The 115,343-nt window shown below is 34.1% G+C and carries 113 protein-coding genes and 1 other RNA gene (2 of these 114 cut by a window edge); 71 read left to right on the top strand and 43 right to left on the bottom strand.

Annotation, left to right across the window (positions count from 1 at the left end; genetic code table 11):
• Together EL260_RS21000 and EL260_RS20995 are read right to left on the bottom strand one after the other, a co-directional pair.
• Window positions 1–99, bottom strand: partial view of an N-acetylmuramoyl-L-alanine amidase family protein gene (locus tag EL260_RS21000; protein ID WP_123857459.1) — the 5' portion only. 486 nt of this gene lie to the left of the window's left edge; the window shows 99 of its 585 coding nt (coding positions 1–99); its start codon is at window positions 97–99; its stop codon lies beyond the left edge, outside the window.
• 104 nt (window positions 100–203) lie between these two features.
• The gene (locus EL260_RS20995; RefSeq protein WP_123857458.1) at window positions 204–755 is read right to left on the bottom strand and encodes a YqgE/AlgH family protein; all 552 of its coding nucleotides are present in this window, start codon (window positions 753–755) and stop codon (window positions 204–206) included.
• Between the two features lie 24 nt (window positions 756–779).
• Between EL260_RS20995 and pdxH the strand changes: the two genes are divergently transcribed.
• On the top strand, window positions 780–1,421 hold the full coding sequence (gene pdxH / locus EL260_RS20990) for a pyridoxamine 5'-phosphate oxidase (RefSeq protein WP_123857457.1): 642 nt from the start codon (window positions 780–782) through the stop codon (window positions 1,419–1,421).
• A 296-nt stretch (window positions 1,422–1,717) separates the two neighbouring features.
• Here pdxH and EL260_RS20985 read toward each other — a convergent pair whose 3' ends face one another.
• Window positions 1,718–2,008 carry an HU family DNA-binding protein gene (locus EL260_RS20985; protein ID WP_027379880.1) on the bottom strand — a complete coding sequence of 97 codons (291 nt, stop codon included), beginning with the start codon at window positions 2,006–2,008 and terminating at the stop codon, window positions 1,718–1,720.
• Between the two features lie 399 nt (window positions 2,009–2,407).
• Between EL260_RS20985 and panD the strand changes: the two genes are divergently transcribed.
• From panD to EL260_RS20945, 8 genes are all read left to right on the top strand, one after another.
• Window positions 2,408–2,758 (top strand): aspartate 1-decarboxylase, encoded by a 351-nt coding sequence (panD, locus tag EL260_RS20980; protein WP_002976902.1) that lies wholly within the window; start codon window positions 2,408–2,410, stop codon window positions 2,756–2,758.
• Window positions 2,759–2,761: 3 nt separating this feature from the next.
• The gene (locus tag EL260_RS20975) at window positions 2,762–3,841 is read left to right on the top strand and encodes a lysylphosphatidylglycerol synthase transmembrane domain-containing protein (RefSeq protein ID WP_123857456.1); all 1,080 of its coding nucleotides are present in this window, start codon (window positions 2,762–2,764) and stop codon (window positions 3,839–3,841) included.
• 182 nt (window positions 3,842–4,023) lie between these two features.
• Window positions 4,024–4,599 (top strand): TerD family protein, encoded by a 576-nt coding sequence (locus tag EL260_RS20970; RefSeq protein WP_123857455.1) that lies wholly within the window; start codon window positions 4,024–4,026, stop codon window positions 4,597–4,599.
• A gap of 25 nt (window positions 4,600–4,624) precedes the next feature.
• Complete coding sequence (locus tag EL260_RS20965; protein WP_123857454.1) at window positions 4,625–5,299, top strand: TerD family protein; 675 nt, start codon at window positions 4,625–4,627, stop codon at window positions 5,297–5,299.
• Window positions 5,300–5,380: 81 nt separating this feature from the next.
• Window positions 5,381–6,019, top strand: a complete 639-nt coding sequence (locus EL260_RS20960; RefSeq protein ID WP_123857453.1) for a vWA domain-containing protein — start codon at window positions 5,381–5,383, stop codon at window positions 6,017–6,019.
• A gap of 16 nt (window positions 6,020–6,035) precedes the next feature.
• Window positions 6,036–7,079: a TerY-C metal binding domain-containing protein gene (locus tag EL260_RS20955; protein ID WP_123857452.1), complete on the top strand. Its 1,044-nt coding sequence runs from the start codon at window positions 6,036–6,038 to the stop codon at window positions 7,077–7,079.
• A 12-nt stretch (window positions 7,080–7,091) separates the two neighbouring features.
• A complete protein-coding gene (locus EL260_RS20950; protein ID WP_123857451.1) occupies window positions 7,092–8,360 on the top strand; it encodes a PP2C family serine/threonine-protein phosphatase in 1,269 nt (422 codons plus the stop codon).
• A 6-nt stretch (window positions 8,361–8,366) separates the two neighbouring features.
• A complete protein-coding gene (locus EL260_RS20945; RefSeq protein ID WP_123857450.1) occupies window positions 8,367–9,878 on the top strand; it encodes a helix-hairpin-helix domain-containing protein in 1,512 nt (503 codons plus the stop codon).
• 352 nt (window positions 9,879–10,230) lie between these two features.
• On the opposite strand, the gene EL260_RS20940 is transcribed toward EL260_RS20945, so the two are convergent.
• The 5 genes from EL260_RS20940 to EL260_RS20920 form a co-directional block, all read right to left on the bottom strand.
• Complete coding sequence (locus tag EL260_RS20940) at window positions 10,231–10,671, bottom strand: GNAT family N-acetyltransferase (RefSeq protein ID WP_123857449.1); 441 nt, start codon at window positions 10,669–10,671, stop codon at window positions 10,231–10,233.
• Between the two features lie 99 nt (window positions 10,672–10,770).
• The gene (locus EL260_RS20935; protein WP_123857448.1) at window positions 10,771–11,319 is read right to left on the bottom strand and encodes a hypothetical protein; all 549 of its coding nucleotides are present in this window, start codon (window positions 11,317–11,319) and stop codon (window positions 10,771–10,773) included.
• 135 nt (window positions 11,320–11,454) lie between these two features.
• Window positions 11,455–12,654, bottom strand: a complete 1,200-nt coding sequence (tyrS, locus tag EL260_RS20930) for a tyrosine--tRNA ligase (RefSeq protein WP_123857447.1) — start codon at window positions 12,652–12,654, stop codon at window positions 11,455–11,457.
• A gap of 388 nt (window positions 12,655–13,042) precedes the next feature.
• Entirely contained in the window at window positions 13,043–13,531 is a 489-nt protein-coding gene (locus EL260_RS20925) for a GNAT family N-acetyltransferase (RefSeq protein WP_123857446.1), read from the bottom strand.
• Entirely contained in the window at window positions 13,509–14,129 is a 621-nt protein-coding gene (locus EL260_RS20920) for a TetR/AcrR family transcriptional regulator (RefSeq protein WP_123857445.1), read from the bottom strand. The genes EL260_RS20925 and EL260_RS20920 overlap by 23 nt, the downstream gene beginning before the upstream one ends.
• A 102-nt stretch (window positions 14,130–14,231) precedes the next feature.
• On the opposite strand from EL260_RS20920, the gene EL260_RS26130 reads away from it, so the two are divergent.
• Together EL260_RS26130 and EL260_RS20915 are read left to right on the top strand one after the other, a co-directional pair.
• A complete protein-coding gene (locus EL260_RS26130) occupies window positions 14,232–14,366 on the top strand; it encodes a hypothetical protein (protein WP_262697020.1) in 135 nt (44 codons plus the stop codon).
• Window positions 14,366–14,752 carry a hypothetical protein gene (locus EL260_RS20915; RefSeq protein WP_123857444.1) on the top strand — a complete coding sequence of 129 codons (387 nt, stop codon included), beginning with the start codon at window positions 14,366–14,368 and terminating at the stop codon, window positions 14,750–14,752. Before EL260_RS26130 ends, EL260_RS20915 begins: the two co-directional genes overlap by 1 nt.
• A 146-nt stretch (window positions 14,753–14,898) precedes the next feature.
• Here the strand turns inward: EL260_RS20915 and EL260_RS20910 are convergent, their stop codons facing one another.
• Window positions 14,899–17,271, bottom strand: coding sequence for an outer membrane beta-barrel family protein (locus tag EL260_RS20910; protein WP_123857443.1), 2,373 nt, complete (start codon window positions 17,269–17,271; stop codon window positions 14,899–14,901).
• Window positions 17,272–17,401: 130 nt separating this feature from the next.
• Here EL260_RS20910 and EL260_RS20905 point away from each other — a divergent pair, with 130 nt between their 5' ends.
• Both EL260_RS20905 and EL260_RS20900 read left to right on the top strand, forming a co-directional pair.
• Window positions 17,402–17,800 (top strand): Crp/Fnr family transcriptional regulator, encoded by a 399-nt coding sequence (locus tag EL260_RS20905; RefSeq protein ID WP_228445556.1) that lies wholly within the window; start codon window positions 17,402–17,404, stop codon window positions 17,798–17,800.
• 228 nt (window positions 17,801–18,028) lie between these two features.
• Entirely contained in the window at window positions 18,029–19,048 is a 1,020-nt protein-coding gene (locus EL260_RS20900) for an NAD-dependent epimerase/dehydratase family protein (RefSeq protein ID WP_123857442.1), read from the top strand.
• A 2-nt stretch (window positions 19,049–19,050) separates the two neighbouring features.
• Here the strand turns inward: EL260_RS20900 and EL260_RS20895 are convergent, their stop codons facing one another.
• The 3 genes from EL260_RS20895 to EL260_RS20885 form a co-directional block, all read right to left on the bottom strand.
• The gene (locus tag EL260_RS20895; RefSeq protein WP_123857441.1) at window positions 19,051–19,665 is read right to left on the bottom strand and encodes a hypothetical protein; all 615 of its coding nucleotides are present in this window, start codon (window positions 19,663–19,665) and stop codon (window positions 19,051–19,053) included.
• Between the two features lie 340 nt (window positions 19,666–20,005).
• On the bottom strand, window positions 20,006–20,401 hold the full coding sequence (locus EL260_RS20890; protein ID WP_123857440.1) for a VOC family protein: 396 nt from the start codon (window positions 20,399–20,401) through the stop codon (window positions 20,006–20,008).
• An 11-nt stretch (window positions 20,402–20,412) separates the two neighbouring features.
• Window positions 20,413–21,081: a hypothetical protein gene (locus EL260_RS20885; protein WP_123857439.1), complete on the bottom strand. Its 669-nt coding sequence runs from the start codon at window positions 21,079–21,081 to the stop codon at window positions 20,413–20,415.
• A gap of 147 nt (window positions 21,082–21,228) precedes the next feature.
• On the opposite strand from EL260_RS20885, the gene EL260_RS20880 reads away from it, so the two are divergent.
• Window positions 21,229–21,792, top strand: coding sequence for a TetR/AcrR family transcriptional regulator (locus EL260_RS20880; RefSeq protein ID WP_123857438.1), 564 nt, complete (start codon window positions 21,229–21,231; stop codon window positions 21,790–21,792).
• Between the two features lie 39 nt (window positions 21,793–21,831).
• On the top strand, window positions 21,832–23,232 hold the full coding sequence (locus EL260_RS20875) for an MFS transporter (protein ID WP_123857437.1): 1,401 nt from the start codon (window positions 21,832–21,834) through the stop codon (window positions 23,230–23,232).
• Here EL260_RS20875 and EL260_RS20870 read toward each other — a convergent pair whose 3' ends face one another.
• The 8 genes from EL260_RS20870 to EL260_RS20835 all read right to left on the bottom strand — a co-directional run bounded on the left by EL260_RS20870 (window position 23,233) and on the right by EL260_RS20835 (window position 30,226).
• Entirely contained in the window at window positions 23,233–24,255 is a 1,023-nt protein-coding gene (locus EL260_RS20870; protein WP_123857436.1) for a dienelactone hydrolase family protein, read from the bottom strand.
• 33 nt (window positions 24,256–24,288) lie between these two features.
• Window positions 24,289–25,377, bottom strand: coding sequence for a serine hydrolase domain-containing protein (locus tag EL260_RS20865; RefSeq protein ID WP_123857435.1), 1,089 nt, complete (start codon window positions 25,375–25,377; stop codon window positions 24,289–24,291).
• A 108-nt stretch (window positions 25,378–25,485) separates the two neighbouring features.
• Window positions 25,486–26,217 carry a class I SAM-dependent methyltransferase gene (locus tag EL260_RS20860; protein WP_123857434.1) on the bottom strand — a complete coding sequence of 244 codons (732 nt, stop codon included), beginning with the start codon at window positions 26,215–26,217 and terminating at the stop codon, window positions 25,486–25,488.
• 156 nt (window positions 26,218–26,373) lie between these two features.
• Window positions 26,374–26,574 carry a YqaE/Pmp3 family membrane protein gene (locus EL260_RS20855; RefSeq protein WP_185145564.1) on the bottom strand — a complete coding sequence of 67 codons (201 nt, stop codon included), beginning with the start codon at window positions 26,572–26,574 and terminating at the stop codon, window positions 26,374–26,376.
• Window positions 26,575–26,657: 83 nt separating this feature from the next.
• Entirely contained in the window at window positions 26,658–27,356 is a 699-nt protein-coding gene (locus tag EL260_RS20850) for a M949_RS01915 family surface polysaccharide biosynthesis protein (protein WP_123857432.1), read from the bottom strand.
• Window positions 27,357–27,377: 21 nt separating this feature from the next.
• Entirely contained in the window at window positions 27,378–27,791 is a 414-nt protein-coding gene (locus EL260_RS20845) for a hypothetical protein (protein ID WP_123857431.1), read from the bottom strand.
• A gap of 4 nt (window positions 27,792–27,795) precedes the next feature.
• Window positions 27,796–28,179 carry a hypothetical protein gene (locus tag EL260_RS20840; protein ID WP_123857430.1) on the bottom strand — a complete coding sequence of 128 codons (384 nt, stop codon included), beginning with the start codon at window positions 28,177–28,179 and terminating at the stop codon, window positions 27,796–27,798.
• A gap of 28 nt (window positions 28,180–28,207) precedes the next feature.
• Window positions 28,208–30,226, bottom strand: coding sequence for a M3 family metallopeptidase (locus EL260_RS20835; RefSeq protein WP_123857429.1), 2,019 nt, complete (start codon window positions 30,224–30,226; stop codon window positions 28,208–28,210).
• 215 nt (window positions 30,227–30,441) lie between these two features.
• On the opposite strand from EL260_RS20835, the gene EL260_RS20830 reads away from it, so the two are divergent.
• The gene (locus tag EL260_RS20830; RefSeq protein ID WP_123857428.1) at window positions 30,442–30,966 is read left to right on the top strand and encodes an SRPBCC family protein; all 525 of its coding nucleotides are present in this window, start codon (window positions 30,442–30,444) and stop codon (window positions 30,964–30,966) included.
• A gap of 36 nt (window positions 30,967–31,002) precedes the next feature.
• Here the strand turns inward: EL260_RS20830 and EL260_RS20825 are convergent, their stop codons facing one another.
• Window positions 31,003–31,365, bottom strand: coding sequence for a DUF805 domain-containing protein (locus EL260_RS20825; RefSeq protein ID WP_123857427.1), 363 nt, complete (start codon window positions 31,363–31,365; stop codon window positions 31,003–31,005).
• 130 nt (window positions 31,366–31,495) lie between these two features.
• On the opposite strand from EL260_RS20825, the gene EL260_RS20820 reads away from it, so the two are divergent.
• The 4 genes from EL260_RS20820 (at window position 31,496) to rimM (ending at window position 34,022) form a co-directional block, all read left to right on the top strand.
• Entirely contained in the window at window positions 31,496–31,945 is a 450-nt protein-coding gene (locus tag EL260_RS20820; RefSeq protein ID WP_123857426.1) for a hypothetical protein, read from the top strand.
• Between the two features lie 272 nt (window positions 31,946–32,217).
• Window positions 32,218–32,727: a nitroreductase family protein gene (locus tag EL260_RS20815; RefSeq protein WP_123857425.1), complete on the top strand. Its 510-nt coding sequence runs from the start codon at window positions 32,218–32,220 to the stop codon at window positions 32,725–32,727.
• Window positions 32,728–32,910: 183 nt separating this feature from the next.
• Window positions 32,911–33,465, top strand: coding sequence for a 30S ribosomal protein S16 (locus tag EL260_RS20810; protein WP_123857424.1), 555 nt, complete (start codon window positions 32,911–32,913; stop codon window positions 33,463–33,465).
• A 14-nt stretch (window positions 33,466–33,479) separates the two neighbouring features.
• Window positions 33,480–34,022: a ribosome maturation factor RimM gene (rimM, locus tag EL260_RS20805; RefSeq protein ID WP_123857423.1), complete on the top strand. Its 543-nt coding sequence runs from the start codon at window positions 33,480–33,482 to the stop codon at window positions 34,020–34,022.
• A 57-nt stretch (window positions 34,023–34,079) separates the two neighbouring features.
• Here rimM and EL260_RS20800 read toward each other — a convergent pair whose 3' ends face one another.
• The 5 genes from EL260_RS20800 to EL260_RS20780 all read right to left on the bottom strand — a co-directional run bounded on the left by EL260_RS20800 (window position 34,080) and on the right by EL260_RS20780 (window position 39,525).
• On the bottom strand, window positions 34,080–35,732 hold the full coding sequence (locus EL260_RS20800; protein ID WP_123857422.1) for a serine hydrolase domain-containing protein: 1,653 nt from the start codon (window positions 35,730–35,732) through the stop codon (window positions 34,080–34,082).
• Window positions 35,733–35,817: 85 nt separating this feature from the next.
• On the bottom strand, window positions 35,818–36,732 hold the full coding sequence (locus EL260_RS20795) for a helix-turn-helix domain-containing protein (protein WP_123857421.1): 915 nt from the start codon (window positions 36,730–36,732) through the stop codon (window positions 35,818–35,820).
• 100 nt (window positions 36,733–36,832) lie between these two features.
• A complete protein-coding gene (locus EL260_RS20790; protein ID WP_123857420.1) occupies window positions 36,833–37,672 on the bottom strand; it encodes an SDR family NAD(P)-dependent oxidoreductase in 840 nt (279 codons plus the stop codon).
• A gap of 120 nt (window positions 37,673–37,792) precedes the next feature.
• Window positions 37,793–38,599, bottom strand: a complete 807-nt coding sequence (locus EL260_RS20785) for an AraC family transcriptional regulator (RefSeq protein ID WP_123857419.1) — start codon at window positions 38,597–38,599, stop codon at window positions 37,793–37,795.
• Window positions 38,596–39,525 carry a helix-turn-helix domain-containing protein gene (locus tag EL260_RS20780; RefSeq protein WP_123857418.1) on the bottom strand — a complete coding sequence of 310 codons (930 nt, stop codon included), beginning with the start codon at window positions 39,523–39,525 and terminating at the stop codon, window positions 38,596–38,598. The genes EL260_RS20785 and EL260_RS20780 overlap by 4 nt, the downstream gene beginning before the upstream one ends.
• Before the next feature lie 174 nt (window positions 39,526–39,699).
• Between EL260_RS20780 and EL260_RS20775 the strand changes: the two genes are divergently transcribed.
• The 5 genes from EL260_RS20775 (at window position 39,700) to rpoN (ending at window position 44,800) form a co-directional block, all read left to right on the top strand.
• Window positions 39,700–40,347 carry an LA_2272 family surface repeat-containing protein gene (locus EL260_RS20775; protein ID WP_123857417.1) on the top strand — a complete coding sequence of 216 codons (648 nt, stop codon included), beginning with the start codon at window positions 39,700–39,702 and terminating at the stop codon, window positions 40,345–40,347.
• Complete coding sequence (locus EL260_RS20770) at window positions 40,344–41,006, top strand: LA_2272 family surface repeat-containing protein (protein WP_123857416.1); 663 nt, start codon at window positions 40,344–40,346, stop codon at window positions 41,004–41,006. Before EL260_RS20775 ends, EL260_RS20770 begins: the two co-directional genes overlap by 4 nt.
• An 11-nt stretch (window positions 41,007–41,017) precedes the next feature.
• The gene (locus EL260_RS20765; RefSeq protein ID WP_123857415.1) at window positions 41,018–41,617 is read left to right on the top strand and encodes a CDP-alcohol phosphatidyltransferase family protein; all 600 of its coding nucleotides are present in this window, start codon (window positions 41,018–41,020) and stop codon (window positions 41,615–41,617) included.
• Between the two features lie 111 nt (window positions 41,618–41,728).
• Entirely contained in the window at window positions 41,729–43,177 is a 1,449-nt protein-coding gene (gene asnS / locus EL260_RS20760) for an asparagine--tRNA ligase (protein WP_123857414.1), read from the top strand.
• Window positions 43,178–43,336: 159 nt separating this feature from the next.
• Window positions 43,337–44,800 carry an RNA polymerase factor sigma-54 gene (gene rpoN / locus EL260_RS20755; protein WP_123857413.1) on the top strand — a complete coding sequence of 488 codons (1,464 nt, stop codon included), beginning with the start codon at window positions 43,337–43,339 and terminating at the stop codon, window positions 44,798–44,800.
• Window positions 44,801–44,843: 43 nt separating this feature from the next.
• Here rpoN and EL260_RS26285 read toward each other — a convergent pair whose 3' ends face one another.
• From EL260_RS26285 to EL260_RS20740, 4 genes are all read right to left on the bottom strand, one after another.
• On the bottom strand, window positions 44,844–45,008 hold the full coding sequence (locus EL260_RS26285; RefSeq protein WP_449506066.1) for a bacteriocin-like protein: 165 nt from the start codon (window positions 45,006–45,008) through the stop codon (window positions 44,844–44,846).
• 98 nt (window positions 45,009–45,106) lie between these two features.
• Window positions 45,107–46,732 (bottom strand): AMP-binding protein, encoded by a 1,626-nt coding sequence (locus EL260_RS20750; protein ID WP_123857412.1) that lies wholly within the window; start codon window positions 46,730–46,732, stop codon window positions 45,107–45,109.
• A gap of 60 nt (window positions 46,733–46,792) precedes the next feature.
• Window positions 46,793–47,467, bottom strand: a complete 675-nt coding sequence (locus tag EL260_RS20745) for a cation-translocating P-type ATPase (RefSeq protein WP_123857411.1) — start codon at window positions 47,465–47,467, stop codon at window positions 46,793–46,795.
• Window positions 47,460–47,951 (bottom strand): RNA polymerase sigma factor, encoded by a 492-nt coding sequence (locus tag EL260_RS20740; RefSeq protein WP_047098737.1) that lies wholly within the window; start codon window positions 47,949–47,951, stop codon window positions 47,460–47,462. The genes EL260_RS20745 and EL260_RS20740 overlap by 8 nt, the downstream gene beginning before the upstream one ends.
• 166 nt (window positions 47,952–48,117) lie before the next feature.
• On the opposite strand from EL260_RS20740, the gene rnpB reads away from it, so the two are divergent.
• Window positions 48,118–48,441, top strand: an RNA gene (gene rnpB, locus EL260_RS20735) — RNase P RNA component class A.
• Window positions 48,442–48,510: 69 nt separating this feature from the next.
• Here the strand turns inward: rnpB and EL260_RS20730 are convergent.
• Complete coding sequence (locus EL260_RS20730; protein ID WP_123857410.1) at window positions 48,511–49,380, bottom strand: polyphosphate kinase 2 family protein; 870 nt, start codon at window positions 49,378–49,380, stop codon at window positions 48,511–48,513.
• Window positions 49,381–49,542: 162 nt separating this feature from the next.
• Window positions 49,543–50,007: a DUF1573 domain-containing protein gene (locus EL260_RS20725; RefSeq protein ID WP_123857409.1), complete on the bottom strand. Its 465-nt coding sequence runs from the start codon at window positions 50,005–50,007 to the stop codon at window positions 49,543–49,545.
• Window positions 50,008–50,135: 128 nt separating this feature from the next.
• Here EL260_RS20725 and EL260_RS20720 point away from each other — a divergent pair, with 128 nt between their 5' ends.
• The 6 genes from EL260_RS20720 (at window position 50,136) to EL260_RS20695 (ending at window position 56,649) form a co-directional block, all read left to right on the top strand.
• Window positions 50,136–52,751: a valine--tRNA ligase gene (locus EL260_RS20720; RefSeq protein WP_123857408.1), complete on the top strand. Its 2,616-nt coding sequence runs from the start codon at window positions 50,136–50,138 to the stop codon at window positions 52,749–52,751.
• A 94-nt stretch (window positions 52,752–52,845) separates the two neighbouring features.
• Window positions 52,846–53,481, top strand: coding sequence for a DUF4241 domain-containing protein (locus tag EL260_RS20715; RefSeq protein ID WP_123857407.1), 636 nt, complete (start codon window positions 52,846–52,848; stop codon window positions 53,479–53,481).
• Window positions 53,482–53,546: 65 nt separating this feature from the next.
• Window positions 53,547–54,437, top strand: a complete 891-nt coding sequence (locus EL260_RS20710) for a ribokinase (protein WP_123857406.1) — start codon at window positions 53,547–53,549, stop codon at window positions 54,435–54,437.
• A gap of 90 nt (window positions 54,438–54,527) precedes the next feature.
• Window positions 54,528–55,370: an alpha/beta hydrolase family protein gene (locus EL260_RS20705; protein WP_123857405.1), complete on the top strand. Its 843-nt coding sequence runs from the start codon at window positions 54,528–54,530 to the stop codon at window positions 55,368–55,370.
• Window positions 55,370–56,017 (top strand): HD domain-containing protein, encoded by a 648-nt coding sequence (locus EL260_RS20700; RefSeq protein WP_123857404.1) that lies wholly within the window; start codon window positions 55,370–55,372, stop codon window positions 56,015–56,017. Before EL260_RS20705 ends, EL260_RS20700 begins: the two co-directional genes overlap by 1 nt.
• Before the next feature lie 113 nt (window positions 56,018–56,130).
• Window positions 56,131–56,649 carry a hypothetical protein gene (locus EL260_RS20695; protein ID WP_164466559.1) on the top strand — a complete coding sequence of 173 codons (519 nt, stop codon included), beginning with the start codon at window positions 56,131–56,133 and terminating at the stop codon, window positions 56,647–56,649.
• 48 nt (window positions 56,650–56,697) lie between these two features.
• Here the strand turns inward: EL260_RS20695 and EL260_RS20690 are convergent, their stop codons facing one another.
• Window positions 56,698–56,928 carry a hypothetical protein gene (locus EL260_RS20690; RefSeq protein WP_123857402.1) on the bottom strand — a complete coding sequence of 77 codons (231 nt, stop codon included), beginning with the start codon at window positions 56,926–56,928 and terminating at the stop codon, window positions 56,698–56,700.
• A gap of 133 nt (window positions 56,929–57,061) precedes the next feature.
• Window positions 57,062–57,952 carry a DUF72 domain-containing protein gene (locus tag EL260_RS20685; protein WP_123857401.1) on the bottom strand — a complete coding sequence of 297 codons (891 nt, stop codon included), beginning with the start codon at window positions 57,950–57,952 and terminating at the stop codon, window positions 57,062–57,064.
• 203 nt (window positions 57,953–58,155) lie between these two features.
• Between EL260_RS20685 and EL260_RS20680 the strand changes: the two genes are divergently transcribed.
• On the top strand, window positions 58,156–61,341 hold the full coding sequence (locus tag EL260_RS20680) for a TonB-dependent receptor (RefSeq protein WP_123857400.1): 3,186 nt from the start codon (window positions 58,156–58,158) through the stop codon (window positions 61,339–61,341).
• Between the two features lie 165 nt (window positions 61,342–61,506).
• Here the strand turns inward: EL260_RS20680 and EL260_RS20675 are convergent, their stop codons facing one another.
• The 5 genes from EL260_RS20675 to EL260_RS20655 all read right to left on the bottom strand — a co-directional run bounded on the left by EL260_RS20675 (window position 61,507) and on the right by EL260_RS20655 (window position 67,295).
• Complete coding sequence (locus EL260_RS20675) at window positions 61,507–63,075, bottom strand: hypothetical protein (protein WP_123857399.1); 1,569 nt, start codon at window positions 63,073–63,075, stop codon at window positions 61,507–61,509.
• Window positions 63,076–63,081: 6 nt separating this feature from the next.
• Entirely contained in the window at window positions 63,082–63,654 is a 573-nt protein-coding gene (locus tag EL260_RS20670) for a hypothetical protein (protein WP_123857398.1), read from the bottom strand.
• Window positions 63,655–64,205: 551 nt separating this feature from the next.
• Window positions 64,206–65,864 (bottom strand): ribonucleoside-diphosphate reductase subunit alpha, encoded by a 1,659-nt coding sequence (locus tag EL260_RS20665; RefSeq protein ID WP_123857397.1) that lies wholly within the window; start codon window positions 65,862–65,864, stop codon window positions 64,206–64,208.
• Between the two features lie 57 nt (window positions 65,865–65,921).
• Window positions 65,922–66,212 (bottom strand): hypothetical protein, encoded by a 291-nt coding sequence (locus tag EL260_RS20660; RefSeq protein ID WP_123857396.1) that lies wholly within the window; start codon window positions 66,210–66,212, stop codon window positions 65,922–65,924.
• A gap of 108 nt (window positions 66,213–66,320) precedes the next feature.
• Entirely contained in the window at window positions 66,321–67,295 is a 975-nt protein-coding gene (locus EL260_RS20655; protein WP_123860591.1) for a ribonucleotide-diphosphate reductase subunit beta, read from the bottom strand.
• 424 nt (window positions 67,296–67,719) lie between these two features.
• Between EL260_RS20655 and EL260_RS20650 the strand changes: the two genes are divergently transcribed.
• From EL260_RS20650 to EL260_RS20470, 37 genes are all read left to right on the top strand, one after another.
• On the top strand, window positions 67,720–68,409 hold the full coding sequence (locus EL260_RS20650) for an ABC transporter ATP-binding protein (RefSeq protein ID WP_123857395.1): 690 nt from the start codon (window positions 67,720–67,722) through the stop codon (window positions 68,407–68,409).
• A gap of 85 nt (window positions 68,410–68,494) precedes the next feature.
• The gene (locus EL260_RS20645) at window positions 68,495–69,727 is read left to right on the top strand and encodes an ABC transporter permease (RefSeq protein WP_123857394.1); all 1,233 of its coding nucleotides are present in this window, start codon (window positions 68,495–68,497) and stop codon (window positions 69,725–69,727) included.
• A 93-nt stretch (window positions 69,728–69,820) separates the two neighbouring features.
• Window positions 69,821–71,092, top strand: a complete 1,272-nt coding sequence (locus tag EL260_RS20640; RefSeq protein ID WP_123857393.1) for an ABC transporter permease — start codon at window positions 69,821–69,823, stop codon at window positions 71,090–71,092.
• 110 nt (window positions 71,093–71,202) lie between these two features.
• On the top strand, window positions 71,203–72,414 hold the full coding sequence (locus tag EL260_RS20635; protein ID WP_185145924.1) for an efflux RND transporter periplasmic adaptor subunit: 1,212 nt from the start codon (window positions 71,203–71,205) through the stop codon (window positions 72,412–72,414).
• Window positions 72,415–72,621: 207 nt separating this feature from the next.
• Window positions 72,622–74,145, top strand: a complete 1,524-nt coding sequence (locus EL260_RS20630; RefSeq protein ID WP_123857391.1) for a glycosyltransferase family 39 protein — start codon at window positions 72,622–72,624, stop codon at window positions 74,143–74,145.
• A 106-nt stretch (window positions 74,146–74,251) separates the two neighbouring features.
• A complete protein-coding gene (locus EL260_RS20625; RefSeq protein ID WP_123857390.1) occupies window positions 74,252–75,166 on the top strand; it encodes an NAD(P)/FAD-dependent oxidoreductase in 915 nt (304 codons plus the stop codon).
• A 186-nt stretch (window positions 75,167–75,352) separates the two neighbouring features.
• On the top strand, window positions 75,353–76,618 hold the full coding sequence (gene glyA / locus EL260_RS20620; protein ID WP_123857389.1) for a serine hydroxymethyltransferase: 1,266 nt from the start codon (window positions 75,353–75,355) through the stop codon (window positions 76,616–76,618).
• A gap of 51 nt (window positions 76,619–76,669) precedes the next feature.
• Window positions 76,670–77,134 carry a regulatory protein RecX gene (locus EL260_RS20615; RefSeq protein WP_394343550.1) on the top strand — a complete coding sequence of 155 codons (465 nt, stop codon included), beginning with the start codon at window positions 76,670–76,672 and terminating at the stop codon, window positions 77,132–77,134.
• Window positions 77,135–77,414: 280 nt separating this feature from the next.
• Window positions 77,415–79,343, top strand: coding sequence for a polysaccharide biosynthesis protein (locus tag EL260_RS20610; protein WP_123857388.1), 1,929 nt, complete (start codon window positions 77,415–77,417; stop codon window positions 79,341–79,343).
• A 37-nt stretch (window positions 79,344–79,380) separates the two neighbouring features.
• Window positions 79,381–80,202: a polysaccharide biosynthesis/export family protein gene (locus tag EL260_RS20605; protein ID WP_123857387.1), complete on the top strand. Its 822-nt coding sequence runs from the start codon at window positions 79,381–79,383 to the stop codon at window positions 80,200–80,202.
• A 65-nt stretch (window positions 80,203–80,267) separates the two neighbouring features.
• On the top strand, window positions 80,268–81,560 hold the full coding sequence (locus EL260_RS20600) for a nucleotide sugar dehydrogenase (RefSeq protein ID WP_123857386.1): 1,293 nt from the start codon (window positions 80,268–80,270) through the stop codon (window positions 81,558–81,560).
• Window positions 81,561–81,633: 73 nt separating this feature from the next.
• The gene (locus tag EL260_RS20595; RefSeq protein ID WP_123857385.1) at window positions 81,634–83,994 is read left to right on the top strand and encodes a GumC family protein; all 2,361 of its coding nucleotides are present in this window, start codon (window positions 81,634–81,636) and stop codon (window positions 83,992–83,994) included.
• Window positions 83,994–84,983: a mannose-1-phosphate guanylyltransferase gene (locus EL260_RS20590; RefSeq protein WP_123857384.1), complete on the top strand. Its 990-nt coding sequence runs from the start codon at window positions 83,994–83,996 to the stop codon at window positions 84,981–84,983. Before EL260_RS20595 ends, EL260_RS20590 begins: the two co-directional genes overlap by 1 nt.
• Before the next feature lie 32 nt (window positions 84,984–85,015).
• Window positions 85,016–86,521, top strand: a complete 1,506-nt coding sequence (locus tag EL260_RS20585) for a lipid II flippase MurJ (protein WP_123857383.1) — start codon at window positions 85,016–85,018, stop codon at window positions 86,519–86,521.
• 10 nt (window positions 86,522–86,531) lie between these two features.
• Window positions 86,532–87,701, top strand: coding sequence for an acyltransferase family protein (locus EL260_RS20580; RefSeq protein ID WP_123857382.1), 1,170 nt, complete (start codon window positions 86,532–86,534; stop codon window positions 87,699–87,701).
• Between the two features lies 1 nt (window position 87,702).
• Window positions 87,703–88,800 carry a glycosyltransferase family 4 protein gene (locus EL260_RS20575; protein WP_123857381.1) on the top strand — a complete coding sequence of 366 codons (1,098 nt, stop codon included), beginning with the start codon at window positions 87,703–87,705 and terminating at the stop codon, window positions 88,798–88,800.
• A 7-nt stretch (window positions 88,801–88,807) separates the two neighbouring features.
• Window positions 88,808–89,686: a glycosyltransferase family 2 protein gene (locus EL260_RS20570; protein ID WP_123857380.1), complete on the top strand. Its 879-nt coding sequence runs from the start codon at window positions 88,808–88,810 to the stop codon at window positions 89,684–89,686.
• Window positions 89,686–90,831 (top strand): glycosyltransferase, encoded by a 1,146-nt coding sequence (locus EL260_RS20565; protein ID WP_123857379.1) that lies wholly within the window; start codon window positions 89,686–89,688, stop codon window positions 90,829–90,831. The genes EL260_RS20570 and EL260_RS20565 overlap by 1 nt, the downstream gene beginning before the upstream one ends.
• A gap of 17 nt (window positions 90,832–90,848) precedes the next feature.
• Window positions 90,849–91,946, top strand: a complete 1,098-nt coding sequence (locus EL260_RS20560) for an EpsG family protein (protein WP_123857378.1) — start codon at window positions 90,849–90,851, stop codon at window positions 91,944–91,946.
• Window positions 91,947–91,975: 29 nt separating this feature from the next.
• Window positions 91,976–93,247 (top strand): glycosyl hydrolase family 28-related protein, encoded by a 1,272-nt coding sequence (locus EL260_RS20555; RefSeq protein ID WP_123857377.1) that lies wholly within the window; start codon window positions 91,976–91,978, stop codon window positions 93,245–93,247.
• Window positions 93,234–94,244 carry a glycosyltransferase gene (locus EL260_RS20550; RefSeq protein WP_123857376.1) on the top strand — a complete coding sequence of 337 codons (1,011 nt, stop codon included), beginning with the start codon at window positions 93,234–93,236 and terminating at the stop codon, window positions 94,242–94,244. Before EL260_RS20555 ends, EL260_RS20550 begins: the two co-directional genes overlap by 14 nt.
• Window positions 94,245–94,247: 3 nt before the next feature.
• The gene (locus tag EL260_RS20545; RefSeq protein ID WP_123857375.1) at window positions 94,248–95,282 is read left to right on the top strand and encodes a polysaccharide biosynthesis protein; all 1,035 of its coding nucleotides are present in this window, start codon (window positions 94,248–94,250) and stop codon (window positions 95,280–95,282) included.
• 23 nt (window positions 95,283–95,305) lie between these two features.
• Window positions 95,306–95,713 carry a WxcM-like domain-containing protein gene (locus EL260_RS20540; RefSeq protein WP_123857374.1) on the top strand — a complete coding sequence of 136 codons (408 nt, stop codon included), beginning with the start codon at window positions 95,306–95,308 and terminating at the stop codon, window positions 95,711–95,713.
• Between the two features lie 2 nt (window positions 95,714–95,715).
• The gene (locus tag EL260_RS20535; RefSeq protein WP_123857373.1) at window positions 95,716–96,834 is read left to right on the top strand and encodes a polysaccharide biosynthesis C-terminal domain-containing protein; all 1,119 of its coding nucleotides are present in this window, start codon (window positions 95,716–95,718) and stop codon (window positions 96,832–96,834) included.
• A gap of 15 nt (window positions 96,835–96,849) precedes the next feature.
• Entirely contained in the window at window positions 96,850–97,989 is a 1,140-nt protein-coding gene (wecB, locus tag EL260_RS20530; RefSeq protein ID WP_123857372.1) for a non-hydrolyzing UDP-N-acetylglucosamine 2-epimerase, read from the top strand.
• A gap of 6 nt (window positions 97,990–97,995) precedes the next feature.
• Entirely contained in the window at window positions 97,996–99,192 is a 1,197-nt protein-coding gene (locus EL260_RS20525) for a glycosyltransferase family 4 protein (protein ID WP_123857371.1), read from the top strand.
• A complete protein-coding gene (locus EL260_RS20520) occupies window positions 99,192–99,830 on the top strand; it encodes a sugar transferase (protein WP_123857370.1) in 639 nt (212 codons plus the stop codon). Before EL260_RS20525 ends, EL260_RS20520 begins: the two co-directional genes overlap by 1 nt.
• 4 nt (window positions 99,831–99,834) lie before the next feature.
• Window positions 99,835–100,380 carry a GNAT family N-acetyltransferase gene (locus tag EL260_RS20515; RefSeq protein ID WP_123857369.1) on the top strand — a complete coding sequence of 182 codons (546 nt, stop codon included), beginning with the start codon at window positions 99,835–99,837 and terminating at the stop codon, window positions 100,378–100,380.
• A gap of 3 nt (window positions 100,381–100,383) precedes the next feature.
• A complete protein-coding gene (locus EL260_RS20510) occupies window positions 100,384–101,412 on the top strand; it encodes an aspartate aminotransferase family protein (protein WP_123857368.1) in 1,029 nt (342 codons plus the stop codon).
• Window positions 101,405–102,430, top strand: a complete 1,026-nt coding sequence (locus EL260_RS20505; RefSeq protein ID WP_123857367.1) for a GNAT family N-acetyltransferase — start codon at window positions 101,405–101,407, stop codon at window positions 102,428–102,430. The genes EL260_RS20510 and EL260_RS20505 overlap by 8 nt, the downstream gene beginning before the upstream one ends.
• A gap of 6 nt (window positions 102,431–102,436) precedes the next feature.
• Window positions 102,437–103,573 (top strand): DegT/DnrJ/EryC1/StrS family aminotransferase, encoded by a 1,137-nt coding sequence (locus EL260_RS20500; protein ID WP_123857366.1) that lies wholly within the window; start codon window positions 102,437–102,439, stop codon window positions 103,571–103,573.
• A 13-nt stretch (window positions 103,574–103,586) separates the two neighbouring features.
• The gene (locus EL260_RS20495) at window positions 103,587–104,156 is read left to right on the top strand and encodes a sugar transferase (protein ID WP_123857365.1); all 570 of its coding nucleotides are present in this window, start codon (window positions 103,587–103,589) and stop codon (window positions 104,154–104,156) included.
• A gap of 15 nt (window positions 104,157–104,171) precedes the next feature.
• Window positions 104,172–104,717, top strand: coding sequence for a dTDP-4-dehydrorhamnose 3,5-epimerase (rfbC, locus tag EL260_RS20490; protein WP_123857364.1), 546 nt, complete (start codon window positions 104,172–104,174; stop codon window positions 104,715–104,717).
• A gap of 96 nt (window positions 104,718–104,813) precedes the next feature.
• The gene (gene rimO / locus EL260_RS20485; RefSeq protein ID WP_123857363.1) at window positions 104,814–106,115 is read left to right on the top strand and encodes a 30S ribosomal protein S12 methylthiotransferase RimO; all 1,302 of its coding nucleotides are present in this window, start codon (window positions 104,814–104,816) and stop codon (window positions 106,113–106,115) included.
• Between the two features lie 387 nt (window positions 106,116–106,502).
• Window positions 106,503–107,177: a hypothetical protein gene (locus tag EL260_RS20480; protein WP_123857362.1), complete on the top strand. Its 675-nt coding sequence runs from the start codon at window positions 106,503–106,505 to the stop codon at window positions 107,175–107,177.
• A gap of 20 nt (window positions 107,178–107,197) precedes the next feature.
• Window positions 107,198–107,950, top strand: a complete 753-nt coding sequence (locus tag EL260_RS20475; RefSeq protein WP_123857361.1) for a hypothetical protein — start codon at window positions 107,198–107,200, stop codon at window positions 107,948–107,950.
• A gap of 1,078 nt (window positions 107,951–109,028) precedes the next feature.
• Entirely contained in the window at window positions 109,029–109,400 is a 372-nt protein-coding gene (locus EL260_RS20470) for a septal ring lytic transglycosylase RlpA family protein (protein ID WP_103293848.1), read from the top strand.
• 68 nt (window positions 109,401–109,468) lie between these two features.
• On the opposite strand, the gene EL260_RS20465 is transcribed toward EL260_RS20470, so the two are convergent.
• From EL260_RS20465 to EL260_RS20450, 4 genes are all read right to left on the bottom strand, one after another.
• Window positions 109,469–110,233 carry an exodeoxyribonuclease III gene (locus tag EL260_RS20465; protein WP_123857360.1) on the bottom strand — a complete coding sequence of 255 codons (765 nt, stop codon included), beginning with the start codon at window positions 110,231–110,233 and terminating at the stop codon, window positions 109,469–109,471.
• On the bottom strand, window positions 110,233–110,523 hold the full coding sequence (locus EL260_RS20460; RefSeq protein WP_123857359.1) for a YciI family protein: 291 nt from the start codon (window positions 110,521–110,523) through the stop codon (window positions 110,233–110,235). Before EL260_RS20460 ends, EL260_RS20465 begins: the two co-directional genes overlap by 1 nt.
• A 111-nt stretch (window positions 110,524–110,634) precedes the next feature.
• Window positions 110,635–112,179: a T9SS response regulator signal transducer PorX gene (gene porX / locus EL260_RS20455; RefSeq protein WP_123857358.1), complete on the bottom strand. Its 1,545-nt coding sequence runs from the start codon at window positions 112,177–112,179 to the stop codon at window positions 110,635–110,637.
• 132 nt (window positions 112,180–112,311) lie between these two features.
• Window positions 112,312–113,952, bottom strand: a complete 1,641-nt coding sequence (locus EL260_RS20450) for a S41 family peptidase (protein WP_123857357.1) — start codon at window positions 113,950–113,952, stop codon at window positions 112,312–112,314.
• A gap of 285 nt (window positions 113,953–114,237) precedes the next feature.
• On the opposite strand from EL260_RS20450, the gene EL260_RS20445 reads away from it, so the two are divergent.
• Window positions 114,238–115,343 carry the 5' portion of an HD domain-containing protein gene (locus EL260_RS20445; RefSeq protein WP_123857356.1) on the top strand. The gene runs 121 nt beyond the window's last position, so 1,106 of the gene's 1,227 nt are visible here — the first part of the coding sequence; it begins with the start codon at window positions 114,238–114,240; its stop codon lies beyond the right edge, outside the window.

Below are 115,343 nucleotides of genomic sequence, written 5' to 3'. Positions count from 1 at the left end.
ATGGCCGGCATCAATGATAATGTATTTCTTGTTAAGAGGGGTGAATGATAAAAAAGCAGTCGAAAAGATTGATAAAGCAAGTAATGTAATACCTTTCATTTCAGTGATTTTTGGTTTTCCAAAGAACGGGAAAAGTTTCTTTAAAATTGGTTAACGAAATATTAAAATTTGTTAATTATTTTATTGATCTGAAAGAGATATTGCTAATTTAATGAAATATCCTCAGGGGAATTAGCCCAAAGTAAGAATTCTCCGCCAAGATTCTGCATGATAGATTTCCATAGAGTCTGATCATTCGGAAGAGTGTAATCCAGATTATAAACATCAACTACTGTCCACATCTTTCTCTGAACCTCACTATCCAGTTGATTAGGGCCCCACCCTGAATATCCGGAAAAAATTTTGATATTGTGAATATCCAGTTCATTGGCCAAAACAGCATTGATGATACGCTCAATATCTTCAGTAAGATAAAATTCATCAGTGATATCAGTATAGATCTCAGTCACTTTTTCATCTCCTTTTACAATGAAAAATACCTTATCATTTTCTACAGGACCACCATCATATACCTCGATCTTAAAATCAAAGAATTCTTTAATTTTACTGCTCATCTGGCTGTTTTTTTTATTCAGGATCAAACCAAAAGCTCCACTTTCATTATGTTCAATAACCAATACTACCGATCTGGAAAAAATATCGCCGGAAATGTCAGGTGTCGAGATTAATATTTTACCTTTGTATGAGTGATTCATACTCAAATTTAATAAAAAATATTTATGGAAAACCTGCACGACAAAAGAAAAGTGTATGATAAATCCCAACTTATTGAAAGTGAGATAAAACAAAATCCAATTGAACAGTTTAGAGATTGGTTTTTGGATGCGAATGAGAGCTCTGAGGTGTCAGAAGCTAATGCCATGGCAGTATCTACAGTAGAAGAAGACGGTTGTCCGAGAACAAGAATGGTATTATTGAAGGCGTACACTCATGAAGGGTTTATTTTTTATACCAATTACAACAGTAGAAAAGGAAAAGCAATAGAAAACAATCATAAAGCTTGCCTGCACTTTTTCTGGCCTAACCTGGAGAGACAAATTATTATTAAAGCTGATCTTGAAAAAGTAGCGGAGAATTTGAGTGATGGTTATTTTCATTCAAGACCCAAGGGAAGCCAGCTAGGCGCTGTAGTTTCTCCACAAAGTCAGGAAATTCCTGATCGTGAGTTTCTGGAAGAAAGATTAAAAGACCTGGAAAAAGAATACGAAAATACAGAAGTACCAAGACCGGATCATTGGGGTGGGTACCTTGCAAAGCCTTATGAAATTGAATTCTGGCAGGGAAGACCTAACCGTCTTCACGATAGAATTGTATATACATTAGAAGATCTGGACTGGAAGATTTCACGATTGGCCCCATAGATAAAGATGGAAGGGAAAAATTGTAGGTAGAAGTTATTTCCAACAAATTAATAAAAAAGATTTAAAACAATCCATAGAAGTGGGCTTTAGCCAAAATTTAATAACCCTTACCTTCATTCTTCTTAATGTTTCCTATTAATCGATATTTTACCTTATCCTGACCACTCAGTTTATGAATGTAATCCTCGGTTTAGGGAATTCGAAGCCATAATTCATAATCTATCTAAGGTCAATAATAAGGGGCATAAAAAAGACCGCTTCGGAAAAGCGGTCTTGAATTTTCGTAATCTGAATGATTATTTTTTCTTAGCACCAGAAACTGCATTTGATAAATCAGCTCCAGCCTTGAATTTAGCAACTTTTTTAGCAGCAATTTTGATTGGTTTCTTAGTTGCAGGGTTAATCCCTTGTCTAGCTGCTCTCTCAGCTACTGAGAAAGTACCGAAACCTACTAAAGAAACTTTTCCGTCTTTTTTCTTTAAAGTAGAAGTTACGTTACCAATGAAAGATTCTAAAGCAGCCTTTGCTGCAACTTTAGTGATACCTGCATCTTTTGCGATTGCGTCGATTAATTCAGACTTGTTCATAATTTTTAATATTAAAGTTAGTTCGTAATTATAGCAAATATAATACTATTTTCTAATTGTGCAATTTTTTTATAAAAACTTATGCAAATTTTTTACTTTTCAGTGAAAATAGTTAAAATATGATAATTCGTATTTTAACGAAAAATCTACGTTACGGGTTACTAAAATCATGCCAAATGCTTATGCTTATTGACTTTAGCAAAAAGTTAATATTATTTCCTGTATTTATTAAATCCTAAATTGTGTATAAAGTATTGATGTTTTTAAGAATATAATTGTTAATAATATAAGTAATGGTCTCTTTTTTTGTGTTTTATAAAATTAAACCCCATTGTTTATGGGAGTTTTTTAATGGTAGTGAAGGTCTGTTTTATTAATTTTTATTAATAAATTTGCAGCATGTTAATAGAAGTTTTTAAATCCAAAATCCATAGGGTAAGAGTTACAGCCTCAGACCTTAATTATATAGGAAGTATAACGATAGATGAAGATCTTATAGAAGCTGCCGGTTTGGTAGTGGGAGAAAGGGTCTATATCGTCAATGTGAACAACGGAGAACGTTTTGATACATATGTTATCAAAGGGAAAAGAAAATCCGGAGAGGTATGTCTTAACGGGCCTGCGGCAAGAAAGGTACAGAAGGATGATATCATCATCATTATTGCTTATGCCCAGATGACTCCTGAAGAAGCTAAAGACTTCCAGCCGAAGATCGTTTTCCCGGATGAAAAAACAAACCTGCTTACGTAATTCATGGAGAAAACATCAAAAAATCCTTTAAAATCAATACTTACAATAGTGATATCGCTTGCTTTTGCAGGCTTTTTTTTATGGCTTGCATTACGGGGGCTCGATTTTAAAGTGATTCAGCAGTCATTGGCTAAAGCTAATTATCTTTGGGTATTATTTGCTTCTGTATTTGGTCTTTTAGGTTATTGGTTCAGAGCTGTTCGTTGGAATTTACTATTGGAGCCAATGGGTTATCGTATTTCGAATTCTAATTCACTCTGGACTACTTCATTTGGATACCTTATGAACCTTACAATTCCGAGAAGTGGAGAGCTGGCAAGAGCCACTGCTTTATATGGAGTAGAAAAAGTACCTGTAGATAAGTCTTTTGGAACTATCATTTTAGAAAGAGTGGTAGATTTGGTTTGTTTGTTTTGTTTTTTATTGCTAACAATAATTTTTAAATTTAATGCGATCCTTTCTTTTTATCATTTTGTGATGGATAAGAAAAAGGAGAAAGATGTATTTGTTCCCAATTTTTTTGAAAGGCAGATGATGAAGTTGGGTATAAGTGATTTTGATTCTTTTTATTTGTGTATTAAAATTGCTGTAGGAGTATTAATTCTATTAGGTCTAGGACTTCTTTATAAATATAAAAAAGACCAACTTATCAATTTTGGAAAAGGAATTCTTCAAGGGCTAACCTCCATTTTTAAGCTAAAACAAAAAAAGAAGTTTATATTATATACTCTCGGTTTATGGGTTTCCTATTATTTTGCTGCCTATTTTGTATGTTTTGCACTTCCTGAAACGTCAGGGTTTACTTTAGCGGATGGTTTCTTTATTATAGTTGTAGGGACAATGGGAATGATTATTCCTGCTAGTGGTGGAATTGGCGCTTATAATCTGGCGATGAAGTATGGTTTTATGGCCCTTTTTATTTCGATGGGAAAAAGTGCTGATTTTGGAGGTGAGATAGGACTTATTTATTCTTTTATTTCTTTGCCCCTTCAAATTGTGATTGTATTGGTGATGGGACTTATTTCTATTCCTATGTTAGCTAAAGCAAGAAATGAAGCTGCTTCAGAAAAAGTTTTTAAATAATTAATTCAACAATTATATGATATAAGGTTCAGTTTTTTAATTGGACCTTTTTTATTGTCTTTTATTTCAAGGGAGAAATTAGACTTACTTGTCTTATATCCATTATTTTTAGCAAATAAATTTGGTCAGTTCGTAAATCAAATCTATCTTAATGGAAAAAATAATTCATAACATAAAATACTATGGCAATTAATCTACAGAAAGGACAAAAGATCGAGATCGGACTGACTAAAATGACGATAGGGCTTGGTTGGGATCCTAATGAAGGGACAGGCTATGACTTCGACCTTGATGCTTCAGCAATTATGATTGATTCTGACAGAAAATTAGTAAGCGAGGAATATTTTGTTTTTTATAATAATTTAAATTCACCGGATGGAGCTCTTACCCATACCGGAGATGATCCAAGTGGAAAGAACAGTGACGGGGATGATGATGAGGCAATCATTATTGATCTTGATAAAGTAGACTCAAGAGTTGAGGAAATTCTTTTTGTGGTAACGATTGAAGACTTTGAAAGAAGAAAACAGAACTTCGGGCAGGTAAGAAATTCTTATATCAGAGTAGTAGATAACAGTACTCATCAGGAGATTGCAAAATATGAGCTGGATGAAGACTTTTCCATTGAAACAGGAGTAGAATTTGGAAGACTCTATAAAAGAAACGGAAGCTGGAAATTTGAAGCTTCAGGAATAGGATACAGAGCTGATCTTGGCTTCTTCCTTGAAAAATATTATAAAGGACAAATCATCAAATAAACATTAAATACACAAAATAATAGCTATGGCAATTAATTTACAGAAAGGTCAAACGATTGATTTAAGAAAAAATGACCGTGGAGAAAGTGTTTATGACCTTTCAAAAGTAACGATTGGTTTAGGTTGGGATGTAAGGAAGCAAGGTGGTTTCTTTGGCAAAATTTTTAATAAGGAAGCCGAATATGATCTTGATGCAGTAGCGTTTCTTTTGGATGGTAACGGAAAGGTGGCCAATTTAGGAAGAACGGTTCAGACCAATGATGGAAGACAGATGGGGCTGTACCAGGGAGATGTTATTTTCTTTAATTCAATGCAACATCCAAGTGGAAATGTGTGGCTTACAGGAGATAACAGAACCGGTGCCGGAGATGGGGATGATGAGCAGATCATTGTAAAATTGGATCAGTTAGATCAAAGTTACCAGAAAATTGTGTTTTTGGTTACCATTTACCAGGGAAGAACCAATAATCAACACTTTGGGATGATTGAAAATGCATTTATCCGTGCGGTGGATGCTACAGGTAAAGAAATTACGAAATACAGCCTTTCCGGAGATTCAAGTATGAACGGAATGTGTGCAATGGTTTTTGCTGAGGCTTACCGTCATAATGGTGACTGGAAGTTCCGTGCAGTGGGAGAACCTTATAATACGGATAACTTTATCGATATTCTAAGACAGCAGTATTCGTATTCAAACTAGATTGTAAATTTCTATTCAATATAAAAGCCGGCTGGGAAGTCTTCGACTTCCTCCGCCGGCTTCAGAATTAATAACCGCCTTATGAACAGAAGATTATTAGCCTATTTTTTACTGGATACTTCCGGTTCTATGAATGGGGAACCCATCCAGGCGCTGAACAACGGCTTCAATGGACTCATCAGCATGCTTCGTACAGATCCGCAAGCGATGGAAAGCCTTCATTTAAGTGTCATAACCTTTGATAGAGAGGTTAAAAATATTATTCCGTTAACTGCTCTTGCCAATTTTTATCCCATGGAGATTACCTGTCCGGATAGTGGCCCCACCCATACGGGAGCAGCGCTAGAAATGGTAGCTGAACTTGTTCAGAAAGATGTTGTAAAAGGATCTGCTGATGAAAAAGGGGACTGGCAGCCGTTACTTTTTATATTTACCGATGGAAAACCTTCCGATATACAGAAATACAGACAAATGATTCCTGTACTTAGAGGTCTTGAGTTTGGCGGTATTGTAGGTTGTGCAGCAGGTCCCAAAGCTGATGAGCAGTTTCTTAAGGAACTTACAGATCATGTCGTAAAGCTTGATACTACAGATGCCATTACCCTCTCTTCCTTTTTCAGATGGGTGAGCTCTTCTATTACACAAGGTGGGCATTCACAAAATACAGCAGATCACGTAACATTGCCTCCGCCACCATCGGAGCTTACTATTATTATTTAAAAATGTCTTTACAGGTATGAGAAGGCTACCCATTTATTTTTTAATTGATGTCTCCGAATCAATGGTAGGAGACCCAATTGAGCAGGTACAGGAAGGAATTTCCAATATCGTCAGAGAACTGAAGAAAGATCCGTATTCACTGGAAACTGTTTACATTTCCGTGGTGGGTTTTGCAGGTGAAGCTGAAGTGATTACCCCGCTGCAGGATATTATTAGTTTTTATCCACCAAAAATTCCGATTGGAAGCGGAACCTCATTGTCTCAGGGGTTGATTAAAATTATGGACTGCATAGACCAGGATATTGTGAAAACTACATATGATAGAAAGGGAGATTGGAAGCCTATTGTTTTCCTGTTTACAGACGGTATTCCAACGGATGATTCGACTAAAGCGATCGAAAGATGGAATACCAAGTATAATGGAAAGGCTAATACCATTGCCGTTTCTATAGGGGAAAATACCAATTATAGGCTTTTAGGCTCATTGGCGGATAACGTTTTACTCTTCAATAATACAGATGAAAACTCTTATAAAGAGTTCTTCAAATGGGTAACAGATTCTATTAAAACAACCAGTCAAAGTGTTACTGAAGCAAAAAAAGAAGGGATCAATCTTTCCAAAATTGATTCTGTTATTCTTGAAAAGATAGATCCACAGATGGAGCAACGTTTTCCGGATAATAATTTTGTGGTTCTGAATGGTAAATGTTCGGAAACGGATAAACTCTATCTAATGAAATTCAAAAAAACATTCGGGGAATCAAGTATTCCGGGGATGTCTACTAGATATTATAAATTGGAAGGAGCTTATAAAATTGATGAAAAATCCTATTACAGGCTGTCTTCTGCACAAAGGAGTCATCTGAAAATTTCAATAGAAGAGCTTCAAGGCGGAACTTCATGTCCGCAATGTGCGAATCCTATTGCACTTGCAACTTGCTCTTGCGGTGGAATTCATTGCCTGCAAGGAGAAGGATATAATAAATGTCCTTGGTGTGGAACTTCAGATTATTACGGATATTCCGGGGGAGGATTTGATATCAACAGAACGTTAGGCTAAATCATATGAGCTATGAAAATACCTTCATTTTATTTTGGAATTGGGAAAAAGCCTATGGAAAAAGGGGAAATTTATAAAGAAAAAGAAGAGTTTAAAGAAGTTCACTGGGTATTACAACATGCTCATTCAGGGAAGTTCTATGAATTCAGCTTTGGAATGTCTGATTTTCCAAATATCAGGATTAAAACTATCAACAACTTAGAAGAAACCGGTCTTAAGTTTGAAAATAACAGCATTTCCGGAATTCCGATGACCCATAATCTTTATCATCTGGATATTGAATTTTTCCATATCGAGGATAAAGAGAATACTGAGATTAAGAGAGTTCAGCTATTGGTTAATGTTGATCCCAAAGATTTATGGAAGAGTATTCCAAGTGATAGAAATTCCGATTTTTATAAAGAAGATGAGGTTTCATTTCAGGGAACATTCTCTGACAAAAAAATTGTTGTAGCTTCTAAAAGGGGCCGTTCTCATGCTCACGAAGGAAAATTCAGGGAAGATGATTTTGCAGTAACTGAGCTTGCTTCAGAGTGGAATGTTGTTTCCGTCTCTGATGGTGCCGGTTCCTCTGTAATGGCACGGGAAGGTTCAAGGCTGGCAACAGTTTCTATCAATCAGTTTTTAAGTGATCCGGATGTTTTAAGTGAAATTGAAAATAACATCAATATCATTTATACCTCAGGAAATTTGCAAAAAGAGCTGGATGAAGCGAAAGAAAATGTGATAAGACTTCTGTATAAAGGGGTTTTATATGTTCATAACACATTGGAAAAAACCGCTGCAAAAAATAACCTCTCCATTAATGATCTTCATGCTACTCTTATTTTTGCTTTGGTTAAAAAGTTCAGTTTTGGATATGTTATCCTGAGTTTCGGAGTAGGAGACTGCCCAATCAACCTCATCAATACGGATTTTTCTGAGGTAGAACTTCTGAATACCATGGATGTGGGAGAATTCAGTGGTGGTACCCGCTTTATGACCATGAAGGAAATTTTCAGTGATCATATTATTTCCCGTTTCAGGATAACTTGTGTTGAAGATTTTTCATATCTGGTGCTCATGACAGACGGTATTTATGATCCGAAATTCCTTACTGAGAATAAACTGGAAGATACAGAATGTTGGAAAACATTTTTTAACGATCTCAATGGAGGTAATGATGATCTCGCTCAAGTAGACTTTATCAATGATGCTAAGGTTGCTCAACAGCTTTTACATTGGACTGATTTCTGGAGCAGAGGAAACCATGACGACCGCACACTGGCTATAATTTATTAATTCAATATGAAAAATACCATTAAGGTTGTTTCTGTTCTGAATGCAGCCAAATCCTATGAATATGTAGATGAAAAACCCATTCAGGGAGGAGTAAAAGATGTTTATTTTTCGCCGGATCGGGATTATGTAATTGCTTTTTACAGAAAACCGCTGGATGAAGGACAGAAGGATAGGATTATGAGAATTGTTTCTACCTATCTTCAAAATATTGAGAATGGCAATTCTCCAGAATACTTCTTAAATGAAATATTTAGATGGCCCTATGATATTGTAGAGAAAGGCAGACTGACAGGAATTATTGTTCCTGTTTACCATCATAAATTCTATTTTGCTAAAGGCTATGTAGGGTCAGATAATATCCAGGGGGAAGATAAAGTAGGAAAGTGGTTTACGGCACCTATGTTTAGAAACCTACAATATCCATTGAGGTTAGATCAGTCTGAATTGGGAGATTGGTTAAGCTATTTTCAGATTGCCATTAATATCAGCCGAGGAGTAAAGAAGCTTCATCAGATGGGATTAGCTCATTCAGATTTGTCTTATAACAATATTTTAGTAGATCCGGTAACCAAATCAGCCTGTATTATTGATATTGATGGTCTTGTTGTCCCCAAATTATTTCCACCGGAAGTCATAGGAACGGCAGATTTTATAGCTCCTGAAGTTTTAAAGACCCAACATTTGGGACTTCAGGATCCGGGAAGACATCTGCCTAATCAAAAAACCGATTTGCATGCCCTTGCAGTTTTGATTTACATGTATCTGTTAAGAAGACATCCTCTTCGAGGCGGAAAGATCTGGGATCTGGATTCTGAAAAGGATGAGCTCATATCTATGGGCGAAAAGGCACTGTTTATAGAGCACCCTAATGATCCTTCTAATAATGTAAGAGCCGACCATCTTAGAAAATGGGATGCCTTCTGGGGCAACCCCCAACAGATTCCTTATACAATAACAGGTCCTTACATTGCGGAATTATTCAGAAAGGCTTTTATAGAGGGATTGCATGATCCGATCAGGAGGCCTACTGCTAACGAATGGGAGACTGCTTTGCTGAAAACTGTTGATTTGATACAGCCTTGCCAGAATTCTGATTGCACCGAAAAATGGTATGTCTTTGATAATACCAGCAATCCGAAATGCCCTTTCTGCGGAACTCCACATAAAGGAACTCTTCCGGTTCTGGATCTGTATTTTAGGTTTGAGGATGAGATATGGAAGCCTGAAAACCATCGATTAATGGTATACCATAATCAATATTTGTTCAAATGGCATGTTTCAAGAAAGGTGATTAGAAATGAAAACCTAACTATGCAGGATAAGATACCTGTAGGATATTTTACATTTCATCAGGGAAAGTGGGTATTGATCAATCAAAGTTTATCAGGGATGAAAGATATTACAGAACAGAAAGAAATTCCACAAGGATCTATGGTTGAACTGACTGACGGTAAAAAAATATTGTTATCTGCAGAAGATGGAGGAAGATTAATCTATGTAACAATGGCAAATCAGTAGTTCAATTAGGCAGAAAGCGAGGAGAATGAAGCATTAAGTATAACCTCAACAATAAAATGGAAGTATTTAAATTCAATAGAAGTGGGCTTTAGCCCGCTTTTTTATATTTTATCCAACTCCAATGGCTTTAGCCCAAACCTCTATTTTTTATACTCTCGCAGATTTTTACACAATCATCTGCTCAATCAACGAGAGTAAAATATTTCTACAGATTTTTTGTACAATTATCTGTGAAAATCCGTATCTGTGGGAAAATAAAATCAATCACAAAAGTAACAAAAGCTCTTTTAACACTTAAAAAACTTTAAGTTAAAAGCTTTCTGCATAAGATTATTAGTGTAACGTATTTGTGTTAAAAAGGAGAGAACTTCATGAAGTAAGAATGCTCATCTTCGTTTACGATTTTGAAACCTAAACTCGAATATAGATGCTGAGCCTTATTGGTTTTTAAAACACTTAAAGAAGCCGTTTTTCCTGTTTCAGAAGCTTCTTCTAAAATATCAGCCAGGATCATTCTTCCTAATCCTTTGCCTTGTTGGCTGGGATCAATCTGAAGCTGTAATATATCGATATTGGTATCTGCTCGATCTATTTTCAGAAGCCCAATAGGATTATGGTCCAGAAAAATAATAGAGGCCTTGTCAAACTGATAGAGGATCCGTTGAAGTGTTGTTTCCTGGTCTGTAGGAAGATTAGACTCTGCATAGTGCGGAACCATGGTCTTCGTTCTCAGATCAAGAAGGTAATCAATATCTTTTTCTGTAGCTTTTTGATAAGTAAGTGGAGTTTTCATAGTTTTTTGAATTCGAATTTCAGGCCATATTTTCCCTATTGACCGGAAAATTAATAAGCACCTATCTTTAACAATATTTCCTGAACTTGATTTTAAAGTTTAATCAAATGTAATACTTCTTTGCTGAAGATAAGCCTCATTAATATGCTCTTTTTCAAAACGATCTGGGTACATAGTAATTTTTATACATTCTTCATCAGGATAAAGGCCTCCTAAAAATAGCTCATTTCCTATTATTTTTAACTGGATGGTAAGAGCATTAATAAGAATTTCCTCATCCTTCAACGTTTTGATATTAAAAATAAACAATCTCTGATAATGAGTGTCTTTGTACTTAATAATCAGATAATTTTCATGAAAATATAAAAGTCCATCCCGGAAAGTAGGTTGCCCTAAAGTATTGATAAGTGGCTTCCAGGTTATTATTTTCTTTTCTTCCAGTCTGATGCGAACTTCTTCTTTTCCTGTTTCATTACATTGCCACCACGCAATAATTCCGTTATTATTGATAGCGGTCTGATGTGGAGATATTGAATTTTCTGTGCCTGAATGATCCGTCCATACAATTTTTTGTTCATTGAGTTCAGTTTTAATATGATCTGTGAACAGCTCTTCATCAATCAGGGTAAGGATTTCAGCCTGCGTCATTATTTTTTGTTTCTGGAGGCGAAGATATTGATTTAATTGGACTTGAAAGTAGAAAGATGATCCTAGTAGATGAGAAATTCCGGAAGTAATTATTGAATTTAGAGTTCTTTATACTTCCGGAATTCAGTCCCTATTTTAAACCAGTTCAAAAAAGCTTCTTCTACCGATCTTTATTTTGACCTCTTTTGTCAACACTATTTCCTCATCCGGATTTATAATTTTAACAGAATTAATCTGAACACCGCCACTTTCGATAAGTCTTCGAACTGCAGATTTGCTAAGGTCTTTTATTAACTGATGACAAAGTTCAAGAATAGTTGTTTTATGCTGAACATGATTCAGTGTGCTGATAGAAACAGGATCAAAATTTTTTTCTTCAAAATTCTTATTCTGAAATTGGTTATTGAAGAACAGTTCTGCATTTTCAGCAGCTTCCTCATTATGGTATTGACGGATAATATTTTTAGCCACGAGTTTTTTAATATTCATAGGATTTTCACCGTTTTCTATTTTTGATTTTAAGCTCTCTTTCTCTTCCATTGAAAAATCAGTAGTAAGGTCGATGAATTCATCAATTAAAGCATCCGGAATAGACATTGTTTTTCCAAACATTTCATTCGGTTCATCAGTTAATCCGATAATATTGTTCAAAGACTTGCTCATTTTTTCCTTTCCGTCAAGGCCTTTCAGTAGTGGCATGCACATTACAATCTGTGCCGGCATCTGATGAACCTCCTGTAGTTGTCTTCCCATCGTGCAGTTGAAAAGCTGATCGGTTCCGCCCATTTCGATATCACATTCAATTTTTATAGAATCGAAACCCTGGAGAATAGGGTATACTAGCTCATGCATAGCAATAGGAGTGTTTTCTGTAAACCTTTTATTAAAATCATTTCTGTGCATCAGCTGTGCAACCGTAACTTTTGATAGCAGTTGGATAACTTCTGAAAGATTTAATGGGTCAAGCCAGTCAGAATTGAAGACAATCTTTGTTTTTTCAACATCAATAATCTTCGAGAGCTGATTGATATAAGTCAGTGCATTATGCTGGACATCCTCAGTACTTAATGGTTTTCTTGCTTTGTTCTTTCCGGTAGGATCACCAATTCTTGCAGTAAAACTTCCCACTACAATAATAACTTGGTGTCCCAGGTCCTGAAACTGCTTCAGTTTTTTAAGAACAACGGCGTGTCCCAGATGTAAATCAGGAGCAGTAGGATCAAACCCTAATTTGATAGAAAGTTTTCGATTTTCTTCTTTAGCTTGTTTTAATTTCTCTTCCAATCCGTTTTCAGGCAGGATAATAGAGACATTTTCTTGTAATGTATTAATCATGTTGAATAGTTTTAAATGAAAAAGCCCGGACAATACTGTCCGGGCTCTATATGTTAATTAAATTATTTAATTTAGAATACAGATATAGAAGATCTTCCCGAACGATAGCCCGGAGTGTAATATTCACTGAAGAATGGAAGACGCAATATGCTGTTTAAGTGTTTCATTGATATTGTAAATGTATAGGATTTCTCCTGAAGTTCCAATATTTAAACCATTAAGATGTAGTGTAGTGGTTATAACAAGATTTGTTTTTTAAAGAAAAAACTTAACCATTTACGTATCTTAATGGTCTAAAATAATGGTTCAAAACAATTTTACTTGCCATTTCTTAAGCTAATTTTGTGCCACAAATTCTTAAAAATACGCTTATATGTTTTTTATCATGTTATAAGTATTTTTCCATTTTATAATTGATGAGATCAATCCCTTTTACACGCACTGTTTGTTCCAGAATGACCTTAAAATTCACCCTTTCAAAAAAAGGTTTTGCCGTTTTGCTGACTTCAGCAGTCAGTAATTTTTGATCCTGTTGTAAAGCCTTTTCCTCGATGAGGTGATAGAGCTGGGAAGCAATTCCCTGATGCTGATAATCTTTATGAACAAATAACAAATCGATATAATTTCCCTGGTCAAGGGTACAGAAACCAACCATTTTATTTTCAGACTCCGCAATTAAGATATATTGTTCTTTCATTACGTTCAGCCATCTTTTTGTATTCTCTGATCCGGATTTCCAGGCTTCCAGCTGATCTGTATTGTAATCTTCTTTGCAAACAGCTGTAATAGTATCCTTAAAAAGCAGCAGCATCTCAGAAAGATCTTCCTGGTTTGATTTTCTGATGGTGATTGGATTATTGGATGTACTGTTTTTCATAAATTTTTTGTTGTTCTTTATTGAGTAAAGGGTAGAAGAGATTCATTAGTAAAAGAGTATAAGACTTAATAGCCGCTGCTTTATTCAGTTTTGAGATCAGTCTGTTATGAGTAAGCCAGTTGTCTGCTAGGATAAAAATCTGCTCGGTAAGACTATTGATGATAAAATCAGGAATATCCTTTTTTAAAATATTGTTTTTTTGAAGATCGGTGAAAATCAATTGAAACTCTTCTCTTCTGCTAAAATTAATTCCTTCATACTTCGCCTCAACCTCCGGGATTTTTTTTAATACATCAACAAGATTGACAAAAATGAACCGATAATGATAGAAAATTTCACAAGTAGAAGAGGTTAAAATGTAAAGATCTTCCAGTGTTTTGTTTTCTTTTGCCTTCATTTTGTTCAGCAATTCATCCATTTTAAGGGTAAGTTCAGCAAACAGAATTTTGATGATGTCTTCAGAATGTTTGAAATGGTAATGAAGATTTCCCGGGCTGATGGAAAGTTCAGCTGCAATATGTCTTGTTGTAATATTGTTGTATCCCTTTTCATTAAAGAGTTCCAGTGCCTTGAACAAAATTTTTTCTTTTGTGTTCATCTTTCAAAGATAAGAATAATAAAGGCTGGTAATAAATCATATTTTAAAAATTAGAACAATTGTTCTAATTTGGGTATATTTGTCATATCAAATCTTATTACAATGGAAGGAAAACAAAAGTTTGATTACGAGGCGGCTGGAAAGAGTGAAAAGAACAATGAAACCGATATACAGGATATCATGGCCAAAGTACTTCAGGTTATCATTGGATTTATTATGGCCGTACTGCACATGTGATGAAAAAGCAAATTTCATATTGGTTTTTGTTGGGATTGGCTGTCTGGGCAGTAATGATCCTGCTGAGAAAGAATGGTATTTTCATTCCTGTTATCAATAATCATTTTACTGACTTTATTACCATTCCGATGTACTGTTATCTGATAGAATATATCATGAATTCATTGTTGGGATTTCACTGGAAACCGGATTTTAAATTTGTCCTCACATCCATTTTATATCTCTCTTTTTTGTTTGAAATCCTTTGTCCGAAACTTTCCCCTTTATTCACAGGAGATATTTTTGATGTGTTATTCTATTTTCTAGGAGGGATGTTGTATTACTTTTTTAAGATCAGATCATTTTCTGTTTTAAAAAAGAGGGGGAGTACATTGGATCAATATTAAAAGTTTAAAGCTTTTTTGAATTTGACGCAAAGCTTTATTTAAAATGCAGAGTATTTTAAAAGACCGACAGAACCTTATTGAAAAGGGACTGCCGGTCGGGGTTATTGTTTTTATCCTGTTTTTTTATACTAAAGAGAATTTTATTTTTAATTGTTGCCTCCGTTTGCTCTATTAGAATCTTCGAACTTCACCTGTTTTGTGGCTCCTTTTACATTATTATTCCCAAATTTGTAAGTAAGGGAAAGGTGAACGTTTCTGGTAATTCCTTTATATTGATAATCAACATTATAATCCGGATAATATTCCATTCCTTTTTCACGGTTGGTATTCAGAACATCATTCAAATACAGATTGACAAGAAGCTTTTTATCCATAAATGCTAATTTTAACCCTGTGTACAATGATGCATTGGTGTAGTAATAGGTATTTCCATCTCTGTTTGGAAGACTTCCCCATAATCCCAGTAAGAAAGTCACTGTTTTATCTTTATTGAGGAAGAAACTATTGTCTATGTTTACATTGGCACTATATCCCGGAGGAACAGGCAGAATGGATGGGTCATAAGATTTCGCTTTGGTGTAATATCCATTCACAAAAATAGTAGACTCCAGCCATTTCAGTTTATTGTAGTTATAACTGATGTTGATTCCGGTTTGATTTTCATTATAGAAATTTTTAGCAATGGTGTATCTATAATTCTCATCTATCATCTGAATTCTGTCCCAGCTGTCTTTGTTGTAACTGTGATATAACGTAATATTGAGATTGTTATTCAAAACATATCCGAATTCAAAATTATCTGAAAATGAAGGTAATAGATAAGGGTTTCCGGTGGTATACTCAAAGTTAGAAGTGAAATACTTAAATGGATTCAGATTTCCAAAATATGGACGTGAAATTCTTCGGGAGTAGCTTAATGAAAATGAATTGTTTTCATTAGGTTTATAACTTAAATAAGCAGTAGGAAACAATTTTCCATACTTGATCTTTGCTGAGGTATTATCATTCATGGAAATACCTTCCAATGTAGTATACTCGTAACGAAGGCCAGCTTTTGCATCCCATTTATCATTGATTTTAAAGTTCGTTGAAACATAAGCGGCATAATTTTCCTCATTATAAAAGAATGTATTGGTTTTACCTGGGTTAAGCTGGTTTTGCCCCTTAATTATGTCGAAGAAATTAAATTCAGAATCATTTTTGATCTTCGTATACTTTACGCCGGATTCCGTTTTTATTTTACCAAATGTTTTTTCCAGATCAGCCTGCCCTGAATAAATTCTGTATTTACTGATAGGATTGGCCATGGTATAAACTTCTTGCGGAGTATAAGTATTGGAAAAGTTTCTCGCGTTGGAATTATTCAACATCAAATTAGCTGTTACATTCAGCTTTCCTCCTGCAGTGTCTATTTTAGTTTCATAAAATGCAGTAGCATTATGAACATCACGGCTGTTTCTGTTACTGAAATCTGAAGAAATATTGATCAGTTCTTTTCCATTGAAACGGGTCGATTCACTTACACCTATTTCTTTAGGATTACTATGGGAGTAGTTATAGTTGATTCCGAAAAGATGTTTATCATTGATCTTATATTCAGCCTTTATATTTCCGCTTTTGTATTTGTAATTATTAAGATTGTCACCATCTTTGTTCCAAAAATTGTTATTGGTGATACCGGACATATTATTATAAGTATTATACTGCCAGTAGTTATCGCCAGCCGATAAATTGGTGCTTAAGGACAGTTTTTCTCCCTGATAATTAAAGGTGGCTCCCCCTCGCGAAGAAACAGTAGGTTTTCCCCAAAAATAATTTCCTGAAGTCTGAATGGAACCATTCCAGCCCAGATTGGCATTTTTCTTAAGAATAATATTAATCAGACCGCTTTTTCCTTCAGCATCATATTTCGCAGGAGGTGTGGTGATTACCTCAATCTTAAGAATATCATCAGAACGGATTGTCTTCAGATAATTGATAAGTTCCTGCCCATTCAGGTTCAGGAGTCTGTCATTAATCATTACAGCAACATTACTTTTCCCGGCAATACTTATCGCTTCGTCACTGGTTTTTACCATAGGTGTTTTAGCGAGAGCTTCTATAGCATCAATTCCCTGAGATGCTACAGAATTCTCAACATTGAAGACCAAACGGTCTACTTTTCTCTCGAATAATTTTTTCTTTGCAGTAACGGTTACTCCTTCTACTTTCTGTACCACAGGTTCATCCTTGATCTGAATGTCCTTTCTTGCATTTCCTTTTACTGTAATTTTCTCACTGTTGGTTTTTACCCCGTCTTTTATAATCTCAAGTAGATAATCCCCATCCTCTTTCAAAGGAATTTTGAATAAACCTTTTTCATCTGTGATTGCAGAAAATTTAATATCATTTTTTGTGATAAGTACCTCAGTTTCTGCTATTGGTTTATTTTCTTTGTCTGTAACAGTTCCTTCTACACTTTGTGCCAATGCGAATGAAGATGAAACAAGACTTAAAAGAAGAATAATTTTCCGGTTCATATTTAGCTTTTTATACAAGACAATTATTTTGCAGAGAATATTACATGAGCCTGTGAAAAATCTTTTTTATTTGCAGAAGTCTTTGAGTATTCTTTTGACTATTTTTGTAATAGACATAAATTCAAATTCAATGCACGACAAGCTTTTACAATACATGTGTTCCAGCCATGATTTTTCTCCAAAAGAAATTGAAATGGTTCAACAGTATTTCGAGCCTGTATCTTTTTTAAAAAATACTGTGATAGAAGAGCCTGGTAAGGTTCCTAATTATCTTTATTATATTGTTTCGGGGTATCTCAGACTTTTTTATCTTGATCAGAACGGAAATGAAGTAACAACACATATCAATTGTCAACCCGGATTTTTCACCTCTTATTCTCATTTTATCAACAGAACCGTTTCTGATCATAGCGTGGAGTGCATTACGGCCTGTGAACTTTTGAGAATTAGCAAAGAAGATCTCGATCATCTTGTCGCTGAAAGTCAGGTAATGAAAGATTTTAGTATTTCAGCATTCTATTGCCTATAATGAAAACCGTTCCAGAGAATTGTCAACGTTGAACGCCGAAGAACGGTATGTTAAACTATTAAAGGATTATCCGGGAATTATTCAGCATGTTCCTATTCAATATATTGCTTCCTTTTTGGGAATGAAGCCGGAAAGTTTAAGCAGAATCCGAAGAAAGATAATTAACTAACAAAAGTCAAGTGGTTTCGTAAGCAGGAGCATGAACTTTGCTGCATTAAAATCAATGCAATGACAAAGAATAATCTAAGCCTCGTTTCAGGAGCTAATGGACATTTAGGAAATAATTTAGTCAGGTTTTTATTGAAACAAGGCGTTCCGGTAAGGGCAACAGTACGCAATATCCAAAATACAAAACCTTTTGAAGGACTGAACTGCGAGCTGATGCAGGCTGATATTACAGATAAAGCCTCTTTTGTAAAAGCTCTTCAGGGAGTAGAAACCTTTTATGCGGTAGGAGCTTCTTTTAAATTATGGGCTAAAGATCCTGAGAAAGAAATTTATGATGTCAATATCAAAGGAACCCGAAATACTATTGAAGCGGCAGCCGAAGCTGGAGTAAAGAAAATAGTCTATGTAAGTTCTATTGCAGCACTTGATTATACTCAATTACCCACAAAGGAAAGCAATGGGTATAATCCGGATCGTAGGGATATGTACTATAATTCTAAAAATGATGGTGAAAAATTAGCTTTTGGACTGGCAGCAAAGCTTGGGGTAGAACTTGTTTCCATTATGCCATCTGCGATGATTGGAAGTGAATCATTTCTGCCTTTAAATGTATCTTATGGAGTACTAAAGCTTATTCTGAATAAACAGATTCCCGTAGATACAAAGATTACCCTGAATTGGGTAGATGTGAAAGATGTTGCAGAAGGATGTTATCTGGCAGCCCAAAAAGGACGCTCTGGAGAACGGTATATTCTGGCCAATGAAAAATGCATGACCATTACCGATACAACGATTTTGGCCAATAGACTATATCCGGATTTAAAATTAAAAGTTCCCAATTCTGTTCCCAAAGGAATTCTTTATACGATTGCTGCTTTGATGGAATTCACGGCAAAGTTGAGTGGTAAAGCTCCGGTATTGACGAGGAAAGATATTTCAATGTTTTCCGGATTGCAACAGGATTTTGATATTTCCAAAGCCAGAAATGAATTGGATTTTAATCCAAAAAGTCCTGAACAGGCTGTAAAGGAAGCCTTTGATTATTTACTAAATAATCCAGAACTTTTAAAGGAAGTTTAGAATTATAGCTGAATAATAGAACCTTTATAAAATTTAGTCAGGTCATACAGGTCATTGAAGTATTTTTGGAGATCTGTATTGCTTTTTTCATCAATATTTTTTAATGCTGAATGACTTTCTGCCAATGTATATAAAGTTGGATAATCAGGTTTCAGATAATCAGAAAGAATGTTTTCTTTACCTTGTTCTCTGTTGATTATTTCTGTAAGGAATATTCCGTAGATCAGGAATTGATTAAAATTCTGAGCATTGACAATATAATTCATATTTTCCTGAGAAAGTTTTTCATAATCAGAAAGAATCTGCAGGTAATTTGCAGTGTGTACTGGGGATTGAATTTCATAAAAAAGATCAATTCCATTAATAAATAGCTGAGTTCTTATTTCTTCATGATCAGAAGGGTAAGCTTTGCTAAACCATAAAAATATATTTAAAAGTTCTTGTCTGTTAAGTTCTTCCACAGAATCTTTTACTTTATCCTTAATGATTTCAAGACTTGCTTTTCCATCAGGTTGGAGAAAGCTCAGAAAATTTTCTTCTTCGCGACAAAGCTTATTGTACAAATTAATTTTGGCAATATTTGGATTGGTTTTGATGAAATAAAGTTCTTCTGTCATAACGAATTACCAAATATTTTTATTGAAATGGTAATTAAAGATACAAAATATGCTGAAACATAGATTGAAAAATGTTATGCGATGAATGGAATGCCTTTGAAGGATGTAAGCTGAAAGATCGAGGCAGGAAGTTGCAAAGCACATAGAAATATAGATCTTTTTGATGTCAAAAGCGTTTCAAAAGTTATTTTAGACCGAAAACAGTCATTGATAATAATCCTATGTGCCTCTGTGGTTCACATTTAACACAGAAGTAATAAATTATTTTGTAAAACACTTCTATAACTCAATGTTTCAATAGTGGAGTTTTTTCTTTTATGTACTTAATAACTTCCATCTCTCAGTCTCCATCTTCCTTACTCATTGTTTCATGCAAAGCAATCCTGTTTCCCTCTGAGTCTTCGAATTCTGCCACTGCAAAACCATATTTTTCATCTGTTCTTTTGGGATAAAGAATTGTTCCTGCATGTTGAAGAACTTTCTCAAGGGTAGCATCAATACTTTCGGTTTTAAAATAAATAATAACCCCATCTTTGGTAGCTTTGTAAACATCGCCTTTAGCCAGTGCACCGGTAATGCCACTGTTCTTTTCTTCAAAAGGGAAGAGGGCCATCTCATAATGATCGATGATGTCTTTCTCAAAACTGAAATTGAAAACAGCAGAATAGAAGTTCTCTGCACGTTCAAGATCATGTACAAGAATTTCAAAATAGACTACAGGATTAGATGAATTCATTGAGATGTTTTTTATTTTTTAAATGAAGGAAGCGCTTTTATTTCTGATTTGAAAATCACTGTTGTAGCAATGGATCTAAGAAGAGATCTGGTGATAGAAAGTGGATGCTCCGGGAATTCGTGATCGTATTTTTCCAATTCAGACTGATTCATTAAAGTTCCCTGCTTAAAATCCGGATCATAAGGATCTCCAAACCAGTTTTTCATATTTTCTTCATCAATTTCGACTTCTCCGGCTTTATGTAACCTGTCAAGAATAAGCGCATCTCTCATTCCTGTAATTCCTATTTCATCAGCCTGAATTTTTATTACATAACTGCAATTTTCAAAAGGAATAGTGATGGAAGCAATATAAATCATTCCTGTTTCCTGTTGGGGATATTTAATAATGGTTTTTACACAAGGGATATCGTGAACTTGAATAATGTCTGTTTCAATAGTACCTCCGTTAGATGCTGCCGCAATATTTCGGTAAAACTTTTTCAGGTAATCAAGATCTTTTGCCGTAGGAAGATCTGGTTCTTTATCAAAAAAATGAAGGACAATTAAGGCAGATTGTTGTGGATTAACCCATCTTATAGCTTCATTATCTTCCGAAACTTTAGTCCATGCCTGATCGGGAATGGTTACAGAATGAAGGTTAGCTTTAATTTTTTTCTTCTTCTTGAAAATGTTGAACATGGCTTGTCTTTTACAGCTTAAATATCGGGCTATTTTATCAATAATAATGATTCACGAAGAAGAATTTTAATGATCAGAGAGAAATTCTTTATTAATAAAATAGATAGACTTATCTATTTTTTACTTAGCTTTGCTAAAATTTTCAGGATGAAAAAAGAAAAAGTGCGAGACAGGATCATCAGAGTAGCTTCAGAATTATTTTATAAGCAGGGGTATAATTCTACGGGAATTAATCAGATCATTGCAGAGGCTGATATTGCAATCGGTTCTCTGTATAATCACTTTGCATCCAAAAATGACCTTCTTCAGGCTTATTTAATCAAAGAAGAGCAGGATTGGTTTGAAGGTCTTGAGAAAAGTATTGCTCCCCTTTCTGATCCTAAAGAAAAAATATCAGCAATCATTGATTATCGTAAAAAACTACAGCAATCATCAAAGTTCGCAGGATGTCATTTCATTAAAATTGTCTCTGAAATAGGAGAGGGGAATGCCGCAGTATCTGGTTTTGCTAAAAATCATAAGGAAAAACAGAAAGAAATTATTCGTGGGATTGTGCTTGAATATTGTGAAGGCTCTCAATGTTCAGAGCCTGATTTAATCACCGAAAATATATTTTTACTGATAGAAGGAGCCGTGGTAACCTCAACCATTAACAAGCAAAATGAGTCTTTTGATCAAATTAAAAAGATGATTCAGGGATTATTTCCCTAATTTTTTTGTCAATATAAAAATAGATATATCTATATAAAAATGAAACATAACTATTTGAAATTATTTGTTATACTGTTTGGGCAGTTGTTAACAATCATGGATATTTTTATCATTAATGTATCCATACCTTCCATACAACGTGATATTCAGGCATCCAATGGAGAGATGCAATTAATAATTGCTGCTTACCTCATCGGTTTTGCCTCTTTTCTTATTACAGGAGGACGTTTGGGAGATGTATACGGACGTAAAAAGATTTTCATTATCGGATTGATCCTTTTTATGATAAGTTCCGTTACCTGTGGAGTTTCACAAGGCGCTGTGCAGCTGATGATCTCAAGACTAGCCCAGGGGATAAGTGCTGCCTTAATGGCTCCTCAGGTTCTCTCTATGATCCAGGTATTATTTCCTGATCATGAACAGCGTACTAAAGCAATGGGATGGTATGGAATCACTATTGGAATCGGGACCATTTTGGGACAGTTTCTGGGAGGATATTTCTCATCACTGACTGCTTTTGAAGAACCTTGGCGGTTTATTTTTCTGATTAATGTTCCTATTTGCCTGGTGGCCCTATTTTTCAGCGTAAGAAAATTGGAGGAATTCAGCGTTACTACAAAAGGATCCTTTGATAATTGGGGTGTTTTTTTGTTATCGACAGGACTTTTTATTTTGACATATACTCTTACCGTTTCTGAAAAAGAAATCTTTTCAGTTCAGAATATAGTACTCATGGTTATTTCTGTGGCGATCTTAATATTTTTTATAAAAAACCAGAAAAATAAATTGAAAAATAATAAGCCTTATCTCATTGATTTTGAGTTATTCCGGTATAAAAATTTTAATTTGGGTATTATGGCTGTTTCTTTTTTCTTTATTATGTTGGATTCCTATTTCTATATTCTCTCTTTATTTTTTCAGGATGGATTAATGATTAATCCGTTGAGGGCTGGAGAAATAATTGTTTTTCAGGGATTAGGATTTATCCTGGCTTCAGTTTTTTCAGTGAAACTGATCCTGAAATATGGAAAAAAAGCCCTTATGGCAGGACTTTGCTTTATTATGTTCATTTTGATTCTCCAGATTATTTTTTTCAACAGGGCTATTGAATTTTACCAATTATGTCTATTATTGTTTTTACATGGGGTGGGAGTGGGTTCTGTGATTCCGTCACTGGCCAATATCGCTCTTTCGGGAATGTCTGAAAAACTGATAGGAAATGCTTCCGGCGTTTACAATACCTTTCAGCAGATTGCAGCGATTATGGGAATTGTTGTTGTAGGAAGTGTATTTTATTATTTCCTAGGAGAACACCCTGTAATACACCATTATCATAAAGCCTTTACCATAGCAATACTGATTAATATTCTATGTTTGGCAGTAGTACTTGTTAGTATTTTTAGAGTACCAGATTATATTCTTCCTAAAAACAAAAGATAATTATTGAATTGTCCATTCTATAAAACGGTTCATCACCTGCTCCCAATGAGGTTTATCGTGATTAGGTTCACCATTTTCCATTTCGAAAAAGTTATGATCCATATTCAGGTATCTTTTATAGGTTAAATTATCTTTATGAGCTCTGATGAAATAAAGAGGTACCAGATCACAAAGGTCACTCGCAATATCATGGGTTCCATAGGCCATATAAATAGGTTTATTGAAAGACAGCCAGTCGTCGAGTAAGGGAATAGAAAATGATTTCCATGAAAGCAGCGAGGGCTTATTTTTCAGTATTTCGGGATCATTAGCCTCTTTGTAAAGCTGGTATTGTTTTTCAATTCCTTTTTCAGCATCAGCCCAGGTTATTGTATTCTTTTCGGCATCTTTCCGATAATCACGGATATTCTGATCTATCCTACCGAATGGATTAGCTCCAAAAACTCCAAGCTTTGAAACCGGTTGATATTCTGTAGTAATTTTCGTGGCAACTTTAGACCCTTGTGAATGCCCCGCAACAATCAATTGAGAATTGTCTACCCAATCCTGTTTTTTCAGAAACTTTAAAACTCTGATTGCACGACTCGTATAGTTTTCAAGATAATCTGCTTTTATAAAATCTTCTGATGGTTCATCCTTATCCTTGGAGTTTCCAATATACCAATAAGAGTCATTAATCTGGTTTTCTTCTGCAATCACAGGCGTTGTAGGCATTGAAACAATGACCAGATGATAATATTTCTTAATGTTTTTGACATCAAAATTGGTAATTCCACCACCAATCAGCCATATTCCGCTTTTTGAATTCACATAGAGCGGATAGGGGAGCGAACCCTGGCACCAAAGAAATATTGGCTTTTTGGTCTCAAGTTTAGGATCTACTACGATGAAATCTATATTCTCAGAACGATCAGAAATTTGAAAATGAGTAGATTCATTGTTAATTACTTTTCTATTTTGTGAAAAAAATAGCTGAAAAGAAAGAAAGAATGTGAGAGATAAGGATTTAAAAAACAGTTTCACGGATACTACTATGGGTTTTAATAAAATTTAAATTTAAGGTTTTTTTATTCCCTGTAATGCAATTTTAGCAATATCACGGGTAATATCGGTTGGAGAATGGCAATCACAATTACTGAACCCTATAACATAGATATCTTCTTGAGGAATATAAACGCCCATGCTTTTGAATCCAAATACACTTCCACCATGCTCACGGTCCGGAGTTCCGTTGATTTCTTTCAAATGCCATCCATAGCCATATGTAAATTCTTCCCCATTATTGAGTCGATATTTTTGAAAAGCTTTTTGAGTTTCCTGGGGATTTAATACTATATTTTGGTTTAAAGCCTGCTGCCACTTCCACATATCATCTACGGTAGACATGAGTGATCCTGAAGAAAACGGTACACTGAAGCTAATAACAGTTTTATTCACAAATCCATGTTCTTTTTTATGATAGCCATAGGCTCTTTGAGGGATTACTTTTCGGTCTGAGGCATAATAAGAATGGGTCATTCCTATTTTGTCAAAAATATTTTTCTTGATAAAATTTTCGTAGGTATCTCCTGAAGTAAGTTCTATAATATAGCCGAGAACAACATATCCTGAATTATTATAATCAAACTTTTCACCCGGTACAAAATCAACAGGCTCATTTTTGAAAAAATCTACCATAGCTTTAGGTGCCATTTCTTTTTGGGCAATAGAGCCTAAAGATTTCATCTTTGTGAAATCCTTGATTCCTGAGGTATGGGTCAGAAGATGATGAATCGTAATTTTATTACCATTAGGATAATCGGTGATATATTTTGAGATCGGATCATTAGTGCTAAGTTTTCCCTGTTGTTCCAATATTAAAATAGCAACAGAGGTAAATTGTTTAGTCATAGAACCAATCTGGAACACATTTTCAGGAGTCATAGTAACGCCAAGTTCCAGGTTGGCTTTTCCGAAGGCTTTTCTATAAAGGTTTTTTCCTTTTTGAACCACCATAAAGACAGCTCCCGGCTCATCCTGATTTTCAAATCCGGTAAGTATGAGGCTGTCTATTTTCTTTTCGTTTTTTTTGGTGAGTAATTGTGCATCCACAGTACTGCAAATCAGCAGAGCTATTAGGAAGGTTATTAATTTTTTGGTAATCATATCATGTAATTTGTTATACAAAGATATGAATTATTTTAATTACTATGTTATGCAATATACTAAGTGATATTTAAAATTATTTTTTTTGTATACCGGGTAAATAAGTTTCTATTTTTCTACAGAGATTAATAACATCATAGGTCTGCGGAGTTCATCTTTCATTTCTGGGATATCCTTCAGCATTTCATGATTAGGTTCAGGTTCAATGATTTCTTTGATTTTAAAGCCATGTTTCAATAAAGTATTCAGATAGGAAGTTAAGGTTCTATGATACTTAATAACATTTTCCCCTAAAAAGGTAGTATTTCTTTTTCCTTCAATGAAATATCGGTCAACTGGCCAGGTTATTTTCTCTCCATCTTTATCGTAAACCCAATCCTGACCCCCTTCAGCAGTAAAAACAGGATGTTCCACTGAGAATATAAAATGACCACCTGAACTCAGCCATCGATAGATATTTTGAGAAATTTTATCAAGTGACTCCACATAATGCAGTGTTAAAGAACTTAAGATAATATCAAATTGTTCTGCAGGATAATCAACATCTTCTAATGCTTTTCTTTCATAAAGAATTCCTTCCAGATTGTTAATTTCTTGTGCTCTGGTCAGCATTTTTTCTGAAAGATCGATACCGGTGACAGAGTGTGCCCCATTTTCTATAGCATAGCGGCAGTGCCATCCGAATCCGCAACCGAGGTCCAACACATTCTTTCCTTTAAAATTAGGTAACATATTTTTCAGGGCATGCCATTCTCCGGCTCCCTCTAATCCCAACTGGGAACGGAGCATTTTCTCATACTGGTCAAAAAAAGCAGGGTTGTCGTATTTATTTTCTTTCATGGCAGTGAAGATTTGCAATGCTGTTTTAAAATTGAGATTAGTGGATAATAAAATTACAATTATTAAATGAGAAAACTTTAAACGTTCATCCGGGCTTGTCGGCAATAAAAAATCCTTTACATTACATAAAGGATTAGATATAGTTAGAAAATAATTCTATTTTTGACTTTCACGTACAGCACGGATTAATTTTTCGTTCCGCTCATTGGCTCTTTCATTATTTAAAGACATCACCGCCCAAATAGCAGCAGGGAGCCAGCCAATTAAGGTGATCTGTAAGAAAAAACAAATGATTCCGGTGAGAACTTTTCCCCTAACAATAAAGGATAGAAAAGGAAGTACAATTGCTAAAAACATGATTTAAATTTTTAAGGTTATGATATCGTTTTTATTTGTCAAATGTATTGATTTTTAGGACAAAGTAGAAAAATCAAAGACAATTAATCTTCCATATTCTTATTCCATAATTTTTCAGCATAATCCCTGAAAGTTTTTGGGCCTTGTTGAAAAGCCTTATCAAAGGTATAAGATCCTCCTTCAAATACAGGTTTACCATGATTTTCCATTCCTGTTCGGATTTTTGTTTGTCCACGCATGGCAAACTTTTGTTTCCCTTCATACATGATAATCTTTAAATCTGAAGGACTTACATCTCCTTTGCAGGCAATTTTATACATTATCCAGACTTCTGCAATGCCGTTTTTATCAAGATCTGTTACGCTTAAAGTATTTTTCTTAAACTCAGCATCTATATCTACCATACAGTCTTTGACAAAATCATTGACTTTCCATACCAGCTGATTATTTTCTAAAGAGTAGGATTGCCCAAAAACTTCAGCATCTGCACTATCATCATTTTCATGAGGGAAATTTTCATTTCTGTAACTTCCGGTTTCAGATGTAATAACTATATACTCTCCTGTTTTATCTTTCCATTGGAATCCTTCTTTGAAATTTCCTTTATACTTTAATGCTTTTGGAACTTGGGAAGAATCAATTCTTGTAGTAACCAAAGAATCTGTTTTTTCTACCTGATTAACTTCTGCTGATTGAGTTTCTGAAATTGAATTTTTCTTTTCTTCTTTACAGTTTAAAAAGAATAGAAGCGGAAGGCAATAGAGTAGGTGCGTTTTTTTCATAGATTATTTTTCTTTTCTGATTTATTGAATCAATTCATTTATCGTTTTCTCCGTGTCCATCAAGTCTCCCTGAGGAATCTGATGGTTAAGATAAGTAAACAGCAAATTGGTTACCCAACTGTTTTCAATATCGTGAATATAGTAAGACGAAATTAATCCAAAGTCATCAGAAATGTACGCTGGCAGTTCAGAAGAGCTGGTAGCTTTGAAAATAGAGATAAAAATCTCTTTACGGATATGCATAACAGTATCTTCGGTTTCTTCGTCTATTTCTTTTCCATCAACTGCATGATAAGCTTTCATCCATGCATCAGAAAATTCTGAAGAATCTCTGTTATTAAGAATTTCTTCAATCTTTTCAAGGGTAATATTGACAAGAGCAGCCTTTAATGAATCATTAAAAGCTGCTTTTAATTTTTTTAATTTCTCGATCATAATTTTAATGAGATTGAGGATCAAAATAAGCTTTAAAAGTAAGCGGATTCTCAATTTTTCCCTCAGCGTCTTCCAGGTATTCTAAATATTCAGCCTGATGCTTTTCCATATAAATCATAACGATGGCCAGATTTACGAAAAGGTTTTTATCCTCCGAGCCCAGGTTTAAAGCCATTTTTAAATAATTCAGAGCCCTCTCATTTTCTCCCATGTCAGAATAAATTGCACCTATGTTGATGAGCGCAGAAGTATTCTCAGGTTCAATAAGCAGAATTTCATCTAATTCTTTCACTAAAAGATCGTTTAGTTCATCCCAATGATCTTCATTCTCCCACCTTTTCGCCTGGAGCTTTTTAACATTTTCAAGTCTTTGCGGTATGTTGCTCATTTGTTTTTAAAGTATATTTAATGATTTCTTACCCAAAAGCTCTTTTCAACAAACTCTCTACTTTCGGTTCGCTTCCTCTGAACGCTTTATACAGTTCCATAGGATCTTTAGTTCCTCCTGAAGAAAGAAGCACTTTATATTTGGCTGCAATTTCTGGATTGAAGATTCCATTTTCTTTAAAATACTGAAATGCATCAGCATCCAATACTTCTGCCCATTTGTAAGAATAATACCCTGCAGAATATCCGCCCTGGAAAATATGAGAGAAACTTGGACTCATAGCGGTTTCAGGATTGGTTGGATAAAGTGCTGTCGCTTTAGTGTATTGATCTTCAAACTCTTTTACAGTTTGATTCTCCAGCTCTGCAACTTTTGTATGATAGTTCATATCCAGTAATCCGAAACCTAATTGTCTTAAAGTCTGGTATCCTTCCATGAAGTTTTTAGACTGCTCAATCTTTTCAATTTTTTCGTCAGGAAGAACTTCTCCGGTTTTATAATGCTTGGCAAATGTTTTCAGGAACTCAGGTTCGTAACAGAAGTTTTCTAAAAACTGAGAGGGAAGTTCCACAAAATCCCATTTTACAGAAGTTCCTGATAGAGTAGGATATTGAGTGTCGGCCATCATTCCGTGGAGAGCATGTCCGAATTCGTGGAATAAAGTCGTTACTTCCTGGAAGGTCAGCAAGCTAGGGGTATCTTTTGTAGGCTTACTGAAGTTACAAACAATAGAAATATGCGGACGGGAGTTTTCTCCATTCTGCTTATATTGATTTTTATAGCTGGTCATCCATGCGCCGGCTCTTTTCCCTTTTCTTGGGAAATAATCTACGTATAATAAAGATTTATAAGTTCCGTTTTCTTTTACCTCATAGACTTTTACATCTTCGTGGTATTTTGGAATGTCATTTCTTTCTTCAAAAGTTACCCCAAACAATGTACCAGCCAGTCCGAAAACAGCATCCTGAACTTGATTTAATGAGAAATAAGGTTTCAATTCTTCATCATTAAGATCGTATTTTTCTTTACGCAATTTTTCAGCATAAAAAGCGTGATCATAACTTTGCATTTCTTCAACTCCATCGGCTTTTGCCAGAGATTTTAATTCATCAATCTCTTTGGCAGCGTAAGGAGTAGCCTTTGTTAAAAGCTCATTGAGAAAGTCAATAACCTTTGTCGGAGATTTTGCCATTCTTTCTTCCAGAACAAAATCTGCATAATTTTTATAGCCTAAAAGTTGAGCTTTCTGTTGTTTTAACTGGAGAAGCTCTTTGATGAGGTTTTGATTGTCATATTCTCCACCATCAAAAGACTTTTTACCATTCGCTAATGCCAGCTCCTTTCTCAGTTCACGGTTTTCAGCATACGTCATGAATGGGATATAGCTTGGATATTGTAACGTAACCACCCAGCCTTCAAGATTTCTTTCTTTAGCTTCTTCAGCAAATTGCTCAACAATCGCTTCCGGAATTCCGGCTAATTGTTCTTTATCTGTAATATGTTTGAAATAAGCATTGGTAGAGGCCAGTACATTTTGTCCGAATTGTAGGGATTTTATAGAAAGATCCATGCTGATCTTCTTTAATTTTTCCTTGTCTTCTTCATTCAGTAAGGCACCACTTCTTACAAAACCTTTATAGGTTTCATTTAAAAGCATTTCCTGTTCCTCATTAAGGTTATATTTTTCCTTTTCATCATATACCTTTTTGATTTTATTGAAAAGGGCTTCATTTTGAGAGATTTTGGAAGAGTATTCCGTTAAAATCGGGGAAACTTCCTGAGCAATCTGTTGGATTTCGTCACTGGTTTCAGCAGAATTTAAATTGAAAAAGATATTCGATACCACATCCAGTTGCTCACCGGAATAAGCTAATGCCTCAATAACATTTTCAAAAGTGGGTGCTTCAGGGTTGTTAACAATAGCATTGATCTCTTCTTCAGATTTTTGAATTAATTCCTTGAAAGCAGGAAGGTAATCTTCATTTTTAATGTCACCGAAAGGTGCTGAGTGATATGGTGTATTAAATTTTTCGGTTAAAATATTCATTTTTCGATTTTTAGTTGAACGTAAATGTAAGGATTCATGAGGGAATCCAAGCTGAAAGGCTCAAAAATAATGCCTGAAATCCAAGTTATGACAAAAATGCCTTATCTTTAAATAATCTTGTCCTATGCAAAGAGGGGGTGATGTCAGAATATTTAATTTTGAAAACAGATGAGAGATTCATTTTGAAATAAATAACCTTAAATATTATATAGACTATGAAAACACTCTTAAAATTTATCGGCATTATCCTTTTGCTGGTTATTGTATATGCTGTTATTGCTATGCTGGCTTTCAGCAAAGATTATCATTATGAAAAATCTATTGTCATTAATGCTCCCAAAGAAAAAGTTTGGCAATATGCAGGTTCTTTAAAAGGATATAATATGTGGGATCCTTTTTCTAAAGAAATAAAAAATATTAAAATTACTTATTCTGGCGAAGGAGATAAAATAGGAGATTCTTACCACTGGAAGGGGGAGGGTAGTGAAGGAGAGCAATCCATCATAGCCATTAGCCCTAATGAAAAATTAACTACCCAGCTTCATTTCATAAAACCTTTTGAAGGAAATGCTAAAAGTAATATGATAGTGGCTCCTGAAGGTAATGGTACAAAAGTAACCTGGATGATTGATAATGAACTGAATACCATGATGAAGATTATGAAACCCATGATGGATAGTAATATGGATAAAATGTTTGGCCAGGGACTGAATGACCTGAAAAAATTATCAGAAAAATAAAAATAGAAGCCTTGTACATTGTACAAGGCTTATTGATTAAATTTCTTTTTTACCAATCTCGTTAATCGCATTATAATTTCCTTCTCCCTTAGGATTAGGTCCGTATTCATTAGGTCCGTGGTCACTATCTGCAAATAGCATCCATAAACTATAAAAAGGGATTAGCTGAAACCATCCGGAGTTTCCTCTGTCATGACATCTTTTTGCACCTTGTGCAAGAAGAAACCAAAGAGATGGAATAAGAAGGATAAAGAAAAGCATCATAACCATTTCTGAAGGTTCCTGATTAAGCTGGAAATAAATATTGAAAGGGACATAAAATACCAGGTATATAAGATATGATAATCCATATTCTGTTCTTCTGATTCTCCCATCAAATGAAAATGGTGATTTAAACATGACTTTTAGTTTTAAAAAAGGCAAACCTAAACATATTTCTCAAAAAAGGAATATATTGAAAAGAGTAATTATAGACTAAGCCAGACAATATTATTAGAAAAATATTATCTTTATATAAAGAAACGATTGTATGGAGAAGACCGTATTTGAAAAAAGTGATATCAGAGACTTTGTAAAAAACACCATTGCAGAAAAAATTGAGAAACTTAAAAACTTCATTGAATTTACTATGGAGGCCAGTCGTGATATCAAAAAGACACCAAAATATGACAGCATGCGTGAAGAGATGCAAGAGGAAATCTATCAGATGCAACGACAGCTTGGTGCTTTAAATGATCTCAAACGAAATATGGGAAAGGTTCTGAATACTTCTACAGACCGGGTACAGCTGGGTTCCTTAGTGATTACCAATAAAGCCCGTTTCTATATTTCAGTATCATTAGGTGAATTTTTCTTTGAAGGAGATCGCTTTTACGCTATTTCTTCCGAAAGTCCCATGTCCCAAAAAATGATGGGCATGAAAGCCGGAGATGAGTTTACATTGAATAAAATACATCAGAAAATAGTGGATGTGTTGTAGGTATTTAATGTCAATAATGAATTTGCCTGGCAAGTGAATCGTAAATGGCCTGAAGCTAATGTTAGTTTTAAACTCTAAATACTGATTATCAATATTAAATCCTATTATCCACAAAACTGACAGGCAAAACGAATTGGCCATTCGCCACTGATTCTTATCCGGAAACACAATCTTTACCTTTCAAATTCCGAATCTCAAAACCTCATATCCCACATCAAAATCTTTCTCCTTTCTCCTGAATTATTAGCTCAACATGTTGTATTTTTGCTTCTATGAATAAAGCAGAAATTTTAAAAGAAATCATAGAGCAAAGAAGAAGTATTTTCCCGAAAGATTATACGGAAGCTGAAATTTCTCAGGAAGTTATTGATGAAATTTTACATTCAGCCACTTTAGCTCCCAATCATAAGCGTACTAAACCTTGGCGTTTTAAAATATTCAAAGGAGAGGAAAAGGCAAAACTGGCTTCAGAAATGCAGGCGATCTATAAAGCAACTCAGCCTGAACAATTGTTCTTAGAGAAAAAATATAATGATATTGGCTTTAAAATCAACAAGGCCAATGCCGTAGTTTCCATTATTGTTAATTTCAGTGGAATGGTTCCTGAATGGGAAGAAATTGCAGCTACTTCAATGGCTGTACAAAATATGTATCTGAGCTGTACGGCTAATAACATTGGCTGTTATTGGAGTTCTCCTACCCTTGTTAATCATTTAAAAGAATCTTTGACGATAGAAGAAAACCAGAAATGTCTGGGACTTTTTTACATGGGAAAAATATAATTAATATAATAATGTAGCGGTTTACTAATATAGTAGTGAAATTCTTACAAAAGAGAGTCAAAATATTGATACATTGTTAGATTGATAAATTGTTATATTAAATCATTGTTCAATCAGAATTTTTATCTATCTTTGCACTCTTAAATATTTAACTGGGACGAGTTCCCGTAAAATTCAAACATTATGTCAGTAAAAATCAGATTACAAAGACACGGTAAAAAAGGAAAACCTTTCTTCCACATCGTGGTTGCAGATTCTAGAGCTAGAAGAGATGGTAGATTCATCGAGAAACTAGGAACTTACAACCCAATTACTAACCCAGCAACTATCGAGTTGAACGTTGATTCTGCTGTACAGTGGTTAAACAACGGTGCTCAGCCTACTGATACTGCTAGAGCTATTTTATCTTACAAAGGTGCTCTTTACAAAAAACACTTACAAGGTGGTGTTGCTAAAGGAGCTTTTGATCAAGCTGAAGCTGAAAAAAGATTTAATGCTTGGTTAGATACTAAAGAATCTAAAGTACAAGGTAAAGTTGAAGGTTTAGCAACTGCTAAATCTGATGCTAAAAAAGCTGCTTTAGAAGCTGAAGTAAAAGTAAACGAAGCTAGAATCTCTGCTGCTGCACAAGCGGATGCTGATGCTAAAGCTGCTGAAGAAGCTGCAAATGCACCTGCTGAAGAAGTTGCTACAGAAGGAGAAGCTGCTGCTGAAACTGAAGAAAACACTGAAGCTTAAGAACATTTCCTGTTATGCGTAAAGAAGATTGCTATTTGTTGGGGAAAATAACACGCAGACACGGACTTGCGGGTAACGTTATTCTTAAATTGGATACCGACCAGCCCGAGCTTTACAATAAATTGGAATCAATATTCGTTGAAATCAACGGATTATTGGTTCCATTTTTTATTGAAAAATCATCATGGAGCAAATTAGATGCTCTGAATCTTGCATTCAAAAACTCTTCTGAAGCAATAGTAGATCAGGTTTTAGGTAAGAATGTTTACCTTCCGTTAACGACATTGCCTAAACTTTCAGGAAAGCAATTCTATTACCACGAAATCATCGGTTTTGAAATTTTTGATGAAAATGATAACAACTGTGGAGTCATCAGATCTGTAAATGATCAGACCGCACAGGTATATTTCATTACCAATCTGGATGGAAAAGAAGTGGTTATTCCTATGATCAAAGACTGGATTATTGAAGTCGACAGAGAACAAAGAACAATCAAAATGGAACTTCCTGAAGGTCTTATTGATGTATTCCTGGTTCCATCTAAGAAAGACGAATAAATTTTGTTACTATAAACAATTATTCTCTCTCATTTTCTTCCCCATTATTATCTGAAATTATTCGTTATCCATCATTAAGGCTGGGATAAGATATTCTTCCACCATTTTATCAACCTGTGAATGAGCATAGGGTTTATTATATGCTGTAGCTGTAATAACCATTACAACGGGTATATCTACAAACACAATAATCTTATTTCCACCATTCCCACTACACTGATAAGCTTCCAGATTGTTGTTTCCTATTTTATAAATTTTTCTCCAGAACAAATATCCATAGCCTTCAAAATCTTTATTATCTGTGAAGTAGTTAGTGAAAGATTTCTTTATCCAATTCGTATTTAATATCGTTTTTCCGTTCCAAACTCCCTTATTCTTATATAATTGACCGAATTTTGCGAAATCTAAAGCTCTCATTCGCAAGCCACCTGCTAAAGAAGGCTTTTGTTGAGGAGTAAACTGCCATTTATAGCTCTTGATTCCAAGAGGTTGAAATAATTTTTTATCAGCATATTCTTTCAATCCTTTAGGAAGAGATTTATCTAAAATATCACCGGTTACTACAACTCCTGCTGTAAAATAATTCCAGGCTTTCCCGATTTTATTTTCAGTCATAGGCAAGCTCAAGGCGAATTTCACCCAATTATCGGTAGGGTACATATTTTCTTCATTCCCTGGAGATTCAGAGTCCTGATCATTACCATCAAAACCCGAGCTCATTGTTAGCAGGCTTTTTATAGTAACGCTATCTTTTCGGGGTGAGTAATTTTCAAATGATTTTAGATCATAAAACTCCTTCAGGTTTTGATATTCGTTTTTAATAAAACCTTCTTGAATGGCGATTCCCATCAATGTAGAAGCAAATGTTTTTCCAACCGAACGTGTATCCTGTAAAGAGTCTCTTCTTGATCCGTTAAAATATTCTTCCAGAAGAAGCTTTTCATTTTTAATAACAACAATGCTGGTAATACTTTTGAATCTTTCTTCAGCAATTTTTGTATTCAGATTTTTGATTGTTTCAATATTTAGTTTTTCCTGAGAAACCTTCCATCCGCTGTCAGGCATGACAGGCTGAATTGCGATTTGATGTTCAGGAATATTCTGTTTAAGAACATTAAGACGGATTTGCCCTTCAGCAATAATAGATCCCGTAATAATATTTCCTGTATTCAGATAGGGACGGATTTCAATTTTTAAAATGTGATTTCCATCAGCCAGCGCATCAATTCCGTCATGCCCTCTATAAAAACGCATCCATAAGTACCTTCCCCATGAATCTTCATTCTTACTGCTGAGAAAGGGAATTCTTACTGTGGTCTTTATTTTTTTATTTTCTGAAGTTCCGGCCCCTGTATTAAGATTTTCTTTATAGACCAGTGTTCCGTCAACATAAAATGAGAATTGAAAGTTTCCTTTTTTGAGGAGTTCATCCACAGTCCAATTAGGTCTAAGCTTATGAAGGTAGTTGATCAAAGAATTGTCAAAAAAAGCATGAATACCAAGATCTCCGCTTTCCTGAAACACTGAAGAAGTAATAATATCTGAATCTTTAAGGTTTTCAAGTGAAACAGCTTTGTTCAAAAATACAATTTTCCCGGAATATTTTTTCTGAATCGGATTCTCAATTTTTTCAGGATTAATTATATTTTTGCTTTGCCCCTGGTAAAGGTAGAAGGTAAAAATAAAAATCAATAATAGAACTGTTCTCATGGCAAGAAGTATTTGAACAAAAATAGTAAACTTCTTTACAGTAAAATAGAATGAGATTAACATTGCTATTTTGTCATCATGTATTCTAATTGAACAGCTTTCTAAACTCTCCCGGTGACTGATTCGTTTTTTGTTTAAAAAGTTTACTGAAAGACTGCGGGTGTTCAAAACCGAGTTCATAAGCAATTTCACTCACGGATAAACTTGTAGTGCTTAAACGTTCTTTCGCAGAATCAATTAATTTATTCTGAATATGCTGTTGTGTGTTTTGCTGAGTATGAAGACGAAGTAGTGTTCCAAGGTAATTGGGTGAAATATTCATCTGTTCAGCTATACATTTCACAGAGGGAATTCCATTTTCTATGAGGTTTCCGTTTTCAAAATATACCGAGAGAATTTCTTCAAATTTATGAAGCAATTCATGACTTGATTTTTTTCTGGTAAAAAACTGACGCTCATAAAAACGGTCAGAATAAATTAATAATAATTCAATCTGTGCAATAATAAGTTCCTGGGTAAATTTATCAATATTTGACTGATATTCACGCTCAATATTTTTAAGAACTTCAACAATAATCTTCTCTTCTTTATCTGAAAGAAAAAGGGCTTCTTTCACCTGGTAACTAAAAAAATCGTAAGATTTTATTTTTTTGGTTAATGACGTATTCCAAAGAAAATCAGGGTGAATCAGCAATAAGAATCCAGTAGGGTTTACCTGGATATCCTTTCTTATTTCCAGACTTAAAAACTGCTGAGGCGATACAAAGCACAATACTCCAGAATCAAAATCGTACTGCTGCTGCCCATAATTGAATTTTGGATTGACATTTTTCTTCAGCCCGATAGAATAAAAATTCTGAATCCATTTCAATTCTTCATCCTCCACAATATAATGAACTTTACTGTAGTCTATTAAACTAATAAGGGGATGTTCAGGGCTTGGAAGATTGCAGAAAGAGTGAAAATCTGCAATAGTATTAAAACGAACAGGCTGTTTCATAATAGCTAAGTTAAATATTTTTATAAAAAGTATAATGGATTGTTTCAGAATGCCTTCAGCTCCGAAATTCTGATCGGAGCTGAAGGATATCATGATAATATTAAATTGCGGTTGAAACGGTCAGGTTTTCCCATTTTTCAGCATCTTTCTTTAAGATATCAATTTTATTATTTAGCAACTCCATTGTTCCTACCCCTAATAATAAATGAACAGGAGGATTTTTCTCTTTACTGATCTGGATCAGAACATCTGCTGCTTTCACTGGATCATTAGGCTGATTACCATTAATTTCATTAAGGTGAGCCTGCTCAGAACTCCTTGCGGCTTCATAAGCCTGAATAGGATTTGATGGAGTTCTTACAGAATCTTTGTTTAAGAAATCCGTACGGAAATATCCTGGATAGACAACCGTAGCATGAATTCCAAAATCTTTTACTTCTTCAGCCAATGCTTCTGTAAATCCGGCAACAGCAAATTTTGTTGAGCAGTAAATTCCCCAACCTGGAAAATTGGCAGAATATCCACCAACAGAGGAGATATTAAAGATATTTCCTGATCTTTGCTCACGAAGATAGGGCATGGCATTTCTAATCACATTTAAGGTTCCGAAAACATTCACAGCATAATTTTTTCTTGCTTCTTCATCGGTAAGTTCTTCCAGCGTCCCGATTTGTCCGTAGCCGGCATTGTTAACAACCACATCAATTCGGCCGAAGTGTTCCACGGTTTGGTCAATGGCGGATTTTATATCGTCGTTATCTGTGATGTTGACACTTAGCGGGAGGAAATGTTCTGATGTTTCTCCAATGGTAGAAATAAGGGATTCAACGGTACGGCTAGTAGCGGCAACCTGAAATCCTTCGGATAATAATTTTTTTACCAGCTCGAATCCTAAGCCTTTTGAAGCTCCTGTCACGAACCATACTTTTCTTGTTTCCATTTTTAAATATTTTTTTGTTTAAATGATGGTACAAAGATGAAAACTTACAGGAGGGAAAATGTAGCCAAATCGGGGAATGATGTATCCAAATCGTGAATGGCGATTGTATTCGAAAAGATTTTAATGAACTTTCAGGAGATTCCTGTATTTCAAGGGAGTAATTCCTATATTTTCTTTGAAACACCGGATAAAATGACTTTGATCTGAAAAACCGCACTCCATAGCAATATCCGTTAATGAAAAAGACGAATTGAGAAGTTCCATTGATTTATTAATCTTTAATTTTCGGAGGTATTCTCCCAGATTGCAATGGAAATATTTATGAAAATCTCTGCTTAAATGGATAGGGTGGATATTCAATGTTTTAGAAAGTTCGGTGAGGCTCAGGGTCTCAGCAGCGTTTTCATGTAAGATTTCATTAATTTGGCCCACCCAAAGTGGTTTTGCTTCTTTGATTTCCTTCTCATGGGTTAATTGGCTGAAAAGATTCAGTAATAGCTGATTGACTGCGATTTCGAGAGATGTATCATTGGTTTTTATTTCTTTAAAAACCTGATATATCAATAATTTGAACGCTGGATTTTTTATATTGAAACTGCCTTCAACTTTGTTTTTTTGAACATCAAACTGTTCAAACCAATTTTGAGTGAATTCTATGTGGAAGCCTCTGGTAAAAACATCCGGTTTAATATTATAATGCGGATCTTCCCAATGATGATACAATAGTGTTCCGGCTGAGCATCCGTAAGTTTCTTTTTTGTTTCCTTCTGTCATATTACCCTGCAGGAGAAAAGTAAAGTAAGCATTTTCGTGATAATGCCAGTCTACATAAGAATGGGTATATTCCGTATCTGTGATAGTGAATCCTTCTAGATTGACTATTTGATTGGTTTCTCCGAAATATTCTCCGCTACGAAGAGTGTTCATGATATATTTTGTTTTAATTGATCAATCTGTTCGTACATTGTATTAAAGAACATTTTCCTTTCCCGGTTTCCGGATTCATTCAGTGATCTTGAATTCTTGATCTGATGTTCGAAATAGCTCAATGAATCTTCACAGGTTATTGCATCATTCGTCATCATATATCCGAACATACTGAACGGAATAAAAAAGGAACATTGCTGTTCGTTTTTAAATAAAATACTGTTGTTTAAAATCACCAGATCATTGATGTAAATCTGAAAATTAGATTTTTCCAGCGTTTTATTTTCCAGTTTCATCAACAGGTTTTTAAGATCTTCAAGAATCAATTCAATATCATTGTTATTCAGTAACTTCATTTCAGAATAAAATTTGATTTGCCTTAATGCACTCATTATTGTTGTGTCATTCCAGATCTCCGTTACATTCTGTTTATCATATAAATCTCTTAGCATTTCATTTTTTACGGAATGATATTGCATATTAAAATCCTGAAAAGGACTTAAAAACTTATCCTGATTCAATAAGTTCATCCATACATAAAACTTAAAACGAGATAAAACAGAATCTGAAATTGTGTAGAAGAACGGAATATCCTTGGCGGAATAATAAACCTTTGAGTTGGTGACATCTTGAAAAACATTCAGAATCTTAAGAGAATTTTCAAAATAATTTAAAAGATCATCAGTAGTCCTTACCGGCTGTGTTCTCTGAACCACCAATTGATTATCTGTTCCTAGGAACTGATCTAATGATATCTGGTAATACTTGGCGAGTTCAAGGGCTTCCTCAAAACTGAATTTGGCCTTCAGTGAAGTCCGCCGATGGGCAGCATCATAGCTGATATTAAGAATATTAGCAATCTCATCATTCAACGATGTGTCACCTATCTTTCTTCGGATTTCCTTTAATAAAGCTTCCTGATGCATGGCTTGTGATTTTCACAAATGTAATATTTTTTGAGAGTAAAAAGCCTTTTTGATAACATCTTATCCTTATGTTTTGCGATTTTCACAAATAGGATGAATTTTTTAATTTTTTTTCACATTCATTCCTGGGCTTTCGGCTGATAATTTTGAAATATAATTTTAAAATCATAAGCTATGAAAGCACAATTTTTTTTAATAACAATGCTTTTATTCAACAGTCTGTGCTATGCTTCAGACACAATAAGAGTAGATTCTTTAAAACATAAAGTTATTGGATTTTCACCTTCGAAAAATACCAGAAATATCAATGGAGTTTTGCTTAAATACTTTGATCAGGAAGATGGATTTACTCCTAAAAAAGTAAATGGATTGGGAATGGGTTTTAATCCATTAGGGTTATTTTTTCCTGCATTACTCGTTGTGTATTTACCCAGCGCAGACCGATGGAGTCTGAACAATGATTATGGTGTTATTCCAGAAAATAAAATGAATAAAATTAATGGAGTTCAGTTGTCATTGATCAATATGGAACCTACAGTAACCAATGGTTTGGAGATTAATATTTCAAGTAATATCAATACTTATGCCGTAACAAATGGAATAGCTGTTTCTCCCATTCTTAATTTTCATCATGAAATAAAAGGAGTTTCTGTGGCACCATTGGCTAATGTGGGACAGAAATGCCGCGGTCTTCAGATCGGTCTTTATAACAGCTGCAAAGATTTCCGTGGGCTCCAGATTGGGGCGTGGAATGAAAATGGAAAACGAAAGTTACCCTTTATTAACTGGAATTTTAAGAAACAAGAAAATAAAAACTTATGAAAACAAAAATTTTAGTGATCTGCTTCTTTTTATTACAAAAAGCAATATATGCACAGGACTCACTGACAGCAGTAAAAAGTAAAATAATTTCCCTGACCCCTTTGAGCGCAAAAATAAAAGAAGTAAATGGGATAGCTATAGGGTTGGGAGGAAGCTTATTCGAAAACCACGCAGGACAAACTCAGAAAATCAATGGTTTAAATCTAGAACCTAACCCGTTAGGAATTCTAATGTGGATGTTTACTGATCCAGCTAAACAAAGAGATGATGGGACTCTTCTCATTGTAAACGGACTTACAGTTTCTACTGCGGGATATGGGAAAAAAGTAATTCATCACGGAACATCCGTTTCTCTTTATAATTATGGGAAAAAAGTAAGCGGAATTTCAGTAGCTGGATGGGCAAATTCTTTAGACCAAGGGAATGGAGTTTTAATTTCTGTAATGGGAAATGATCTGGCCACCATGAGGGGTTTAAGTGTATCAGCTTTTAATACTTCGGAGAAAATGCAAGGACTGCAGATAGGAATTCATAATTATTCAAATGAAATGAAAGGAGTTCAAATAGGTATTATTAACAAATCTAAAAAAATGAAAGGGCTGCAGATTGGAATATGGAACAAAAATGATAGGAGAAGTTTGCCCTTTATTAATTTTTAAAAATAATCGTCATGAAAAATATACCTTATCTATTGATCTTGTCCCGTTTTATGACAGCCTTTGTGATTCTGTATCTGGGATATTATGTAGGAGAATCCGCTCGTCAACCTATTCTGATTCTAATGTATTTTGGATTGTTTACTGATATTTTTGATGGAATTATTGCCCGTAAAACCGGTATTTCTTCAGAAAAATTAAGACGAATGGACAGTCAGACCGATCTTGTTTTCTGGCTTTCATTGGGATTTGCTTCTTATTTCCTAAACCCGGATCTGATTATTAATGAATGGAAAAGTATTCTTTTGATTTTTATTATGGAAGCATTGTGTTATATTATAAGTATCTGGAAATTTGGAAAGGAAACTTGTACTCATGCTATTTTGGCTAAAATGTGGGGATTAAGCCTTTTGTTAGCCTTTACCTATCTGATAGCCTTTCAGAAAGCAGGCTGGACCTTTGATCTGGCAGTAATCTTAGGATTGATTTCTCATATAGATGTTATTCTGATTATTATGTTCCTTCCCCAGTGGCAATATGATGTTCCCAGTTGTTATCATGCCCTGAAAATCAGGAAAGGAAAGGAAAGAAAAAAGAGCATTTTCTTCAACTGAAGCATTAAATAATTGATAAATGATTTTTAAAGACGGCGCAATCATCAAGTTGCGCCGTTTTTTTGTAACTTTGCAACCATTAATTTTTAGACAAAAATTTATTATCAACAAATGAAAAAGCAAACGATCAAAGAAATCCTAAAGGATTACAAGAAAGTATTACATCATGACATTACAGTTTACGGATGGGTAAGATCATTCCGTGCTAATCGCTTTATTGCACTTAATGATGGTTCTACGATTAATAATTTGCAGATAGTTGTTGATTTCGAAAATTTTGATGAAGAGATCATCAAGAATATTAGCACAGCTTCTTCTCTTAAAGTAGTAGGTGAAGTAGTGGAAAGCCAGGGAGCAGGACAATCTGTTGAAATTGTTGCTAAAAAGATTATTGTGTTAGGAGATAACTTTACAGAAGAACTTCAAAGTACAATTCTTCAGCCTAAAAAGCATAGTTTAGAAAAGCTACGTGAGCAGGCACATTTAAGATTCAGAACCAACTTGTTTGGAGCTGTTTTCAGAGTGCGCCATGCAGTAAGTTTTGCTGTTCACTCATTCTTCAACCAAAACCAGTTTTTCTATATCAATACTCCGGTTATTACAGGAGCCGATGCTGAAGGAGCGGGAGAAATGTTCGGAGTTACCAACTTCGACCTGAACAATATGCCAAGAACTGAAGAGGGAGATATTGATTTCGCACAGGATTTCTTCGGAAAAAAAACAAACCTTACAGTTTCAGGACAGCTTGAAGGGGAAACAGCAGCAATGGGATTAGGAAGAATTTATACTTTCGGACCTACTTTCCGTGCAGAGAATTCAAATACAACAAGACACCTTGCCGAGTTCTGGATGATTGAGCCGGAAGTTGCTTTCAATAACCTTGAAGATAATATTGATCTTGCAGAGGATTTCTTAAAATATGTAATCCAGTATGTATTGGATCACTGTAAAGACGATCTTGAGTTTTTAGATAACCGTTTTGCCGAAGAACAAAAGACAAAGCCGGAAAAAGAAAGAGCAAAAGAAGGTCTTATTGAGAAGCTTGAAAATGTAATTGCTAAACGTTTTAAGCGTGTAAGCTATACAGAGGCTATCGAGATTTTAATGAACTCAAAGGAGAACAAAAAAGGAAAATTTACCTACCCTGTTGAAAGCTGGGGGACAGATCTTCAGTCTGAGCACGAAAGATTTTTGGTTGAAAAACATTTTGAATGCCCGGTTGTATTATTCGATTATCCGAAAGAAATCAAGGCTTTCTATATGAAGCTGAACGAAGACAACAAAACCGTTGCTGCAATGGATGTTCTTTTCCCAGGTATCGGTGAAATCATCGGTGGATCTGAAAGAGAAGCAAGATTAGACGTTTTAAAACAGAAAATGGCAGATATGCATGTAGATGAACACGAACTTTGGTGGTATTTAGATACTAGAAAATTCGGTTCTGTACCACATGCAGGTTTCGGTTTAGGATTAGAAAGGTTAGTTCTTTTTGTAACAGGAATGACGAATATCAGAGACGTAATTCCTTTCCCAAGGACGCCGAAAAGCGCTGAATTTTAGAGTTATAAAAAAAGCCTTAATCATCAAGATAAGGCTTTTTTTATTTTTCAATAGTTTATTATATAAAAAGTATAAAGCAAAAATCATGCTAAATGTATTTTTTATCAAATAAATTTATTAAATTCGTAGAATATGTTATGTTAAAACGCCAATATTAATATGCTTAAACAACACTTACAACTCAAATTAGGACAAAAGCTGGCTCCTCAGCAGATCCAGTTAATGAAGCTTATTCAGCTTCATACTCTTGAATTTGAAGAGGAGTTGGAGAGAGAGTTAGAAGAAAACCCTGCTTTGGAAATTGTAAAGGAGGATTCTAAGGAAGATGATTATTCTTCCCTGGAAGATGCGTATCAGGATGAGGGTACAGAAAGTATTGAAACAGATTTCGACGTTAATGAATATCTTTATGACGACGAACCAAACTATAAAACCGCGTCCAGCAACTACTCTCCGGATGATGAAGAATTTGATAATGAAAGTCTTTTAACTGAAGGACAGTCATTATATGATTATTTGAGAGAACAGATTCACCTGGTTAATATCAGTGAAGAAGATCTGAAGATTGCAGAATACCTGATCGGTAACCTTGATACAGATGGATATTTGAGAAGAGAGATCAAATCTATCGTAGATGATCTTGCTTTCTCACAAGGAATTTATACGACTAAAGAAAGAGTGGATGACATCCTTGAAAATTATGTTCAGAAGCTGGATCCGCCAGGAGTAGGAGCAAGAGGCCTTCAGGAATGTTTATTATTACAGATCGAAAAGAAAGTAAGTTCTGATAAAGCCGTTTCTTTAGCAGCCAATATCCTGAGATACCAGTTTGATGCTTTAACGAATAAGCATTATAATAAGATTATCCAAAAATATGATATTGAGGAAGAAGATCTGAAAGATGCATTGGAAGAAATTTCAAAACTGTCCCCAAAAGTTGGAGGAAACTTTGATACCCAAACAATTACCATCAATCAGGAAATTATTCCGGATTTTGTAATTCAGGTGAAAGATGGGCTGGTAATTCCTATGCTCAACAGTAAAAATGCGCCTACTTTAAGAGTTTCTGAAGAATATAAAGATATTCTTACGACGTATTCACACGATAAGAACTCTTCTGAACATAAGCAGGCTGCTTTATTTATCAAACAAAAATTAGATGCTGCCAAATGGTATATTGATGCAATTAATCAGCGTCAGAATACTTTATTACAGACCATTACTGCTATTGTTAAGTTCCAGAAAGATTATTTTATCACGGGTGATGAGAAGTCTTTGAAGCCAATGATCTTAAAAGATGTGGCAGATATTACCGGATTTGATATTTCTACCATTTCCAGAGTGGTAAAAAGTAAATATGCAGATACCCCCAATGGAATTGTTTATCTTAAAGATCTATTCTCAGACAGTTTAACCAATGACGATGGTGAAGAGGTTTCTACTAAAGAGATCAAAACCCACCTTCAGGAAGTGATCAGCAAAGAAAATAAGAGAAAACCATTGACAGATGATGCTTTGGTAGTGATCTTAAAAGAGCAAGGTTATAATATTGCCAGAAGAACGATTGCAAAATATCGTGAACAGCTTAATATTCCTGTTGCCAGATTAAGAAAAGAACTTTAAATAAAAAAAAGCATTTCAATTTGAAATGCTTTTTTTATTGATTTTAGTCCTGTTTACATGTCATTGTGCAACAGTTAAAAGAATAATGTTTTCCTTCATTATTATCATTTAATTCAAAGCAGGCATCCGGACTAACCAGACAGAAGCAAATTTCTCCTCCTGTTACACTTTTCAACTCATTTCTTTGTAATTTTTTTAGGTTTTTCATAGTTGTTTTTAGATTTGTTGTTATTGATTAGATGTTATTAGCTTTAATATACATAATTATTTTTTGTAATTGTATTGTAAATTAATAAGTTAATAGTGCTAAATTTCTTTTAGACTGTCCAATCCTAATTCTTTCATGGAAATCTCTCTCATCTCCACTTTTCTTATCTTTCCGGAAATAGTCATTGGGAATTCATCTACAAATTTCCAGTATTTCGGAACTTTATAATGAGCAATTTTTCCTTTACAATATTCTAATAGCTCTTGTTCTGTAATTGTAAAGCCTTTTCTTACTTTTATCCAGGCCATCACTTCTTCGCCCAACCTTTCACTCGGAACTCCAATGATCTGAACATCCAGAATATGAGTGTAAGTATACAGGAAGTCTTCTATTTCTTTAGGTGAAATATTTTCTCCACCCCGGATGATAAGATCTTTAATTCTTCCAGAAATAGTAATATATCCATCTTTATCCATAACAGCCATGTCACCGGTATGCATCCATCGTGCATCATCTAATACCTTTTTTGTATTTTCAGGATCATTCCAGTATTTCAGCATAACAGAGTAGCCTCTTGTACAAAGCTCGCCATGTTCGCCGCGTTTCAGAATTTTTCCACTTTCATCAATGATTTTTATTTCAAGATGATCCTGAACGGTTCCTACTGTACTGACCTGTTTTTCCAGCGAAGTCCCAATTAAGGTTTGCGTAGATACTGGAGAAGTTTCTGTCATTCCATAGCAGATACTCATTTCTCTGATATTCATAAGGCTTTCCACTTTCTTCATGATTTCCGGTGGACATACAGAACCTGCCATGACACCGGTTCTTAAACTTGAAAAATCATAAGAATCAAAATTTTTCACCGCAAGTTCCGCAATAAACATAGTGGGGACACCATATAGGGATGTACATTTTTCATCCGAAACGGTCTTTAATGTAATATCGGGATCAAAGCTGTCATTAGGAATTACCATGCAGGCACCGTGAGCCGTACAGCATATATTTCCGATTACCATACCGAAACAGTGGTAAAACGGAACAGGAATGCATACGCGGTCTTTTTCTGTATATTTTAACCGGTTACCAATAAAATATCCGTTATTTAAAATGTTATGGTGGGAAAGAGTAACTCCTTTTGGAAATCCGGTTGTTCCTGAGGTATATTGAATATTAACAGGGTCATCAAACTGAACATGTTCTTCAAAACTATGAAGAACTTCATCAGAGATCTCCTGCCCATTATTGACGAAGGCTTCCCAGTTATCATCAAAGAAAATTTCATGTTCTAAAGTGGGGCAAACTTCCTTGGCATATTCAACCATTTCTTTATAGTTGCTGCTTTTAAAGCTTAAGGAAGAAAAGATAAAACGAACTTCCGACTGATTGAGCACGTAAGTAAGTTCATGGGTTCTGTAAGCAGGATTAATATTGACTAAAATGGTTCCGATTCTGGCAGTGGCGTACTGCAAAAGTACCCATTCATAGCGGTTAGAGGCCCAGATTCCTATTCTGTCACCGGTTTTAGCACCTAAAAATATCAATGCTTTGGCAATAGCGGTTGTTTGATTGTAGAATTCTTGATAAGTAGCTCTGTAACCCTGATGAATACAGACAAGAGCTTCTTGCTTAGGGAATTTTTCGACAGTACTTTTAAGATTTCCTCCAATGGTCTGTCCTAATAATGGAACATCAGATGCTCCATAAACGTATGATAAAGGCATAGTAAAAAGATTTGGTGAAATAAAATTAACAATAATATCTTTAACTATAGCCTATGAATGCTAATTTTCCTGAGAATCTATCTCTTTAAGTTGCTCCAGATTTTTGTCAAGCTTTTTAATGATACTTCCATATACGAGTCTGTAATAAACCCAAATCATAGATATAGCCAATAGAGTACTGATGGAAATGGCAACAATAATGACGGTAAGGTCAGAACCGGAAGGCTGTATATTTTGAGAATTTAAAGTGTAAAAGATAAAAGCTACCAATACAAAGGTAAAAGTCAGCAGTAATACAATACTAATCAATATGAAAGCATTCACTGTTTTTTTGAAACTAATAATTCTCGTAATAAGACCTTTAAGGTTTTCTTCGATCTTTATTTTACGGTAATTTTGATAAAATTTCAATACGAAATAGGCTGTAATTATTACACTCAGAATTTTAATAGCTAAATAAAAGTGGCTGAAATTGTTTTCCACTTCAGGCGCCTCATGAGTGCCCAGTTTTTCCAATATTTTACGGAATCCTTCAGATTCATCATCCTGAAAGAAGTAGAATAAGCCCAAAACGGAAAAAAACAGGAACTCAAAAACGCTGATCCAGAAAATATACTTTACATAATTACGTGATTTTCTATTCAGCATTTGACGAATCTCGCTGTTATCATATTTTGGCTGTACAGGTTGTTCCTGCCAGGTTTTCTTAAAGCTATCTAAATCAAATTCAGGCATATTTTTCCATCTGTTCTTTAAGGGTTTTCTTTAATCTGTTCATTTTCACACGTGCATTAACTTCAGTAATTCCGAGGTTTTCTGCAATGTCCTTGTAAGGCAGATCGTCAAGATACATCATGACAATGGCTCTTTCTACATTAGGAAGAGTCTTGATTACAGTATACAAAAGCGAAATCTGTTGCTGCTTTTCATCATCATCTTCCACAAAGTCCTTGTGGTTGATGTCCAGTTCATTTGTAGGAAGGCTTTTGCTTTTTTTTCTAAAGAGGGTAATGGCTGTATTAAGCGCTACACGGTACATCCATGTTGAAATTTTGGAATTTCCTTTGAAAGAATCATAACTTCTCCAGAGTTGTAAGACAATTTCCTGGAAAAGATCCTCTTCATCTTCCAGCGAATTGGTATATAAGCGCGATACTTTAATAATCAGGCCCTGATTATCTTTGATGAGCTGCGCAAATTCTTTTTCTCTGGAATCCATAGATGTATAATGGCACGAAGATAATAATAATGTGGTAATTGGGGAAGAATAATTATAGTGAAATAGTGATAGGGCAAAGAATGGGAAGAAATAACGATCAATAGGGAGGATTTGTAAATGAACCAATTCATCCTTTTCCCGTGAAATTTATGTATCTTTGCACCCGCGAGAAAATCGGCTTGTTGATTTCCCGTTTACGGGAGGTAGGAAAGTCCGGACACCATAGAGCAGCAAAGCGGATAACATCCGTCACCCGTGAGGGTAGGACAAGTGCAACAGAAAGCAAGTACAGTTCGGCTGTAGTGAAACCAGGTAAACTCTTTGCGGTGCAATGGTAAGTATATCGGTTCTTTTCAGCAATGGAAATAGGGGCGGCTCGTCCTGAAAACCGAGGGGTAATCAGCTCAAGTTTTGCAGCAATGTAAAGCGTAGATAAATAACAGGCGCTTCTTCGGAAGTACAAAATCCGGCTTATAGATTTTCTCGTGATTTTTTGATGATTATAAGCTATAATTTATCAGCATAAAAAATCCTCAGATGTATTCATCTGAGGATTTTTTTATTCACTTTCCAATTGTTTTTTTGCTTCCTGTAAGCCCAATCTGTCTTTTTCCGAAAGCTGGGGATATTTAAGGTTCATTTTTTCCAGCGTGTCTATAATAATCTGAATAGCTGCTGTTCTTGCAAACCATTTATTATCCGCAGGAAGTACATACCACGGGGCATGATCCTTTGATGTTTCGTTGATTGCTGTTTCGTAAACCTCCATGTATTGGTCAAATAGGGCCCTTTCAGGAAGATCTCCTGCCGAAAATTTCCAGTTTTTTTCCTGCTCATTGATTCTGTCTAGTAATCTTTTCTTTTGTTCATCCTTCGAAACATTCAGGAATATTTTGATGATAGTGGTTCCGTTTTGAGCAAGATGTTTTTCGAAATTACGGATGCTTTCATAGCGGTTTTCCCAGAATTTATTGTCAAAATCTTTTACAGAAGACCATGTTTTTTCACTTAAGTTATATTCAGGGTGAACTTTACAAACTAAAACACTTTCATAATGAGAACGATTGAAGATTCCGATCATTCCTTTCTGAGGCAATGCCAGATAATGCCTCCATAGAAAATCGTGGGAATATTCTTTTGAGCTTGGAGTTTTAAAGCTGGTGACATTACAACCCTGAGGGTTTACTCCTCCAAAAACATGCTCTATCATGCTATCTTTTCCAGCAGCATCCATAGCCTGAAGTACAACTAAAAGAGATTGGCTTCCATCAGCATAAAGCTTTTCCTGTAGTTCACGAAGTTTTTCTTTTTCCTGGATTAATAATTGTGTCCCTTCTTCTTTGGTAAGTTTCCCTTTGTAAGAGGTAGAGGCTTTTTTTATTGAAAATTTTCCATTTACCTTAAAGTCATCTGAGAAATTGGTGTCCATATACTTGTAAATTATGAGAGTTAGAAATTATTTAAAAATAGAAGATGTCGTTGTTAAACAATTATTATCCATATGAATACTAATTCTTTCAACATCTGTTATTATAAATATAATGAAAAAACCGCCTCCATAGAGACGGTTTTTGTATTTTTAAGTAGAGAATTACTTAGCGGTAGCCTTTTTAGCTATTTTTGCAGCTTTTTTCTCAGCTTTAGCAGCTTCCTTCTGCTCAGCAGGAGTTAGCACTTTTGCTTCTGGAGCGTTAGCATCTACGTTTCCTTTAATGTAGATTACACTTCTGCTGTTGGCAGGGTCGTTAGAGAAAACCTCGATCATTTTGTTGAATCCTCCTGTAAGAGCTGTGTTGTATCCAACTTTGATCTTAGCAGATTTTCCTGGCATGATCGGATCCTGGCTAAATTCAGGAGTTGTACATCCACAAGATGGTTTTACGTTTGAAATGATCAAAGGCTTATCACCAGTGTTTGTTACGGTAAAGAATCTTGTACCATCAGAACTAGGCTTAATGTTACCATAGTCGAAAGTAGTTTTATCAAACGTAATAGTTTGTGCAGATGCAAGTGCAAATGTTCCGAATAATGCAATTCCTGCGATTAATTTCTTCATATTCTTGAATGTTAATATGTTTGTTAGATAAATTTTGTGAAACAAAGTTAAAAATTATTTTAATTCATGCTTAAAAATTTTTTTCTTTAGACTATTTTTGCAAATTGCAAGCCAAAGAAATAGAATTTATGCAGATTTCAGAAAAGTACAATCCACAGGAAACAGAACAGAAATGGTACAATTACTGGTTGGAAAACAAGTATTTCCACTCAGAACCTAATGAAAAACCACCATATACCGTGGTCATTCCACCGCCAAACGTGACGGGGATATTACACATGGGACATATGTTGAACAATACCATTCAAGATGTTCTGGTCCGCCGTGCGAGAATGCGCGGGTTTAATGCTTGTTGGATTCCGGGAACAGATCACGCTTCCATTGCTACCGAAGCTAAGGTTGTTGCTAAACTGAAGTCTGAAGGAATCAATAAGTCTGATATTACCCGTGAACAATTCCTTGAGCACGCTTGGGAATGGACCAATAAATATGGAGGAACAATCCTTGAACAGCTTAAAAAATTAGGATGCTCATGTGACTGGGATAGAACCCGTTTCACTTTAGAGGATAAGCTTTCACAACAGGTTATCAAAAGTTTTGTAGATCTTTATAACAAAGGGTTAATCTACAGAGGGTACAGAATGGTAAACTGGGATCCTGAAGCGAAGACCAACATTTCAGATGAAGAGGTAATTTTTAAAGAGCAGAACGGAAAATTATATTTCCTTAAATATAAAATTGAAGGTTCAGAAGAATTCCTTTCAGTAGCTACTACACGTCCCGAAACTATTTTCGGGGATACCGCGGTATGTATCAACCCAAATGATGAGAGATATGCTCATTTAAAAGGTAAAAATGTAATTGTACCTATCGTTGACAGAGTCATTCCTATTATTGAGGATGAATATGTTGATATCGAATTTGGAACAGGAGCTTTAAAAATTACTCCTGCTCACGATACTAATGACTATGAGATCGGACAAAAGCATCAGCTGAAAATGATTGATGCATTGGATGATGATGGAAATCTTAACGAACATGGTCTACACTATGCAGGACAAAACAGATTTGATGTAAGAAAGCAGATCGCAAAAGAATTAGAAGAAAAAGATCTTTTATTAAAAGCAGAAGATTACGTAAATAAAGTAGGAACATCCGAAAGAACTGGGGCTGTTATTGAACCTAAAGTTTCAGTACAATGGTTCCTTAAAATGTCTGAAATTGCTAAGCCGGCATTGGATGTAGTAATGGATGATGAAGTAAAATTCTATCCGGATAAGTTTAAAAATACGTACAAGTACTGGATGGAGAACATCCGTGACTGGAATATCTCCCGTCAGCTTTGGTGGGGACAACAGATTCCTGCATTTTATTATGGAGACGGAGAAAATGATTTTGTAGTTGCTGAAACCAAAGAAGAAGCTTTAGAATTAGCAAAACAAAAGACAGGAAATCAGGAATTGACTATAGAGGGACTTAGACAAGACGATGATGCATTGGATACGTGGTTCTCTTCATGGTTGTGGCCAATGTCTGTATTTGATGGATTACTTGATCCTGAAAATAAAGACATCAATTATTACTACCCAACTTCTGATCTGGTTACAGGACCGGATATTATTTTCTTCTGGGTAGCCAGAATGATTATGGCCGGATTGGAATATAGAAAAGAAGTTCCGTTTAAGAATGTTTACTTTACAGGAATCGTAAGAGACAAGCAGAGAAGAAAGATGTCAAAATCTTTAGGAAACTCCCCGGATCCGCTTGAACTGATGGATAAATATGGTGCTGATGGAGTTCGCGTAGGGATTCTATTAAGTTCTGCCGCAGGAAATGACCTTCTTTTTGATGAAGATTTGATGCTTCAAGGGCGAAACTTTATGACGAAGATCTGGAATGCCTTCCGTTTGATTAACATGTGGAATCATGAAGATAAACCAGCTATTGCTACCGACAATCAGGCTATAGAATGGTTTGAAAATAAATTAAATAAAACGATTGTTGAGATCAACGATCAATTCGAGAAATTCAGAATTTCTGATGCCCTTCATTTAATTTATAAATTAATTTGGGATGATTTTTGTGGTTGGTATCTTGAGGCAATTAAACCTAACTACGGAGAAGGCATTTCTAAGGAAGTTTATCACAAAACAATATATTTCTTTGAAGAGCTCATGAAGTTACTTCACCCATTCATGCCTTTCCTAACGGAGGAATTATGGCAGACAATTTCAGAAAGAAATATTGAAGAAGCTTTAGTGGTTGCTCAGCAGAAAGAAGCCGGTGCGTTTGATGAAGCTATCATTAAAAACTTTGAGACCGCAGCAGAATTGATCTCTGGAGTTAGAAATTACCGTCAGACAAAAGGAATTTCACCAAGAGAAGCAGCTGAAATATATACTAATGCTGCTGAATTCGCTAATGAAGCCGTAGTAAGAAAATTGGCAAACGTTTCTGAAATCCATTTCGGAACGAAAACAGATAAGCCAAGCTTTACATTTCTTGTAGGAGCGACAGAAGTTTCTATTCCTTTAAGTGAAAACTTGGATTTAGGGGAAGAAAAAGTGAAAACTGAAGAAGAATTAAAGTATCTGAAAGGGTTTTTAATTTCAGTAGATAAAAAGCTTTCTAACGAAAAGTTTGTGGCTAATGCTAAACCTGAAATTGTAGAGGTAGAGCGTAAGAAGCAAAAAGATGCTCTTGACAAGATCGCGATCTTAGAAGAGAAGTTGAAGACTTTGTAGATTTAAAATATAGGCAATGTGTTGCCTTAATAATCAGGCTGGGTACGGATGAATAACTTGTATCCAGCCTGATGGTTTAAAGAAAAGATATAAAATGACACATATAGAAAACATAAAAAAACTATTTTCGAAGGACTTTGTAGAAAGTCCCTTGTTAGAAAGTTTTGAAGTAGGGAAAATTTACCTTTCCAGTGGAAAGCTGGTAGCTTGTGATCCTTTAATCACCAATGATATGCTTCCATTTTCTACAGAATTTCCAAAAGGAGAATTCTCCGTGATGCTGCATAAAGAGATAGAAAGCAATTGTGTAGCCTATGCAGAAATTATTTTTAATACTACAGCCATTACAGACTGGAAGTTGGCAACTACCGCGGGACAGAATATTAAAGAACTAACCGAAGATGAAGTTTTTGGATATCCGGTAGAAAGCGGTATGGGCTGTTTTATGGATGTGGATACTCAAAACAGTCTGAATGAATTGGAACAGAAGCTTTATCATAATAAAGGTGGAGACTTCATGGGAATTTATGAAGAGTTTTTCCATGGACATTTCTTTGATGAAAATGGTGCAATAGATCAATATGCATTTCTAAAGCCTTCGGAAGCTCATCCCGGGACCATATTTGCTTTTGAGACCGGATATGGGGAAGGTTTTTATGCCAGCTACATTGCTTTTGATAAAAATCAATCACCAGTGAAGATTATTACAGAATTTATTGAAATAAGTTAGGTAAAATTAGTTACTTTTGGCACGGAATTTAGTCTGTTATAATTTTTAAACTAATATCAAACACAATGAATTTCTCATCAGAACAACCAAAAATTATCGTTGTAGGCAGCTCCTCAATAGATCTTGTTTTGGAAACCGATAAACTTCCCTTACCTAATGAAACCGTTCTGGCTGTTAATTCAGAAAGTTATTTTGGTGGGAAAGGAGCTAACCAGGCAGTAGGAACCGCAAGATTGGGAGCCAGTGTTTATTTTATAGGTTGTGTTGGAATGGACCCTCTGGGACAGCAAATCATGAGAAATCTGGTGGGTGAGAATGTGAATGTAGGTTTTGTACATGAAACAGATAAAGAATCTACAGGCACAGCTTATGTAACCACCTCTGAGGGAAATGCAGCTATTGTTGTAGTTCCTGCAGCCAATAAATACCTAAATAAATCTCATATTGATGAGGCTGACCGTTATTTTCATACTTCTGACCTTGTCCTTGTACAGCTTGAGGTTTCGATGGATGTTGTGGAATATACAGTGAAAAAAGCCAAAAAATATGGTAAGAAAGTAGGTCTGTATGCTTCTCCTGCTATGAGAGTAAGTGATGAAATTTTGGAAGCAGTAGACTTTATTGTTGCTAAAAGTAATGAACTGTTTATTATTTTTGGTGAAGAAAAAAGAGAAGAAGTCCTTAAAAAATACTTTAATAAAGTGTTTGTAAGAGATGATACCAATTCTACCATCTATTTTGATGGTACAGAAATGAAGTATTATAGAAAGAATAAAGATAAGACTGTTTACAAAATGGGGATGGGAGATGCATTTACATCAGGATTTGCGATTGCACTTTGCCATGGGAACTCTGTTGAAGACTGTGTGAAGTTTGGAAACGAGGTTTCTTCTCGTGTTTCAGGAGGCAAGGGTTCGCAGACAGGCTTGCCGAGAATGTCAGATTTCTTTTCTTAAAGCTATTTACGGCATATCGAAAGTTCCAAACTAAACATAATAATATACTGAAAATGTCCACTTTTATAGTGGATTTTTTCTTTTCATCCTATGGAAAAACTAATACTTACCACAGAAGATCATGCCTCCCTGACTGTTCATCTTTTTCAGCCTGAAAAAAATAATGGAAAACTATTGCTTATTAACTCTGCAACGGGAGTTAAGCAACAGGTCTATTTCTCTTTTGCAAAATACTTTTCGGAGCAAGGGTTTACTGTGATTACTTATGATTACAGAGGAATAGGACTATCTAAACCGGAAAATATGAAAGGTTTTCATGGGTCTATGAGAATTTGGGGTTCACAGGATTTTAAAGCAGTGACAACCTATATTAAGAATCAGTTTCCTGAGTATAGAAAGTTTTGTCTGGGACATTCTGTAGGAGCTTTAATTTTAGGAATGAATAAAGATTCTGAAATGTTTGAAGAATTTATATTTGTAGGAACCCAGAATGCTTTTGTAGGAAATCTTAGACTAAAGACAAAAATTGAAGCCTATCTTGGATTCGGAATTGTACAACCATTAACCACTTCATTGCTAGGATACTTTCCTGCAAACTGGTTCGGGCTAGGAGAAAGTCTTCCAAAAAATTGTGCATATGACTGGAGAACCTTAATTTTAAACAAAAAATCAACCAACAGACTGTTGGAGAAAATTGATGATTATTCTAAAAACTTAACGCAGAAAGTATTTGTAGTTCGTGCAGAGGATGATGTATGGTTAACAGAAAAAGGAGTTATGAGCCTTTTAAACAATACTTATTCTAACCTTAAACCGACGTACAGACTGGTAAAAACCGCAGAGTCTGAGAAAAAAGAAATCGGACATGTTAATTTTTTTAGAAGTTATAATCAGAAACTCTGGGGTATTATTTTAAATGAACTGATAGATTAATGAAAAGTACAATTAACAACACGGTAGAATTTGTAAAGGAAAAGCTGGAAGGAGCGGAAGCAGGCCATGACTGGTTTCATATTGAGAGAGTTTGGAAATTGGCTAAAAAAATTGCTGACACAGAGAAAGCCTGTGATTCAAATGTGGTAGAATTATCTGCACTATTGCACGATATTGCAGATCCTAAATTTCATAATGGAGATGAAACAATCGCTCCAAAAATATCCAGAGAATTTTTAGAAAGAGAAAACGTTCCTAATGAAACCATTGAAAAGGTTTTATTCGTGATCGAAAATATTTCATTTAAAAATAGAAGTCAGGCTCCTGCCGATCCATCTATTGAACTACAGATTGTGCAGGATGCTGATCGTATTGATGCTATTGGAGCCATAGGAATTGCCAGAACATTCAATTTTGGAGGGTTTAAAAATAATCTGATGTATGATCCAAATGTTCAGCCTGATCTCCATATGTCCAAAGAGCAATATAAAAAGTCTAATGGTACAACCATCAATCATTTTTATGAAAAATTATTGTTACTGAAGGATTTGATGAATACCGAACATGGAAAAAAAATGGCCCAGGAAAGGCATGATTATATGCTGAATTTCCTTGACCAGTTTTATAAAGAGTGGAATGTAGATTAACATTCTCTTAAAAATTCTGAAATCAGTATCTTTGCAGTATGGTATTTTTCATTCTTGTTATCTTTTGGGCGTGTATATTTTCCTTGATTTTATATAAAGTAAAATCGGGAGGAATGGCAAAATGGGCAAGACTGTTCCGTATTGTAACAGTAGTTTCTTCCATCTCAATTTTCACCTATTGGTTTATAAAGAAAAGTGCTGTGGCATTTGTGGATAACTCTGTAGGACTACAAGTTGTTAATAAACTTCCTCAAGCATTGGATTTTTATCTTATCAACGTCAATAAAATTGATAATACTACTAGCCTTGAACCTAAGCATATTGGGAAAATACGTCCGGAATATTACAGGATTGAATATTTGAAAATGGACAAGTCTGATGAGTATTGGATTGTAGGTTATCTTGGAAAGAAAAATCTGGTGTATTTTTCACAGCATTCTGTTCCTAATAAGAATATGGATCAGATTGTGGAAGTACAGAATTATATCAACCAAAGCATGAGGCTGTCTGAAGCTGCTAAAAAGCAGGTGGATGCTTATAATTATGAAAATACAAAGTTGGGAATCTGGATTACATTGGACTTTCTGCTTTTATTTCTCAATCTGGTATTGCTTCTGAAGAAAAATAAATAAGTTATATATTCTCTCGCAGATTTCATAAAATCTGCGAGAGTTTTATTATTAAGGATAATCCAGAAGATGCATAATCTGTTCTTTAAATTCCTCAGGACATTCTTTTACTAATTTATCTTTGTTCTGTTTACTAATCTGATGAGGTTCCAGCCATTCAATTTTATTGGAATTCAGGCTATGGCTATCATATACTCTTTTTATAGTATGGTCTTCATAGAAGGTATATTCGTCGCCAAGCCAGTTGCTGGAGACGCTGATTGTACAAATTTCCTTTTTCATAACATTGATTTTTTTAAGTATACCATTACTCACTAGGAATGGGTATTACTCTAATTTATAAAATTTTCCGTTATGAAAAGGCTTTTGTTGTAATTTGAACTGTAAATTAAAATTAGTCTATTTAAAATTTTAACTAAAATAGGCTTCCCATATTTTCAGTGGCCATTTGAGGAATATGGATTTCTGTTTTCCATTCTTCATTCATTTTTTTGATGAAATAAGCGGAAAGAAGTGGAGAGGCCTTTTCAATATTCTGATGGACAAAGAAATAGAGATTCTGAAGCCCTTCTTTTTTCCATTGAGTAAGGTGCTTTAACCAATCATCTAGCCTTTCATAATCACTTTCTGCATTGGCTCCTACATATCGGATAAACGCATTGGGGGTGGTCAGGCGCATGTGAAGCATATCTCTTCTTCCGGCGGTATCTACAATAATATTAGTGATATTATAAGTTTCAAAAAGCTCACAGGTAGTGTTTAGAATTTCTTCATCAGTAAACCATTCCGTATTTCTGAGTTCTATAGCAAGAGGAACTTCTTTAGGCCATTCTTTTACAAATTTTTCCAGTCTGTCATAATCTTTTGGTTTAAAGTTATCATGAAGCTGAAGGAAAGCCATTCCAAGTTTTTCATCAAAATTCATCACGGCTGATGCAAAATGAGTAACGGGATCTGTAACGTCAATCAATCTTCTGAAGTGGGAAACAGTGTTGGTAATCTTAGGGAAAAACTTAAAATTTTCAGGAGTCTTTTCTTTCCATGTTTTTACCTGATCCGGAGTGGGCATTCCATAAAAGGTAGCATTTAATTCAATGGAATTAAATTGAGTGGCGTAATATGTTAACTCATCCTTTGTTCCTTTGGGATAGAATCCTTTAAGGTCTGTTTTGTTCCATTTGGCACATCCGATAGAAATATTTTCCAATCCTTTTTTATTAAGGCTTAAAATTTCTTTAGTTCTGGAGTGATCTTTAGGAAGGGTGAAGTCTATTTTTGATGGGTCTTCTACTTGTCCGAATTTCATATTAAGCGGTTTTAATGTTTAAAATTAATCATTTTTTCACTGTATTTTCATAGAAAGGATATAAAATGAAAAAGAAAATTACATGAACATTAAGCTTTTTTTAAGGAAATGTTAAACTTTATGTTACGCAATGTTAATTCTATGTTACCATACTTCATTTTTCCTCAATCTAATTTTGCAACAAGTTTTGTAGCAATAAAAATATGAAGAAAAAATTGATCTGTGCTTTTGCTTTATTATCTTTTGGATTTGCATTCTCACAGGAAACCAGCTCTAAAATTTTTGGAAGATTAAAAGGTGTTTCTTCTGAAGTTACAGTAAGGGTAGTACATATTCCTACCAACAGTACCTTTGAAACCAAAAGTAATAGTAAAGGGCAGTTTAGTTTAGATAATCTTCAACCGGGAGGTCCTTATAAATTGGAGATATCTGACGGGTCACGGGTTATTTATGAAAATTCTAATTTACAGCTTTCATTAGGAAACAACGATCTTCCGGTAGTAGAAGTTGGAAACACGGAAAAGACCATTGATGAGGTGAAGATCACTTCTAAAAAGACTAATGTAAAATATGGAGTTGGGATTAGCCAGGCGCAGATTTCAGGACTTCCTAACATTAACCGGGGGATCCAGGATGTTACCAAATTAGTTCCTCAAAGTGCTAATAACTCTTTCAACGGAACCAATTTTCGTTATAATAACGTTACGATTGATGGGTCTATCAACAACGATGCAATTGGTTTCAGTCCCTCATTGGGAGGTCAGACCGGTACTTCAGGAATGCCTGGAAGTAGTACGCGTTCCAATTCGATTAGTTTGGATGCCATTCAGGATGTACAAGTGTATATTGCTCCTTATGATGTGAAGCTTGGAAATTTCCTTGGGGGAAGTATCAATGCGGTAACCAGAAGCGGAAGCAATGACGTTACGGGTTCTATGTATGTGTATGGTAGAAATGCAGCAATCACAGGAAGAAACAGAGTAGGTGATAATTCGAAAATGCCAAGTGATTTCTCTGATTTTATTTATGGAGGAAGAGTAGGACTGCCAGTAGTGAGAGATAAAGTGTTTTTATTCACAAACCTGGAATATACCAAAAGGGTAGATCCAATATTTTATAATGCTAATGATCCCAATGCATTGATTGACGAGTCTGTGGCTCAGAAAATTTCAGATTTTGTACAAAAGAAATACGGATTCAATGTAGGAAGTTTTAATGGTTATAATAACTTTTCTGAAAGTGCTAAGCTTTTTAATAAGTTAGACTGGAAGATCAACGATAAGCATACTCTATCCATCAAAAATAATACGGTATTTTCCCAGGCATCCAATCTTGAAAGAGATGGTGCCAATTTCAGATTTTCAAGTATGGATTTTGTTCAGAAAAATACGGCTTCTACAACTACCCTTGAATTGAAAAGCCGTTTTAATGATAAATGGAATAACAATTTAGTGGTTGGTTATTCTTCTATTCATGATTATAGAGATCCTACTTCTGCGAATGCGATGTTCCCGCAGGTTGAAATTACCCATAACGGCGGAACTATTTTGTTGGGAAATGACAGAGAAGCTACTGTTTTCAATATGAAACAGAAAACTTTTGAAATTACGGATAACCTTACCTATAAAACCGGAAATCATACTTTCTTATTAGGAACTCACAATGAGTTATATAATATCAATTATGGATTTGTAAACGCTTTGAATGGAAGAATATCTTATAAATCACTAAATGATTTTTATAATGGTACCCCTGCAAGGATAAGAGGAACCTATCCTTTTAACGGAAACAGCAGACAAGAGCTTTTCGACAATCCTTATGCACAATATAAAGTTAACCTTCTTTCATTATATCTGCAGGATGAGATCAATTTGGGAAGAGTGAGACTTTCACCGGGAGTAAGGGTTGATTATACAGATTTACCTAATAAACCCCAATTAAGTCAGGCTGTTAATAACTCTCCTCAAGACCCTTATTTCGGAAATACTTATAGTTATACTCCGTTAAGCCAGCTAACCAATAGTTACCTTAACAAGCCTACCTTATCTCCAAGACTTGGGTTTACCATCGATGTTACGGAAGACCGATCTATGGTATTAAGAGGAGGTTCGGGTATTTTTGTAGGAAGAATCCCATTTGCATGGTTAGGATATGCTTATTATAATGATGGAGTAGGTTTCGGAAGCTATGATTATAATGCTCCTACTACTGCACAGATTGCTGCTAACGGAGATCCGTTGGTGGGAGCTAATTTCCCGAAGTGGCAAAATTCTTCAAAAGTACAGGTTGACCTTATTGATAATAACTTTAAGATGCCAAGAGTATGGAGAAGCTCGCTTGCATTCGATTATACCCTTTCCGGATATAAACTGACATTAGAAGGTATTTACACCAAAGTATTGTATGACCTTAAATTCCAACAGGTAAATAAAACGGATAATGTGACCTACTACAGTTATGATGTTAATCACGAAATGCCGATTTATACAACGAATATCAATAGTAATTTTTCTAATGCATATCTATTATCCAATACAAAAGATGGTTACCGTTACAACCTGACGGCTCAGATTTCAAAATCATATAATTTCGGATTTAATTTCTTTGCAGCTTATACGTATGGTGATGCGAAAGATATAACGAATGGTATCAGAAACTCGATGGAAAGTAACTGGCAGATGAATCAGTCTTTGACTCCAAATGATCCTAAGTTGACAACTTCCAATTTTGCGATCAAGAATAGAATTGTTGCTAATCTTGGATATGCGTTTAATATTTCCAAATCTAACAGGTTATCTACCAATGTATATTTTAATGCTCAATCAGGAAACCCTTTCTCATGGGGATTCATAAACAGTACAATTGCCAATACGGGGCAAGCGGCAGGTCTTGCTTATATCTTTAAAGATGCTGCTGAAGCGGCTAAATATATTGTTCCTATAAAAGATGGATCAGGAAATGTACTGGTAACTGCTCAGCAACAGGTTGCAGATTATGAGAACTTCGTTAATAACAATGATTACTTGAAATCAAGAAGAGGAAAGTTTACCGAAAGAAATGGAGATACCACCCCTTGGAATATTCAGGCAGATATCAGAATTATGGATGAGATCAGATTGAGTGAAAAATCTAAGAACAATATCCAGATCTCTCTAAGTATCATTAATTTCACTAATTTATTGAATAAAGATTGGGGTAAAGTGTACTTTGTTCCTAATACTTTTAACTCTACAGCCAGCGTAGGGCTTACAAAAGTTGGAAATGTGGCACCGGGACAGCCTTCAGCCGGAGATCCTACTTATACCTTCAAAACACCGGGATCTGCTTATACAATAGATCAGTTTGCATCAAGATTTCAGGCTCAGATAGGAGTAAGGTATAACTTCTAATTACTACTTTTTTATATTACTCAATATACTTCTTTTTCAAAGGTTCGGATTTTCTTTCCGGGCCTTTTTTGCTGTGTAGAATAAAAGAAGAAATAATATTACTTAATACTAATTGAGCAATATTATCTCTTCAATTTCATCAAAAAAAGATCTTTTTTTGATTATTTATTTTATCGTTTGTGTTACCATTCTGTTTGAAATGGTAGAATAAATACAGCCGGTAGTTTTTAGACTAACCGTAATGGTAGCCGGAACAGATCGGTAAGCGGTGTCACCATAAGGTTCAACAATTTTACCATTAGAATCCTTCACAGTTCTCCCTTTTACTGTATAAGTCATAGTTGCCGTTCCGGTAAATCCGCTTGAAGGACTGAATGTGACAATACCTGTTGACTTGTTGTAAGTCCATGTCCCTTCAGTAGTTATTTTTTTACGGTATAACGTAAGATCTGTATCGCTGGTCTTTGCAAAACTGAAGGTTGAATAATCAATATTGGTATTGCTTCCAGTGGGCGGGGTTGTAATGCTGATAGGACCTTTGTAGGCTATATCATTATTGAAAACCGGGATGTTAACTGATTGAAACTTACACGTAGAAGCTGCATCATCATTTGTTACTGCTGAATAAGGAAGCGTTAATTTTACATTTCGGATAATATGTTGCTGGAATGCGGCACCCGTAGAGGCTGCAAAACCTAGCTTTAGAAAGGCTGGAGTTGTTGCATTAAGCGTTTGGGAAGTTGCAGCGCCTTCTGTATCCGAAGTGTTAAAATCAGTAGTTTGAGGATTGGCATTTTCTGTATAAGGTACAGAGGTCTTATAATGATAATAATTGATGACATTCACAGGTGTTCCGTTTTGTGTTGTCTGAATATCAACTTTTATATCAAACCCATCTGTGGTGGTATTGCTTATAAAATGGGGAATCAGATCAAGGTATACTTTTCTGAATTCTCCGGCGTTATTTCTGAGATCAAACACTGAAGAAAGGGTGTTGGAAGTAGCCAGATAGCTTCTGTCAGTTTGTAATACCCTGCCTACAGTTCCCGAATTGCTTAACGTAGATCGTGTAATCAAAACAGGATATTCTGTAAAACCATCCCCTAATCCTGTTGTATTGATCGCAGCACCTCTGGCACCCCTGAGGGTTACATGACTTGTTGATTGAGACCAGGTTACCCCTGCAATTCCATTTACCCTTGATTCCCCCTGAAAGCGCTTGGATTTAAAATTCCCAAACTCATCCAGGGCAATACCTAGATAAGCAGATGATAAACCTGCCTTTCTCTGGCTTGCGTAGGTATTTTGCGCTCTGTTATAAGAATAGCCAAGGCCTGCTCCCGGAGCACCAATTGTGGGGCTTGTCACGGCTCCGTCATATAAGAAAAAAGATAAACCGTCTCCATAAGTACCACTTAAAGGGGTCCCGTTTTTCATATCATATTCAAACTCAACATGAAGTCCGTTTACCGAAGTAAAAGTCCTGCCATTGATAAATAATCCTCCAAATTGCCCTGAGCTTGCAGGGGTAAGCTGCACCCCTGTAGAAGTATGTGAAGCATTTCCCTGTATCGTAAGTTCAGAAGCTGAAGAAGCATTCATAAGGGAATTAGAATAGGAATAAAACCCATAAATACTTGCTACTTCAGTACTGTCTGTCTGTGCATACATAAAGTTTGTAAGCAATCCAAAAACCAGGCTCATCAAAGACAGCCTTTTAAAATTCTTTTTCATGGCTGCTTATTTTACAACAAATACAATGTTGATGAAAGATGCTGAAGTTGCATTTGATAAAACATCATAATTCAATACACCTGTGCTGCTGACGCTGTTTATTTTAAAAACAGATGGGTCATAACCCGTTACGTAATAATATAAATCTGTTGCATTGGGGAAAAAAGGGATTGAAGCCGGAGCAGATGCACTTCTTGCATTTGTTGGGACATTCGAAAACTGATTTTTATACAATGTGTACAGATCTTTCGTTTGGCCTGTTGAAGTTGTTGTGGTGTCAAAAACAACACTCGGCATGTAGAAAAATTTAGATACATACGGAGAAAGGCAGGTCCAATCCGGGGTTGCAGGGGTTCCTACATTTTGGCTGATGCATTTTTTGTTGGCATCAAAAATAATAAGTCCTGTAGCTGGATTGGTAACAGCAGATAGATTGCTGATTCTTGGTAGAAGTACGCCTCTGGAAGTACTTGTAACATCTAAAGCTGCGCTTTGATCAGGAGTAGTAGTATTGATTCCTACCTGTGCGTAGAAAGTAATACTGGCCATAGCCATCATTAGGGTAATAACTTTGTTCATTTTCGAAATAATTTTTTGTGTTTATATTGTAGCAATTTTGCTAAGAGTAATTTTCGTTATCTGAAATTTATTTTTTGTGTTTTTAAATTAAAGGAAGAATCAGAACACACTATACTGTGTTTGTATGGATGATGTATTTTTTTTCTCTTTTTATATTGTGTTTTAAAAAAATAATCAGTTGTAATAATGTGTTTCCCAATCACCCAAAGAGATTTATTAATTTAGATTTAATACAATCTTTATTTTGTATTGAATTTATGTTTAATAATACGCTTGATTGTTAGTATTTTATTTATTAAAAACTGATTTATTTGGTTTATCTTCAACAAATGTAAATAAAATTACTTCATATTAGTAATGGAAAGTCAATGATATAAGGACTTGATTCACTGTTTGGGGAGCGAAGGTCTGATATTTTCAGTATTAATAGATGATTAAATAAAAATAAGTTTTTTAAACCTAAATGTTAAATTTTTGTTAAATTTTAATTATAATAAAAAAGACACGCTAAAAAGCGTGTCTTACTATATAGATGTTTATTATTTGTTCCTCTATGCCTCACAGCTTGAACAAGATACAAAGTTCACCATCATTTCTTTTGAAACAGAAGAACTTCTTTGGTAGTAAAGTGTTTTTACTCCTTTTTTCCAAGCCTCAATATATAGATAGTTTACATCTTTTACAGGCATTGTAGAAGGAATCTGAAGATTCAATGATTGTGCTTGGTCAATGTACTGTTGTCTTTGTGCAGCCTGAGAAATAACCTCCATCGGAGAGATTTCCTTAAATGTTTTGAATACTGCCTTTTCTTCAGGAGTAAGCTCATTCAGGTGCTGTACAGAACCATGGTTCAACATGATTGTTCTCCATGTTTCTTCGTTATCTAAGCCTTTTTCTTTTAATAATTTTGCCAGGTATTTGTTCTTACGCATAAAGTTTCCTTTAGCAAGACCTGCTTTATAATAGTTAGAAGAGAAAGGTTCAATTCCAGGAGAAGTCTGTCCTAAGATGGCAGAACTTGAAGTGGTAGGAGCAATAGCCATTGTAGTGGTATTTCTTAATCCGTATCCTTTCAGTACGTCCGGCTCTCCATAGATGTTGGCTAACTCTCTTGAAGCCTGCTCAGCCTGTTCTTTGATGTGTCTGAATGCTCTTGCATTGAACTGAGTCGCCTCAAAACTTTCAAACGGAATCATATTTTTCTGTAGGTAAGAATGGTATCCTAAAACTCCTAATCCAAGAGCTCTGTGACGCATTGCGAAGTTTCTTGCTCCTTGTAAGTAGTAGTTTCCTTCAGTTTTATCAATGAACTCAGATAATACAGCATCCAGGAAGTATACCGCTAATTTAACGGCATCTGTATCTTTCCACTCATCATACAATTCAAGGTTCATAGAAGACAGACAGCAGATGAATGATTCTTCCATGGTAGAAGGAAGCATGATTTCAGAACAAAGGTTACTTGCGTTTACCGTCATTCCAAGGTCTTTATACACCTGTGGTTTGTTTCTGTTGACGTTATCGGTGAAGAAAATATAAGGAAGGCCTTTTTGCTGGCGGCTTTCCAATACTCTTGCCCAGATTTTACGTTTGTCCATATCCCCATCAATCATATCCTGCATCCAGTAATCCGGAACACATACTCCGGTGAACAGGTTTTGAATAGGGCTACCAATATCTTTAATGGATAAAAATTCTTCAATATCTCCGTGGTCAATATCCAGATAAGCTGCAAATGCTCCTCTTCTTACGCCTCCTTGAGAAACAACATCCATTGCCGTATCAAAAAGCTTCATGAATGAAACAGCTCCGGAAGATTTTCCGTTATCTGTCACAGCTGTTCCTCTGTTTCTAAGTTCTCCAAAATACCCTGAAGTTCCTCCTCCGATTTTTGTCTGCATGATCACCTCACCCATTTTATGAGTAATTCCTTCAATGCTGTCCGGAATGTGAGCGTTAAAACAAGAAATAGGAAGACCTCTCTCTGTTCCCATATTAGCCCATACAGGAGAAGAGAAACTGATCCATCCTTTTGTGATCATTTCTTTGAAAGCGGGCTGAAGTTCCGGCTTATATAATCTTTTTGCAGCAGCAGTGGTAATTCTGTCGATAGCTCCATCTACCGTTTCACCTTTCAACAGATATCCTCTGTTCAGCATTTGCTCAGACTCTTCATTGAGCCACCATATATTTGAATTTTGCTCTTCCATAGATGTTATATTTTCGAATTCCGGAATGAGACTACCACTCCGGAATTTTGTTTTTTTTTATATTATTGATTGTAAAAGTTCTACTTTGTGAGAGTCGTTCAATCCACTTTCATCTCTTACTCTTTGAAATTCCTTAAAAGACGGAATATTCAAAACTTCATGTTGAACTTCTTCATTAATGTAGTTTGAATAATGTAGAAAAGTAACGCCATCCTCCTTTACGAAAACCTTATATTCAAATGCTGACTGATCCAGGTTTTTAAAATCCTCTAAAAACTTTTGAATATTGGCTTTATTTGAAGAAACAAATTCAGGTTTTACGGTATAGCTTACCATTACATTAATCATATCTATTTGTGTTTATTAAGTCAACGGTTGTTCTGTTTTTTGAAATATAAGAAATTTTTTGTTTCTAATACTATCAGCTTTGACGCTCGCTTCGCTCGCGCCTTTACATTAGAACAAGTCGTTTGCTGTAATGCTCTTATCGTGTTTTGTATAGTCTACAGGTCTTTTTGCAAAGAAATCATCTAGTGAATTAGCGAAAACTTCCTCTTCGAACCATACCATTGGTCTGTATTGTTCCGGAGTGATGTTGTATCTTGTTTTCATGTTGATTTTCTTCAAGCTGTCATCCACACGATACTTCATGAAGTTTAATAGATCTTCTTTAGATACATTGTCTATTTCTCCTAATTCGAAGATCCAGCTAAGGATATCTCCTTCTTTTTCGATCGACTCGTCTACAAGGGTGTAGATATCTTCAATATCGCTTTCTGTTAAAAGATCAGGTTGTTCTTCACGGATCTTGTTGATCAGATAGATTCCTGCGTTAGCGTGAATTTGCTCATCTACAGAAGTCCATGCGATGATATTGGAAACATTTTTCATGAACCCTTTAAATCTTGTGAAAGAAAGGATGATAGCAAACTGAGAGAAAAGAGAAACATTTTCTACTAAGATACTGAATAACAATAATGCAGAGACATATTCTTTTGGAGTAGCAGAGTTGGCATGTTTTAAGGCATTTCCAAGAAACTCAATTCTACCTTTTACCGCTGGAATTTCAATGACATTAAGGAATTCGTCATTATATCCTAATACCTCTAGTAAACGGGAATATGCTTCAGAATGGCGGAATTCGCATTCTGCAAAAGTAGATCCTAATCCATTGAATTCCGGTTTCGGAAGGTGGTTGTATAAATTCCCCCAGAATGTCTTTACAGACACCTCAATCTGTGCAATGGCTAAAAGCGCATTTTTCACAGCATTTTTTTCATGTGGTTCCAACTGCGAATGAAAATCTTGTACATCTGCAGTAAAGTCCACTTCCGAATGTACCCAGAACGATTTGTTGATGGCTTCTACAAATTGAAGAACCTCCGGGTATTCAAATGGCTTATAGCTTACTCTCTTATCAAAAATTCCCATATTAAATATCTTTATAATTAAATAATTCAGATCTCTGTGGATAATGTTCAGAAGGTGTGTAACTTTTTGTTTTTGTGGGGGTTGTGAATTTAAGTTATTCACACTGCAAGTTTTCGTTTCTGAGCAAAATCTAATGACAAAGTTCGAAAAAAAGAACTGATTTTGAAAGAGGTAAATACTAATAGACTGACTTTTAGCTGTAAAAGTTTTCCACATTTACATGAAACAGGCTCGAATAATAGGCTAGAAGGGTATCTGGGGGGTAAATACATGGAAAACTCAAGTTACAGTTAAACAAAATTTGATAAACTATTTTAAATAAAGGCTTAAGGTGTTAAACAAAAAAATATTTGAATAAATTTTCATTCTTGTAACAATTTGAAAATATCATCTACTTATTGGGTATAAAACTATAGATCACTTCATGTTAGTAATTCAGGATTTACACAAGTCATACGATACAGGAAAAAGCAAACTTCATGTTTTGAAGGGGATTAATCTGGATATTTCAGAAGGAGAGTTTGTTTCCATTATGGGGAGTTCTGGTTCCGGAAAGTCTACACTTCTTAATATTATTGGTATTCTGGATGAAAAAGATTCAGGAACCTATGAATTGGATGGCGTTCCTATTGAACATTTATCAGAAGTAAAAGCAGCAGAATACAGAAGTAAATTTTTAGGATTTATTTTCCAGTCTTTTAATCTTATCAGTTATAAAACTGCTCTTGAAAATGTAGCACTTCCATTATATTACCAAAATGTACCGAGAAAAGAGCGTAATCAGAAAGCATTGGAATATCTGGAGAAAGTAGGTCTTACACAGTGGGCAAACCACCTTCCTAATGAACTTTCAGGAGGACAAAAGCAGAGAGTAGCCATTGCAAGAGCACTTATCACAGACCCAAAAGTAGTATTGGCCGATGAACCTACAGGAGCCTTGGATTCTAAAACCACGCATGATATTATGAAGCTTCTGCAGGATATTAACAATGAAGGGAAAACAATTATTGTGGTAACTCACGAACCGGACGTAGCAGCACAAACGAAAAGGAATGTAATACTAAAAGATGGTGTCATTGAAAGCGATGAGTTTATTAAACAGATTGTGCTTTAGACAATTTGATAATTTGAAAATGAGATAATTTGAAAATTGAATGATTTTATTCTTTTAATTTTTCAATCTTTTAATAATAATAAAAATGTTTGACCTAGATCGTTGGCAGGAAATATTCAGTTCTATCCGTAGTAACGTACTTCGGACAGTCCTTTCGGGATTTACAGTAGCCTTGGGACTGTTTATTTTCATTGTACTTTTTGGAATAGGAAAAGGGCTTCAGAATGCTTTCTCAGAAGGGTTTGCAGGAGATGCCAAAAACCTGATTACCATTTATACAGGAAAAACAACTTTAGCCTATAAAGGATTACAATCCGACAGGACTGTAAATATGAATAATGATGACTACAATTTTCTTGTCAATACAGATAAAGAGAAAGTAGATGCAGCCAGCCCAAGGTATGCCACCAATTTAATGGTAAAATATGGGAAAGAGAGTGGTCTTTACCAGGTACATGGTGCAGAACCGGGAGAGCAGGTGATTGAAAACAGAAAGCTTGTTGATGGAAGATACATTAATTCCTTCGACTTAGCAAGAAAACAGAATGTAGCCGTTATCGGAAGAATGGTTCAGAGAGACCTTATTAAAAATGGAGGTTCCATAGGGAAAGAGTTAGATATTAACGGGACAATGTTTAAAGTTGTAGGAGTATTTTCAGATGATGGTGGAGACAGAGATGAAAGACACATTACGGTACCTATTACCACCTTACAGCAAATGAAAAAAGGCTCTGATACCGTGAATACGGTTTATATAGCCTATAATGATAAATTATTGAATCCTCAGGATGCCATTAAATATGGAGACGAGCTGAGAGATAAACTGAAAGCGAGAAAAAATGTTTCTCCTGATGATGAAAATGGAGTCCGTGTCTGGAATAATGCCAAAAACATGAATGATACCTTTACTTTTATGGCAGTTCTAACCGCCATCGTAGGATTTATTGGTTTGGGGACGTTATTGGCAGGTATTATTGGGATCAGTAATATCATGGTGTACATCGTAAAAGAAAGAACCAAAGAAATTGGAGTGCGAAAAGCCATAGGTGCCAAACCTGCAGGAATTGTTGCGCTGATTGTTCAGGAAAGTGTTGTGATTACAGTGGTCTCCGGATTTGTAGGAATAGGAATAGGTGTCTTAACATTAAACCTGATTGGTGATAGCCTGGAAGAGTTTTTTATTAAAAGTCCAAGTGTAGGCTGGGGATCCATCATTATGGCATTTGTTGCATTAGTGTTCTCCGGGTTGATTGCAGGATTTGTTCCGGCATACAGAGCCTCAAGAATTAAGCCGATTGAAGCATTAAGAACAGAATAGTAATTTGAAAATAAAATAATTTGGAAATGAAGTAATGATGACAGTCTGTTGATTTACTCTTTTACAACTATTAATAATTTATAATTCAGAAAGGTGAATATCATATTTAAAAAAGATACTTGGCAGGAGATCTATTATTCATTGAGGAATAATAAACTCCGTACATTTCTTACCATGATTGGAGTAGGATGGGGCATGTTTTTGTATGTAAGCCTTCTTGGGGCAGCAAAAGGCATGGAGAATGGTTTCGATAAACTGTTTTCCGGATTTGCTACCAATTCCATTTTCCTGTGGGCACAGAAAACATCTATTCCGTATGAAGGATTTCCAAAGGGAAGAGATGTTCATTTGAACTTATCTGATATGGAAATGCTGAAAAAGAAATTGACCGATATTGATTACATATCACCACAAAATGCAAGAGGAAGCTTCACAGGAACACCAGGTGAATCCATGTCAAGAAACGGAAAAAGTGCTACCTATTCTTTGACGGGAGATTATTCTGTAGGAAATAAAATCTCAGAAAAGAAACTTATTTACGGACGTTACATCAATGATGCAGACGTTTCAGGAAATAAAAATGTAGTGGTAATTGGTGAAGAAATTTATAAGAACCTTTTTGATTCAAAGAAACAGGAAAACCCGATTGGAAAGTCGATTAACATCAAAGGCCTGTTCTTTAATGTGATCGGAGTTTTCAGAGTAAAAAAAGGAGGAGGTTTTGAAAGTGATCAGAGTGCTTTTATTCCACTATCTACTTATACTAAAATGTATAATGCAGGAGATCAGATTGATTTGTTTGCTATTGTAGGGAAGCCTAATGCTAACCTTAATACCCTGGAAGATCAGATAAAACAAATTTTAAAATCAAAAAATAAAGTTTCTCCCGAGGATACCAACGCTTTCGGAAGTGCTAACGTTGCTAAAGAATTTAAAAAGCTGACAGGTTTTCTTACTGGGATGCAGCTTTTGACCATTATTGTAGGAACATTGACGATCCTTGCCGGAGTTATTGCCATTTCAAACATCCTTTTGATTACCGTAAAAGAAAGAACAAAAGAAATAGGAATCAGACGAGCATTAGGAGCAAAACCAGCTGAGGTAAGAAATCAGATCTTACTTGAAAGTGTTGTGATTACGCTCTCTTCCGGATTGCTGGGATTTATGTTTGGAATCTTTGTACTGATGATTTTAAATATAGCTACTCAGGGACAGGATTCGTTCCCTTTTTATAATCCAACGGTAAATTATGGAAATGTTTTTGCTGCCATGGCGGTGATGGTGGTATTAGGACTAATTATCGGGATGATCCCTGCACAGAGAGCGGTGAAAATTAGACCAATTGAGGCATTAAGAACAGAATAATAATTTGAAAATAAAATAATTTGAAAATTTGAAAATGATCAGAACCATGTGGTATTAATCTTTTAATTTTTAAATCTTTCAATCCTTTAATTAAAAAATAAACTATACATATGAAAAATAAATTCACTTGGAAAAAAGCCATTTATATAGTCTTGGGGCTTTTATTTGCAGTGGCATTGTTCTCAGGAATTGGTTATCTTATAAAATCGAACTCCAAAGAAAGCGAGGCTTTCCTTACCCGAAAACCCAACATTCAGAATATGGATGATAAGGTAATGGCCACCGGAAAAATTGTTCCAAAGGAAGAAATTGAAATTAAGCCCAATATTACAGGGATTATCGATAAAATTTTAGTAAAAGAAGGAGACAGAGTAGAAGTAGGTCAGCTAATTGCTACCGTGAAAATTGTACCTAGTATTTCTGAAGTGAATGCTGCTCAGCAGGAAGTTCAGAATGCACAGATTCAGATCAGCAATGCGCAGATGAATGTTGGGAATATGCAGAAGCAATTTGATATGCAGGATAAGCTGTATAAACAAGGTGTTGCATCAAGACAAGAATTTCTTAATTCTCAACAGCAATTATTCTCTCAGCAGCAGACTCTTAAAAATGCTCAACAGCAATTAAATACAGCACAAAAAAGATTGCAGATTGCTAAAACGGGAGCTACTCCTGAACTTCAAGGGCAGGGGTTAGCAACTACACAAATCCGCTCCAAAGCTTCGGGAACAGTACTTGAAGTTCCGGTAAAGCCAGGTAGTCAGGTAATTGAGGCGAACAACTTTAATGCAGGAACAACAATTTGTTCCGTAGCAGATTTGAACTCTCTGATCTTTAAAGGAGAAATTGATGAAGCTCAGGCAGGAAAACTGAAGCAAGGTATGGATATGAATATTGTTATCGGTGCCTTACAGAATAAAACTTTCCCTGGAAAACTGACAATGATTGCTCCAAAAGGAAAAGATAATGCTGGGACCATTAAGTTTCCGGTAGAAGGAAACGTAGATAACCCTAATAATGAATATATCAGAGCTGGTTTTTCTGCCAACGGGGAAATCGTGTTAAGCTCGCAAAAAAACGCTTTATTGCTTGATGAATCTTTGGTTCAGTATGAAAAGAAAGACGGTAAAGATGTTCCTTTTGTAGACGTAAAACAAAAGGATGGCAAATTTAAGAAAGTATACTTGAAACTGGGAGCAAGCGATGGTATCAATGTTCAGGTTCTTCCGGGATCAAATATTACAAAAGATTCTGAAGTAAAAGTCTGGAATCCATCCGATAAAGACAAAGAGGAGTTGAAAGAAAAAGCGAAAGCAAAATAATAAACTACACTATACATTTTAAACTGTTAAATCCCGGAGTATCTACTTTGGGATTTTTTTTGAATGAAAAATCTTAAAGTATATGTTGAAATGATTCATCAAAAAATTAAATCAGTTTAAAATATTTAGCTTTTTCATGATAAAGTATTGCAAGATGTAATAAATATAAAGTTTAAAATGTCTTATTTTTAGTTTTAAATTATAATCATGAAGAAAAGCAGTCTGATTCTTATTCTTTTTATCATTGTAAAGTTTATTCTTCAATATACATTGATAAGTCCCGAATATGATTTGCAACGAGATGAATACTTGCACCTGGATCAGGGAAACCATATTGCCTGGGGGTATATTTCTGTTCCTCCTGTGAGCTCATGGATCTCATGGCTGATAAAAGTATTGGGTGATTCTGTATTTTGGATTAGATTCTTTCCGGCTTTATTCGGAGCTTTGACGATAGTAGTTGTCTGGAAAGCTGTCGAAGAATTAAAAGGAGGACTTTTTGCGTGTATTCTTACTGCTTTAGGGTTGTTATTTTCCTCATTACTTCGCTTGAATATGCTGTACCAGCCCAATTCATTGGATGTTTTGTTATGGACTTCCTTTTTTTATATACTGATAAAATATATCAATACTGAAAAAGTAAGCTGGCTATATTGGGGCGGAGTCATTTTTGGGATAGGAATCTTGAATAAATACAATATCATTTTTCTTGCATTAGGATTTTTACCTGCCCTTTTACTAACCAAGCAAAGAAGAATTTTTGCAAATCCTCATACTTATGGAGCTGCCCTTCTAGCTTTGGTCATTATTTCCCCCAACCTTATTTGGCAGTATCATAACGGCTTTCCGGTCATTCATCATATGAAAGAATTATCCGAAATCCAGTTAGTGAATGTCGACCGGTTCAACTTTTTGAAATCACAGCTTTTATTCTTTATTGGTGTAACTTTTGTTATCCTGCTTGGCTTTTATGCTTTGTTGTTTTATAGGTCTTTCGAGAAAATCAGGTTCTTCTTCTGGGGGTATATTATCACCCTATCAGTATTTATGTTTTTTAGAGCAAAAGATTATTATGCAATAGGTATTTATCCTATTTATATAGGGTTCGGAGCGATTTATCTTGAGAATATTTTGAATAGTGGATGGAAGAGATTTCTCAAACCTGTTTGTATTTTACACCCTATTCTTCTGTTTGTGCCTATATATAATTTAGCATTTCCTAATAAAACGCCAGAATCTATAGCGGAGAATCCCGAAGCTTATAAAAAGTATGGACTTTTGCGCTGGGAAGATGGTAAAGACCATTCCTTACCTCAGGATTTTGCAGATATGCTGGGATGGAAAGAACTGGCTCAGAAAGTAGATCAACAATATGCACGCTTGTCAAAATCAGGAAACACCTTAGTACTTTGTGATAATTATGGGCAGGCGGGAGCAATTAATTTTTACTCTAAGCAGGGAATAAAGGCGGTGTCGTTCAATGCAGATTATGTCAATTGGTTTGATTTAAGTAAAAAGTATAAAAATCTTATTAGGATCAAAGATAGTGCAGAAGATGAACTAGAAAAGACAGGTGCTTTCTTTAATCATTCTGTAATGGCGGATTCTGTTACCAATCCATATGCAAGAGAAAAAGGAACTATGATTTTTAGTTTTGAAGACGCGAAAATTGATATACGAAAGAGACTTAAAGATGAAATAATTGAAATAAAAGATCGATGGAGAAAATAAACTTTGATGTAAAGTAAGATAATAAAAAAAATAACGCAATCAAGTTGCATTAATAAACTTTTGTTGTAGTTTTGTATTTGCAATAAATTATATCTCAACAGAAAATATGCAAAGCAAAAATTTTGATGTTATTATCATAGGAGGAAGTTATGCCGGTTTATCAGCAGGAATGGCTTTAGGAAGATCTTTAAGGAATGTTTTGATTATAGATCATGGGAAACCATGTAACAGGCAGACTCCTCATTCACATAATTTTATTACCCATGACGGAAAGACACCAAAAGAAATCGGAGAGGTTGCTAAAAAGGATGTGGAAAAATATGAAACAATTCAGTTTTATGATGGTAAAGTAATGAGAGTAGGGAAGAATACTGATGATTTTTATGTAGAGCTATCTTCTGGTGATCGATTTTATGCGAGAAAGATCATTTTAGCTTCGGGAATTAAGGACATGATGCCTGATATTCCGGGGTTCACTGAATGTTGGGGAATTTCTGTCATACACTGTCCCTATTGTCACGGTTATGAAGTGAAGAATGAAGTAACAGGAATTCTCTCTGACGGAGATATGGCGTACGAGTTTTCTAAATTGGTCTTTAATTTAACTAAAGAGCTAACCTTATTTACGAACGGAAAAACTAAACTTACCAGTGAGCAGATTGGGAAATTGAAGGAGAATAAAATCAAGCTTAACGAAGATGAAATTAAAAGTATTGAACATGAAAACGGATATATTCAAAAACTCATCTTTACCAACGGAAATACAGTTTCTTTAAAAGCTTTATATGCTAAAATTCCTTTTGAACAGAATATTAATGTGTCAGAAACTTTAAGTTGTGAACTGACGGAACAAGGCTTTATTAAGGTAGATTTTATGCAGAAGACATCAGTTCCCGGAGTTTTTGCCTGTGGTGATAATGTAACCATGATGAGATCTGTAGCGAATGCTGTGGCTCAGGGTAATTTTGCCGGAGCAATGGTGAATAAAGAGCTCTCAGAAGAAGATTTTGGTTATAAATAATATACTGATCTGTATGAAATGTAATATGGAAAACTACTGAAGACCATTGATTGAAGAAAATTTATAAATAGACAATGTTTTAAAGCTTTTATAAAAAATCAGGGCTAAAATCATATTTTTTGATGCCAAAATCTCAACGAAAATTCCGTACATTTGGGGTGAAAAATTTCAAAAACTAAAAGTAAAATGGATATTATTTTTGACCTGATTGAAAAGGAAAGACAAAGACAGACCCATGGATTAGAGCTTATCGCATCAGAAAACTTTGTTTCTGAAAATGTGATGAAAGCAATGGGAAGTGTACTGACAAATAAATATGCTGAAGGGTATCCCGGAAAAAGATATTACGGAGGGTGTGAAGTAGTAGATGAGGTTGAAACATTAGCGATCAACAGAGCGAAGGAACTTTTCGGAGTAGACTATGTAAATGTGCAGCCACATTCCGGATCTCAGGCGAATGCAGCCATTTATCTTGCTGTTTTGAAAGCAGGAGATAAGATCATGGGAATGGACCTTTCTATGGGAGGACACCTTACTCACGGTTCTGCAGTAAATTTCTCAGGTATTCAATATGAAGTAGTTTCTTACGGAGTAGAAAGAGAAACTGGCCTTATTGACTATAACCAAATGAGAGAAGTTGCTCTAAGAGAAAAACCAAAAATGATGATTGCTGGATTCTCTGCTTATTCAAGAGACCTTGATTATGCTAAATTCAGAGAAATTGCTGACGAAATCGGAGCAACTCTTTGGGCAGATATTGCTCACCCTGCAGGATTAGTAGCTAAAGGATTATTAAACTCTCCATTTGAACACTGCCACGTAGTAACTACTACTACTCACAAGACCCTAAGAGGTCCAAGAGGAGGAATGATTATGATGGGGAAAGATTTTGAAAATACCTATGGCCACAAAACTCCAAAAGGAGAAACAAAAATGATGAGTCAGGTATTGGATGGAGCAGTATTTCCGGGGATTCAAGGTGGTCCGCTAGAACATGTAATTGCTGGTAAAGCAGTTGCTTTCGGAGAAGCTTTGGATGGTCAGTTCGAAACTTATGCAAAACAGGTTAAAGCTAATGCTCAAGCGTTATCAAAAGCAATGATTGATAAGGGATTTGATATTGTGAGTGGAGGTACAGATAACCACTTAATGTTAGTAGACCTTAGAAATAAAGGAGTAAATGGTAAAGAAACCGAAAAAGCATTAGTACTTGCAGATATTACATGTAATAAAAACATGGTTCCTTTCGATGATAAGTCTCCATTTACAACATCTGGGATCAGATTAGGTACAGCTGCTATTACAACAAGAGGACTTAAAGAAAATGATATGGAAACTATTGCAGGACTAATCTCTGAAGTAGTGGACAACATCAAAAATGAAGAAGTTCTTGCATCTGTAAGAAAGAAAGTAAATGAATTAATGGAAGGTAAAGCATTATTCAACTACTAATATAAAATATAATATACTATAAAGAATGGGCAGAAAGCTCATTCTTTTTTTATTCACATGGAAAAGAAATCTTTTACTTTTGATGAAATCAAGCAGAAACTGGTCGGTTATTGTGTGTATCAGGATCGCTGTCATGCGGAAGTGGAGCAGAAAATGAGAGAATTTCTCCTGATTGAAGAGGCAAAAGAAGAAATTATTCTCTATCTGATGAAAGAAAATTACCTCAATGAAGAAAGGTTTACCAGAAGCTATATCAGAGGAAAATTTTACATTAAACATTGGGGAAGGAATAAGATCAGAATGAACCTTAAGCAGAAGCAAATCTCTGAAAAACTGATCAGTATGTGTTTTGATGAAATATATGAAGATGATTACACCAAAACGATCGCAAGGATCTATGAAGATTATTCTTCTAAACAGAAAGGATTGCAGGAATATCAGAAAAAAGCGAAGACTATAAAATATTTAATGAGCAGAGGCTTTGAATATGAGAAAATAAATGATATTTTTGACTAAATATTGAATAAAATTAAAAGTTGTTTTTTTGAGCTGAAAAAAATTAAGAAAGAGGATTATGGGTAAATATCACCCTTAGCTGAATTTTTATGGTATGATTTTTGTCAACCATTTGCTCTATTGATTGACTCCTAAAGGTTTCAGAAAATAGTTAAACATCAAATTTATTTTTGATTTCAGTATCTAAATAGAATTTTATTTTTGCATGATTGTATCGAAATTATCATTGGTGGATAATTGGATCTTACACTAATTAAAAATATGGACACAAATATAGACAATGTACAATTCTCTTAGAAAAAAAATATTTGGAGGAGATAATGTTGTCAATCTCTCAGACGTAAGATATCTTCCTAGATGGATAATATTGGTAATAGATATTATTATTCTGGTTATATCCCTATTTCTTTCTACTTATATTATAGAAAAAATTACTCAAAAGGAATTTATTTACCATCAGGATAAAAGTATTGTTTTTGCTTTTATAATCTTGGTGAATACATTCTTTATGTATATTTTTAAGACATATGCCGGGATCATCAGGCATTCAACTTTTATAGATCTGTTCAAATTACTTGTATCGTGCTTCAGTACGATGTTTGTTGTTGCTACAATCAATGTGATATACTTTTGGTCTACAGGTGGAAAGTTTATTTTAACTCCTTATCTGGTATTATATTTTGTGATCTCTTTTATGGGATTATTTCTCTTTAGACTTTATGTTAAAGAATTTTTTCACATTGTAAGAGAATACAGAAGAAGTGCATTGAAAAAACGGATTTTAGTACTGGGAATTGATGAACAATCTATTGCTATTGCAAGAGCCATTTTAGATAACCCCAATCTTCCTTATCAGGTAGTTGGTTTTTTAACACAGAGAACCGATTCAAAAAGAGCATCATTACTTGGGAAGCCAATCTATGCAAAAGAAAAGATTGAGACTAGTACAAAAGATGATCTTGTTATTGATGGGGTTATTATTGTAAAAGAAATGATGGCAAAGGATGAAATGAATTCCTGGGTCAATTTATTTTTAGAGAAAGATCTGAATGTATTTAAAGCTCCTTCTGTTCAAAAATTGAGAGATAGTGATTTAGGCGGATCAATAAGAAATCTTCAAATTGAGGATCTTCTTAATAGAAAACCCATCAAGATTGAGAACGAAGAAGTTAAAAGCAGACATTACGGTAAAAATGTATTAGTTACCGGGGGAGCTGGTTCAATAGGTAGCGAAATTATCCGACAGGTAGCTCAGTTTACCCCTTCCTTGATTGTTGTACTTGATCAGGCTGAAACCCCATTATATGATATTGAACTTGAAATGAAGGAGAAATTTCCTCATATCAGATTTAAATTTGTATTAGCTGATGTTTCCAATATTCACAGAATTGAGCCGTTATTCCAGACGTATAACTTTTCAATGGTATACCATGCTGCAGCTTATAAGCATGTTCCTCTTGTAGAAGATAATCCAAACGAGGCAATCCGTGTAAATGTTTTAGGATCAAAAAATATTGCTGTATTATCCAGTCGTTACAAGGTCAACAGATTTGTAATGATTTCAACAGATAAGGCGGTAAATCCTACCAATGTAATGGGAGCTTCCAAAAGGGCAGCCGAATTATTTGTTCAGTCTTTACAACATGCTGAAGGTAATACAACAAAATTTATTACCACAAGATTCGGAAATGTTTTGGGGTCAAATGGATCTGTTATTCCTCATTTCAAAAAACAGATTGAGGCAGGTGGACCTGTTACCATTACTCACCCTGATATTGTAAGATACTTTATGACCATTCCTGAAGCATGTGAACTTGTTCTTCAGGCTGGAACTATGGGACAGGGAGGAGAAATCTTTGTTTTTGATATGGGTGAACCTGTGAAGATTCTTGATTTAGCAAGAAGAATGATAAAACTATCAGGTTTTGAACCTAATATTGATATCAAAATTATTTATACAGGTCTAAGACCAGGGGAAAAACTATATGAAGAACTGTTGAGTGATAATGCAAAAACACTTCCTACCCATAATGAAAAAATTATGATTTCTAAAGATCCTACCATGTCTTTTTCAGAAATAGAACGTTTGGTAAATCATATAACGGAAGCCTCTATAATGCAGGAAAAAGTAGAAGTTGTTAAGATTCTTAAGCTTATTGTACCAGAATTTATAAGTAATAATTCTATCTACGAGGTTTTGGATAAATAGGAAAAAATATAAATGTATATTTGTACAATTTTAAAATATGAAAAGTAAAATATTAGGACTGTTTTCTATACTCTTATTAGTATCATGTAAGGTTAAAGATAATGCTCAGAATGATTTAAACTATATGCAGAATATAGAACAAGTGGCTATTGAATCATCTGTAAAAAATTCTGGTAATACAATACAGATAGGAGATCAGCTGGTTATCCTGATTACCGCTAAAGATATGGATGTAGTAAAGCCATTCAATCAGAGCTATTCTTCTTCTGAAATGGTTCAGCCTAGTAATACCAATGCAGGAGGCAATATGCCTAGCCAGGGAACAACAACGATAACAGGACCTACTTATATTGTAGATAATAATGGTAATATTGATTTTCCGGTTATTGGTACAATTAATACAACAGGTAAGACACTGATTGATGTTAAAAATGAATTAAAAGGAAAAGTAAGCCAATATGTTATTAACCCAACTGTAAGTGTAAGACTTACTAACTTTAAGATTACAGTACTTGGGGAAGTTAACAGACAAGGAGATTATGCCATTACTAACGGACAGGCAACTATTTGGAATGCTTTAGGACTTGCTGGTGATTTAACCGGATATGGAAAAAGAACAGACGTATTGGTGATAAGAACTGAAGATGGAAAAGTTACTCATGGTAGAATTAATCTACAGGACGCTAACTTGATTAATTCTCCGTTTTTTAATTTAAAACAAGGTGACGCCATTATTGTTCAGTCAACTAAAGCAAAAGAAATAGTCTCAAGACAGAATCCTAATACAGGACTTTATCTTACTGCTATTTCTATTGGTGTCACAGCTCTTGCTGTTGTTATTGGTTTATTTAAAAAATAAAAGTTACGTAATTAAACTATCAAAACTAATATTGTTAATTTAATTATTTGAAAGAATCACAAAAAATGAAATCATATAATATAGCCATTATAGGACAAGGGTATGTAGGATTACCTTTGTCTTTGGAATTTGCTCATCATTATCCGGTTTTGGGTTTTGATATTAATACAGAAAGAATTAATGAGCTTAATAATGGTCATGATACGACATTAGAAGCGGATATTGATAAACTTAAAGATTGTTTAAACCGTTATAATGAGTCAAAAGGAACTATTGGTTACAGAGGAACAAGTAATATTCAGGAAATTGCCAACTGTAATGTTTTTGTTGTAACAGTACCTACACCTATTGATAAATATAATGCTCCGGACCTGAACCCATTGCTTACAGCTTCAAAGATGCTGGGAGAAATTATCAAGAAAGGAGATGTTGTCATATATGAATCTACTGTTTTCCCTGGCTGTACTGAAGAAGAATGTGTTCCAATTCTGGAAAAATATTCAGGATTAAAGTTCAATGAAGACTTCTTTGTAGGATATTCCCCTGAAAGAATCAACCCGGGAGATAAAATAAATACCTTAACCAGTGTAATGAAAGTCACTTCCGGATCTACAGCTGAAATAGCACAGGAAGTTGACGATTTATATAAAAAAATAATTACAGCAGGTACTCACAAAGCGCCTAGTATTAGAGTCGCAGAGGCTTCAAAAGCAATTGAAAATGCTCAACGAGATGTAAACATTTCTTTTGTTAATGAGTTGGCCCTTATCTTTGATAGAATGGGAATTGATACCAATGATGTTCTTGAAGCGGCTGGGACAAAATATAATTTTCTGAAATATAAACCTGGACTTGTTGGAGGACACTGTATTTCTGTAGATCCATATTATCTGGCACATAAAGCTGAGCAACTGGGCTATCATCCAGACGTTATATTATCAGGGCGTAGGGTAAATGATTCAATTGCAAAATTTATAGCATCAAAAGTGGTAAAATTGCTTATAGCTAAGGGAAATGTTATCAAAAACTCTCAAGCTTTAATTTTAGGAGTAACTTTTAAAGAAAATTGTCCTGATGTAAGAAATACAAAAGTGATTGACATCTATAATGAATTAAAAGATTATGGGGTAGAGGTAGATATTTTTGATCCATGGGCAGATAAGAAAGAAGTAAAGCATGAGTATGGGGTAACTATTCTAGATCAGCTTAAAGACAATAAAAAATATGATTCAATTATCATTGCTGTATCTCACAAAGAATTTCTCACATTAGATTTTGGAAAAATAAAGAAAGAGGATAGTATTATTTTTGATACTAAAGCTTGCATTGACCGAAGTTTAGTAGATGCAAGGCTCTAATTATTAAAAAACTAATTAATATGTGTTGTTAAAATAGGACAACATAGCAAATTGTAAAATTTAAAACTAAATAATGGATAATCCAGTTATTGAAGGATCAGAAAAAGAAATTAATATTCAGGAGATAATTAAACCCTATTTGAGAAACTGGGTGTGGTTTATTATTGTTCCTATTATATGTTTAGTTGCAACTTACTTTTACTTAAAGTTTGTTACACCTATATATAATATTCAGTCATCCGTTCTTATTAAAGACGCTAAAAAAAGTCCTACTGTAGGAGGAGGTGAGTTTGGTGTTTTACAAGACTTATCCGGTTTTGGAGGAATGGGAACGAATAGTATTGAGAATGAAATAGAAATTTTCAAGTCTAAAAAGCTTATGTATGAGGTTGTAAAGCAAAATAATTTGCAGACTTCAATATATGCAAAATCCAAATTAAATGACGAGGAACTCTACAAAGAGACATCTCCTATAACTATTCAAGTTATTAATGAAAAGGAGTATGCCCATAAAATAACACCTGTAACCATTAAAATTTCTGGTCAAAATATTATTTTAACAAGCGATAGTTTTCCGGAAATTAAAACACAGTTTAATAAAACAATCAGCTTGCCTTATGCCAATTTATTGATCATCAAAAATCCGATGTTCAATAAATCTAAGACTGGAGATGTAAATAATATACATTTTGTCTACTCTACTATAGAAGGTACTGTGAATTATTTACAGAACATATTAAATGTAAGCTTAATTAATAAAGAATCAACAGTTATTAATTTATCATTAAATTATGCAAATATAAATAAAGCTAAGGATATTGTAAATACTTTAGTAAAAGCGTATAATAATGATGCTATTAGTGATAAGAATTCAGAATCAAAAAAGACTAAAGATTTTATTGATGATAGAATAAATCTTATATCAAAAGAACTAGGACAGGTTGAAAATGAAAAAGAACGTTTCAAATCTAGCAACCAAATTACTGATTTATCAACAGAAGCTAAAATAAGCCTTGAAACATCAGCTGAAGCTAGATCAAAACAAATTGATTTAGAATCTCAACTTGAGCTTACCAATGCTTTAATCGATTTTATGGGAAGGCAAAATAATACTCATATATTACCTTCCAATGTTGGATTAAATAACACCGCTGCTGCTGCTAGTATAACAGCATACAATCAGCTTGTTTTAGAGCGAAACAGATTACTTGAAAGTGCAACACCTCAAAACCCTGTAGTCATAGATCTTAATAAGCAAATATCTTCTCTAAGAAGCTCTGTTATGGAAAGTCTATTGAAGAATAGAACAGGATTACAATTAGCTAAAAATCAATATCAGGGCGAACAAAATATAATAAGCTCAAAAATTACCAAAATTCCTGCACAGGAAAAAATGTTTAGAAGTATTGAGAGGCAGCAACAGATAAAAGAGAGCTTATACCTGCTTCTATTACAGAAAAGAGAAGAAACCGCAATTTCATTGGCGGTTACAGCAAATAAAGCCAGAATTATAGACTATGCTTATGCATCACCTGGTCCTGTAGCTCCGAAAAAAATGCTTTTCCTTGCCGGAGCATTATTATTCGGACTTCTTTTACCTGTTATTATTATCTATCTTAAAGAAATGCTTAATAATAAGATTAAGAGTAAGCATGATTTAGAGAAACTTTCTCATGCTTCTGTATTAGGAGAATTACCAAGCGTTTTAAAGGGAGATCCGGATATTGTACAGGTTAATGACCTATCACCAATGGCAGAAGCTTTCCGTATCTTAATTACTAATATGAACTTTTTATTACCTAAAAAGGATAATGGAAAAATTGTTTTTGTTACATCTTCGGTTAAGGGTGAGGGGAAAACTTTTGTTTCTGTTAATTTAGCTTTGACTTTAGCAACGCCTAATAAAAAAGTAATCATTATAGGTTCAGATATCAGAAACCCTCAGCTTCAACGTTATAATACATCGAGAAGAGGACTAACCGGTTTGACAGAATATTTGTATTCAGATCAAACCAAAGTAGAAGATATCATACATGTTACTTCATTTAATCCACATTGTGATGTTATTTATTCAGGAATGATTCCACCAAATCCAACAGAATTATTGAGTAACGGAAGATATGAAGTGTTATTGGATAATCTGAGAGCAAAGTATGATTATATTATTATAGATACTGCTCCTCTATTATTAGTAACGGATACGTTCTTATTTGCAGATTTAGCAGATGCTACTTTATACGTTACAAGATCCAGATATACAGAAAAATCTCTTATTGAGTTTGCTAATAGTAACATTGATAATAATAAAATTAAGAATGTAGGCTTTGTACTTAATGATGTGGATAAAAACCATTATGGCTATGGTAATAAATATGGCTATGGTTATTCAGCGAAGGAAAAAACCTGGTTGGAAAAGATTAAAGAGAGACTATAATGACTAAAATTATTAATATTATACTTTCTGGGGGAGTGGGTAGCAGGCTTTGGCCCTTATCCAGAAAACACAGGCCCAAGCAATATCTGAATATTTTTGGTGAAAAGTCTCTTTTTCAGCTGACAGCAACTAGAAATATAAATCTATGTGACAGCTTAACTGTGATAGGGAATACAGATAATTTTGAATTGTCTTCGGAAGCTTTACAAGAGCTTAATATACAAGAATATCAGCAAATAGTCGAAGCTTCACCCAGAAACACTGCGGCAGCTATAGCTTTTGCTGCATTTTCAGCAGATAAAGATGACATTTTACTCATTACACCCTCTGATCATTTAATAGAAGATGAAGAAGAATATGCAAGATCTGTTAATGAAGCAATTCTGCTGGCGAAACAGGATTCAATTGTTACATTTGGATTAGTTCCTACTAAACCGGAAACAGGTTTTGGCTATATTCAGGTGGATGGTAATAATGTATTAGGATTTCGAGAAAAACCGAATCTGGAAACTGCTCAGGAGTTTATAGTAAAGGGAAATTTTTTATGGAATTCAGGAATGTTTTGTTTTAAGGCAGGTATTTTTTTAGAAGAACTTAAAAAATATCAACCTGAAGTATATAAAAAGTCTGAGATTGCTTTTAATGCAAAAATAAATGATAGGTTACCTCTTGAAGAAAGCATGAATATTCCATCTATATCTGTAGATTATGCAGTAATGGAAAAAACTGATCGACTTAAAGTAGTAAAATCAAATTTTACATGGTCCGATATGGGATCTTTTGACTCTCTGTATAATTACTTAAAGAAGAATGGTCATCCAACAGATGAACATGGTAATATGGTTATTGGAAGCAATATACATACGGAGTTTTTAGGAATTAAAAAAAGTATTTTGGTGGTTACTGAAGATGCTATTTTGGTAGTGAAAAGAGAAAAATCTCAGGATGTTAAAAAAATCTATGAGAATATTTCGCCTTTTCTGCAATAGTTTTTGCTGATTCATTATAACATACATATAGAATGAGAAAGCAAATCAGTATTTTATTTTTATTGAAACTGCTCAAGATACCTGTTAATTTAGTGCTGCTGTCTCTTACAGCGCGTTACTTTGGAGTAAGTATAGAGAAAGATATTTGGTTACTTGCTTTTGCAACCATTACAACTCTTGATCTTGCTATTTGGGGACCGATAAATGAAACATTTCGTACAAAATTTGTTTTTCTTAAAGAAAAAGAAAATGATGAGTACGCTATCAGAAAAACGCAATCTCTTTTATTTTACTTTATTTGTTTCTCAGTTCTGGGAATAGTACTGATTGTATTATTTAATGCATTTTTTGCTCGGATAATTGCGCCTGATTACAATGTAGCTCAACTGGAAATTCTTCAGAAGATGCTCATTTACGTAGCACCTGCATTATTATTCAATCAATTAATGCAAATAGGGATAAGTATCTTAAATGCCTATGAAATTTTTTTTGTAGCAGAAATATCAAGTTTTTTTTCAAATATATTGAATATAGTATTACTGATACTATTTGTTAATCAATTTGGAATATATGCATTAGCAATATCTTATTATATATCAACAGTATTACTGATATTTTTTATTCTGTTTTATTTTTACAGGAAAAAAATTCCGCTCTTTAAGTGTCGTTGGAATTTTAAGTTTGATGGATTCAAAATGTTTTTTCTTTTTGCTATTCCATTTTTTCTACCTTATTTTTTTGGACAGATTAATACCTTATTAGAGAAAATATTTGCAGCAGAATTAGGAGCTGGCTCAGTTTCTATTTTAGATTTCTCTAACCGTGTTCCAATGTTACTATACAGTATCGTACTGAGTGTTGTAACTACTGTTGTTGTTCCCACATTGTCTAAATATTATATACGTTCTGAAAAGGACAACTTTAATAGTGAGTTTAAAAAAATATTTCATTTAGGTATTTTATTAATAGGATTGATTATTGCTTTTCTAATGGGGGCTGCACCTGCTGTAATTGATTTTCTTTATAATAAAGGAAGTATTGCTCATGAACAGCTGACAACCATTTCAGAAATGACTGTTTTATATGCCGCAGCATTAATTGGTTTATTCTCTTATATCCTGTTTGGAATGAGTTTACTGGCATCTGAAAAACAGAAAATTTATGCATTAATGGGAATGCTTACACAAATTCTGGTTGTAGCGCTTAATTTCTTTTGCAGACCGCTCTTAGGAATTTATACTTTTCCGGTATCAATTGCTGTTGCTCATGTTTTTTTTGCATTCCTGATGAGCCAGAATTATCCATTCAAAAAAGAACTGAAGCTTGAGCTCTTTAAATATATCATATTCACAACTGTACTCTGCCTTATCATGTATTGTGCAGGAAAATATGTTATTATTGATAATTCACTTCTAAAAATGATCTGCATGGGATTCTTGCTCTGTGTTTTTACATTGGGACTAAGTATAGGTTTAAAAATTGAGGAACGTGAAGTAGTTTTCAAGGCAATCAAGAATAAAATAAAGAATAAATATTAAATTATTAAAAATGAGCGTAGATGCTTTAAATCCAATCTTTTTTGTATTAATACTTGTTGTAGGTATTTTGAGTAGCTTTGTATTGCAAAAATTATCTAATGAAAAGCTTGAACATGTAAAATATCTTAGCATTGATGGATTGAGAGGATATCTAGCCTTTTTTGTTTTTATAGGGCATTCTGCAATCTGGTATTTTTATCTCAAAAATGGAATTTGGACATTTGTCAATTCAAAACTATTTTATGCAAGTGCATCTATCAGTGTTTTGTTTTTTTTCATGATCACATCATTTCTTTTCTTTTTGAAATTATATGATAATAAAACGAAGCCAATAGATTGGGTAAGGCTTTACATATCGAGATGTACAAGGTTAATGCCTCTGTATTATTTTGCATTCTTTTTTATTCTTTTCTTTGTATTTGTTCTATCAAATTTTAAATTAAATATACCACCGTTGCTTTTAATAAGACAAATTCTGCAATGGTTGAGCTTTAATTTATTAGGAATTACTGATATTAATGCTTGTAAAGAAACAACTATAATCATTGCACAGGTTGTTTGGAGTTTACAGTATGAATGGTTATTTTATTTTTCATTACCCCTATTGAATTTGATCTTTTTTAGATCAAAGAGCAATACTTTAATATTCATTATTTCAACGATTCTATTCAGTGTATTTACAGTTCTTTTAAAACCGGATGTCTATTATTTTTACATTTTCACTGGAGGCGTTATTGCAGCCTATGCCGTTCGAAAAGTAAATATTAAAAACCCCAACACTCCTTTTTGGAATAGTATATTATTGATGTTAATTTTCTTTTATTTTTTATTTATGAAAATTAATGAACATCAGTATTGGGTAGCTATCTTATTATTTGCTATTTTTTTACTTATTGCAATTGGAAATTCATTATTTGGTTTATTAACCACAAAATTTTCAAGATTTTTGGGACAAATATCCTATAGTATTTACTTATTACATCCGATATTATTATTTACTACTTTTAAATTTATTATTCCATATGAATTTGTAAAAAATCTGTCACCACTTGAATATTGGCTAATAATTGCAGTCCTAACACCGGTATTAATTTCAATTTGTTATTTGACCTTTAAAAAAATAGAAGAACCAATAATGAGGAAAACAGGAAAAATTACTTCATTAATTCAAAAAAAATAGTATGGGGAAAAAGAAGTTTCATTGTATATTTCCTATCGGACAAAATGTACACCTGGTAAAAGATGTTGGGATGATTCCTTACATGCTGCAAAAAGAGGGCTATTATGATTCTTATATCTCATTCTATGAAACATCTGAAAATTTACCTCATTTAAAAAATGAAGTTAAAGGTTTAAAATACAAACGGATAAAAAAGGTTTTTCAGAATGAAGATCTCAATATTTTTCTTTTTTTGCTTTTCAATTTCTGGAAGATGAATTATGTAATGATGTTTCATCCTTCTTTCAGAAAAATTCTCATCGGTTTTTTATTTAAAGTATTGTCCTTTAATAGACTGAAATTTTACTTTAAAATGGATGCCAATGACACTCTGTTAGAAGAGAAGTTCTATCCAGAATCTGTTAATTATAAACTTAGAAATTTCTTTTATAATAAAACAGGAAAATTTACTGTTGAGACCAAAAAAGTTGCTGACTTTATGAATGAGTTTTCATACATAAATGTAAGTTTTCTTCCAAATGGATTTATAAAGAGCCCGGAAAATACTATAACAAAGGAGAATAGACTTCTATGGGTTGGCAGAGTGGGTGCAGAAGAAAAGGGTATTAACTATTTATTGTCTGCATTGTCGAATATTGATCTGAAAAACTGGAAAGTAGATATTGTAGGACCATATGATAGCCATTTTTCAGAGACCATTGATGATTTTTTTTTAAATGCTCCGGGTTTAAAGGGTAAAATAGAATTTACTGGCAATATTTCTAGTCGAGAGCTTTTAGATGAATATTATGCTAAATCAAAGATTTTTGTTTTAACTTCAAAATATGAAAGTTTTGGCTTAGTATTGGTAGAAGCACTCGCACATGGGAATTTTTTAGTATCCAGCGATTTATTACCAGCACAGGAAATTTCAGGATTTGGTAAATTTGGTAAATTATTTCCTGTAGGTGATTCTCAAAAATTAGCCTCCATTCTTCAGAGTATTATAGATGAGAAGATGCACTTACCTTCTAAGGAAAGCATTATTGCGTATGCAGATGAAAACTACGATTGGAATGTTTTGGTAAGAAAATTATATGAATTACTGGAATCAAAATAATTTAAAAATGAAGAATTTAGATTGTTCTATTATTATTGTAAATTATAATACTTGTAAGCTTACACTTGATTGTATAGAGAGTATTCAGAAATTTTCAACAGGGTTTACCTATGAGATCATAGTAGTAGATAATGCTTCTAGTGATGAATCTTCAGTAATTCTTCCGAAAACAGAAAATATCAGGTTTATACAGTCAGGGAATAATCTGGGGTTTGGCTTTGCCAATAACCTGGGAGCTAAATCTGCAAAAGGAAAATTTCTTTTTTTACTGAACTCTGATACAATTTTGCTGGATAACTCTATCAAAAAAATGTTGGATTTCTATGTTGCCAATCAAAATATATTGAATATTGGAGCGTTGGGATGTATTTTAACTGATGAGGATGGACGTTTTATAAATAGTGGTGGTTTTTTTCCGAAAGCAAAAAATTATATCAATACCTATTTTGGAAAAAATTTAAAAGAGTTTGAAATTTCAACACAAAATGAATTTCAGGAAATTGATTTTGTGACAGGTGCTGATTTATTGATCTCAAGACAGATTTATGAAGATATTGGCGGCTTTGATGAAAATTTCTTCTTATATTATGAAGAAACAGATTTACAGAAAAGATTAGTAAATCTTGGATATAAAAATTATATTTTAACAACCACAAAAATTATACATTTAGAAGGTGGTAGTGATTTTGGGGCAACTGTTTCTAATTTCAAAAGAACTGTAATACACCAAAGCAGAAACCGATACTTAAAAAAGCACGATAGAGAAAACTACTATAAGTATATTTTCCTGGATTTTTTTGCAACATTCGGAAGACTGGCAAATAAGCAATATACAACCAAAGAAAAGTTTGCTTTCCTAAAAGCAAATTTTAAATCTTATTTTTAATGAAAAAAAGCACTGTTTTTATTGATTCAAATTCAATTGGAAATTTTCACGAAGTTTTCAATGCCGCTTTTTTAAAAATTTTAGAAGCAAGATTTGAAAAAATTATATATTTATCTTCAGAGTCCAGTTATGAAAATTTAAAGAAGATTCTGGTAAGCAATAATATTAGCTACAATTCCGGTAAAGTAGAATTTAAAAAGGTTAAGGTACTGGAAGGGAAAAAATCATATCATATTTTTTTACGAAAAATTTATGCGGGTTTTTTACTGTTCTTCCTGCTGCTAAAATACAGAAATAAAGATATTGTTCTAGCAAATTTAAATGAATTTGGAACTTTGTATTTCAATCTTCTTTCCAATCTTTTTAAGATCAATCTTACAATAGTTGCTCATGGTGAATTGGAGTACTTAATTCAGAATGTACCTAAAAATAAACCGATCTTTGTGTATAAGAAACTTCTTCAAAGGTTTTTTAACAGTAAGATCTCAGATAATATTAAGATTATTGCACTAGGAAAATCAATTCGTGAAAAGCTTATTGAATTATATCCTAAAAATAGGGGTGCCTTTGTGAGTATGGAGCATCCATACTTTTTTAAGGATGGATCTGCTGAAAAACAGTCTTCATTACCAATAAAAATGGGAATTGTAGGTGCCGTAGGAGAAAATAAAGGAATGCTTAAATTTATTAAGCTCTCCGAAAGTCTGAAAGATCTTATTATGGAGAAGAAATTGGAATTATATGTGATTGGCAGACACGGTTATCATACAGAAGATTTTCCATTGATTAATTTTATAGCAAAAACGGATACCATAATACCCACGAATGAATATAATGAAGCAATTAAAGGGTTAAACGCTATACTGTTTTTTTATGATCAAAACCAATATCAGTTAACTGCCAGTGGAGCAATTTTTGATGCAATCAATCACGAAAAACCGGTAATCGCTATTAAAAATAAGTACTTTAATCATATTTGTTCATATGGAGAAATAGGGTATTTATGTGAGGATACTGATGAAATGGAAAGTATTATCAGAAAGGTTGTCAAGCATGAAATCAGTTTAGAAACAATAAAAGATTTCAAAGAATTAAAAAGCATTTTTAATTGGAAAAATATTAATTATCCAATTAAGGCCGTTTAGAAAATGAATGTCACAATATGTATTTATATATAATTTTTGGATTAATTAGTTTGCTGTCCTTTTCCGAAATGAATTTTGGGAAAAAGTTTGGGAAAATAGCTGTAATTCCTATAATTTCAGTGTTCTATCTGCTATCATTTTTGAGATGGGAAAGAGGAACAGACTGGGCTGCATATAAATTTATCTTCGAAAATATTGCAAGTAACGAATACTTGCAAATGATGTATGAGTTTTTGTTTATAAAACTTAATACACTTATTTATTCTACTACAGGAGATTATTCTGTGCTATTATTTTTTGAGGCCTCAATCATCTTTTCTTGCTTTTTTTATGTCATAAGAAAGTATTCTGAAGCACCAGTATTTTCAGTTTTGGTTTGGTTTAGTGTATCGCTTGCCAGTGTGTTTTTTGTAAGACAGGCAATTGCTGTTTCAATCTGTGTTTTAGCCTTACATTTTATCATTCAAAGGAAATTATATCTGTTTTTATTGACGGTATTTATTGCGATGCTTTTTCATAAATCTGCATTAATCTTTTTCCCTGCTTATTGGATATATAACCTTAATCTTTCAAGAAAACAGATCATAATTGTCTTAGTTGGTAGCTTTGCTTTAACATCTGTTGCCGGTTCATTACTTACTACCATAGGAAGTAGTGGCTTGGGATCTCTGTCTGAAAGGAGTAACGTTTATATGGAAGCAGGAACAGATGAAGCTTTTGGATCTGGTTATTCACCTATGGAGACCATGATCAGAGGGGTCTCCTACAGACTTTTCCTGATTTTAATTTTCATCGTTTTTTTATTTAAAAATTATGAGAATGCCCAATTCAGAGGAATATTTAATCTGTATCTTATGAGTGTGGTACTATTTATTCTATTTGTACCTATTTCTGTTGCTTTAATTCGTTTTTCAGGATATTATGAGATATTTCAAATCTTCCTGTACCCGATATTAATTTTACAGACCAAAAACAAAATAGTCAAAAACTTAGTGTTGTTGTTGTTGATTGTCTATTTAGCATTCAAGTTTTATGGCGTTATTTTCGCATACAAAGATTTGTACATTCCTTATAAATCTATTTTTAATAAAGAATTACCAGTTGAAGTTGGATAATATAAATTGAACAAATAATTACTTAGTGTATGAAAAATATCGGTTTAATCATTTTGCTTTTTAATATTACATTTTGTTTTTCTCAGGATGTTAAGTATGTCTCGATTAATGATGCTGTACAAAATAGTAAGAATATTAATACAACAGACAAAGTATTTCTCCTGGATGAGAATGTGAATGAAGTTTTTGCTTTTGAAAAATATAATGGGCAACTTCCTAAAAGCTATAAAGCAGACCAGGTTATCTTTATCAATATAAAAGGACAGGTATATAAAAGAAGCTTCTCTGGGAATGTTAATGCAAAATGGTTTGGAAGTAAGGGAGATGGTAAAAATGATGATGTTACAGGTATTCAGAAAGCAATAGATTATCTTGCAGCTTTTGAAGGTGGAACTTTATTTATTCCAAAAGGAATCTATAAAACAAGTAAAGCAATTGAAGTAAAAGATCCTTTTATCAGTATTACCGGAGAAGGAATTAATGCAACAGTTATCAACTGTTTAGCCGATGGAATCAGACTGTCACCTTATAAAGATGTTTCAAGTGCCAAAGTAAGTGAATTAAGCATCAAAGGAACCAATAAAGCAGCTACGGCAGGCCTTATACTTAATAATTCAAATTTTTATTTTCTTGAAAAACTGAGGATTTCAAACTTTGATATTGGAATTAAAGGAGCTACAGCTGTAAATAATAAAATACGCGATTTCTATATTGGTGCATGTAGAAAAGGAATTGTTTTTGAAAATGGAAGTTATTTTACTTCAATTACAGATGGAATAATTACAAATTGCTCAGAAATAGGAATAGAAGAAAAGGGCTCAAGACTGATGATACAGAGAGTGGATATTGAGCAGATTGGTACCCTAAGAAATAAAGGATATGCAGAAGGAGGAATCGCTATTTTATGTGGTGCATCCACTGAAGTTAGAGATTGCCATATTGAAACAACTGAAATAGGATTTGGCTTAAATAGTTCTGGTAATGTTATTATAGACAATTGCTATCTTGGCTCAGGAAAATATGGTGTAAAGCAAATTAATAATGATGTAATTAATGGAAATTATTCCTTCAATAATATGCGATTTGTTAATTTTGAAACAGATTTCTATATTCCCAAAACATCCATCTACAATATTTCTGAAGGATGTATGGCATATACAAGTCAGGGGAACCAGAAAAATCTTAAGATAGTTGCAGCTAAAGAGCTAGGTATTTTTAAAAAATTAAAATACAATGCAGCCAGGAATTATGAGATAGAGTCAAATGTAAACACAATTTTGAATAATAATGTTATTAATTGATGCTTTGTATATTAACAATGGTGGGGGCAAGGTTCTTCTTGATTATTTAGTTCAGAAGTTAGTGGATCATAAATTGGAAGTTTTTTATCTCTTTGATGAAAGATGTTCACATGATTTTAGCTACATTCCATCTGATCGAAAGCAGTATTTAAAAGCATCCTTATCTAATAGACATACGTTTTATAAGAATAATTATCAAAAGTTTACTAAAGTATTCTGTTTTGGAAATTTACCCCCAACGCTCCAACTAAATATACCGGTCTATACCTATCTTCAACAAAAACTATTTCTTACTATTCCGAAAGAATTTAATATTTCCCAAAGATTATTGTTTAGAGTAAAATCCTTTATTTTTTCTAAATTTTTGAAGAATACAAATTTTCTTTTAGTGCAAAGCAATTTGATGAAAGAAAGCTTTTTGAAAAAATATACATTTAACGCTGATAATGTAGTAGCACTGCCATTTTATCCAAACGAGGATTTAATAAATAAAGAAGATCAGAGGGAAGCTGATTCATATATTTATGTAAGTGCAGGCACCCCGCATAAAAATCATATTCGGTTATTAAATGCATTTTGCAAATTTTATGATGAAACAAAAAGAGGGAAATTATATATAACAGTGGACCTTGGCACATTTATTTCTCTGGGAGAATTCATTCAAGAGAAAATAAATCAAGGATATCCTATCGTTAATTTAGGATTTGTTAAAAGAGAACAGTTAATAGAACGATATAATAGAACCGAGTATTTAGTTTTTCCATCTTTGGAAGAAAGCTTTGGGCTAGGTATTGTAGAAGCTATAGAGTGTGGCTGTAAAGTGATTGGTGCTAATTTACCTTATATGTTTCAGGTATGCGAACCAAGTGTTACTTTTGATCCTTTTGAAGAAAAAAGTATTTATCTCGCATTGGTAGAAAGTATAAAAAATAACGTACATTCAACACAGCAAATCATTAAAAATGAAATAAATCAATTGATTAAATTATTAAATTAAGACATGCAAATAAAAGATAAAATACTATTAATCACAGGTGGAACAGGTTCTTTTGGAACAGCTGTTTTGAATCGTTTTTTACAAACAGACCACTTTAAAGAAATTCGTATTTTTTCTCGTGATGAGAAGAAACAAGATGATATGCGAAATCTTTATAAGGATGATAAAATTAAATACTATATCGGTGACGTACGCGATTATAGTTCGGTAGAACCAGCGACACGAGGTGTAGACTATATTTTTCATGCTGCTGCTTTAAAGCAAGTTCCTTCATGTGAATTTTTTCCGATGCAAGCGGTAAAAACCAATGTGGAAGGTACCCAAAATGTAATTCGGGCAGCCGCGGCCAACAAGGTTCAGAAAGTGATATGTCTTTCTACAGACAAAGCGGCTTATCCAATTAATGCCATGGGTATTTCTAAAGCAATGATGGAAAAAGTTGCAGTTGCTGAGGCCAGAAACCTTACCGATACTGTAGTTTGCTTAACACGTTATGGCAATGTGATGGCATCCCGGGGATCAGTTATTCCTTTGTTTTTAAATCAAATTCAAAAAGGGCAGCCTATTACGATAACAGATCCTAATATGTCAAGATTTTTCATGTCATTGGAAGATGCCGTTGATTTGGTTTTATTTGCTTTTGAAAATGGAAATCCGGGGGATTTATTTGTAAACAAAGCACCGGCAGGAAGCATTGGAGATTTGGCTCAGGCATTAATCGAAATGACAGGAAAAGAAGTTCCTGTTAAAATTATTGGAACACGTCACGGAGAAAAACTATATGAAACGCTTTGTACCCGTGAAGAAATGACTAAAGCAGAAGATATGGGAGACTTTTATCGTATTCCAGCTGATAATCGAGACCTAAATTATGCTAAGTATTTTTCGGAGGGGGAAGAAGATGTTTCCAAAATAGAAGATTACCATTCTCATAACACAGAACAGCAAGGAGTTGAAGGGCTTAAAAAATTAATTTCTAAACTACCGCTTATTCGGAAAGAAATTTTTGGAGAAGACGTTATGCAATATCCATATTAATTAGATTTAAAATTCGGGAAATTATGATTCTGGCTGGTAAAAAACATGAAGATGAGAGAGGAATTATCACTTTCAATAATGAATTTGATGCTTCAGAAGTTAAACGTATTTATACCATAGAGAATCATTCTACAGAGTTTATAAGAGGCTGGCAAGGCCATAAAATAGAGCAACGTTGGTTTGCTTGTATGAAAGGAGAGTTTGAAGTGTCAGTGATCCAAATTGATGACTTTACTCAGCCTTCAAAAGATTTAATGATTACGAAATATCAGTTAGATTGCGAATCCTTAACTTATCTGCATATTCCAGCAGGGTATATAACTGCAATTCAAGCAAAAAAAGAAGGAAGTAAATTACTGGTTTTAGCAGATTATGCCTTGGGCGAAATCCAAGACGAATACCGATTCTCATTAGATTACTTTAAAAATTAACTATGAAAAAAGTAGGAATTACTGGACAAAAAGGTTTCGTTGGAAGCCATTTATACAATACTTTGGGATTATTTCCAGAAGAATTTGAAACTGTTGATTTTCAAAAAGAATTCTTTGAAGACGACGATAAATTAGATGAATTCACTAAAAAATGTGATGTAATTGTACATTTAGCAGCCATGAATCGTCATGATTCTGAGCAAGTGATTTATGAGACAAATGTTGCATTGTCAAATAAGCTGGTTGCATCGTTAAAAAGAACCCATTCTAAAGCTCATGTTTTGATTTCGTCTTCTACACAGGAAGAACGAGATAATCTGTATGGAAGATCAAAACGTGAGGGCCGCGAAGCCATTGTAAACTGGGCCAATGAAAATGGAGGGAAAGTAACCGGTTTGATTATTCCAAATGTTTTTGGAGCCTTTGGAAAACCTTTTTATAATTCGTTTATTGCTACTTTTTGTTATCAGTTAACACATGGTGAAATACCAACAATTGCCAATGATGGTGAAGTTAAGTTGATTTATGTCCAGGAATTGGTCATGAAAATTATTAGCGAGATTCGATCGGAAAAAAGTGAACCGGAATTATTTATAGAACCCACTTCAATTAAAAAAGTTTCAGAAGTGTTAGCTTTATTGAATGACTATAAAGTAAAATATTTTGATGGTGGAGAGATCCCGGTTTTGAAAGATAAATTCGAACATAATTTGTTCAACACTTATCGTTCTTATATGGATTATAAAACTCATTTTCCAGTTAAATTCACACAACATACAGATCCGAGAGGTGCATTTGTAGAAGTAATTCGTTTAGGAATTGGTGGCCAATGTTCTTTCTCAACTACAGTTCCGGATATTACCAGAGGAAACCATTACCACACTCGTAAAATTGAAAGATTTGCCGTAATTAAGGGTAAAGCTTTAATTCAATTAAGAAAAATTGATACAAATGAAGTCTTAGACTTTTATTTAGATGGAACAGAGCCTGCTTATGTAGATATGCCGATTTGGTATACCCATAATATCAAAAACATCGGAAACGAAGATTTGTATACAATTTTCTGGATTGATGAGCCTTTCAACCCGGAAGATGCAGATACCTATTTTGAAACTGTTTAATAGCTAAACATAAAAATGAAAAAATTAAAAGTAATGACGGTCGTTGGGACGCGTCCAGAAATTATTAGATTATCAAGAGTACTATCAGCTTTGGATGCATCCGAAGCTGTTGAACATATTATCGTCCACACAGGACAAAACTATGATTACGAACTTAACCAAATTTTCTTTGAAGATTTAGGTCTTCGTAAACCTGATTTCTTTTTAGAAGCAGCTGGTAAGACTGCAACTGAAACGGTAGGAAATATCTTAATTACAATTGATCCGCTTTTGGAAGAGTTGAAACCCGATGCTTTCTTAGTTTTAGGAGATACTAACTCTTGTCTTTGTGCAATTCCTGCTAAAAAAAGACATATTCCAATTTTCCACATGGAAGCAGGAAATAGATGTTTTGACCAAAGAGTTCCTGAAGAAACCAATCGTAAAATTGTAGATCATACTGCAGACATCAATCTTACTTACTCTGATATAGCCCGTGAATATCTGTTAAGAGAGGGGCTTCCGGCAGATAGAATTATCAAAACCGGTTCGCCGATGTTTGAAGTTTTAAATCATTATTTACCTGAAATTAAAGCTTCTAATGTTTTAGAAAAATTAAACCTTGAAAAAGGTAAATTCTTTGTAGTATCATCCCATCGTGAAGAGAATATCAATTCTGAAAAGAATTTCCGTGGATTAATGACATCTCTTAACGCTATTGCAGAAAAATATCAGTATCCGATTATTGTTTCTACCCATCCTAGAACACAAAATATGATTAACAAGATGCAAATTGAAATGCGTCCTGAAATTCAGTTTTTAAAACCTCTAGGTTTCCACGATTATAATGCATTGCAAATGAATGCTTATGCATGTCTGTCAGACTCAGGAACCATTTCTGAAGAGTCATCAATCTTAAATTTCAGAGCTTTAAATATTCGCCAGGCACATGAGCGTCCGGAAGCGATGGAAGAAGCATCTGTTATGATGGTTGGTTTGTCTCCAGAAAGAATTATGCAGGGATTAGTTCAGGTATTACAGCAAAAAGTAGATGAAGAAAGAAACTTCAGGCCAGTAGCAGATTACTCGATGCCAAATGTTTCAGAAAAAGTAGTAAGAATTATTATTTCTTACACAGATTATATCAAAAGAACGGTTTGGTCCGAAGAAATTTAAGATAATATGAATGTTGTTTTTCTCACGTTAGCCAGTATAGATTCGGTTGAACAGCGGGGTATCTATCAGGATCTGTTGCGGAAGTTCAGAGATGAAGGTCATGACGTTACCATTGTTACTCCTGTAGAAAGACGTCAGAAAATTTCTACGAATTTTAAACAGAAAGAAGGAGTTTCAATACTTCAGGTTAAAACATTCAATATCCAAAAAACGAATATTGTTGAAAAAGGTATTGGTACTTTGGCAATTGAATTTCAGTTTTTGTCAGCCATAAAAAAGTATCTGGCTCATAAAAAATTTGACTTGGTGTTGTATTCAACACCTCCTATTACATTCGCAAAAGTAATTGAATTTATAAAAAAACGGGATCATGCTTATAGCTATCTGTTATTAAAGGATATTTTTCCTCAAAACGCAGTAGATATGACGATGTTGAAAGAAGGTGGTTTTATTCATAAACAATTTTTAAAAAAGGAAAAAAAACTTTACCAGATTTCTGATACCATAGGATGTATGTCCCCTGCAAATGTCAGTTTTGTATTAACACATAATCCGGAAGTAAATCCGAAAAAAGTAGAGGTAAATCCGAACACCATTGAGCCTATAAAGTTCAATTATTCAGATGAAGAGAAAAAAGCAATTCGTGAAAAATACAATATTCCTGCAGACAGGAAAGTATTTGTTTACGGTGGTAACTTGGGCAAACCTCAAGGCTTGGATTTTCTGTTAGAAACAATTGAAGTAACAACAAATGAAGAAGCTTTTTTTCTGATTGTTGGTGGTGGGACAGAATTTGCAAGAATAAAAGAATGGTTTGATGCAAAACAACCCAAAAATGCTAAACTTTTACAGAGCCTTCCTAAAGAAGATTATGATAGAATGTTAGCAGCATGTGATATTGGATTGATATTCTTGGATAAAAGATTTTTAATTCCTAATTTTCCTTCACGCTTATTATCTTATTTAGAAATGAAGATGCCTGTACTGGTAGCAACTGATCCGAATACAGACATTGGGGATATTGTAGAAGAGAATGAATGCGGATATAAAGTATTATCGGGAGATCAGGAATCTATGCAAAATTGTTTAAACAAACTGTTAAATGAAGATTTGTCTGTTTTAGGAAATAATGCTGAAAAACTGCTTCTTAATAAATATACTGTTGATAAATCTTATTTTTTGATATCTAGCAAATTAAAATAATGTATAAAAATTTTTTCAAACGTTTTATTGATTTTTTTGCTGCGTTAATTGGGCTAATACTGCTTTCTCCAATTTTTATAATCGTTACTATTGGGTTGTATTTTGCTAATGACGGTAAGCCTTTCTTTTTTCAACTTCGCCCAGGAATGAATGAGCGCATCTTTAAGATCATAAAATTCAAAACAATGAATGATAAAAAAGATGCCAATGGTGATTTATTACAAGATGCTGATCGGCTAACAGGGATTGGTGCTTTTGTACGGAAAACGTCTTTGGACGAAATTCCACAATTAATAAATGTTCTAAAAGGAGATATGGCATTAATAGGACCAAGACCGTTGCTTCCTGAATATTTAGGATTATATAACGATCATCATAAAAGAAGACATGAAGTTCGTCCGGGTATTACAGGATTAGCACAGGTTAAAGGTCGTAATCAAATGAAATTCTCAGAGCGTTTTAATAATGATGTTTATTATGTTGATCATGTATCATTAAAATTAGACTTAGAAATATTATTAATGACTATAAAGTCTGTGCTTTTTAAATCTTCAACAATAGTTCATGGTCAAACAGTGGATGAAGTTGATGATTTAGGAATAAGTAAAAATCTTAGTAAGAATAATTTCAAAAAATAGCAATATGAATATTAAAGGTAACAAGGTTGTTTTAAGAGCAATAGAAGACAAAGATTTAGAATTACTTCACAAATGGTCTAATGATCCCGAAATTAATTATAAGCTTGGCGGATGGCATTTTCCTTCTAGTATGCAGGATCAACAAAAGTGGTTTAACAACTTTAATCTTAATTCCAATAATCAACGTTTTGCTATTGATACAGAAGAATTTGGATTAATAGGTATGGTCAATATTGTCGACATTAATTGGAAAGATAGACGTGCTTCTACTGGAATGTTATTGGGTGATAAAGATATGAGAGGTAAGGGATATGGTGTAGATACTGTGATGACCATGAATAAATACGCCTTTGAAGAACTTGGTTTAATGAGACTTGATACAACTATTATTGCAAATAATGAACCTTCCATAGGAGTTTATACAAAAAAATGTGGATGGGTTATTGAAGGAACTAAAAAGAATGCATACTTTAGAAAGAATCAGTGGTGGGATGAACTGATAGTGGGAATAACCAGAGATGATTATTTTGATCTGATAAAAAATAAATAATTATTGGCAAAAATAGATATGTATAAAGAATTTGGCTCCGGTTTTCATTATATACATTCTCAAAAGAAAAATGAAAATTTTTTTGAGAAAAATGATAATTACCATCTGTATTTTTCCGGAAGGGTAGCTCTATATAACTTACTTAAATTCGGAATAAAGACGTATAACTGGAATAAAGTAGGTTTTCCCAGCTATTATTGCCATGAAGTAGTCGGTTTTTTTGCAGATCTGGATATCGAGATTTTGTATTATGATTATAACCCGGAAGCAAATAACAAAGTAATTTGGGAGGATGACTCCCAAAGTGTAATTATTAATGTTTTGTATTTTGGGCAAATTAAAGCCGATTTAACACACTTACGTAATACAGTCATCATTGATGACCTGACACATGATTTAGCAGGTTTCAATAAGTCAACTGCAGATTATTGTTTTGCATCTCTCCGTAAACAGTTGCCGTTAGGAATAGGGGGAATGTGTAAGTATAAAAATGGTGAAAATATTGATACAGATCCTGATTATACCACTTTAGCTGAAAAAACATATATAAAAGTTTTATCAGCTATGTTTTTAAAAGAAGAGTATCTGCTTAACAATTTAGAAAACAATGATTTATATAGAAGGTACTATTTAGAAGCGGAAGATACTTTTAAAGATCCTCTGACTGATTCGCTCATGCCGTCGCAGGCAGAATTAATACTTTCAACATTTCCGGTTGAAGAAATTTTGAGAAAAACGGGTGATAATATTAGTTTAGGAGCTGGCTTAATTAAAAAATCAAGTAAATTTGAAGTTATTCCGAGCCGTTTCTGTTTATTATTAATATTTAAAGATCCAACTAATAGGAATCAACTCAGACAGTTCTTAATTGATAATAAAGTTTTTCCGGCTGTGTTATGGCCTAATCAGCTTAATAGTAAAGATAAAGATCTTGAATCCAGAATTTTAAATATTCATATGGATTTTAGATACTCCGAACAGGAAATAGAATATATAGCAAATAAAGTAAATAGTTTTTTTGAAAATGTATAGATTTGAAGTTATAGATAAATTGCAATCTGAATGGAATCAAATTGTAAAAGCATCCTCTGCTTATGATTTTCACCATACTGCATTCTACCATACAATAGATAATGGTTTTGATAGCAAATTGTTTGTAGCATATGAAGATGATGTATTTATAGCATTACCATTAGTAATAAGACCTATTGAAGAAACAGGTTTTTATGATTGTACTTCAGTGTATGGTTATGCGGGTCCTATTTCTAACATAAAAGATTTTAATTTCAGTTCAGATCTTAAAGAATTTTTCAAAAAAGAATTTGATAGATACTGTATAGAAAATTCAATTGTTTGTGCATTTTCAAGATTACATCCTTTAATTGATCAAGATCATTTTTTTGAAAATTTTGGGAAAATACTTAATGTTAATAAGACAATTTCAATAGATCTGACACTTCCAATTGATCAACAACGAGCATTATATGGGAAGTCAAATAAGTCACAAATAAATCAATTGCGAAGAAATGGTTTCACCGTTGAAGAAGCTAAAACCAGTGCTGATTTTGATGCTTTTGTTGAAATTTATTATGAAACAATGCACAGAGTAAATGCACTACCAAGTTATTTTTTTACAAAAGAATATTTTCATGCTTTTCTAAATAATAATGATTTTGATAGTAAATTACTTTTGGCTAAGCATGAGGGCAAAATAGTAGCTGGTGGTATTTTCACGATGACCAATAATATTATGCAGTATCATTTGTCAGGTACTACGGGAGAATATCTTCGAAATACACCAATGAAGCTACTGTTAGATGAAGCCAGACTTTTAGGGAATGAATATAAAATGGCTGCTTTACATTTAGGTGGAGGGGCAGGGGGTAGTGATGAAGACTCTCTTTTCTTATTTAAAGCCAGCTTTTCAAAGACACAATGTATGTTTAAGGTTTGGCAATACATCATTGATTTAGAAACATATAATAAGCTTTCCGAATCGGTAACAGATAAAAATAGTGGATTTTTCCCTTTATATAGAAGTAAAAATTAAAAACAGATGTCAGAAAAAATATGGTTATCCTCACCCCATATGGGAGGAACAGAATTAAAATATATTCACGAAGCATTTGATGCAAACTGGGTGGCTCCACTTGGACCTAATGTTAATGGATTTGAAGAAGATTTAGAGAATTTTTTAAATGCAGACGTAAAAGTAGCGGCATTATCTGCGGGAACTGCTGCAATTCATTTAGCTTTAATTGAATTGGGTGTTGGATATGGAGACGAAGTTATTTGTCAATCCATGACATTTTCTGCAACAGCAAATCCTATTGCATATCAAGGGGCAACTCCCATTTTTGTAGATTCAGAAACTGAAACCTGGAACCTTTGTCCAAAAGCATTGGAAGAAGCTATACAAGACAGAATTGCAAAAGGGAAAACGCCTAAAGCTATTTTAGCCGTTCATTTATATGGAATGCCTTATAAAGTGGATAAAGTTTCTGCTATTGCCGAAAAATATAATATTCCTGTCATTGAAGATGCTGCCGAAGCATTAGGTTCAACTTACAAAGGAAAAGCAGCAGGAACTTTCGGACGTTTTGGAGTATTATCCTTCAATGGAAATAAAATTATTACCACTTTCGGAGGTGGAGCATTAGTTTGCCGTTCTCAGGAAGATAAGGATAAAGCGGTTTTTTTATCAACTCAGGCACGAGATAATGCACCTCATTATCAGCATTCACATATCGGTTACAATTACAGAATGTCCAATATAACGGCAGGTATTGGGAGAGGACAAATGGAAGTTCTGTCAAGTCGTGTTGATGCACGTAGAGGAATGCATAAATTTTACAAAAATTTATTCGCTACCATTGATGGAGTAACTGTTTTTTCAGAGCCAGATGGTGATTATTACTCTAACCATTGGCTTTCCGCTATCGTCGTAGATCCGGAAGTTACAGGAAAAACCCGTGAAGAGCTTCGTTTAGCTTTCCTTGAAGATAATATTGAATCCAGACCTTTGTGGAAGCCAATGCATCTTCAGCCGGTTTTTGCTAATGCACCTTATTATGGGGGAAAAGTAGCAGAAGAATTATTTGATAACGGATTATGTTTACCTTCAGGTTCTAATTTATCTGATGAAGATAGAGTAAGAATATCAAATGTCATAAAAACATTCTTCGGATCTTAATTTTTAGAAATAAATGAATCAGTATACATATTGGAAAACTGTTTTTGATTTTATCCTAGCGATAATGTTGACTGTTTTTCTGATACCACTGCTGATTATTTTATTCATTATTGCTAGTTTAGATACATCTTCCAATGGTATTTTTTTTCAAAAACGAGTTGGTCAGTATGGAAAAACTTTTACGATTTTTAAGTTTAAAACCATTCATGGGAAAAAAAGAACCTGTTCAAAAACAGGGCAAATTCTCAGAAAATTAAAACTGGATGAGCTTCCCCAATTGTTCAATATTTTAAAAGGAGATATGAGTTTTGTGGGGCCGAGACCAGATATTGAAGGATATTATGATAAACTTAAAGGCGTCGATAGAAAGGTACTGGAATTAAAACCTGGGTTGACATGTGAAGCCAGTATTGTATACAGAGATGAAGAAAATATTCTTAAGATGCAGAAAGATCCGTTACAATATAATGATGAAGTATTATTTCCACATAAAGTAAGAATGAATCTGGATTATCTGGAAAATATATCTTTCAGCAATGATATCAAAATCCTATTGAGAACCCTAATAACTATTTTAAAATAAAATTTTCTGACTATTATGAAAATTAAAGAAACCCCACTTAAAGATTGTTACATTATAGAACCTACTATTTTCGAAGACGATAGAGGGTATTTTTTTGAAAAGTTCAACGAGAAAAAGTTTGAAGAACTTACAGGAATGAACGGACATTTTGTTCAGGACAACGTTTCCAAGTCTTCTTATGGTGTATTAAGAGGGCTTCATCTTCAAAAAGGTGAACATGCTCAGGCCAAATTAGTATCATGTCTTGAAGGAAGTGTATGGGATGTAGCAGTTGATCTCAGAGAAGATTCTCCAACTTTTGGCCAATGGTTCGGAATTGAACTTTCTGCGGAAAATAAATTACAGCTTTATGTACCAAGAGGTTTTGGACATGGTTTTTCCGTATTGAGTACCCATGCCGTATTCTCTTATAAATGTGATAACTTTTATAATAAAGAGTCTGAAGGAAGTGTGAAGTATAACGATGCTGATCTTGATATAGATTGGAAAATTGATGAAAAAGATGCTTTGCTTTCAGATAAGGACCAGAATGCCCCTGGCTTTAAAGAAAAAAACTTTTAAAGTATAATACTGAGAACCACTTTTTTAAAGTGGTTTTTATTTTTGTAAGCCTAACTCTTTAATATTTTGTATCTTTGCAGACTCAAAATCAAAAAGATGCGTACAAAATCTGTAGGGAAGAAAAAAATCAATGTAGTTACACTTGGATGTTCCAAAAATGTATATGACTCTGAAGTATTAATGAGCCAGTTGAAAGCCAATGGGAAGGAAGTGGTTCATGAAGATCGCGGAGATATTGTGGTTATTAATACCTGCGGATTTATTGACAATGCTAAAGAAGAATCAATTAATACTATTCTAGATTATGTAGAGGCTAAAAATAGAGGTGAAGTAGAAAAAGTATTCGTTACAGGGTGCCTTTCCGAAAGATACAAGCCGGATTTGGTAAAAGAAATTCCTGATGTAGATCAGTATTTTGGTACAAGAGATCTTCCTTTATTATTAAAGCATCTTGGAGCAGACTACAAGCATGAATTGGTAGGAGAGCGATTAACAACTACACCAAAACACTATGCATACCTTAAAATTTCAGAAGGATGTGACAGACCATGTTCTTTCTGTGCAATTCCTTTGATGAGAGGTGGGCACGTTTCCACTCCAATTGAAAAGTTGGTTTCTGAAGCTCAAAAACTGGCGAAAAAAGGAACGAAAGAATTAATTCTTATTGCTCAGGATCTTACTTATTATGGGTTGGATATTTATAAAAAAAGAGCATTGGGAGATTTATTGAAAGAATTGGTAAAAGTAGAAGGAGTAGAATGGATTCGTCTTCATTATGCTTTCCCAAGCGGTTTCCCTGAAGATGTTTTGGATATTATCCGTGAAGAACCTAAAGTTTGTAATTATATAGATATTCCTCTTCAGCATATCAATTCTGATCTGTTGAAATCTATGAAAAGAGGAACTACCCATGAGAAGACTGATGCTCTTTTAGGAAAATTCAGAGAGAAAGTTCCTGATATGGCCATCAGAACAACCCTGATTGTAGGATATCCGGGAGAAACGGAAGAAAGATTCCAGGAACTTAAAGATTGGGTAAGAGAACAGAAATTTGACAGATTGGGATGTTTTACCTATTCTCATGAGGAAAATACAGGTGCTTATGTATTGGAAGATGATATTGCACAAGAAGTAAAAGAAGCAAGGGTAGAAGAAATCATGGAACTGCAATCTCAGATTTCATGGGAAAAGAACCAGGAAAAAGTAGGAAAGGTATTCAGATGTATGTTTGATCGTAAGGAAGGGAACTACTTTATTGGAAGAACAGAATATGATTCTCCGGATGTAGATAATACCGTTTTAGTGTCAGCTGAGGATACCTATATTTCAATTGGGGAATTCGCAAATGTTAAGATTACTTCGGCCGAAGAATTTGACTTATATGGTGAATTAATATAAAAATATAAACCATTATTAATCAGGATAAAAAGTTTTGTATTTCGAGAGGTAAAAAGATGAAATATTAATTGAATTTAACATGAAATTATTTGTCCTGGTATTTTAAATATTTGATTTTCAATATTTTGTTTATTTGAATATTAAGAATTTTTAATTTTCTTTTATAAAGTATGTAAATTAGAAAATTATGTCTTAAATTTGCGGAATAAGCAATGTTTTTAAATCATGTGCTATCAATATCAATAAGTTATTATTAAAATTTAGCTAGAAATTCTAAAAATATTTTTAATATTTATACTAGCCATAAGATATTAAGCACAAGTTGAGATACATTTTCCTTTTGGAAATATTGATGAAAAATAATGTAATTAAAATCTTTAAAAACTTATGAAAAAATTTTTATTAACAGCAACTATGCTCGTTGCCTTTACGGCTCTTTCCAAGGCTCAGCAGGGGAGAGTGGGGATTAACACGACCACACCTGCCGCAACTTTAGATGTAGTAGCAAGTACTGATGCTACTAGGCCTGATGCCTTATTAGTCCCTCGTCTATCAAGAGCTGATCTTGAAGCCAAAACTGCAGCTTATGCTAATGGTAATGCTACTGCAGCAAGTGCTCAAAATGGAGCGCTTGTATTTATTAACGCGCTAGGAGGTACAGGAACTGGTAAAACAGTTAATGTTACAGCTAATGGATTTTATTATTATGATGGTACAAACGGGAATAACGTTTGGAAACCAGTAGGTGGTGGTGGAACTCAAAGATACGAAGGTATTGTAGGTACTACTGCATCTGTTACCGGTGCTGCTTATACAGTTGCTAATAGTGACTTCCTTATTGTAACAGCTGCTGCTGCAGGAGTTACAATAACATTACCTGCTGCCGATGCTACAAATGCAGGTAGAGTAGTGGTAATCTCCAATCAGAATACATCAGCAACTACGGTTACTGTAATATCTGCAAATGGTGTTGCACTTGCAGGTACTGCTACTGTTTTACAATTTAGAGGAAAACAATTTGTGTCTGATGGTACAAAATGGGTTTCAATATCGTATAACTAATATTTTAAAAATCCAATACAATGAAAAAAATAGTATTATTTAGCATATTTTGTTTCCTTTCATCTAACTTATCTCATGCTCAGATTGCAACTAACCAGCAGCCTGTTTCTACAGTTACGGATGAGAATGTATTTTTGGACGCAAGCTCAAATTTTGATCCAAGTGCCAATTCATCTAATACAAATGGTAAAGGTTTAGTATATCCAAGAACTAACCTTACTACATGGGTATTTAAAACAGACAATGTGGATGGGATCAATTTTCCTACAGGTTTTGATGGAATGATTGTTTACAATACAGGAACAGGGAACACGTTAACAGGGACTAATAATCCAACTGTTGCTTCTGCTGTAACTCCAGGGTTTTATTATTTCTCTAACCCTATAGTAGCGGGTACCGCTACAGGTAGTGCTGCCGTTTCAACAGGAAGATGGTTGCCAATAGGATCAAGCCCAAGAGTGAACATCGCTACTGCTGAAACAACTACAAATACAGCAATCAACGGAAATCAGATATATGCTAAGAGAGGAACCTTCACCACGAGTGGAACTTCTACAGCTCCTACAACCTATTCAAACCAGGCTGCAATTGCAAGCCCGGGAAGCCTTTATAGAATAACAATTTATCAGTCAGGAACAAACAATGTATACTCAAACAGTGTATATTCTTATGCCGCTGATGGTTCTTTTGTAACAGGGTCACCAAGTATGTCTGTAGTTTATCCTGCAGGAACATATAATTATACTGTAGAGTATACAAAAACAAACAATTAATTCTTAATTAATTATAACTTATAGAAGCCGATGATTTAATTTTCATCGGCTTTTTTATTTAATACAACCAAATGTTATCAGAATATTTTATGACGTGTTTAATTGAAAGATTATAAAAGTATTTTAAATTAAAACCAACAGCTAGTTCGTTGGTTTTTTGTTTTTATCCTGTGATAACGTTTTATTTGGAATGCCTCTCATTTATAATTTTTAATGATAATCGCTTTTAATAAATAAGAATCAGGAGAAGGTATCATTTAAAATGAATCCCGTGTAAAATTTAATGAACAAACAAAATTGAATCTAATTTGATTTCATGTTGTGCTATGAATTGATTACTAATATATAGGATAATTAGATCATATACGTTTCAAGAGATTTGTTTCGTAATAGAAAAGATATGATAGTGGCTTTTTAAAACGAATTAAAAGTAAATCAGAAAGAAGTGTTCTAAATATAATTTGAGGCTTTTTAGATAAGCTTTTCATATGAAATGGATGAAGCATAATATATATACATATAAGAGACTCATTTACTTTTCTTGTAAAAAGTTTTTCCATCTGATTCTTAACCCTTATTTTTGAAAGATAATTACCAAGAGAAGTTGATCTTTTAAATAAATAATGAATAAAAATAGGATATAATTTGAGGTAACAATTAATTAAACTTGAATTTTGAACTTAATATTGCTGTTAAAATAATTCTTAAAGATTAAAATTTGTTACGTTCGAGCTATTCTATCAGCTATTTTATGCTGTAGAGACTCTTAACATTTTCAGCCATTCAAAAATTAGTTTTATGCATTTAATTAATATTTAGTGTTTTTATAAATCATTGAATATTAAATATTTATGATTTTGTTTTGTTTAAATTATGCATGAATTAGTTAATTAAATTAACATTTGGCTTGTTTTTTTAACACTTTTTAACAATGGTCTTTAAAATCCCTATCCATAGGTGGTTACAAGGGTGATTAACATATAATTTGGTTTTTATTAACAGTATTTAACAATTGGAATAGGGAGTTAATGAGATTCCTGATACTTTTGCCCTGTCAAAAACCAATAAAAGTTTCAAAATGATGAAAAGATTCATTCTCGTAATCATAATGATGATTTCAACCTTAGGTGTTTACTCGTTTACAAGTAATGCCTTAGATGCGAAAAAAACAAGTTATGCATCGTACTACCACGATAAATTTAACGGTAGAAAAACTGCTAGCGGAGAAATCTTTGATAATTCAAAGTTTACTGCAGCAAACAGAACGCTTCCATTTGGAACAAATGTTAAGGTAACAAACCTTAAAAATGGGAAAGAGGTAATAGTGAGGATTAATGACAGAGGACCTTTCCATTCATCAAGATCTTTAGACATGTCTAAAGCAGCGTTCGATGAGATCGGAGATATCAACCATGGTACAATTCCGGTCGAATATGAAATTGTCGATTAATTTTATGATTTAAATTAAAAAAAGCCAGCTGATTTCAGCTGGCTTTTGTGTTGATGATATAAGAATTATTAAATACTCAATTCCAGTAAGGCAGGACAGTGGTCAGAGTGAACTGCTTCCTTTAAAATAACAGCTCTGGTAAGTTTATCCTTTAAGCTGTAAGAAGTGAAGTTATAATCCAATCTCCAGCCTTTGTTTCTTTCCCTGGAATTTTGTCTGTAGCTCCACCATGTATAATTGTCAGGCTCATTGTTGAAAAATCTGAAACTGTCAATCAATTCACATTCATTGATGAAATCGGTCATCCACTCTCTTTCCATAGGAAGAAATCCTGAAACGTTTTTTAAGCCAACAGGATTGTGAATATCAATCGCCTCGTGGCAGATATTAAAATCTCCTGATATAATAAGATTGGGAATCTCCTTTTTCAGGTTTTTGATATAAGTAAGAAAATCATGGCAGAACTGCATTTTGAAATCAAGTCTTTCAATATTTGATGCAGAAGGTACATATACTGAAATGGCAGAGAAACCATCAAAATCAGCACGGATAACTCTCCCTTCATTATCGTAACTTTCAATACCACAACCATACTCTACATGATTTGGCTTTACTTTTGAGGCAATTCCGACCCCACTATAGCCTTTTCGTACGGCTGAATGCCAATAACTGTGATATCCTAATTTTTCAAGGCTTTCGATGTCGATCTGGTCGTTTCCGGCTTTACTCTCCTGAATACAGATCACATCCGGATCAGCAGTTGTAAGCCAACCCAGAAAATCTTTTGTAAATGCCGCTCTGATTCCATTGACATTGTATGTAATTAATTTCATTAGTCTTCTATAAATATTTTAAAATTTTCGTTGTATTTCGAGGGAATAAATTCGGTAATGTCATAATCCGCTATTTGATGGATATTGAACGGATCATCTTTGATGATCCGTTCAATCTCATTTTTAGAAGCAGCTTTGCATATAATAATTCCCCCGGTTCTTGGCTCTTTTCTTCCCGAAGCAATAAAAAAACCTAAGTCATAATGTTTTTGAAGAAAGGAATTATGTTCCGGGATATAGCGCTCCACATTTTCAATAGGTACTTTATACGTAAGTGAAATAATGAACATTTTTTATTTTTTACGAAGATAGGAACTCTTACAGACTATAAAAAAAGAAGCGGGAAAAATCAATTGATTTTTCCCGCTTTAAACCCAAAATTAAATAAACTATGAAAAAAACTACTTGGGTTCTAAAATGCTGATAGGAATGATACATTCTTCCAATGAGATTCCACCATGTTGGTAGGTTTCTTTATAGTAATTTACAAAATGATTGTAGTTCTTAGGATAAGCAAGGAATATATTGTTTTTAGCAAAAATATATTTTGAACTTAAATTTCCTTTTGGAAGGAAAAGCTTTTCAGGATTGGTAATTGCCCAAACATCACTGTCATCATACGTTAAACTTTTACCGGTTTTATATCGGATATTAGTAGAGGTTTCTCTGTCACCCACTACTTTGCTTGGCTTTTTAACATAAACCGTTCCATGGTCAGTGGTAATCACTAATTTATAACCGTTTTCAGCTGCTGTTTTAATAATCTTCAATAAAGAAGAGTTTTCAAACCAATTAAGCGTTAAAGAGCGGAAAGTTTTATCATCACGGATAAGCTGGTCTACAATATGATTATCGGTCTTAGCGTGAGAAAGAATATCAATAAAGTTATAAACAATCACCAAAAGATCATTGTTCTTATGCTGATTGAAATCATCGTAGATCTTTCTTTCAAAATCAGCGTTCAATACCTTAAGGTATTTCATAGACTTGGATCCAAGACCTATTCTTTTCATTTGATCCTCCAGAAAGTCACGTTCAAATTCATTTTTGTTTCCTTCTTCATTATCATTAAACCATTTATCAGGGAAACGTTTTTCAATTTCCGATGGCATCAAACCTGCAAAGAAAGAGTTTCTTGCATACTGTGTAGCAGTTGGAAGGATACTATAATAATAATCTTCCGAAATTTTATTGTAATATTTTGTAAATAAAGGCTCAACGACTTTCCATTGATCGTAACGAAGGTTATCAACCATTAATAAAAGAACTTTCTCTTTTTCAACCTCAGGCTTTACTTTTTCCTTAAAAAGGGTATGGCTCATCAGGGGTTTGTCAGAATCAGTAAGCCAGTCTGCATAATTTTTTTCAATAAACTTGGCAAACTGAATATTAGCTTCTTCCTTTTGAGATTGTAATAGATCTGCAAATTCATTATCTGCCACTTTATCAAACTTGATTTCCCAGCTTAGGATCTTTTTATAATATTCAGCCCAGTCCTGGTAGGTTCTTAAGTAAGAAAGTTCCATAGAAAGGTTTCTGAATTCCTGTTGATATTGTAAGATAGTTTTTTGTTCTACAAGATTATCCTGCTGAAGATTCTTTTTTAATGAAAGTAATATCTGGTTAGGATTGACAGGTTTTAGGATATAATCTGCAATTTGGGAACCGATAGCCTCTTCCATGATGTGTTCCTCTTCACTTTTGGTGACCATTACTATTTTTAAGGAGTTGTCTTTTTCCTTAATCATAGGAATTGCTTCCAACCCGGAAATACCAGGCATATTCTCATCAATGAGTGTTAGGGCAAATTTCTCTGAATCCATTAGTTCCAAAGCCTCATTTACATTGTTAACAGGGGTTACCTGATAACCTTTCTTTTCTAAAAATACGATATGAGGTTTAAGTAAATCTATTTCATCATCGATCCATAATATCTTTTCTGACATAATTTATTTTTTACATGGTTATTGTATCAAAATGTTGACCAAATCCTTTTAAAATCTCACAAAATAGGAAGTTTAAAAGTTAAATATTAGTTAAATGGAAATGGCCTATCACACTTCCTGTTTCTGTATGAGTTAATTCTTATTTTTTATATATAGCAAAGCCCTTTCCAAAACTTCATCTTTACTGTTTTTGAGTCCTTCTGCAGTTGGTTTTACCAGGATATCCGGAATAATTCCGATCCTTTGGGTTTCTCTACCATCCGGGTAGTAGGCTCCAAGGCCGGTAAAGCAAGTATCCAAGTCTGCAATTTTAAATTTAATAATATCTCCATTGGCACCGGAAGTATTGCTGCCGATCACTTTGGACTTAGGATGCTGCTTGAACATCATCGTGGTAGTCTCCGCCTGACTTTGGGTATTTTCGTCTACCAAAACGATTACATTTCCTTTATAATAATCGGGATTCTTGCGGCCAATATTGTTCTTTCTGCTATAAAATTTACCAGGATAATTTGTTTCCGGGAAGTTGAACTGATAATAAGTGGTGGATTGGGGGAGTAACAATTCGCTTAAAGGAATAATGGTAAGCTTAGGATAGTTTCTAAGATCAAAAATAATTGATTCTGCAGATTTTAAGTTTCTGTACATTTCACTCACATCATCTTTAGCAAGGATTCCCATATGGACATAACCGATTTTCTTTTCATCATCCAGGAACTTCCATTTTTGAGATTCAGGAACTTTTTTGATGATGATATCCTTAACAAAATAAGTCTTTGCAATTATCTCCATATTTTGCCCGTTTCTTTCTAATTTGACGGAAAGTGAATCACTATTACTAAAAAGAAGTTTACTCTTTACCTTATTTACTTTTCCCCAGGAGTTGGAGGCAGGAATGTATTTTCCGAGGCTGTTGACCATTTGAGGAATTGTTTTTCCATTTATATCATAAATAACATCACCGATATTGAATGGTGTTCTTTCATGAAATCGAGTGTCATTAATCTTTGTAATAACCAGTTTCCCTTCTGCATAAGAATATTCTACAGGAAGTTTTCTGTTTCCATATAGATGAAGACTAATCAATGGGGAAAAGAGAAAAGCATGGGAGTCATCAGTCTTTGTCACCAATTCTGCTAAAGTCAATTGATAATCCTGATCATTATTAATATTGAGAAATTTTGGAATCATTTCAGTAAGAACATCATTCCAGTTTTGATCCGTTTCATATTTATAAGGAAAAAAATACTCCACGTAATTCCAATATCTGAACAATTCTAATAAACTGATCTGTTTGGAAGAGAATTTTGATCCATAAGAATTTTCATTTCTGAAAAATATTTTTCGTCCTCCTTTTCCTAAATAATGATTGTTGCCGATGCCGCGGTTGTTTTCAATATAATGAAGTTTTTGAGACGTGGCCCGGGTAAATATATTTGAATTGTCTATCCAATTCAAATCAAAGTTTTTTAGGAAATACGTTTTATCAGTTTCCTGCAGACATTCTGTACACTCATTAACCTTTCCCAGGCTTTCAATCCAACGAGAATATACATCATTTAATGCTTCTTTATTATTAATTCCTTCAAGTTCATTAATTTTTTTGAAAAGTTGCTGATCCCAATTCAGATTTCCTTTTGCTACGTGAGGGTGATAATATTTTAGAAATCCCCAAACCCTGCAAAGGGATTCCAGTTTTTGATTTTCAGATAAAACCTGTGCGGAAAAATGAAGACTTAAAAATAAAAAAATGAAAAGAAAACGTTTTCTCATCAAAAGAATTGAGTTTTCTCAAAGATAAGTGATTAAGGCAAGAACCGCAAAGGTTTTTTGATGAATGTGGGAAAAGGTAAGGAAGCTGTGAACTGGAAGAGGGAAGTTAATAGAGGTTCGTTATGATAACAAATCTATACCTATCATTTATTCTCAAAATAAATTGGCATTCACTGCTTATTGTCAACAATAGCTTCCCTCTTTTTGTTTCCAGCCTTTTAATACTAATTTAATCATCCCTCAAATTAAAAATCCCTAACTTTGTTTACTCATACAGACGTTTCAATGCAGAATAAGCTAAAAATTATCAACGATCCTGTTCATGGATTTATCAAGATTCCTCACGAAATTTTATTTGATATTATTGAACATCCCTATTTTCAGAGATTGAGAAGAATTGGTCAGACCGGTCTTTTAAATCTGATTTTTCCAGGTGCTACACACACAAGGTTTCACCATGCTTTGGGTGCGATGCATTTAATGTTTACTGCTTTGGAAACCTTAAAGCAGAAAGGGGTTAAGATTTCTGAAGAAGAGGAAAAAGGAGCGATGTTGGCTATTTTAATGCATGATATCGGACACGGCCCGTTTTCCCATGCTTTGGAGAGTATGCTGATGGATGACTGGCATCATGAAAAACTTTCTTTATTGCTGATGAATAAACTTAATGAAGAATTTAATGGTCAGCTAACCATGGCTATTGAAATGTTTCAGGGGCAATACCATAGGAAGTTTTTTAATCAGCTTATCTCATCTCAATTGGATGTTGACAGATTGGATTATTTGAAAAGAGATAGCTTTTTTACGGGCGTATCAGAGGGAAATATAAATACCCAGAGAATTATTTCCATGATGAATGTGTGTGAAGAAGGAGAACTGGTTATTGATGCAAAAGGAATTTATTCTATAGAAAACTTTTTGACGGCCAGAATGTTTATGTACTGGCAGGTATATTATCATAAAACCTCAGCCTTAGCTGAATTCCTGTTGGTAAAGATTCTTGAAAGAGCAAAATATCTGATTTCTCAGGGGATTGAGCTTCCCGCAACAGAAAATCTGAAATATTTTTTGTACCGTGGAAAGAGTGCAGCAACAGATGAAGATATCGAAAGATTTACAAGATTAGATGATAATGATGTGATTCAGGCTATGAAAGAATGGCAGAACTCTGATGATTTTGTTTTATCTTATTGGTGTAAAAGTGTTATTCAAAGAAACCTTCCGAAGACTATTATTTCAACACATCCTTTTGATAAGAAGGTTATTGAAGAAAAAATAAAAATCACCAATGATTTTTTTGGAATTGATAATGGGAAAGAGTTGGTTCATGAGATCAAAAGAAAACTTTTACCTTATGATACCGAAAAGCAACCAATTTATTTATTGCAGAA

The sequence above is a fragment of the Chryseobacterium nakagawai genome (genome assembly GCF_900637665.1).
GTDB classification, from domain to species: domain Bacteria; phylum Bacteroidota; class Bacteroidia; order Flavobacteriales; family Weeksellaceae; genus Chryseobacterium; species Chryseobacterium nakagawai.
The sequence above is the reverse complement of the archived record's forward strand: the minus strand, read 5'-3'. Positions and strand labels throughout refer to the sequence as shown.

Coding starts and splice junctions, on each gene's coding strand:
- EL260_RS20995 (WP_123857458.1), bottom strand. CDS start 755: ATGAATCACTCATACAAAGGTAAAATATTAATCTCGACACCTGACATT.
- pdxH (WP_123857457.1), top strand. CDS start 780: ATGGAAAACCTGCACGACAAAAGAAAAGTGTATGATAAATCCCAACTT.
- EL260_RS20985 (WP_027379880.1), bottom strand. CDS start 2,008: ATGAACAAGTCTGAATTAATCGACGCAATCGCAAAAGATGCAGGTATC.
- panD (WP_002976902.1), top strand. CDS start 2,408: ATGTTAATAGAAGTTTTTAAATCCAAAATCCATAGGGTAAGAGTTACA.
- EL260_RS20975 (WP_123857456.1), top strand. CDS start 2,762: ATGGAGAAAACATCAAAAAATCCTTTAAAATCAATACTTACAATAGTG.
- EL260_RS20970 (WP_123857455.1), top strand. CDS start 4,024: ATGGCAATTAATCTACAGAAAGGACAAAAGATCGAGATCGGACTGACT.
- EL260_RS20965 (WP_123857454.1), top strand. CDS start 4,625: ATGGCAATTAATTTACAGAAAGGTCAAACGATTGATTTAAGAAAAAAT.
- EL260_RS20960 (WP_123857453.1), top strand. CDS start 5,381: ATGAACAGAAGATTATTAGCCTATTTTTTACTGGATACTTCCGGTTCT.
- EL260_RS20955 (WP_123857452.1), top strand. CDS start 6,036: ATGAGAAGGCTACCCATTTATTTTTTAATTGATGTCTCCGAATCAATG.
- EL260_RS20950 (WP_123857451.1), top strand. CDS start 7,092: ATGAAAATACCTTCATTTTATTTTGGAATTGGGAAAAAGCCTATGGAA.
- EL260_RS20945 (WP_123857450.1), top strand. CDS start 8,367: ATGAAAAATACCATTAAGGTTGTTTCTGTTCTGAATGCAGCCAAATCC.
- EL260_RS20940 (WP_123857449.1), bottom strand. CDS start 10,671: ATGAAAACTCCACTTACTTATCAAAAAGCTACAGAAAAAGATATTGAT.
- EL260_RS20935 (WP_123857448.1), bottom strand. CDS start 11,319: ATGACGCAGGCTGAAATCCTTACCCTGATTGATGAAGAGCTGTTCACA.
- tyrS (WP_123857447.1), bottom strand. CDS start 12,654: ATGATTAATACATTACAAGAAAATGTCTCTATTATCCTGCCTGAAAAC.
- EL260_RS20925 (WP_123857446.1), bottom strand. CDS start 13,531: ATGAAAAACAGTACATCCAATAATCCAATCACCATCAGAAAATCAAAC.
- EL260_RS20920 (WP_123857445.1), bottom strand. CDS start 14,129: ATGAACACAAAAGAAAAAATTTTGTTCAAGGCACTGGAACTCTTTAAT.
- EL260_RS26130 (WP_262697020.1), top strand. CDS start 14,232: ATGGAAGGAAAACAAAAGTTTGATTACGAGGCGGCTGGAAAGAGTGAA.
- EL260_RS20915 (WP_123857444.1), top strand. CDS start 14,366: ATGAAAAAGCAAATTTCATATTGGTTTTTGTTGGGATTGGCTGTCTGG.
- EL260_RS20910 (WP_123857443.1), bottom strand. CDS start 17,271: ATGAACCGGAAAATTATTCTTCTTTTAAGTCTTGTTTCATCTTCATTC.
- EL260_RS20905 (WP_228445556.1), top strand. CDS start 17,402: ATGCACGACAAGCTTTTACAATACATGTGTTCCAGCCATGATTTTTCT.
- EL260_RS20900 (WP_123857442.1), top strand. CDS start 18,029: ATGACAAAGAATAATCTAAGCCTCGTTTCAGGAGCTAATGGACATTTA.
- EL260_RS20895 (WP_123857441.1), bottom strand. CDS start 19,665: ATGACAGAAGAACTTTATTTCATCAAAACCAATCCAAATATTGCCAAA.
- EL260_RS20890 (WP_123857440.1), bottom strand. CDS start 20,401: ATGAATTCATCTAATCCTGTAGTCTATTTTGAAATTCTTGTACATGAT.
- EL260_RS20885 (WP_123857439.1), bottom strand. CDS start 21,081: ATGTTCAACATTTTCAAGAAGAAGAAAAAAATTAAAGCTAACCTTCAT.
- EL260_RS20880 (WP_123857438.1), top strand. CDS start 21,229: ATGAAAAAAGAAAAAGTGCGAGACAGGATCATCAGAGTAGCTTCAGAA.
- EL260_RS20875 (WP_123857437.1), top strand. CDS start 21,832: ATGAAACATAACTATTTGAAATTATTTGTTATACTGTTTGGGCAGTTG.
- EL260_RS20865 (WP_123857435.1), bottom strand. CDS start 25,377: ATGATTACCAAAAAATTAATAACCTTCCTAATAGCTCTGCTGATTTGC.
- EL260_RS20860 (WP_123857434.1), bottom strand. CDS start 26,217: ATGAAAGAAAATAAATACGACAACCCTGCTTTTTTTGACCAGTATGAG.
- EL260_RS20855 (WP_185145564.1), bottom strand. CDS start 26,574: ATGTTTTTAGCAATTGTACTTCCTTTTCTATCCTTTATTGTTAGGGGA.
- EL260_RS20850 (WP_123857432.1), bottom strand. CDS start 27,356: ATGAAAAAAACGCACCTACTCTATTGCCTTCCGCTTCTATTCTTTTTA.
- EL260_RS20845 (WP_123857431.1), bottom strand. CDS start 27,791: ATGATCGAGAAATTAAAAAAATTAAAAGCAGCTTTTAATGATTCATTA.
- EL260_RS20840 (WP_123857430.1), bottom strand. CDS start 28,179: ATGAGCAACATACCGCAAAGACTTGAAAATGTTAAAAAGCTCCAGGCG.
- EL260_RS20835 (WP_123857429.1), bottom strand. CDS start 30,226: ATGAATATTTTAACCGAAAAATTTAATACACCATATCACTCAGCACCT.
- EL260_RS20830 (WP_123857428.1), top strand. CDS start 30,442: ATGAAAACACTCTTAAAATTTATCGGCATTATCCTTTTGCTGGTTATT.
- EL260_RS20825 (WP_123857427.1), bottom strand. CDS start 31,365: ATGTTTAAATCACCATTTTCATTTGATGGGAGAATCAGAAGAACAGAA.
- EL260_RS20820 (WP_123857426.1), top strand. CDS start 31,496: ATGGAGAAGACCGTATTTGAAAAAAGTGATATCAGAGACTTTGTAAAA.
- EL260_RS20815 (WP_123857425.1), top strand. CDS start 32,218: ATGAATAAAGCAGAAATTTTAAAAGAAATCATAGAGCAAAGAAGAAGT.
- EL260_RS20810 (WP_123857424.1), top strand. CDS start 32,911: ATGTCAGTAAAAATCAGATTACAAAGACACGGTAAAAAAGGAAAACCT.
- rimM (WP_123857423.1), top strand. CDS start 33,480: ATGCGTAAAGAAGATTGCTATTTGTTGGGGAAAATAACACGCAGACAC.
- EL260_RS20800 (WP_123857422.1), bottom strand. CDS start 35,732: ATGAGAACAGTTCTATTATTGATTTTTATTTTTACCTTCTACCTTTAC.
- EL260_RS20795 (WP_123857421.1), bottom strand. CDS start 36,732: ATGAAACAGCCTGTTCGTTTTAATACTATTGCAGATTTTCACTCTTTC.
- EL260_RS20790 (WP_123857420.1), bottom strand. CDS start 37,672: ATGGAAACAAGAAAAGTATGGTTCGTGACAGGAGCTTCAAAAGGCTTA.
- EL260_RS20785 (WP_123857419.1), bottom strand. CDS start 38,599: ATGAACACTCTTCGTAGCGGAGAATATTTCGGAGAAACCAATCAAATA.
- EL260_RS20780 (WP_123857418.1), bottom strand. CDS start 39,525: ATGCATCAGGAAGCTTTATTAAAGGAAATCCGAAGAAAGATAGGTGAC.
- EL260_RS20775 (WP_123857417.1), top strand. CDS start 39,700: ATGAAAGCACAATTTTTTTTAATAACAATGCTTTTATTCAACAGTCTG.
- EL260_RS20770 (WP_123857416.1), top strand. CDS start 40,344: ATGAAAACAAAAATTTTAGTGATCTGCTTCTTTTTATTACAAAAAGCA.
- EL260_RS20765 (WP_123857415.1), top strand. CDS start 41,018: ATGAAAAATATACCTTATCTATTGATCTTGTCCCGTTTTATGACAGCC.
- asnS (WP_123857414.1), top strand. CDS start 41,729: ATGAAAAAGCAAACGATCAAAGAAATCCTAAAGGATTACAAGAAAGTA.
- rpoN (WP_123857413.1), top strand. CDS start 43,337: ATGCTTAAACAACACTTACAACTCAAATTAGGACAAAAGCTGGCTCCT.
- EL260_RS26285 (WP_449506066.1), bottom strand. CDS start 45,008: ATGAAAAACCTAAAAAAATTACAAAGAAATGAGTTGAAAAGTGTAACA.
- EL260_RS20750 (WP_123857412.1), bottom strand. CDS start 46,732: ATGCCTTTATCATACGTTTATGGAGCATCTGATGTTCCATTATTAGGA.
- EL260_RS20745 (WP_123857411.1), bottom strand. CDS start 47,467: ATGCCTGAATTTGATTTAGATAGCTTTAAGAAAACCTGGCAGGAACAA.
- EL260_RS20740 (WP_047098737.1), bottom strand. CDS start 47,951: ATGGATTCCAGAGAAAAAGAATTTGCGCAGCTCATCAAAGATAATCAG.
- EL260_RS20730 (WP_123857410.1), bottom strand. CDS start 49,380: ATGGACACCAATTTCTCAGATGACTTTAAGGTAAATGGAAAATTTTCA.
- EL260_RS20725 (WP_123857409.1), bottom strand. CDS start 50,007: ATGAAGAAATTAATCGCAGGAATTGCATTATTCGGAACATTTGCACTT.
- EL260_RS20720 (WP_123857408.1), top strand. CDS start 50,136: ATGCAGATTTCAGAAAAGTACAATCCACAGGAAACAGAACAGAAATGG.
- EL260_RS20715 (WP_123857407.1), top strand. CDS start 52,846: ATGACACATATAGAAAACATAAAAAAACTATTTTCGAAGGACTTTGTA.
- EL260_RS20710 (WP_123857406.1), top strand. CDS start 53,547: ATGAATTTCTCATCAGAACAACCAAAAATTATCGTTGTAGGCAGCTCC.
- EL260_RS20705 (WP_123857405.1), top strand. CDS start 54,528: ATGGAAAAACTAATACTTACCACAGAAGATCATGCCTCCCTGACTGTT.
- EL260_RS20700 (WP_123857404.1), top strand. CDS start 55,370: ATGAAAAGTACAATTAACAACACGGTAGAATTTGTAAAGGAAAAGCTG.
- EL260_RS20695 (WP_164466559.1), top strand. CDS start 56,131: ATGGCAAAATGGGCAAGACTGTTCCGTATTGTAACAGTAGTTTCTTCC.
- EL260_RS20690 (WP_123857402.1), bottom strand. CDS start 56,928: ATGAAAAAGGAAATTTGTACAATCAGCGTCTCCAGCAACTGGCTTGGC.
- EL260_RS20685 (WP_123857401.1), bottom strand. CDS start 57,952: ATGAAATTCGGACAAGTAGAAGACCCATCAAAAATAGACTTCACCCTT.
- EL260_RS20680 (WP_123857400.1), top strand. CDS start 58,156: ATGAAGAAAAAATTGATCTGTGCTTTTGCTTTATTATCTTTTGGATTT.
- EL260_RS20675 (WP_123857399.1), bottom strand. CDS start 63,075: ATGAAAAAGAATTTTAAAAGGCTGTCTTTGATGAGCCTGGTTTTTGGA.
- EL260_RS20670 (WP_123857398.1), bottom strand. CDS start 63,654: ATGAACAAAGTTATTACCCTAATGATGGCTATGGCCAGTATTACTTTC.
- EL260_RS20665 (WP_123857397.1), bottom strand. CDS start 65,864: ATGGAAGAGCAAAATTCAAATATATGGTGGCTCAATGAAGAGTCTGAG.
- EL260_RS20660 (WP_123857396.1), bottom strand. CDS start 66,212: ATGATTAATGTAATGGTAAGCTATACCGTAAAACCTGAATTTGTTTCT.
- EL260_RS20655 (WP_123860591.1), bottom strand. CDS start 67,295: ATGGGAATTTTTGATAAGAGAGTAAGCTATAAGCCATTTGAATACCCG.
- EL260_RS20650 (WP_123857395.1), top strand. CDS start 67,720: ATGTTAGTAATTCAGGATTTACACAAGTCATACGATACAGGAAAAAGC.
- EL260_RS20645 (WP_123857394.1), top strand. CDS start 68,495: ATGTTTGACCTAGATCGTTGGCAGGAAATATTCAGTTCTATCCGTAGT.
- EL260_RS20635 (WP_185145924.1), top strand. CDS start 71,203: ATGAAAAATAAATTCACTTGGAAAAAAGCCATTTATATAGTCTTGGGG.
- EL260_RS20630 (WP_123857391.1), top strand. CDS start 72,622: ATGAAGAAAAGCAGTCTGATTCTTATTCTTTTTATCATTGTAAAGTTT.
- EL260_RS20625 (WP_123857390.1), top strand. CDS start 74,252: ATGCAAAGCAAAAATTTTGATGTTATTATCATAGGAGGAAGTTATGCC.
- glyA (WP_123857389.1), top strand. CDS start 75,353: ATGGATATTATTTTTGACCTGATTGAAAAGGAAAGACAAAGACAGACC.
- EL260_RS20610 (WP_123857388.1), top strand. CDS start 77,415: ATGTACAATTCTCTTAGAAAAAAAATATTTGGAGGAGATAATGTTGTC.
- EL260_RS20605 (WP_123857387.1), top strand. CDS start 79,381: ATGAAAAGTAAAATATTAGGACTGTTTTCTATACTCTTATTAGTATCA.
- EL260_RS20600 (WP_123857386.1), top strand. CDS start 80,268: ATGAAATCATATAATATAGCCATTATAGGACAAGGGTATGTAGGATTA.
- EL260_RS20595 (WP_123857385.1), top strand. CDS start 81,634: ATGGATAATCCAGTTATTGAAGGATCAGAAAAAGAAATTAATATTCAG.
- EL260_RS20590 (WP_123857384.1), top strand. CDS start 83,994: ATGACTAAAATTATTAATATTATACTTTCTGGGGGAGTGGGTAGCAGG.
- EL260_RS20585 (WP_123857383.1), top strand. CDS start 85,016: ATGAGAAAGCAAATCAGTATTTTATTTTTATTGAAACTGCTCAAGATA.
- EL260_RS20580 (WP_123857382.1), top strand. CDS start 86,532: ATGAGCGTAGATGCTTTAAATCCAATCTTTTTTGTATTAATACTTGTT.
- EL260_RS20575 (WP_123857381.1), top strand. CDS start 87,703: ATGGGGAAAAAGAAGTTTCATTGTATATTTCCTATCGGACAAAATGTA.
- EL260_RS20570 (WP_123857380.1), top strand. CDS start 88,808: ATGAAGAATTTAGATTGTTCTATTATTATTGTAAATTATAATACTTGT.
- EL260_RS20565 (WP_123857379.1), top strand. CDS start 89,686: ATGAAAAAAAGCACTGTTTTTATTGATTCAAATTCAATTGGAAATTTT.
- EL260_RS20560 (WP_123857378.1), top strand. CDS start 90,849: ATGTATTTATATATAATTTTTGGATTAATTAGTTTGCTGTCCTTTTCC.
- EL260_RS20555 (WP_123857377.1), top strand. CDS start 91,976: ATGAAAAATATCGGTTTAATCATTTTGCTTTTTAATATTACATTTTGT.
- EL260_RS20550 (WP_123857376.1), top strand. CDS start 93,234: ATGTTATTAATTGATGCTTTGTATATTAACAATGGTGGGGGCAAGGTT.
- EL260_RS20545 (WP_123857375.1), top strand. CDS start 94,248: ATGCAAATAAAAGATAAAATACTATTAATCACAGGTGGAACAGGTTCT.
- EL260_RS20540 (WP_123857374.1), top strand. CDS start 95,306: ATGATTCTGGCTGGTAAAAAACATGAAGATGAGAGAGGAATTATCACT.
- EL260_RS20535 (WP_123857373.1), top strand. CDS start 95,716: ATGAAAAAAGTAGGAATTACTGGACAAAAAGGTTTCGTTGGAAGCCAT.
- wecB (WP_123857372.1), top strand. CDS start 96,850: ATGAAAAAATTAAAAGTAATGACGGTCGTTGGGACGCGTCCAGAAATT.
- EL260_RS20525 (WP_123857371.1), top strand. CDS start 97,996: ATGAATGTTGTTTTTCTCACGTTAGCCAGTATAGATTCGGTTGAACAG.
- EL260_RS20520 (WP_123857370.1), top strand. CDS start 99,192: ATGTATAAAAATTTTTTCAAACGTTTTATTGATTTTTTTGCTGCGTTA.
- EL260_RS20515 (WP_123857369.1), top strand. CDS start 99,835: ATGAATATTAAAGGTAACAAGGTTGTTTTAAGAGCAATAGAAGACAAA.
- EL260_RS20505 (WP_123857367.1), top strand. CDS start 101,405: ATGTATAGATTTGAAGTTATAGATAAATTGCAATCTGAATGGAATCAA.
- EL260_RS20500 (WP_123857366.1), top strand. CDS start 102,437: ATGTCAGAAAAAATATGGTTATCCTCACCCCATATGGGAGGAACAGAA.
- EL260_RS20495 (WP_123857365.1), top strand. CDS start 103,587: ATGAATCAGTATACATATTGGAAAACTGTTTTTGATTTTATCCTAGCG.
- rfbC (WP_123857364.1), top strand. CDS start 104,172: ATGAAAATTAAAGAAACCCCACTTAAAGATTGTTACATTATAGAACCT.
- rimO (WP_123857363.1), top strand. CDS start 104,814: ATGCGTACAAAATCTGTAGGGAAGAAAAAAATCAATGTAGTTACACTT.
- EL260_RS20480 (WP_123857362.1), top strand. CDS start 106,503: ATGAAAAAATTTTTATTAACAGCAACTATGCTCGTTGCCTTTACGGCT.
- EL260_RS20475 (WP_123857361.1), top strand. CDS start 107,198: ATGAAAAAAATAGTATTATTTAGCATATTTTGTTTCCTTTCATCTAAC.
- EL260_RS20470 (WP_103293848.1), top strand. CDS start 109,029: ATGATGAAAAGATTCATTCTCGTAATCATAATGATGATTTCAACCTTA.
- EL260_RS20465 (WP_123857360.1), bottom strand. CDS start 110,233: ATGAAATTAATTACATACAATGTCAATGGAATCAGAGCGGCATTTACA.
- EL260_RS20460 (WP_123857359.1), bottom strand. CDS start 110,523: ATGTTCATTATTTCACTTACGTATAAAGTACCTATTGAAAATGTGGAG.
- porX (WP_123857358.1), bottom strand. CDS start 112,179: ATGTCAGAAAAGATATTATGGATCGATGATGAAATAGATTTACTTAAA.
- EL260_RS20450 (WP_123857357.1), bottom strand. CDS start 113,952: ATGAGAAAACGTTTTCTTTTCATTTTTTTATTTTTAAGTCTTCATTTT.